Origin of the sequence: Stenotrophomonas sp., from assembly GCF_032066555.1 — a bacterium.
In the GTDB taxonomy this organism is placed as follows: domain Bacteria; phylum Pseudomonadota; class Gammaproteobacteria; order Xanthomonadales; family Xanthomonadaceae; genus Stenotrophomonas.
Map to the genome: position 1 here is coordinate 91692 of NZ_DAMBKV010000003.1, position 112531 is coordinate 204222.

General features: G+C 64.2%; 105 protein-coding genes and 1 pseudogene (1 of these 106 running past the window's edge). 46 read left to right on the forward strand and 60 right to left on the reverse strand.

Features of this window, described 5'->3' with window-relative positions; translation table 11 throughout:
- Positions 1–277 precede the first annotated feature (277 nt).
- From RT131_RS05355 to RT131_RS05375, 5 genes are all read left to right on the forward strand, one after another.
- Positions 278–619 carry a hypothetical protein gene (locus tag RT131_RS05355; protein WP_313170926.1) on the forward strand — a complete coding sequence of 114 codons (342 nt, stop codon included), beginning with the start codon at positions 278–280 and terminating at the stop codon, positions 617–619.
- 17 nt (positions 620–636) lie between these two features.
- Complete coding sequence (locus RT131_RS05360) at positions 637–1275, forward strand: DUF998 domain-containing protein (RefSeq protein WP_313170928.1); 639 nt, start codon at positions 637–639, stop codon at positions 1273–1275.
- A gap of 39 nt (positions 1276–1314) precedes the next feature.
- Positions 1315–1701, forward strand: coding sequence for a VOC family protein (locus RT131_RS05365; RefSeq protein ID WP_313170930.1), 387 nt, complete (start codon positions 1315–1317; stop codon positions 1699–1701).
- 70 nt (positions 1702–1771) lie between these two features.
- The gene (locus tag RT131_RS05370; RefSeq protein ID WP_313170932.1) at positions 1772–2194 is read left to right on the forward strand and encodes a hypothetical protein; all 423 of its coding nucleotides are present in this window, start codon (positions 1772–1774) and stop codon (positions 2192–2194) included.
- A 77-nt stretch (positions 2195–2271) separates the two neighbouring features.
- Positions 2272–3036 (forward strand): SDR family NAD(P)-dependent oxidoreductase, encoded by a 765-nt coding sequence (locus RT131_RS05375; protein WP_313170934.1) that lies wholly within the window; start codon positions 2272–2274, stop codon positions 3034–3036.
- Between the two features lie 137 nt (positions 3037–3173).
- On the opposite strand, the gene RT131_RS05380 is transcribed toward RT131_RS05375, so the two are convergent.
- Complete coding sequence (locus RT131_RS05380) at positions 3174–3806, reverse strand: NAD-dependent epimerase/dehydratase family protein (RefSeq protein WP_313170936.1); 633 nt, start codon at positions 3804–3806, stop codon at positions 3174–3176.
- 118 nt (positions 3807–3924) lie between these two features.
- On the opposite strand from RT131_RS05380, the gene RT131_RS05385 reads away from it, so the two are divergent.
- From RT131_RS05385 to RT131_RS05395, 3 genes are all read left to right on the forward strand, one after another.
- Positions 3925–5466, forward strand: a complete 1542-nt coding sequence (locus RT131_RS05385) for a diguanylate cyclase (RefSeq protein WP_313170937.1) — start codon at positions 3925–3927, stop codon at positions 5464–5466.
- 66 nt (positions 5467–5532) lie between these two features.
- Positions 5533–6069, forward strand: a complete 537-nt coding sequence (locus tag RT131_RS05390) for a sigma-70 family RNA polymerase sigma factor (RefSeq protein WP_313170939.1) — start codon at positions 5533–5535, stop codon at positions 6067–6069.
- 4 nt (positions 6070–6073) lie between these two features.
- Positions 6074–6736 (forward strand): hypothetical protein, encoded by a 663-nt coding sequence (locus tag RT131_RS05395; RefSeq protein WP_313170941.1) that lies wholly within the window; start codon positions 6074–6076, stop codon positions 6734–6736.
- Positions 6737–6889: 153 nt separating this feature from the next.
- Here the strand turns inward: RT131_RS05395 and RT131_RS05400 are convergent, their stop codons facing one another.
- Positions 6890–7798, reverse strand: coding sequence for a DUF808 domain-containing protein (locus RT131_RS05400; protein ID WP_313170943.1), 909 nt, complete (start codon positions 7796–7798; stop codon positions 6890–6892).
- Between the two features lie 176 nt (positions 7799–7974).
- Between RT131_RS05400 and RT131_RS05405 the strand changes: the two are divergent.
- Positions 7975–9636, forward strand: a pseudogene (locus RT131_RS05405) (AarF/UbiB family protein); the annotation flags it as partial.
- A 131-nt stretch (positions 9637–9767) separates the two neighbouring features.
- On the opposite strand, the gene RT131_RS05410 reads toward RT131_RS05405, so the two are convergent.
- A complete protein-coding gene (locus tag RT131_RS05410; protein ID WP_313170945.1) occupies positions 9768–10064 on the reverse strand; it encodes a hypothetical protein in 297 nt (98 codons plus the stop codon).
- Positions 10065–10092: 28 nt separating this feature from the next.
- On the opposite strand from RT131_RS05410, the gene RT131_RS05415 reads away from it, so the two are divergent.
- The gene (locus RT131_RS05415) at positions 10093–12192 is read left to right on the forward strand and encodes a phosphoglycerol transferase I (protein WP_313170947.1); all 2100 of its coding nucleotides are present in this window, start codon (positions 10093–10095) and stop codon (positions 12190–12192) included.
- A 163-nt stretch (positions 12193–12355) separates the two neighbouring features.
- Here the strand turns inward: RT131_RS05415 and RT131_RS05420 are convergent, their stop codons facing one another.
- The gene (locus RT131_RS05420) at positions 12356–14776 is read right to left on the reverse strand and encodes a DUF3772 domain-containing protein (RefSeq protein WP_313170949.1); all 2421 of its coding nucleotides are present in this window, start codon (positions 14774–14776) and stop codon (positions 12356–12358) included.
- 89 nt (positions 14777–14865) lie between these two features.
- Positions 14866–15114 (reverse strand): hypothetical protein, encoded by a 249-nt coding sequence (locus tag RT131_RS05425; RefSeq protein ID WP_313170951.1) that lies wholly within the window; start codon positions 15112–15114, stop codon positions 14866–14868.
- 191 nt (positions 15115–15305) lie between these two features.
- Here RT131_RS05425 and RT131_RS05430 point away from each other — a divergent pair, with 191 nt between their 5' ends.
- From RT131_RS05430 to RT131_RS05440, 3 genes are all read left to right on the forward strand, one after another.
- A complete protein-coding gene (locus tag RT131_RS05430) occupies positions 15306–15803 on the forward strand; it encodes a lipocalin family protein (RefSeq protein WP_313170953.1) in 498 nt (165 codons plus the stop codon).
- Between the two features lie 31 nt (positions 15804–15834).
- The gene (locus RT131_RS05435; RefSeq protein WP_313170955.1) at positions 15835–17046 is read left to right on the forward strand and encodes an FAD-dependent oxidoreductase; all 1212 of its coding nucleotides are present in this window, start codon (positions 15835–15837) and stop codon (positions 17044–17046) included.
- Positions 17047–17154: 108 nt separating this feature from the next.
- The gene (locus RT131_RS05440; RefSeq protein WP_313170957.1) at positions 17155–17619 is read left to right on the forward strand and encodes a hypothetical protein; all 465 of its coding nucleotides are present in this window, start codon (positions 17155–17157) and stop codon (positions 17617–17619) included.
- 52 nt (positions 17620–17671) lie between these two features.
- Here RT131_RS05440 and RT131_RS05445 read toward each other — a convergent pair whose 3' ends face one another.
- Positions 17672–17995 (reverse strand): DUF6122 family protein, encoded by a 324-nt coding sequence (locus RT131_RS05445; RefSeq protein WP_313170959.1) that lies wholly within the window; start codon positions 17993–17995, stop codon positions 17672–17674.
- Positions 17996–18177: 182 nt separating this feature from the next.
- On the opposite strand from RT131_RS05445, the gene RT131_RS05450 reads away from it, so the two are divergent.
- The gene (locus tag RT131_RS05450) at positions 18178–18648 is read left to right on the forward strand and encodes a DUF1456 family protein (RefSeq protein WP_313170961.1); all 471 of its coding nucleotides are present in this window, start codon (positions 18178–18180) and stop codon (positions 18646–18648) included.
- Positions 18649–18844: 196 nt separating this feature from the next.
- Here RT131_RS05450 and RT131_RS05455 read toward each other — a convergent pair whose 3' ends face one another.
- The 4 genes from RT131_RS05455 to RT131_RS05470 all read right to left on the reverse strand — a co-directional run bounded on the left by RT131_RS05455 (position 18845) and on the right by RT131_RS05470 (position 23357).
- On the reverse strand, positions 18845–19300 hold the full coding sequence (locus tag RT131_RS05455) for a hypothetical protein (RefSeq protein ID WP_313170963.1): 456 nt from the start codon (positions 19298–19300) through the stop codon (positions 18845–18847).
- A 298-nt stretch (positions 19301–19598) separates the two neighbouring features.
- The gene (locus RT131_RS05460) at positions 19599–20174 is read right to left on the reverse strand and encodes an Ax21 family protein (protein WP_303748602.1); all 576 of its coding nucleotides are present in this window, start codon (positions 20172–20174) and stop codon (positions 19599–19601) included.
- A 210-nt stretch (positions 20175–20384) separates the two neighbouring features.
- Complete coding sequence (gene cueR, locus RT131_RS05465) at positions 20385–20840, reverse strand: Cu(I)-responsive transcriptional regulator (protein WP_313171341.1); 456 nt, start codon at positions 20838–20840, stop codon at positions 20385–20387.
- Between the two features lie 24 nt (positions 20841–20864).
- On the reverse strand, positions 20865–23357 hold the full coding sequence (locus RT131_RS05470; RefSeq protein ID WP_313170966.1) for a heavy metal translocating P-type ATPase: 2493 nt from the start codon (positions 23355–23357) through the stop codon (positions 20865–20867).
- 132 nt (positions 23358–23489) lie between these two features.
- On the opposite strand from RT131_RS05470, the gene RT131_RS05475 reads away from it, so the two are divergent.
- Positions 23490–23678: a heavy-metal-associated domain-containing protein gene (locus tag RT131_RS05475; protein ID WP_313170968.1), complete on the forward strand. Its 189-nt coding sequence runs from the start codon at positions 23490–23492 to the stop codon at positions 23676–23678.
- 146 nt (positions 23679–23824) lie between these two features.
- Here the strand turns inward: RT131_RS05475 and RT131_RS05480 are convergent, their stop codons facing one another.
- Positions 23825–24247 carry a hypothetical protein gene (locus tag RT131_RS05480; RefSeq protein WP_313170970.1) on the reverse strand — a complete coding sequence of 141 codons (423 nt, stop codon included), beginning with the start codon at positions 24245–24247 and terminating at the stop codon, positions 23825–23827.
- Between the two features lie 130 nt (positions 24248–24377).
- Here RT131_RS05480 and RT131_RS05485 point away from each other — a divergent pair, with 130 nt between their 5' ends.
- On the forward strand, positions 24378–24767 hold the full coding sequence (locus tag RT131_RS05485) for a DUF6165 family protein (protein WP_313170972.1): 390 nt from the start codon (positions 24378–24380) through the stop codon (positions 24765–24767).
- A gap of 435 nt (positions 24768–25202) precedes the next feature.
- Here RT131_RS05485 and RT131_RS05490 read toward each other — a convergent pair whose 3' ends face one another.
- On the reverse strand, positions 25203–26219 hold the full coding sequence (locus tag RT131_RS05490; RefSeq protein WP_313170974.1) for a hypothetical protein: 1017 nt from the start codon (positions 26217–26219) through the stop codon (positions 25203–25205).
- 225 nt (positions 26220–26444) lie between these two features.
- On the opposite strand from RT131_RS05490, the gene RT131_RS05495 reads away from it, so the two are divergent.
- A complete protein-coding gene (locus tag RT131_RS05495) occupies positions 26445–26828 on the forward strand; it encodes a hypothetical protein (RefSeq protein ID WP_313170976.1) in 384 nt (127 codons plus the stop codon).
- Positions 26815–27174: a DUF1428 domain-containing protein gene (locus RT131_RS05500; protein WP_313170978.1), complete on the forward strand. Its 360-nt coding sequence runs from the start codon at positions 26815–26817 to the stop codon at positions 27172–27174. The genes RT131_RS05495 and RT131_RS05500 overlap by 14 nt, the downstream gene beginning before the upstream one ends.
- 177 nt (positions 27175–27351) lie before the next feature.
- Here RT131_RS05500 and RT131_RS05505 read toward each other — a convergent pair whose 3' ends face one another.
- Positions 27352–28551, reverse strand: a complete 1200-nt coding sequence (locus RT131_RS05505; RefSeq protein WP_313170980.1) for a zinc ribbon domain-containing protein — start codon at positions 28549–28551, stop codon at positions 27352–27354.
- The gene (locus RT131_RS05510; protein WP_313170981.1) at positions 28551–29630 is read right to left on the reverse strand and encodes an SPFH domain-containing protein; all 1080 of its coding nucleotides are present in this window, start codon (positions 29628–29630) and stop codon (positions 28551–28553) included. Before RT131_RS05510 ends, RT131_RS05505 begins: the two co-directional genes overlap by 1 nt.
- 119 nt (positions 29631–29749) lie before the next feature.
- Between RT131_RS05510 and RT131_RS05515 the strand changes: the two genes are divergently transcribed.
- Entirely contained in the window at positions 29750–32098 is a 2349-nt protein-coding gene (locus RT131_RS05515) for a membrane-bound PQQ-dependent dehydrogenase, glucose/quinate/shikimate family (protein WP_313170983.1), read from the forward strand.
- 168 nt (positions 32099–32266) lie between these two features.
- Here RT131_RS05515 and bioD read toward each other — a convergent pair whose 3' ends face one another.
- The 3 genes from bioD to RT131_RS05530 are packed head-to-tail and all read right to left on the reverse strand — an operon-like array spanning position 32267 to position 34765.
- A complete protein-coding gene (gene bioD, locus RT131_RS05520) occupies positions 32267–32917 on the reverse strand; it encodes a dethiobiotin synthase (protein ID WP_313170984.1) in 651 nt (216 codons plus the stop codon).
- Entirely contained in the window at positions 32914–34206 is a 1293-nt protein-coding gene (gene bioA / locus RT131_RS05525; RefSeq protein WP_313170986.1) for an adenosylmethionine--8-amino-7-oxononanoate transaminase, read from the reverse strand. Before bioA ends, bioD begins: the two co-directional genes overlap by 4 nt.
- 49 nt (positions 34207–34255) lie before the next feature.
- Positions 34256–34765, reverse strand: coding sequence for a M23 family metallopeptidase (locus tag RT131_RS05530; RefSeq protein WP_313171342.1), 510 nt, complete (start codon positions 34763–34765; stop codon positions 34256–34258).
- A 244-nt stretch (positions 34766–35009) separates the two neighbouring features.
- Between RT131_RS05530 and RT131_RS05535 the strand changes: the two genes are divergently transcribed.
- Positions 35010–35291 carry a hypothetical protein gene (locus tag RT131_RS05535; protein WP_313170988.1) on the forward strand — a complete coding sequence of 94 codons (282 nt, stop codon included), beginning with the start codon at positions 35010–35012 and terminating at the stop codon, positions 35289–35291.
- Between the two features lie 257 nt (positions 35292–35548).
- On the opposite strand, the gene RT131_RS05540 is transcribed toward RT131_RS05535, so the two are convergent.
- Complete coding sequence (locus RT131_RS05540; protein WP_313170990.1) at positions 35549–36244, reverse strand: TorF family putative porin; 696 nt, start codon at positions 36242–36244, stop codon at positions 35549–35551.
- Positions 36245–36376: 132 nt separating this feature from the next.
- Positions 36377–37168: a hypothetical protein gene (locus RT131_RS05545; protein ID WP_313170992.1), complete on the reverse strand. Its 792-nt coding sequence runs from the start codon at positions 37166–37168 to the stop codon at positions 36377–36379.
- Between the two features lie 174 nt (positions 37169–37342).
- Here RT131_RS05545 and RT131_RS05550 point away from each other — a divergent pair, with 174 nt between their 5' ends.
- Positions 37343–38323, forward strand: a complete 981-nt coding sequence (locus RT131_RS05550) for an HPP family protein (RefSeq protein WP_313170994.1) — start codon at positions 37343–37345, stop codon at positions 38321–38323.
- A 36-nt stretch (positions 38324–38359) separates the two neighbouring features.
- Here the strand turns inward: RT131_RS05550 and RT131_RS05555 are convergent, their stop codons facing one another.
- The 3 genes from RT131_RS05555 to RT131_RS05565 all read right to left on the reverse strand — a co-directional run bounded on the left by RT131_RS05555 (position 38360) and on the right by RT131_RS05565 (position 40629).
- Positions 38360–38758, reverse strand: coding sequence for a hypothetical protein (locus tag RT131_RS05555; RefSeq protein ID WP_313170995.1), 399 nt, complete (start codon positions 38756–38758; stop codon positions 38360–38362).
- A complete protein-coding gene (locus RT131_RS05560; protein WP_313170997.1) occupies positions 38751–39410 on the reverse strand; it encodes a glutathione S-transferase family protein in 660 nt (219 codons plus the stop codon). The genes RT131_RS05555 and RT131_RS05560 overlap by 8 nt, the downstream gene beginning before the upstream one ends.
- 76 nt (positions 39411–39486) lie before the next feature.
- On the reverse strand, positions 39487–40629 hold the full coding sequence (locus RT131_RS05565) for a lipase family protein (RefSeq protein ID WP_313170999.1): 1143 nt from the start codon (positions 40627–40629) through the stop codon (positions 39487–39489).
- 201 nt (positions 40630–40830) lie between these two features.
- Here RT131_RS05565 and RT131_RS05570 point away from each other — a divergent pair, with 201 nt between their 5' ends.
- Positions 40831–41316, forward strand: coding sequence for a hypothetical protein (locus RT131_RS05570; protein WP_313171001.1), 486 nt, complete (start codon positions 40831–40833; stop codon positions 41314–41316).
- Here RT131_RS05570 and RT131_RS05575 read toward each other — a convergent pair.
- From RT131_RS05575 to RT131_RS05590, 4 genes are all read right to left on the reverse strand, one after another.
- Positions 41313–42503 (reverse strand): hypothetical protein, encoded by a 1191-nt coding sequence (locus RT131_RS05575; RefSeq protein ID WP_313171003.1) that lies wholly within the window; start codon positions 42501–42503, stop codon positions 41313–41315. The genes RT131_RS05570 and RT131_RS05575 overlap by 4 nt on opposite strands.
- Positions 42504–42762: 259 nt before the next feature.
- On the reverse strand, positions 42763–44304 hold the full coding sequence (locus RT131_RS05580; RefSeq protein ID WP_313171005.1) for a hypothetical protein: 1542 nt from the start codon (positions 44302–44304) through the stop codon (positions 42763–42765).
- 154 nt (positions 44305–44458) lie between these two features.
- Complete coding sequence (locus RT131_RS05585; RefSeq protein WP_313171007.1) at positions 44459–45133, reverse strand: hypothetical protein; 675 nt, start codon at positions 45131–45133, stop codon at positions 44459–44461.
- A gap of 290 nt (positions 45134–45423) precedes the next feature.
- A complete protein-coding gene (locus tag RT131_RS05590) occupies positions 45424–46617 on the reverse strand; it encodes an MFS transporter (protein WP_313171009.1) in 1194 nt (397 codons plus the stop codon).
- 142 nt (positions 46618–46759) lie between these two features.
- On the opposite strand from RT131_RS05590, the gene RT131_RS05595 reads away from it, so the two are divergent.
- Complete coding sequence (locus RT131_RS05595) at positions 46760–47206, forward strand: helix-turn-helix domain-containing protein (protein WP_313171011.1); 447 nt, start codon at positions 46760–46762, stop codon at positions 47204–47206.
- 68 nt (positions 47207–47274) lie between these two features.
- Here RT131_RS05595 and yjjJ read toward each other — a convergent pair whose 3' ends face one another.
- The 6 genes from yjjJ to RT131_RS05625 form a co-directional block, all read right to left on the reverse strand.
- Positions 47275–48666, reverse strand: a complete 1392-nt coding sequence (yjjJ, locus tag RT131_RS05600) for a type II toxin-antitoxin system HipA family toxin YjjJ (RefSeq protein WP_313171013.1) — start codon at positions 48664–48666, stop codon at positions 47275–47277.
- 195 nt (positions 48667–48861) lie between these two features.
- Positions 48862–49149 (reverse strand): hypothetical protein, encoded by a 288-nt coding sequence (locus tag RT131_RS05605; protein WP_313171014.1) that lies wholly within the window; start codon positions 49147–49149, stop codon positions 48862–48864.
- Positions 49150–49965: 816 nt separating this feature from the next.
- The gene (locus RT131_RS05610; protein ID WP_313171016.1) at positions 49966–50640 is read right to left on the reverse strand and encodes a hypothetical protein; all 675 of its coding nucleotides are present in this window, start codon (positions 50638–50640) and stop codon (positions 49966–49968) included.
- A gap of 67 nt (positions 50641–50707) precedes the next feature.
- Entirely contained in the window at positions 50708–51535 is an 828-nt protein-coding gene (locus RT131_RS05615; protein WP_313171018.1) for an NrdJb, read from the reverse strand.
- Positions 51536–51611: 76 nt separating this feature from the next.
- Positions 51612–52406 carry a hypothetical protein gene (locus tag RT131_RS05620; RefSeq protein WP_313171020.1) on the reverse strand — a complete coding sequence of 265 codons (795 nt, stop codon included), beginning with the start codon at positions 52404–52406 and terminating at the stop codon, positions 51612–51614.
- Positions 52407–52553: 147 nt separating this feature from the next.
- A complete protein-coding gene (locus RT131_RS05625) occupies positions 52554–54704 on the reverse strand; it encodes an adenosylcobalamin-dependent ribonucleoside-diphosphate reductase (RefSeq protein ID WP_313171022.1) in 2151 nt (716 codons plus the stop codon).
- 462 nt (positions 54705–55166) lie between these two features.
- On the opposite strand from RT131_RS05625, the gene RT131_RS05630 reads away from it, so the two are divergent.
- The 7 genes from RT131_RS05630 to RT131_RS05660 all read left to right on the forward strand — a co-directional run bounded on the left by RT131_RS05630 (position 55167) and on the right by RT131_RS05660 (position 61608).
- Entirely contained in the window at positions 55167–56597 is a 1431-nt protein-coding gene (locus RT131_RS05630; RefSeq protein ID WP_313171024.1) for a Do family serine endopeptidase, read from the forward strand.
- Positions 56598–56717: 120 nt separating this feature from the next.
- On the forward strand, positions 56718–57077 hold the full coding sequence (locus tag RT131_RS05635) for a hypothetical protein (RefSeq protein ID WP_296246876.1): 360 nt from the start codon (positions 56718–56720) through the stop codon (positions 57075–57077).
- Positions 57078–57082: 5 nt separating this feature from the next.
- Positions 57083–57568, forward strand: coding sequence for a phage holin family protein (locus RT131_RS05640; RefSeq protein WP_313171028.1), 486 nt, complete (start codon positions 57083–57085; stop codon positions 57566–57568).
- Positions 57565–58029, forward strand: coding sequence for a protein sip-5 (locus RT131_RS05645; RefSeq protein WP_313171030.1), 465 nt, complete (start codon positions 57565–57567; stop codon positions 58027–58029). The genes RT131_RS05640 and RT131_RS05645 overlap by 4 nt, the downstream gene beginning before the upstream one ends.
- A gap of 48 nt (positions 58030–58077) precedes the next feature.
- Complete coding sequence (locus tag RT131_RS05650) at positions 58078–59175, forward strand: AI-2E family transporter (RefSeq protein ID WP_313171032.1); 1098 nt, start codon at positions 58078–58080, stop codon at positions 59173–59175.
- Between the two features lie 318 nt (positions 59176–59493).
- Positions 59494–60204: an HAD-IA family hydrolase gene (locus RT131_RS05655; protein ID WP_313171033.1), complete on the forward strand. Its 711-nt coding sequence runs from the start codon at positions 59494–59496 to the stop codon at positions 60202–60204.
- Between the two features lie 33 nt (positions 60205–60237).
- Positions 60238–61608, forward strand: a complete 1371-nt coding sequence (locus RT131_RS05660; protein WP_313171035.1) for a leucyl aminopeptidase family protein — start codon at positions 60238–60240, stop codon at positions 61606–61608.
- Positions 61609–61803: 195 nt separating this feature from the next.
- Here the strand turns inward: RT131_RS05660 and RT131_RS05665 are convergent, their stop codons facing one another.
- The 9 genes from RT131_RS05665 to RT131_RS05705 form a co-directional block, all read right to left on the reverse strand.
- Positions 61804–63162 carry a VOC family protein gene (locus tag RT131_RS05665; protein ID WP_313171037.1) on the reverse strand — a complete coding sequence of 453 codons (1359 nt, stop codon included), beginning with the start codon at positions 63160–63162 and terminating at the stop codon, positions 61804–61806.
- Between the two features lie 93 nt (positions 63163–63255).
- The gene (locus RT131_RS05670; protein WP_313171039.1) at positions 63256–63786 is read right to left on the reverse strand and encodes a hypothetical protein; all 531 of its coding nucleotides are present in this window, start codon (positions 63784–63786) and stop codon (positions 63256–63258) included.
- 43 nt (positions 63787–63829) lie between these two features.
- Positions 63830–64582 (reverse strand): HAD family hydrolase, encoded by a 753-nt coding sequence (locus tag RT131_RS05675; RefSeq protein WP_313171041.1) that lies wholly within the window; start codon positions 64580–64582, stop codon positions 63830–63832.
- 262 nt (positions 64583–64844) lie between these two features.
- On the reverse strand, positions 64845–65222 hold the full coding sequence (locus RT131_RS05680; protein ID WP_313171043.1) for an EF-hand domain-containing protein: 378 nt from the start codon (positions 65220–65222) through the stop codon (positions 64845–64847).
- 221 nt (positions 65223–65443) lie between these two features.
- Positions 65444–65824 (reverse strand): hypothetical protein, encoded by a 381-nt coding sequence (locus RT131_RS05685; protein WP_313171045.1) that lies wholly within the window; start codon positions 65822–65824, stop codon positions 65444–65446.
- A gap of 52 nt (positions 65825–65876) precedes the next feature.
- Positions 65877–66614, reverse strand: coding sequence for a M15 family metallopeptidase (locus RT131_RS05690; RefSeq protein ID WP_313171047.1), 738 nt, complete (start codon positions 66612–66614; stop codon positions 65877–65879).
- Positions 66568–68121, reverse strand: a complete 1554-nt coding sequence (locus RT131_RS05695; RefSeq protein ID WP_313171049.1) for a serine hydrolase domain-containing protein — start codon at positions 68119–68121, stop codon at positions 66568–66570. Before RT131_RS05695 ends, RT131_RS05690 begins: the two co-directional genes overlap by 47 nt.
- Before the next feature lie 60 nt (positions 68122–68181).
- A complete protein-coding gene (locus tag RT131_RS05700) occupies positions 68182–71178 on the reverse strand; it encodes a TonB-dependent receptor (RefSeq protein ID WP_313171051.1) in 2997 nt (998 codons plus the stop codon).
- A gap of 58 nt (positions 71179–71236) precedes the next feature.
- A complete protein-coding gene (locus RT131_RS05705) occupies positions 71237–72661 on the reverse strand; it encodes a transglutaminase domain-containing protein (RefSeq protein WP_313171344.1) in 1425 nt (474 codons plus the stop codon).
- Between the two features lie 204 nt (positions 72662–72865).
- Between RT131_RS05705 and RT131_RS05710 the strand changes: the two genes are divergently transcribed.
- The 5 genes from RT131_RS05710 (at position 72866) to RT131_RS05730 (ending at position 79507) form a co-directional block, all read left to right on the forward strand.
- Complete coding sequence (locus RT131_RS05710) at positions 72866–74320, forward strand: SH3 domain-containing protein (RefSeq protein WP_313171053.1); 1455 nt, start codon at positions 72866–72868, stop codon at positions 74318–74320.
- On the forward strand, positions 74317–75414 hold the full coding sequence (locus tag RT131_RS05715; protein WP_313171055.1) for a dipeptide epimerase: 1098 nt from the start codon (positions 74317–74319) through the stop codon (positions 75412–75414). The genes RT131_RS05710 and RT131_RS05715 overlap by 4 nt, the downstream gene beginning before the upstream one ends.
- Before the next feature lie 1100 nt (positions 75415–76514).
- Complete coding sequence (locus RT131_RS05720; protein ID WP_313171057.1) at positions 76515–77363, forward strand: MurR/RpiR family transcriptional regulator; 849 nt, start codon at positions 76515–76517, stop codon at positions 77361–77363.
- 67 nt (positions 77364–77430) lie between these two features.
- Positions 77431–78162, forward strand: a complete 732-nt coding sequence (locus RT131_RS05725) for a hypothetical protein (protein ID WP_313171346.1) — start codon at positions 77431–77433, stop codon at positions 78160–78162.
- A 52-nt stretch (positions 78163–78214) separates the two neighbouring features.
- Positions 78215–79507, forward strand: a complete 1293-nt coding sequence (locus tag RT131_RS05730; protein WP_313171059.1) for a cation:dicarboxylase symporter family transporter — start codon at positions 78215–78217, stop codon at positions 79505–79507.
- 42 nt (positions 79508–79549) lie between these two features.
- Here the strand turns inward: RT131_RS05730 and yiaA are convergent, their stop codons facing one another.
- The gene (gene yiaA, locus RT131_RS05735; protein WP_313171061.1) at positions 79550–79987 is read right to left on the reverse strand and encodes an inner membrane protein YiaA; all 438 of its coding nucleotides are present in this window, start codon (positions 79985–79987) and stop codon (positions 79550–79552) included.
- Positions 79988–80148: 161 nt separating this feature from the next.
- On the opposite strand from yiaA, the gene RT131_RS05740 reads away from it, so the two are divergent.
- On the forward strand, positions 80149–81303 hold the full coding sequence (locus tag RT131_RS05740) for a PQQ-dependent sugar dehydrogenase (protein ID WP_313171063.1): 1155 nt from the start codon (positions 80149–80151) through the stop codon (positions 81301–81303).
- Between the two features lie 133 nt (positions 81304–81436).
- On the opposite strand, the gene RT131_RS05745 is transcribed toward RT131_RS05740, so the two are convergent.
- The 5 genes from RT131_RS05745 to tsaD all read right to left on the reverse strand — a co-directional run bounded on the left by RT131_RS05745 (position 81437) and on the right by tsaD (position 87602).
- Positions 81437–81925: a hypothetical protein gene (locus RT131_RS05745; RefSeq protein WP_313171065.1), complete on the reverse strand. Its 489-nt coding sequence runs from the start codon at positions 81923–81925 to the stop codon at positions 81437–81439.
- Between the two features lie 313 nt (positions 81926–82238).
- Positions 82239–84413, reverse strand: a complete 2175-nt coding sequence (bglX, locus tag RT131_RS05750) for a beta-glucosidase BglX (RefSeq protein WP_313171067.1) — start codon at positions 84411–84413, stop codon at positions 82239–82241.
- A 342-nt stretch (positions 84414–84755) separates the two neighbouring features.
- On the reverse strand, positions 84756–86012 hold the full coding sequence (locus RT131_RS05755) for a mechanosensitive ion channel domain-containing protein (protein ID WP_313171069.1): 1257 nt from the start codon (positions 86010–86012) through the stop codon (positions 84756–84758).
- A 116-nt stretch (positions 86013–86128) separates the two neighbouring features.
- A complete protein-coding gene (gene folB / locus RT131_RS05760; RefSeq protein WP_313171348.1) occupies positions 86129–86488 on the reverse strand; it encodes a dihydroneopterin aldolase in 360 nt (119 codons plus the stop codon).
- An 82-nt stretch (positions 86489–86570) separates the two neighbouring features.
- The gene (gene tsaD / locus RT131_RS05765) at positions 86571–87602 is read right to left on the reverse strand and encodes a tRNA (adenosine(37)-N6)-threonylcarbamoyltransferase complex transferase subunit TsaD (RefSeq protein ID WP_313171071.1); all 1032 of its coding nucleotides are present in this window, start codon (positions 87600–87602) and stop codon (positions 86571–86573) included.
- A gap of 126 nt (positions 87603–87728) precedes the next feature.
- On the opposite strand from tsaD, the gene rpsU reads away from it, so the two are divergent.
- The 6 genes from rpsU (at position 87729) to RT131_RS05795 (ending at position 93463) form a co-directional block, all read left to right on the forward strand.
- The gene (rpsU, locus tag RT131_RS05770; protein ID WP_002808376.1) at positions 87729–87944 is read left to right on the forward strand and encodes a 30S ribosomal protein S21; all 216 of its coding nucleotides are present in this window, start codon (positions 87729–87731) and stop codon (positions 87942–87944) included.
- 143 nt (positions 87945–88087) lie between these two features.
- Complete coding sequence (locus RT131_RS05775; protein ID WP_313171073.1) at positions 88088–88534, forward strand: GatB/YqeY domain-containing protein; 447 nt, start codon at positions 88088–88090, stop codon at positions 88532–88534.
- Positions 88535–89191: 657 nt separating this feature from the next.
- Complete coding sequence (locus RT131_RS05780) at positions 89192–90094, forward strand: YihY/virulence factor BrkB family protein (RefSeq protein ID WP_313171074.1); 903 nt, start codon at positions 89192–89194, stop codon at positions 90092–90094.
- Between the two features lie 117 nt (positions 90095–90211).
- Positions 90212–91948 carry a DNA primase gene (gene dnaG, locus RT131_RS05785; RefSeq protein WP_313171076.1) on the forward strand — a complete coding sequence of 579 codons (1737 nt, stop codon included), beginning with the start codon at positions 90212–90214 and terminating at the stop codon, positions 91946–91948.
- Between the two features lie 18 nt (positions 91949–91966).
- Positions 91967–92458 (forward strand): sulfur transferase domain-containing protein, encoded by a 492-nt coding sequence (locus tag RT131_RS05790; RefSeq protein ID WP_313171078.1) that lies wholly within the window; start codon positions 91967–91969, stop codon positions 92456–92458.
- 18 nt (positions 92459–92476) lie between these two features.
- Positions 92477–93463: a bile acid:sodium symporter family protein gene (locus tag RT131_RS05795; RefSeq protein ID WP_313171080.1), complete on the forward strand. Its 987-nt coding sequence runs from the start codon at positions 92477–92479 to the stop codon at positions 93461–93463.
- A gap of 228 nt (positions 93464–93691) precedes the next feature.
- Here the strand turns inward: RT131_RS05795 and cyoE are convergent, their stop codons facing one another.
- The 4 genes from cyoE to RT131_RS05815 all read right to left on the reverse strand — a co-directional run bounded on the left by cyoE (position 93692) and on the right by RT131_RS05815 (position 97343).
- Positions 93692–94585, reverse strand: a complete 894-nt coding sequence (gene cyoE / locus RT131_RS05800) for a heme o synthase (RefSeq protein WP_313171082.1) — start codon at positions 94583–94585, stop codon at positions 93692–93694.
- 3 nt (positions 94586–94588) lie between these two features.
- Positions 94589–95752, reverse strand: coding sequence for a COX15/CtaA family protein (locus tag RT131_RS05805; protein ID WP_313171083.1), 1164 nt, complete (start codon positions 95750–95752; stop codon positions 94589–94591).
- Between the two features lie 10 nt (positions 95753–95762).
- Positions 95763–96338 carry a hypothetical protein gene (locus RT131_RS05810; RefSeq protein ID WP_313171084.1) on the reverse strand — a complete coding sequence of 192 codons (576 nt, stop codon included), beginning with the start codon at positions 96336–96338 and terminating at the stop codon, positions 95763–95765.
- A gap of 270 nt (positions 96339–96608) precedes the next feature.
- Positions 96609–97343, reverse strand: coding sequence for an SURF1 family protein (locus RT131_RS05815; protein ID WP_313171086.1), 735 nt, complete (start codon positions 97341–97343; stop codon positions 96609–96611).
- 57 nt (positions 97344–97400) lie between these two features.
- On the opposite strand from RT131_RS05815, the gene RT131_RS05820 reads away from it, so the two are divergent.
- Positions 97401–97619 (forward strand): twin transmembrane helix small protein, encoded by a 219-nt coding sequence (locus tag RT131_RS05820; RefSeq protein WP_282268147.1) that lies wholly within the window; start codon positions 97401–97403, stop codon positions 97617–97619.
- Between the two features lie 45 nt (positions 97620–97664).
- Here RT131_RS05820 and RT131_RS05825 read toward each other — a convergent pair whose 3' ends face one another.
- The 6 genes from RT131_RS05825 to RT131_RS05850 form a co-directional block, all read right to left on the reverse strand.
- The gene (locus RT131_RS05825; RefSeq protein WP_313171089.1) at positions 97665–98540 is read right to left on the reverse strand and encodes a cytochrome c oxidase subunit 3; all 876 of its coding nucleotides are present in this window, start codon (positions 98538–98540) and stop codon (positions 97665–97667) included.
- Positions 98541–98562: 22 nt separating this feature from the next.
- Positions 98563–99153, reverse strand: a complete 591-nt coding sequence (locus tag RT131_RS05830; protein WP_313171091.1) for a cytochrome c oxidase assembly protein — start codon at positions 99151–99153, stop codon at positions 98563–98565.
- Positions 99150–99287, reverse strand: a complete 138-nt coding sequence (locus tag RT131_RS05835; protein ID WP_313171092.1) for a hypothetical protein — start codon at positions 99285–99287, stop codon at positions 99150–99152. Before RT131_RS05835 ends, RT131_RS05830 begins: the two co-directional genes overlap by 4 nt.
- A gap of 11 nt (positions 99288–99298) precedes the next feature.
- Positions 99299–100909 carry a cytochrome c oxidase subunit I gene (gene ctaD, locus RT131_RS05840; protein WP_313171094.1) on the reverse strand — a complete coding sequence of 537 codons (1611 nt, stop codon included), beginning with the start codon at positions 100907–100909 and terminating at the stop codon, positions 99299–99301.
- A gap of 62 nt (positions 100910–100971) precedes the next feature.
- Positions 100972–101913: a cytochrome c oxidase subunit II gene (gene coxB / locus RT131_RS05845; protein ID WP_313171095.1), complete on the reverse strand. Its 942-nt coding sequence runs from the start codon at positions 101911–101913 to the stop codon at positions 100972–100974.
- A 17-nt stretch (positions 101914–101930) separates the two neighbouring features.
- Positions 101931–102404: a DUF2244 domain-containing protein gene (locus RT131_RS05850; protein WP_313171350.1), complete on the reverse strand. Its 474-nt coding sequence runs from the start codon at positions 102402–102404 to the stop codon at positions 101931–101933.
- A gap of 292 nt (positions 102405–102696) precedes the next feature.
- Between RT131_RS05850 and putA the strand changes: the two genes are divergently transcribed.
- A complete protein-coding gene (putA, locus tag RT131_RS05855; protein ID WP_313171097.1) occupies positions 102697–105915 on the forward strand; it encodes a bifunctional proline dehydrogenase/L-glutamate gamma-semialdehyde dehydrogenase PutA in 3219 nt (1072 codons plus the stop codon).
- Between the two features lie 583 nt (positions 105916–106498).
- Here putA and RT131_RS05860 read toward each other — a convergent pair.
- Entirely contained in the window at positions 106499–107947 is a 1449-nt protein-coding gene (locus tag RT131_RS05860; protein ID WP_313171099.1) for an outer membrane protein transport protein, read from the reverse strand.
- 202 nt (positions 107948–108149) lie between these two features.
- On the opposite strand from RT131_RS05860, the gene RT131_RS05865 reads away from it, so the two are divergent.
- On the forward strand, positions 108150–108842 hold the full coding sequence (locus tag RT131_RS05865; protein WP_313171101.1) for a rhomboid family intramembrane serine protease: 693 nt from the start codon (positions 108150–108152) through the stop codon (positions 108840–108842).
- Positions 108843–109002: 160 nt separating this feature from the next.
- On the opposite strand, the gene RT131_RS05870 is transcribed toward RT131_RS05865, so the two are convergent.
- Positions 109003–110415 carry a S41 family peptidase gene (locus tag RT131_RS05870; protein WP_313171103.1) on the reverse strand — a complete coding sequence of 471 codons (1413 nt, stop codon included), beginning with the start codon at positions 110413–110415 and terminating at the stop codon, positions 109003–109005.
- A gap of 116 nt (positions 110416–110531) precedes the next feature.
- Positions 110532–111764: a peptidoglycan DD-metalloendopeptidase family protein gene (locus tag RT131_RS05875; RefSeq protein ID WP_313171352.1), complete on the reverse strand. Its 1233-nt coding sequence runs from the start codon at positions 111762–111764 to the stop codon at positions 110532–110534.
- Between the two features lie 160 nt (positions 111765–111924).
- On the opposite strand from RT131_RS05875, the gene RT131_RS05880 reads away from it, so the two are divergent.
- Positions 111925–112531, forward strand: partial view of a hypothetical protein gene (locus tag RT131_RS05880; RefSeq protein WP_313171105.1) — the 5' portion only. Its footprint extends 47 nt past the window's final position; the window shows 607 of its 654 coding nt (coding positions 1–607); it begins with the start codon at positions 111925–111927; its stop codon lies off the right edge, out of view.

The following is a 112531-nucleotide window of genomic DNA, read 5'->3' on the forward strand; positions in this document are numbered from 1 at the left end:
CCTCACCCCAACCCCTCTCCCGCAGGCGGGAGAGGGGCCAGCAATGCGTCGGCTGCCCTCACCCCAACCCCTCTCCCGCAGGCGGGAGAGGGGCCAGCAATGCGTCGGCTGGTAGTGCACTAGCCCCTCTCCCGCTTGCGGGAGAGGGGTTGGGGTGAGGGCAGCACCTGCTCGTGACCTTTCGCCCGATCCCGACAAAAAGCATCACCCACCTGTAACGCCAACCCGCCATCCGGGCGCTACGATTGGCCCATCCCACATCCTTGCCAAAACCACCATGGGCACCTGGATCTGCAGCAACTGCAAGGAAGTCAACGAAGACAACCGCGACCAGTGCTGGAAATGCGGCACCCGTGCCGATGGCGCCCCGCCACCACGTGGCTATCAGGCCGATGACAGCCGCAGCTGGACGCAAGCACCGCGCTTGATCGACTGCCCGCGCTGCCCCGGGATGCAGATGGAATTCATTGGCCGCAAGCGCTTCCATGAAAGCACGCAGACCATGCCGTTCCTGCTCGGCGACATCGGTGAACTGTTCGGCAACCGCGAGGAATTCGACCTGCATGCCTGCCCGAGCTGCGGCAAGGTGGAGCTGTTCCTGTCCAATCGCCTACGCTGACCCGCACGCCCACAGGCATGCCGCCGATGCGCTTCCACCGCTGCCTGATCCTGCTGTTCATCGCGGTGTACCTGCTGATGCTGTTCGGCGGTGCCGCACTCAAACCCGGCTATTCGCCGCTGTCACAGTACATCAGTGAACTCGGTGCGAGCGGTAGCGCGCATGCGCGCTTGATCAGCCTGTTCGGCTTCATCCCGGTGGGAATCCTGGCCGCACTGCTGTTGTGCGTGTTTGCCGGAAAGGTACCCGTGCGCGGAGCAAGTCGATTCGGCTACTGGCTGCTGATGTTCGAACCGCTGGCATGGATAGGTTCGGCGTTGGCGCCCTGCGACTTGGGCTGCCCAACCAGCGGAAGCGTTTCGCAATCACTACATACCCTGCTCGGCGTGTTCACCTATCTGGGCACTGCACTGGGCCTGCTGTTGTTGGCCACCACGCCCGCGATCCGCCCAGGCACACGCCTGTTGTGGATTGCGCTGGCAGGACTCTGGCTGCTGCTGTTCGTCCTGATGGGGATCGAACCCCTGCAACCTTGGCGCGGGCTGCTGCAGCGCCTGGCCGAGTGGAGCGTCTACGGCACGTTGTGCATCAGCGCCTGGCGACTCGCCACTCCCGTCCCTGTCGCCCACACCGCAGTAACACGCGCATCCGGATAGGCGGTGTACGCTGCGCTCCTCTGTCACCGGAGCATCCGCATGAGCCACCGCAGCCGCCTGGCCGGTTTCATCATTGATTGCCAGGGCACCGACAGCGATGTCGCCGCCGCGTTCTGGGCACCCGCACTCGGCCTGAAAGCCGAGCCCGGCTACACCGAGGACGATGGCGCGCAGTACGCAGAACTGACGGGCGCGCCGGCCGAACTGCATGTGGAAGTGCAGCGCGTCGACCACGCATCACGCGTGCATCTCGATATCGAGGCCGACGATATCGATGCCGAGGCGGATCGGCTCGAAGCATTGGGCGCACGCCGCATCGGCAAGGTCAAACGCTGGTGGGTGATGGAAGCCCCCACCGGCCATCGCTTCTGCATCGTGCAGATGAAACATCCGGAACGTGGCGCAATACCCAACATCTGGAAATAGCGCGGAATTTTCACGACAACAGGCATTGCGATGTGCTGGAATGCCGCCCCAACTTCAATGAGTCAACAGCATGAGTTTGATCACCGGAATGATCGTGGGCGCACTGGGCGGCCTGGCCCTGGTCAACATCCTCGCACTGATGGCAAGGAACAGCGGCAGGCCGCATGACCTCACCACCTTCAGCTCCGATGAGAACGTGCTGGCCAAGGTTGATGCCTGGGCAAGCCAGCAGGGCTATCGCCTGGTCCGCGACATCGATGGCACCCGCGTCTATCGCAAGGGCAACAACATCCTGACCTCGCCGATGTATCTGGAAGTCACCCGCGATGGGAACAGATACACCGTCAAAAGCTACACCCAGATCAATGGTTTCATCCTCCGCGGCGACATGGCGCTGACCGGCGACACCTTCATCGCCAAGCTGCCACGATCCATGGCCAAGAAGGCGCAGAACCTGCTGTTCGCGTCCTTGAACGTACCCGGCCTGCCCTGAGCACGGAACAGCGCATTCGCCGCCTGCAACGCGCAACCGGGGATAATGCGCGATCTCCGCCCACCGGAACCGCAGCAATGCCCCCTTCTGTTTCGCTACAAAACGCACGCGTGCTGGTTGCCGGCGGCAGCCGCGGCATCGGCCTGGCCATCGCCCAGGCCTTTGCCCGCGACGGTGCGAAGATCAGCCTCTGTGCGCGTGGTGCAACGGCACTGCAACAGGCTGCCGAATTGTTATTGCGCGATGGCGCAGCCGCCGCGCACACGCAGCAATGTGATCTCGCCGATCCGATGCAGATTCAAGCCTGGATCGATGCCGCTGCAACCGCGCTGGGTGGCGTCGACATCCTCATCAACAATGCCTCCGGCTATGGCAACGGCAATGACGATGCGAGCTGGCAAGCGGGTTTCGATATCGACCTGATGGCCGCGGTGCGCGCCAACCGCGCTGCCCTGCCGCATCTGCGCCTGAGTGCGATGCCGGCCATCCTCAACATCAGCTCGATCAACGCCTCGGTGCCGACGCCACGCGCAGCGGCCTACTCCGCCGCCAAGGCCGCCTTGAATTACTACACCACCAGCCTGGCGACCGAGCTGGCGCGTGAGCGCATCCGGGTCAACGCGTTGGCACCGGGCTCGATCGAATTCCCCGGCGGACTGTGGGAGCAGCGCCGCAGCAGCGCACCCGAACTGTACGAACAGATCCGCAACAAGATCCCGTTCGGTGGCTTCGGCAATGTCGAGGATGTGGCCAACACCGCGGTGTTCCTGTGCTCGCCGGCAGCGCGCTGGATCACCGGCCAGGTGCTGGCGGTGGATGGCGGGCAGTCACTGCCGGCCTGAGCCTCGCCTGCCGTTTGTGGGAGCTGCTGTTTGTAGGAGCGGCGTGAGCCGCGAAGCCGATGCGCTCACAGATCCCCGGCTTCGCGGCTCACGCCGCTCCCACAAACCAACCAAGCCCAAGCAAGCTCAACCAGAACTCACACCAACTCCGCCGACCCCACCACCCGCATGCCCGGCTGCGGATCCAATACCGCCTCCACCAAGGCGTCGGCAATCCGCGTGGCCGGATTGATACGCCAAGCGCGCGGCAGCACAGGCGCCAGTGCTCCCAGCACCACGCTGGCCAGATGCTCGCCGGCTCGCCGTTCGACGCGGTCGCCGCCAATCAGGCCCGGACGCACCAAGGTCAATGAGGCAAACCCCAGCGCGCGCAGGTCCTGCTCCAGCTCGCCCTTGACCCGGCTATAGAACACCAGCGAACGCGGATTGGCACCGGCCGCCGAGTTCAAGGCAAACACCTCGCAGCCATTGGCACGCGCTGCGCGTGCAATCACCAGCGGATAGCCATGGTCGATCTGCCGGAAAGCCTCACGCGAGCCGGCCTGTTTCATCGTCGAGCCCAGCGCGCAGATCACCGCATCCACCTGCCAGCCCTGCGTCACCGTCGCCAGCGCGGCAAAATCCAGCACCGGATTGAGCAGCTTGGGGTCGGTCCGCGCCAGCGCGCGCCGGGTCGGTGCGATCACACCGCTGCAGCGTGGCTCGGCCAACAACCGCTGCAGTACCTGCGCCCCGACCAGACCGGTCGCGCCAGCCAGCAATACCCGCATGATGTGCTCCTGTGATCGGCTGCCATTCAAGCCCGCTGCTACCTTGCCGATAATGGGGCTTGGACACCACCTCCGGTTGCGCACGGGCGCAGCCACAACCCGCCCGGACCCCTGCGCAATGGCCGACAGCCCCGACGACTCCTCCACCTCCCGCAGCAGCGGGCTGGGCCGCATCCTGTCCCGGCGGTCCGCGCCGCAGGCGGCTGCGGCGGTCGAGGTGGTAGCCAACGGAGGCGGCGGCATGGCGATGCTGCAGCGCTTGTTCATCGGCGCCAACGCGCCCGAATCAGTACTGGCCGCCTTCGCCCAGGGCATGTGCACCCTGCCCGGTGAACTCGGTGACATGGGCCAACGCCTGCACAGCGCGCATGCCGAGCAGGACTGGGAACGCTACGGTCGCCTGCTGCGGCAATTGATCGACAAGTACATCCGTACCGTCGAACTGGAAGCCTCCCACACCCGCAACAGCCAGGCCGAGCAGCTGCGCGACATGCTGCGCGACACCCTCGGCGCGGTGCTGGCCAGCCTGATGCAGCAGTCGCCTGAGCTCGAACAGCAGGCCCAACGCATGGGCGAGGAACTGCGCAGCTGGCGCAGCGGCCAGCCGTTGCAGCCGGTGGCCATCCATCTGCGCGAACTCTGCCACCAGGTCGGCGTGCGCAGCAGCAGTCTGCAGGAACAGCGCGACCTGCTGCTCAACCTGTTCGACATGCTGCTGGAGAACATCTCCGAGCTGCTCGATGGCGACAGCTGGCTGCAGGGCCAGATCCGCTCGATCCGGCAGCTGCTGGCCGGGCCGCTGGACGCCAACTCGCTGGAGCAGACCCGCAACGACCTGCGCGAAGTGATCTATCGACAAGGGCTGCTGCGCGAAGGCATCGACCAGTCCAAGCAGGCGATGAAGGACCTGATGGTCGACTTCGTGACCCAGGTGGACGGCATGGTCACCGAAACCGGGGAATACCACGACCGCATCGCCAGCTATGCCGTTGCGGTGCGCCAGACCCGCAGCATCTCCGACCTCACCCAACTGCTGCAGGACGTGCTGCAGGACACCGCGCGGGTACAGGAGCAAGCTGCACGTGCGCGCGACCATCTGGCCAATGCCCGCGCCGAGGCCAAGGCCGCCGAGCAACGCGTGCAGCAGCTGGAACGGGAGCTGGAAGAAGCCGGCAGCCAGCTGCGTACCGATCCGCTGACCGGCGCCCTGAACCGGCGCGGCCTGGAGCAGCAGCTGGGCGAGCTGTTGGCCGACCACAGCACGCCACTGAGTCTGGCCATGATCGACCTGGACCACTTCGGCCAGACCAATGCCCGGCACGGCCACGCTGGTGGCGATCAGGCCCTGCGCCATCTGGTGGCGGTGACCCAGCAACGCCTGCGCGGTCGCGACTGCATCGCCCGCCTCGGCGGTGACGAGTTCGTGCTGGTGCTACCCGGGCTCAACCGCGCCGCCGCGCTGGAAACCCTGCAACAGCTGCAGCAGCAGCTGGCGCAACGCCCCTTCCTGCATGAGGAACAGCGCGTGCAGGTCCGCTTCAGCGCCGGCGTCGCCCAGGCCCTGCCCGGCGAAGCCCTGCAGGCCCTGTTGCAGCGGGCCGACCAGGCCCTGTATGCGGCCAAACGTGTCGGCCGCAACCAGGTGCTGCCCGCCAACTGAGTCACCCCGCAGCGGAAATCCGCCCGGGGCTGTGATATTTCCTGCGCTGGTGCGAATCACCCGGGCATGGACATCACTGCAACCGACCCCATCGTCGACCTGCAACACCGCTTTGCCCAGTTGCTTAGCCAGCATCAGGGCATCGTGCTCAAGGTTGCGCGTGGCTATTGCGCGCACCTTGAAGACCGCCGCGACCTGATCCAGGAAATAAGCACCCAGGCCTGGCGCGCCTTTCCAGGTTTCGATCCGCAACGGGCGCAATTCAGTACCTGGCTTTACCGCATCGCCCTGAACATCGCCATCTCCCAGCTGCGTGGCCGCGAACTGCGGCGACACCACCACAGCGAAGCCACGCTGGATGACGACCTCGCCAGTGTTGCCGACAACGCCGAAGACAGCGCCAGCCTGGCCCAGCTCAATACCTTGATCCAGCGCCTGCCGGCGCTGGACCGGGCCCTGCTGTTGCTGCATCTGGACGATTGCAGCCACCGCGAGATCGGCGATGTACTGGGCATCAGCGCCAGCAATGCCGCCACCCGCCTGCACCGGCTGCGCCAACAACTGCGCAGCCACTTCAATCCTGCCGACAGCGCACGAGACTGACACCATGGAACTCGACGAACTCAAGGCCAGCTGGGCACAGCAGGCGCAACGTATCGATCAGCTGGAAACCTTGGCCCTGCAGGCCTGGCAGCAGCCGCGCAAGGCCGGTGTGCGGCGCCGGCTGCGCTGGTTCAGTGGTCTGCAGCTGGCTTGGCTGCTGGTGTGGATCGTAGTCACCGTGCTGGCGGCGAGTTTCTGGGTGGAGCACCGTCAGGTGCCGCAACTGCTGCTTACAGGGCTGGCCTTGCATGTGTACGGCATCGCTGCGATCTGGGTGTCGATCACCCGCGCCTTGTTGGCGATACATGCAGATGCTGCCGAGGCACCGGTGCTGATCCAACAGCAACGACTGGCGCGGCTACGCCGCTTCACCGCAATCACCGAACTTGGCCTGGGCCTGCCGTGGTTTTGGCTGTGGCTGCTGGCCCTGCAATGGGGCAGCGTGCAATGGCTGGGCCTGGATCTGTATGCGATGGCACCAGCGTGGTTCCTCGGCAGCTTGGGCTTTGGCGTGGCGTTGATGCTGGGCAGCATCGGAGCTGCCCGCTGGACGATGCGACGCTTGCCGGCCAGTCATCGTCTGCAACGCTTGCTGGACAGCCTGTCCGGGCAATCGTTGGCCCGCGCGCAGCAGCAGCTGCGGGAATTGGAGCAGGGCCTGCAGTGAACTGCGGCGGTGTTGCTGTCTTGTGGGAGCGGCGTAAGCCGCGAAGCTGGCAATCTTTCAGATACTGCCAACGTCGGCACCATTGCTGATGCCTGAAGCATTTCCTGCTTCGCGGCTTACGCCGCTCCCACAATCAAGGCAGAAATGCCGGCTTCAATCCGCCGCTTTCGCCCCGCGCATACGCTGGACCAGGGTCACCACGGTCAGTACCACTGCACCGATGATCACGCCCACCACCACGCTGCCCAAGGCATTGGCCAGCCATTCCAGATTGGCCGGTGCCAGGCCGACGATGAAATGATGCAGGGCCGGAATCGCGTGCACCAGGATGCCGCCACCTACCAGGAACATCGCCGCGGTGCCGGCAATCGACAGGCCGCGCATCAACCACGGTGTGGCATACAGCAGGCCACGGCCAAGCGCCGCCAGCGCGCGGCCCTTGTCCAGCAACCAGGCCCCAACGTCATCAAGCTTGACGATGCCGGCCACCAGGCCATAGACGAACACCGTCATGCCCAGTGCAACCGCAATCAGGGTCACAACCTGCTGACTGAACGGAGCGTGCGAGATCACCCCCAGCGACAGCACGATGATCTCCGCCGACAGGATGAAATCGGTACGCACCGCGCCCTTGATCTTGTCCTTCTCGAACGCGACCAGATCCACCTTTTCATCGGCGATGGCCTTCAGCCGCTCGGCCTTGTGCGCCTCATCCTCGTCCTTGGAATGCAGGAACTTGTGCGCCAGCTTCTCCACGCCTTCGTAACAGAGGAAGGCACCGCCGATCATCATCAGCGGGGTGATCGCCCACGGCAGCCATGCGCTGATCGCCAGCGCCGCCGGCACCAGGATCGCCTTGTTGACCAGTGACCCCTTGGCCACCGCCCACACCACCGGCAACTCGCGGTTGGCAGTGACGCCGGTTACCTGCTGCGCATTCAAGGCCAGATCGTCACCGAGCACGCCGGCGGTCTTCTTGGCAGCGACCTTGGTGAGGATGGAGACGTCATCCAGCAACGCGGCAATATCGTCGAGCAGGGCAAACAGGCTGGCTCCAGCCATGGGTCACCGTAAGGTCATAGGACAGGGGAAGGGGGATTTTCACTCATTCGTGCCCGCTTCGGTGCGCAAGCCCACGTATTCACCCCCCTGCAACCCCGCTGCGGCCACACTGCAGGCTCGCCCGCCTGGGAGAACCCCGCTTGATGGAACCGACCAGCAGTGACAGCCCGACCACCGTCGGCGGCCTCAGCCGACGCCAGCAGATCGTGCGCCTGCTGCTGCGCTACCGCCATTCCGGTGTGTTCTCCGGGATCTCGCTGGATGGCGAAATCCCGCGCCTGGGCCGGCCACCGGCCGCCGGCAACCCCACCCAGTTCGTTGCCGACCTGGAAGCGCTGGGCACCACCTTCGTCAAACTCGGCCAAGTGCTGTCGACCCGCCCGGACATGATCCCGCCCGAATACGTGGCCGCGTTGGAACGCATGCAGGAAAAAGTCGCGCCGATCCCGGTGGAACAGATCCGCGCGGTGATCGAGGACGAACTGGGCGCGCCGGTCAGCAAGCTGTTTGCCTGGTTCGACCCGCAGCCGCTGGGCAGTGCTTCCATCGCCCAGGTCCACCAGGCCGAACTGCACGATGGCCGGCAGGTTGCCATCAAGGTACAGAAGCCCGATGTCGCCGCCCAGCTGCGTTCGGATATCGGTGTGCTGCGCAGCTTCGCCACTGCCGCCGATCACCTGACCCGGGTCGGCCGCAAGGTGCGCTTCTCCGACTGGCTGGGCGAGTTCGCCAAGACCCTGCGCATGGAGCTGGACTACGAAGCCGAGGCTGCCAATCTGGCGCGCTTCGGCCAGCACCTGGCGCCCTACCCCGAACTGTGGATACCGCAACCGGTGTGGGACCTGTGTGGACGCCGGGTACTGACCATGGAACTGGTGCAAGGCGTGCGGGTGGATGCGATCCCGCCGGTACGCCGCACCGAGCAATCGATGGTGCCGCTGGCTGCGGCGCTGGTGCGGGGCTACCTCGACCAGATCTTCGTGCACGGCGAAATCCACGCCGACCCGCATCCCGGCAACCTGCGCGTCACCCCAGAGGGCCGGCTGGCGATCTTCGACCTGGGCATGGTCGCGCATGTACCACCGCGGCTGCGCCAACGCCTGCTGAAGGTATTGTTCGCCGCCGTGGATGGCCGTGGCGAGGAAGTGGCCGACGAGATCATCGGCATCAGTACCCGGCTGGAGGACTATGACGAGGAGCGCTACCTGCGCGAGACCGGGCAGATGATTGCCCGCTACGCCGCCAACGGCACCTTGTCCGAAGGCCATGTGGTGCTGGAGATCGTGCGCATCGCCACCGCCAGCAACCTGCGCACGCCACCGGAGCTGAGTCTGCTCGGCAAGGCGCTGCTCAACCTGGAAGGCGTGTGCCGCTTCCTGGCACCGGAGATGGAAACCCGCAAGGTTGTCGAACGGCAGCTGCAGCATGTGATGCGCGCACATTTCCGCAAGTCGTTCTCGGCGGCCAACCTGGCCAGCGAGGCGATGGAGCTGCAGCAGCTGCTGCGCAACGGGCCGCGCCGCATGTCCGACATCCTCAGCGTGCTGGCCGAAAACCGCCTGCAGATGAAGGTCACCGGCCTGGACGAATCGCGGCTGATGGAAAACATCCAGAAGGTGGCCAACCGCATTGCCGCCGGCCTGATCACCGCTGCCCTGCTGCTGTCCTCGACGCTGCTGATGCGCGTGCCTACCCGCTGGACGCTGTTCGGCTACCCCGCTTTTGCAATGCTGCTGTTCCTGCTGGGCGTGATCATCGGCCTTGGGCTCATCGTCAGCTCACTGCTGTTCGATCGGCGCACCAGAGCACGCGCCCGCGAAGAACGTGGCCATCGCTGAGTGTAGATGCGGCATCCGTAGCCCGGGTAAGCGCAGCGCACCCGGGAGCACATGGTGCATGCAGCAACGCACCGGCAGCGTGGATATGCGCTTGCCTTGAACGGACGCAGAAAAGCGCCGGTCATCTCCCTTCAATCCATTGCCAGCCCCGGATGCGCTGCGCTTACCCGGGCTAGGTGGGTGCATGAACAGTCCGATTGCAGCTTGAGAAGCGACAACAGAAGTTTCCAACCACTGAAATCAGGCAAAAAGCACACTCTCTCACCAAAGATCACAGTATTCGGCGTGCCGCACATAACGCGCAGCTGATGATGAAAGCTGCTGTGCCGTCCGAACATTTCAGTCAGGTTACGGCAGGCAAGATCCAGATGCTTCTGCCACAGCACTGAAACAACAGTGTGTAGAGCGATGACGGCCCAGGTCGTCACCCCCTGTCTCCGCTACCCACGTGACCGCATGCATTGGATCATCTGGCTGTCTCTGGCAGCACTGTTCGTATTGTTGATGTTGTCGCCCACCCTGGCGCGCTTGAAGGCTGGCCTGCTGTCACTGCTGCTGTTGGCGCTGAGCAGTTGGTGGCTGATAGACAAACTCAGTGGCGATGGCATCAATTCGGCCACGCTGTACCACCTGCGCAGCGACATGGAAGGCGCCGGTGTGGGTGACTTCAGCGCCTACATCATCGGCTTCATCGGCCTGGTGATCGTCTCGCTGACACCGTTGTTGTTGCTGCGTGTGCGTCGCCTGCAGCGCCCCCGTCATGGCCTGGCGGTGTTCGGCGGCTTCACCGCGTTGTTGCTGACAACACTGCTGCTCAGCCCGCTGTACACCGATGGCAAGCGCATCTATCAGCAGATGCAGCCGGTGGACTACAGCGCGGTAGCGCCGGAATACCAGCTGCCATCAAAGGCGCTGGCGCAGCGGCCGAACATTGTCTGGATCTACGGCGAGAGCCTGGAACGCACCTATTTCAACGAAGACGTCTTCCCCGGGCTGATGCCCAACCTGACCCGGCTGGCCGGCGAAGGCCTGGATTTCCGCAACATCGCCTCCGCCGACGGCAGTGGCTGGACCATCGCCGGTCTGGTGTCGTCGATGTGCGGCGTGCCGCTGACCACCGCGCAGGGCGACGAGAACAGCATGGGCCGCATGGGCCGCTTCCTGCCCGAAGCCTTCTGCCTTGGCGACTACCTGAAGCAGCAGGGCTATAGCAACCACTACATGGGCGGTGCCAACGGGCAGTTCGCCGCCAAGGCCGACTTCCTCAACTCGCACGGTTTTGACGATGTGCGCGATCTGGAATGGTTCCAGCAGCAGAACATCGCCAAGCGGCATTTCTCCAATTGGGGCGTGCACGATGACGTGCTGCTGGAGCGTGCCTACGAGCGGTTCCTCGAGCTCTCGGCGAGCGGCCAACCGTTCATGCTGACCGCCTTGACCATGGACACCCACCATCCGGCCGGGCATCTGCCGGTTGCCTGCAGGAACACGCGCTATCGCAGCGCACACGGCAATATCGGCCTGCTCAATGCACTCAAGTGCAGCGACCGCTTGATCTCGCGTCTGGTCGACCGCATCCGCAGCAGCGCATTCGCCGACAACACGCTGGTGGTGGTGGCCTCCGATCATCTGGCCATGCCCAACGACCTGAGCCATGTGCTGGAAAAGCAGAAACGCGAGAACCTGCTGCTGTTCCTGGGCAACAAGCTGCAGCCGCAGCAGATCGTTGCGCAGGCGGGCACAACGCTGGATTCGGGCGCCACCGCGCTGCAGCTGCTGGACCCTGCGATCGATGCGATCGGCTTTGGCCGCTCGCTGTTGAAGCCGGCACCCGCGGCAAGCGCCAGCGTCGCGGCGACCAGCGGTGATACGAGGACCTACGCACGCTATAGCGCGTTCGCACGTTCGCTGTGGCTGGGCGAGCAGACCCGCATGTTGCGCCTGGACAACGACCAGGTACTGGTGGGCGTGCAGAAGGTGCAGCCGCCGGTGCTGCTGGAATACGACCAGCAGTGGGACCTGAAATCGGTGTACCTGGAAAACACCTCGCGCAAGTTCGAGGAGGCCGATCCGCAGCACCGCCTGGCCTATGTCGACCGCTGCACCGCGTTTGAAGATGGTTCGGCCGATGGCCAATGGTGTGCCTTGCTGCTGGACAGCGACCAGGGCATGCGCCTGTACCGCGATGCGCAGCTGCGCCGTGGCATCGCCGTGGATGCGCCGTTGCAGGCGTTCAGCGGGCCCCGTCCCAGCGTGCGCCAGTCACGCATGATCAGCCGCCAGCCGCGCCACACAACCCCCGGTCGTTATGTGCTGGAGCTGTATGCCGCACAACGCCCGCAGCGCGGCTTCTGGGTGGAAGCGGTGGCATCAAAGCGCAACGTGGTGGTGGCCCAGCAATGGGTGCAGCCCGATGCCGATGGCCGCATCCGCATGCCGCTGGGCGTGGACCAGGAGATCGACGACCTGGAGATCCGCGCCTGGTTGAACCATGCCGAGCAGTTGGCCGTCGACGACTATGCGCTGCTGCCGACCAGCGAGCATCCGCGGTCGTGATGAACATTCGTGCTTTTGTGGGAGCGGCGTAAGCCGCGAAGCTGGGCATGCTGCAGTGAACAGCATGCCCGCAATCTGAAAGACCATGAGCTTCGCGGCTTACGCCGCTCCCACATTCCGACAAATCCCGGTAAAGCCCCTGCCGAGCGTGGCTCGGCACTACCTAGGCCTGCGGGGGATCGCGCACCAGATGGATGTCGGTCGGAGTGACCAGGGCGATGCCGGCGGCAGCAGTCTGCTCCAGCAAGGCGAACAGCACCTCACTGCGGGTTCCGTATACGCTCCGCGACGATGACACGTAGGCAAAGCTGTTCACCGCCACCTGTCCGCCGCTGATCGAATCAATGAAGAACGACGGTGCCGGGTCGATCAGCACCGTCTCGTTGGCGGCATAGATCCCCAGCAGCAGCGTCCGCAGCTTGCCCATGTCGGTGCCCAGTGGCACCGAGAACTGCACCTGGATGCGGCCCAGCGCATTGGCCATGGTCATGTTGCGGATGGTCTTGGTGATCAGCTCCGAGTTCGGCACGATCAGCGTGGAACGATCACCCACCTGGATCTCGGTGGAACGCACCGAGATACGGCGGATGTCGCCCTCCTGGTCACCGATCTTGATCCAGTCACCAATCTTCACCGGCCGCTCGGCCAGCAGGATCAGGCCGGAGACGAAGTTCTGGGTGATCGCCTGCAGACCAAAACCGATACCCACCGACAAGGCGCTGGCCAACAAGGCCACCTTTTCAAAACCAATGCCCAGCGCCGCCAGGGCCCACAGGCCAGCCAGCACGATGCCGAGGTAATGCGCCACCGTGCTGATCGAATTACGCGCGCCGATATCCAGGTCGGTCTTGGGCAGGTAGGTATCCACCAGCCAGCGCTGCACCACCCGCATCAGCGCAAGGCCCAATACCAGCACCAGCACCGCGCTGATGATCGAGGCAGGTGTCAGCAGGTTGCCGCCGATCTTGATGCCGGCCGACAGGCGTTCCAGCCAGCCATACAGGGCGCTGACATTGCCGAATGGAGCAACAAAGGCGGTGATGCCCAGCATCACCAGCGCGAGCCGTGACGTGGCCGACAGCAATACACCGGCCTGTTCCAGGCGGTTGGAGGACAAGCCGGTCGACAGCCGCAGCATGCGCCCGGCAGCACTGTCCGGTGCCAGCAACCACAACGCGAAGTCATCGGCGAAGCGCGTCAGCAACGTCGTCGCCAGCACGATCACCGTGCCCCAGACCATCTGCTGGGCGGTGAACATGGCGAAATTGAGGTAGCCGAGCAAGGTCGCCACCAGCGCGGCGAAGATGCTCAGGTAGCCGCCCAAGCGCGCCACGATCAGCCAGCCACTGCGCGGCGCACGCGGCGAGCGGCCGCTGTTGGTGCTCTCCGCTTCCGCCTGCGCGGCTTCGGCCGCACGGCGTCGATGCAGGCCGGCCAGGGTCGCCAGCATGCTCATGATCAACACCACATAGGTCAGTGCGATCAGGCCGTCCAGGGTCACCGTGCCCACCGCCGAAGTGCGCGCAGCGCGATTGACGTCGCGCAGCAGCATGGTCAGCCAGGTCAGGCTGGCCGCGCCCCAGGCAAAGCGGCGCAGGCGGGCGGCGGCGACATCATCGATGTCCAGCAGGCGCCAGGTCGGCCGTGATGGCACCAGCAGGCTGGCTGCCACGGCACCGATGAAGGCCGCCACGAAGGTGGCGACGACGAACATGTCGGCCACCGATTCCAGCCGCGGTGCGATCGCATCGATTGCCCGCAGGCTGGCCACCAGTACCGTGGCCGCCAGCCCCGGCAGCAAGGTGCCGACCAACAGCAGCCACACCGCAAGACCGGTGCGACGCAGGCGTCCGTCCGGGGCACGTTCGGAAGCAGCGTAGCGGCGACCAAGATGGCGCAACCAGATGCGCAGCGGGAACAGCATCAGCAAGGCCAGCGCCGCGCCCAGCAGCGGCATGCCCCAGCCCTGCTTGCCGGCCGCCTTCAGCAAGGCATCGTGGGCCTGCCGGTACAGCGACTGGAAGCGCGCAAGATCGTCCGGCACATGCTCGCCGAACTCGCGCCACAGGGCCGGCGACAACGGCGAGGCCACCTTGCGGCCCATCTGCTCGCCAAACTGCTGGGCGCGCATCTTCTCGATGGCTTCGTTGGCCTGCTTGGCCTCCTCCGCCAGCAGCTTGCCGCGCTTGATGTCGGCATCGATCTGGCTGCGCTGCTGGTCCAGCAGCTTGCGCTGGCGGGCAATACCGGAATCTTCGCCGCCCTCGGGTGCCGGCCCCAGTTGCTCGATGCGGGCATCGAGCTGGGTCAGTTCCGGCTGCAGCGCGGCGACGCTGGCCTCGGCCTCGCGCTGCGCCTGGCTGGCACGCTCGGCCAGGGTTTTCAGGGTTTCCGGTGCATCGGCATCGGTGACCGCGCGTTTGACCGCCGCCACCGCGCGAGAAGCCTGTTCGATACGGGTCTGCGGGCTGCTATCGGCCGCCGCACCTTCGGGCGCGGCCCAAGCCACATTGCTGGCACCCAGGCCAAGCAGGAGGACAAACAACAGCGCGCGCAGCGGATGCGAAAAACGATGGGCAGGCAAGACGGAGCACCGGGTCGCGCGGACCACCGCGCCTGCCCGGAACTATATGTCAGTGCGTGTTCACTTCCTGCAAAAACACGTCACGGTGCTCAGTATTCCAGTGCCAGTTCGACGATATGGTGGCGGTTGAGTTCGTAGATTTCCTGGAACTCGTCCTCGGTCAATTCGGCCGGTGCATAGACCGCCACCGGTTCCCACACCTGGGTGGTCGGTCGTGGCTGGCGCGGCCCGGCCCGCAGGGCGAAGCCCTGGCCGTCGTAATGGACCACCTCCGGCAACTGCTCCCAGCGTTCGCGTGCATAGCGGTTCTGCCCCTTGAGCAGGATCACGACAAACATGGCGGACTCCCGTCTTCGGATGGCGACAGCCTAGCGCAGCCATGTTTGCCTGGCGCGAAGGCCGCTTCGCGCATGAATGCAGGCCTTCAGGCAACGGCGAGACGACCTCCCGGGCACGGGCGCTTAACCATTGCTGCCTTATAGCTGGACCCCCGACGCAGCCGCCTGCGTGAACGCCAGAGAGGTTTTCCATGCATCAACACCCTGAGCTCGCCACCGTTCCCCAGGTGGACCTGCAGCGTTACCTGGGTACCTGGTACGAAGTTGCACGCCTGCCCATACGCTTTGAACCCGAAGATGCCACCGACGTCACCGCCCACTACTCTCTCAATGAGGATGGCAGCGTACGGGTGCAGAACCGCTGCCTGCACGGCGGCAACCTGGAAGAATCCATCGGCCAGGCCAAGCCGGTCGACGACACCAACAGCCGCCTGGAGGTCAGCTTCCTGCCCGAAGGCCTGCGCTGGATTCCCTTTACCAAGGGCGACTACTGGATCATGCAGCTGGACGCGGCCTATACCGCTGCCCTGGTCGGCAGCCCTGACCGCAAATACCTGTGGTTGCTGGCACGCCTGCCGCAGATGGATGCCACCACCCGCGACCACTACATCGCCTATGCGCAGCAGCAGGGCTTTGATACCGCAGCACTGATCCACACGCCACATACCGGCCACCCTACCGCCGGCTGAGCGGCGGCCCCCGCGATGACCGGAGCTGTGCATGGACCTGAAAAGCGGCTATCCGTTCTGGGCCATCAAGAATGGCCTGATGCACGCCTTCCCCGCGCTGCGGCGGGACCTGCGCTGTGAGGTGGCGGTGATCGGCGGTGGCATTACCGCTGCCCTGATTGCCGACCAACTGGTGTGCCACGGCCACGATGTCGTCGTCATCGAGCAGCGCGACATCGGCTGGGGTTCCACCGCCGCCAGTACGGCGCTGCTGCAGTATGAGATCGATACGCCATTGCGCGAGCTGGCCAAACGCCATGGCATCGACGCCGCACTGCTGGCCTATCGCGCCTGCGCGCAGGCCATCGACGAACTGCAGGCGCTGGCCGAGCAGGTCCGCGGCGTGGATTTTCAAAGCACCCTGAGCCTGTACTACGCCAGCCGCCGCGGCCATCTGCGGCCGCTGCTGGAGGAATACGAACTGCGCGACCGGCATGGCTTCGCAGTGGAGTGGCTTGATGCCGACGGTGTTGCCGAGGAATACGGTTTCGCCGCACCCGGCGCCATCCGCAGCACGCCGGCCGCGCGCATGGATCCCTATCGCATGACCTACCGTCTGTTGACGCGGCTGTTGGCACAGGGCGCGCAGGTCTACGACCGCAGCAGCGTGACCTCGGTAACGACCGGCGCCCGCCGGGTCCAGCTGCGCACCACCCACGGCGTGCAGGTCGACTGCGAGCATCTGGTGGTCGCCTCCGGCTACGCCGCCCAGGACTGGCTGAAGCAGCGCGTGGCACGCAACCGCAGCAGCTATGCCGTCGTCACCGATCCACTGCCGCCGGCCCTGCTGGGACCGCTGCGCACTACCTTGATGTGGGAGACCGCCCGCCCCTATCTCTACCTGCGCAGCACGGCCGACAACCGCCTGCTGGTGGGCGGCGAGGACGACGCGATCGATCTGCCAGCGCGCCGGGATGCGCAGGTGGATCGCAAGGCCGCGCGCCTGCTCGCCAAACTGCGCCGCCTGTTCCCGCAGCTGACCGTCCAACCCACCTTCGCCTGGGCCGGCACCTTTGCCGAAACCGAAGACGGCCTGCCCTTCTTCGGTGCCCACCCACAGTGGGGGCCGCGCGTGCATTTCGCCATGGCCTATGGCGGCAACGGCATCACCTATTCGATGCTGGGCGCCGGCCTGATCCGGGCTGCCATCGAAGGCCGCCGGCACCGCTTGGCGGAACTGTTCTCCTTCCGGCGCCTGAGCTGAAAGTTCCCCGCCGGCGACGGCTATCGACAGCCATCGTTCAACGCTTTTCTGTTAGCGTCCGTGTTGCCCGCCAGCACGGCGTGGTCCCAGTTCCGGAGCGCCTGCAACATGATCCGCACATCCCTGATCGCCGTCCTGTTGTTGGCCCCCGCCGTTGCCATGGCGCAGGATGATGCCACCAGCGCCGCAGGTGGCCTGGACCTGAGCGTGCCGCAGGCGCCGCTGCGTTACCTGGGCGAAACCTACAAAGGCGATGCACCGGGCACCTATTACGGCGACCACAGCGGTCGCGGGTTGGCCAAAAAGGACAGTCCTGGCGCCGAGGTAATGGATGACAAACTGCAGGTACATGGCGCGGTCAGCGCCGGTATCGGCTATTCCAAGGCCTACGGCAACAGCAATTGGCAGGCCGTGGACCTGAACGTGGGCAAGAACTACAACACCGACGAAGGCCAGAGCCGACGGGTGAACCTGAACATCCACATGAGCAAGAGCGAAGGCCCCGGCCCCTATGGCTACGGCCCTTACGGCCCCGGCCCGGGTTTTGGCCCCGGTCCCTGGGGCGGCTGGTAAGCCCAGCCCCACCTACTTCTGGGGTGACTGGTACGCCCGCCAAGGCGGCCATTTAGCGGCCGGCGTGCATCCACAGGCAATCCAGCGCATCCAGCGCGATGTGCACCAGCAGGCCGATGCCGAACAGGCGGGTGCGCCTGGGCACGGTCAATCCCGCGTAGACCACGATGGCTGGCGCCGTATGCAGGGGATGGAAGCCGATGCTGCAGCGGTCGGGCGCATAGATGGGATCGGCCAGCAGGTGGTCCAGGTCGATCACCCAGCCCAGCAGCAGCAACAGCCAGGCCTTGCCGAACTGCGGTCGCCAGAACAGCCAGGCCAGCAACGCCGGCACCGCCAGATGCAGGCACAGGTGCAGGATCGCGCGTGAACTCATTGCCGGCCCGCCAACGACAGTGCGGCAGACCGGGGCCTTACGGGCTGCACGGGAACGGGGACGTGTGGGAGCATGCGGGCGGACTTTGCTGAACCAGCCCCGATTGTAGGCTGGGGGCTCGCCAGTGCGGCGTTACACTATGCCCCCGCCGGCATCTCCGCCGCGGTGGTTCCGGAGTGGCAATGATCAACAACGACGTACTGCGCAGCATCCGCTACATGCTCGACCTCAGCGACAGCATGGTGGTGGACACCATCCATCTGGCCGATTCCAGCTTTGAAGTGGATGCGGCACAGGTGCACGATTTCCTGCGCAAGGACGACGAGCCGTTGTTTGAAGCCTGCCCGGACGCGGTACTGTCGCGCTTCCTGGACGGCCTGATCTACCACTACCGTGGCCGCGACGAATCGCAGCCGCAGCGTCCGCCGGAAAAGCGCATCACCAACAACATCGTGCTGAAGAAGCTGCGCGTGGCCTTCGAACTGAAGGACGTGGACATGCATGTGATCTTCGAAAGCGCCGGCTTCCCGATGTCCAAGCCGGAGCTGTCGGCGCTGTTCCGCCAGCCCGACCACAAGAACTACCGCGAATGCGGCGACCAGGCCCTGCGCAACTTCCTCAAGGGCCTGACCCAGCGCGTACGCCCGGCGTAAAGCGACTGTGAGATGTGGGAGCGACAGCTCCCTTGTGGGAGCGGCGTAAGCCGCGAAGCTGACAATGCATGCGCGCCGGAGAGTCTCTTCGGGCGGTATGGCGTTGACCGCTGCTTCGGCACTAACTGTGGCTTCGCGGCTGATGCCGCTCCCTCAAGCGCTGCAAGAGCCGCGAGACCCGAATCAGTCTGACCGTTTACAGGATGCGGTACACCCGTGCCTTCGGCAGGTCTTCGTCCACCTGCAGGAACCAGCGCCCGGCGATGCCCGGAATCACGTCGATTTCCGGTGACTGCAAGGCAGTGCGCAGGCGCATCTGGCCCTTCAGCACCTTCCATTGCTGGCCGTTGGCCAGCACGAATACCGTGCCTGGCCCCCAACCTTCCACCGTTCCCTGCACGCTGCTGTGCACAGGGCCTTCTTCCAGGCCGATCTGCATGGGCGCAGGTGTGGGTGTGGCAGCGGCCGCTGTGACCGACGCAGTTTCGCTGAGCATGCGGTTGAGCAGCTGCAGCTGCTGCGCGCTCAGGCCGACCTGCTGCAGCTGTTCGGCACTCAGGCGCTGCTCCAGTGGCAGGTAGTCACGCTGCTGGCTCCAGGCCAACGGGGGTGTCGACAACAGCATTGCGGCGAGCAGCAGGCGGGTTTTCATTCTCAAGGTCCTTCCGGCCGGTGCCGGTTGAGGCGCACTTTGCTGCAGTTTGGTTGCAGTGGTGTTACATGAAGCAAAGCAAGAGCTTGCCCTCACCCCAGCCCCTCTCCCGCGTGCGGGAGAGGGGCTAGTGCACTGCGAGCGCAAGCAATACGAGCCCCTCTCCCGCACGCGGGAGAGGGGTTGGGGTGAGGGGAGGCTTCCAGCTGAAGATCTCAACCCCAAACCTTCGGCAAAAGAAAAGGCCCGGCATAGCCGGGCCTTCCTTCGCAGCATCACGCCAAAGCGTCAGCGCGTCTTACCAGCTGAAGCGCGGACCCACGGTCCACTGCTTGTCACCGTTGTTGAACATCTTGATGTCGCCATTGATGCCCCAGTTCTGGTTCAACTTCACCTGGCCACCGAGACGGCCATAGAAGTCGCCTTCCGGGCTGATGCCGTGCTTCTTGCTGAAGTCTTCGTAGCCAGCCATTGCATACACTTCAGCGTGCTTGCCGAATGCGGTGCGGATGCCGGCTTCAGCGCTGTAGCCGTTGAAGTCCAGGCCCTGGGCGAACTTCTCGTCGTACTTTTCGTAAGCCGCGCGAGCAACGAAGTCGGTGGTCGGCGCGATTTCCTTGTTGAAGCCGGCGCCAACGCGCCACTGCTCGATATCAAGGTTGGTGTGCGAGATTTCCTGGCGGGTGTATTCACCGAAAGCGTGGAAGTTCGGCAGGAACCCGTAGGAACCCTTTACGCCCCAACCTTCTGCCTTGCCGTCGGCCGAGGTCTTGGCGTAGTCGGCTTCTGCATAGTTGTAGGACAGGCCGTCAGCGGCCGAAGCGGCGAACGGGAGGGCGGCAACCAGCGCCAGGGCAATCAACGAAGTCTTCATGGGGTACTACCTCTGCATTACTGAGCTTGATGGCACGACAGCAAACAGCTGTCTGCGTCCGGATGTAAGTTTTCCGTTAGACGCCCCAACAAACCCTGAAACCACGCCTGCAATAAAACGCCGATTTTTGGCTTTTATTCAGGCGTTTTCTGGCACGCGCGGCGCGCGTGCACTTTGCATCTCGTTCATTTTCACGATTGCGCGCAATAATCAACGAGCGCGCTTGCCGGCGGAGACGCCGCCAAAGGTGGTTGGCAATGCGCTGTCGTGCAACGGTACGCCAGTCTCGATATCACGCAGGATCGGGCAATCCGGGCGGTCATCGCCGGCGCAGCAGTTGGCCAGTGCCTGCACGGTCTGCACCATGCCCTGCAGCTCGGCGATGCGCTGTTGCAGTACCTGCACGTGCTCCAACGCCATGCGCTTGACGTCGCCACTGTGGCGCGAGCGGTCGCGCCACAGTTCCAGCAGTTCGCCGATGCGCTCCACGCTGAAACCCATGTCACGCGAGCGTTTGATGAAACCCAGCGTATGGATGTCGCGTGGCGCGTACAGGCGATATCCCGCATCGGTACGCGCAACCGGCCCGATCAGGCCGATATCCTCGTAGTAGCGGATCATCTTGGCGGAAATGCCGGAGGCCTTGGCGGCCTGGCCGATGTTCATGCCTTCTTCCATCGTCATCACTCCTCAGGCCTGCATCTGCGGGGCACGAAAACGCTTCAGGCGCAGCGCGTTGCCCAGTACGAACACCGAGGAAAGCGCCATCGCACCGGCCGCGAACACCGGCGACAGCAGGATGCCCCAGACTGGGTACAACACGCCGGCCGCGACCGGAATCAAGGCCGCGTTGTAGACGAAGGCCCAGAACAGGTTCTGGCGGATATTGCCCATCGTCGCCTTGCTCAGCGCAATGGCATTGGGCACGCCCTGCAGGCTGCCGGACATCAGCACAACGTCAGCGGCCTCGATCGCCACGTCGGTACCGGTGCCGATCGCCAGGCCAACATCGGCTTCGGCCAGCGCCGGTGCGTCGTTGATGCCATCGCCTACATAGGCCAGGCGGCCGTGCTCAGCCTTGAGCCGGCGCACCGCATCGACCTTGCCTTCCGGCAGCACTTCGGCAACCACTTCGTCGATGCCGAGCTGGCGCGCGATGGCCTCGGCGGTGCGGCGGTTGTCGCCGGTGATCATCGCCACCTTCAGGCCCAGCGCATGCAGGCTGGCGATGGCGGCACGGGTATCGGACTTGATCGGGTCGGAGACGGCGATGATGGCTGCCAGGCGACCATCCAGCGCCGCGTACAGGGGGCTCTTGCCTTCTTCGCCCAGACGCTGCGCATCGGCGGCGAACACCGCCACATCCAGACCGAGCTTCTGCATGAAGCGATCAGCGCCCACTTCCACGCGCACGCCATCCACAGTCGCACGCACACCGTAACCAGTCACCGATTCGAAGGCATCCACGGCCGGCAGCTGCAGGTTTTCCTGCTGCGCGGCGGTGACGATGGCGCGGGCAATCGGATGTTCCGAGCGGTCTTCCACTGCCGCCACGCGCGCCAGCACATCACTGCGCTGGAAGCCCTCGGCCAGCTGCAGGTCGGTCAACAGCGGGCGGCCTTCGGTCAGCGTGCCGGTCTTGTCCACCGCCACCACCTGCGCTTCCTTCAACAGTTGCAGCGCCTCGCCCTTGCGGAACAGCACGCCCAGCTCGGCGCCACGACCGGTGCCGACCATGATTGAGGTCGGCGTCGCCAGCCCCATCGCACACGGGCAGGCAATGATCAGCACCGCCACCGCGTTGACCAGACCAAAGGTCAGCGCCGGTTCGGGGCCGAATATCAGCCACACCGCGAAGGTCAGCAAGGCCAGGCCCATCACGATCGGCACGAAAACCAGGGTGATGCGATCGACCAGCGCCTGGATCGGCAGCTTGGCGCTCTGCGCCTGTTCCACCAGGCGGATGATCTGCGCCAGCACGGTCGCCCCGCCGACGGCGGTGGCACGCACGCCGAGCGCGCCGGTCTGGTTGACGGTACCGCCAATGACGTTGCTGCCCGGCGCCTTCTGCACCGGCACCGGCTCGCCGCTGATCATGGATTCATCGACATAGCTGTCGCCATCGATGACCTCGCCATCCACCGCGATGCGCTCGCCCGGACGCACTTCGATCACGTCACCACTGGCGATCTGCTCCAGCGGCAGCTCGACCACGCTGCCATCGCGACGCACGCGCGCGGTCTTGGCCTGCAGCTTGAGCAGGCGCTTGATCGCCTCGGAGGTGCGACCCTTGGCCTTGGCCTCCAGCACGCGGCCGAGCAGGATCAGGGTGACGATGACTGCGGCGGCCTCGTAGTAGACGTTGACGGTGCCGGCCGGCAGCAGCCGCGGCAGGAAGGTCGCCACCAGCGAGTAACCATAGGCCGCCAACGTGCCGACGGCGACCAGTGAGTTCATGTCCGGCGCGGCACGCAGCAGGGCCGGGATGCCCTTCTGGTAGAAACGGCGGCCCGGGAACACCAGCACCAGCGTGGCCAGCACGAACTGCAGCAACCAGCTGTTCTGGGTGCCCAGCGTGCTGGCGATGAAGTGATGGAAGGCCGGGATCAGGTGCCCGCCCATTTCCAGCAGGAACACCGGCAGGCTGAGCGCCGCCGCGATCCACAGGTCCCGCTTGAGCACACGCAGGTCGTCGGCATGGCGCTGTGCCTGCTGGTCCTCGTTGCTGCCGGCACTGCCGATCACGCTGGCCGCGTAACCGGCTTTCTCGACGGCCGCCAGCAGTGCGGCCGGATCGGCTGCGCCCTGCACGCTGGCGCGCTCGGTGGCCAGGTTGACGCTGGCCGACTGCACGCCCGGCACCGCCTTCAGCGCGCGCTCGACGCGGCCGACGCAGGACGCGCAGGTCATGCCTTCGATCAGCAATTCCTGCGCGGCGGGGGCGCTGACCTCGTAGCCGGCCTTGTGTATCGCCTGCACCAGCGCCTCACGCGGCACACTGCCGTCGGTCTGCACGCTGGCGCGTTCGGTGGCCAGATTGACGCTGGCCTGGCTGACCCCGGGAATGGCCTTGAGCGCACGCTCCACCCGCCCCACGCAGGAGGCGCAGGTCATGCCTTCGATCATCAGATCTTCGGTGGCAGGGCCCGATTTCTGCTTGCCCGGACTGGCGATGCTGCTCATCGGCACGTCTCCATTTCGACTGTTGGAGGCACCTTAAAGCTTCCAACGATGGCAGGGTCAAGCGCTCTTTATCGCTTGACCTTCCCATCGTGGCAAGCTGCAAGCTGGCTCCCACCCCAACGGAGAAACCCCATGAAACTGCATATCGAAAGCATGACCTGCGGCGGCTGCGCACGCAGCGTGACGGCCACCATCAAGGACGTGGACCCGGCCGCCACGGTCGACATCGACCTGCCCGGCAAGAACGTCAAGATCGAGTCCAGCCTGCCGGTGGAAAGCTTCACCAAGGCACTGGAGGAAGCGGGCTTCCCGCCGCGGTAAGCACCACGTTCATGATCTGTGGTTTGTGGGAGCGGTGTAAACCGCGAAGCTGATGGACTTCCGGCGCATGGAATCGCCGGATCGCCATGGACCATCGGCTTCGCGGTTTACACCGCTCCCACAAAACCATCAGCCCCAACGTCCTCTCAGCGCGCGCGTTTCCACACTTCGCGCTCGACCCGGCGCTCGCCGTCCCAGCGCTCCAGCGTCCACACATCGCCTTCCAGGGTGTAGCGGAAGCTGTAGCTGCCGCCGTTTTCCAGCGGATACGAGGCCATCAACGGCGTCTCCACGTACTGCCCGTCCCCACTGCGATAGGTGCCCGAGCCGCCGGCCCAGAACTTGCCATCGCTGGTGGTGGTGAAGGCAAACCGGCCATCGGCCAATATCTTGGTGCCGGCCAGCTTCTGGCTGGCGTAATCCACCACCGCCCCTTCCGGGTTGACGAACTCCCCGGACTGCAGCTGCCAGGCGCCCTGCAGACCTTCAGCGCCCTGCAGACCTTCAGCGCCCTGCACGCTGGCGGCACCCAACATCATTGCAACGGTGGCGAAAGAACGCAGCAGCATCGGCAAGTCCTGATCGGGATGGGCCCGCATTGTGCGCATTCTCGCTGCCTGCGCGCCAATATCGGTTCATTGGCAACCTTTGCCGTAGCGCTATGATTGCCGCATTACAGGAATCAACGGCGGCGACAACGTGCAGACCCTACTCACCCCGGTATCGATTGGCGAACTGATCGACAAGATCACCATCCTCGAAATCAAGGCCGAGCGCATCACCGACACCGCCAAGCTGGCCAATGTGCGCACCGAGCTGCAGGGCCTGTGGCCACTGTGGCTGTCGCAGCAGGAAGCGCGCCCGTCGCTGGCCACGCTCAAGGACCAGCTCAAGGCCATCAACGAGCGCATGTGGGAGATCCAGGACCGCCTGCGCGAGAAGGAAGCGGCGCAGGATTTCGGCGCGGAGTTCATCACCCTGGCGCGCGGCGTCTACGGCACCAATGGCGAGCGCATCGTGGTCAAGAACGAGATCAACCGCGTGGCCGGTTCGGCGCTGGTTGAAGAGAAGCAGTACCAGGGCGAGTAAATCGCTGAGCCCCCTCCCTTTCGCGCAAGCGAAGGGGAGGGTTGGGGAGGGGTGCTCTTTGCAACAACCTCAAAGCCTCAAGCCAAAGCCAACCCCAACCCCCTCCAGCCTCCCCCTTGGCTGCGCCAAAGGGGAGGAGCAAAGCGCTGGCCCCCTCCCTTTCGCGTAGCGAAGGGGAGGGTTGGGGAAGGGTGCTCTTCGCAACAACCTCAAAGCCTCAAGCAAAAGCCAACCCCCTCCCAGCCTCCCCCTTGGCTACGCCAAAGGGGAGGAGCAAGGCACTGGCCCCCTCCCTTTCGCGTAGCGAAGGGGAGGGTTGGGGAGGGGTGCTCTTCGCAACAACCTCAAAGCTGCAAGCAAAAAGCCAACTCCCTCCCAACCTCCCCCTTGGCTACGCCAAAGGGGAGGAGCAAAGCCAGGCTTGGCGCAAAACGCTTAGAACGCTATCTGCGCCCACACGCCGGCTTCATGGCTTTCCAGCGACTTCGTCGCCGTTTCCTGCTTCAGCTGCTTGCCCACGGCGGCCAGCCGCAGGTGCTTGTTCGGTTTCCATTCCACGCCGACCATGTGGTACCGCTCGCGGGTGCGCGGATCGATGTCCAGACTCATCCGGGTCTCCTCGTGGCGGCTGAACACAGCGTACTGTGGACTCAGCTGGTAGCTGCCCCACACCGACCAGCCACGCTGGTCATCGCTGCCCGGCTTGACCACCCGGGTCCAGTCTTCCGCACGGAAGTACTGGGCGCCGATCCGCCCCCGCTCCCCCACCCAGCTGGCCATCGCATTCCAGCGCTGGGCAGTGTGCTCACGTGGTCGATCACCCGCATCCAGCGCGCGGGTACCGCGGTAGCCGCCCAGCGCCAGCTCAACACCCTTGGCCGGTGCCCAGCCCACCCGTGCCTCGACGTCCGGGCGCTTGCCCAGACGCGGCTTCTGGTAGCCACCACCGGTGACCACCGAAGCGGCATAGGTGAAGTCGCCGCGGGTGTACTGGCCGTGCACGCCGTAATCGGCCGCGTTGCCCATCTTGCTGCGGGTGATCAGGGCACCATCGACATAGCGGTAACCATCACGCGCCGACTCCTGCTGGATCCACGGCAACGGCGCATTGCCCAGCCGCAGCCAGTTGCCCTTGCCGAAGCTGCGCTGCAGATAGGCGTGGCGCAGCCACACGTCGGTAGGATCACTGTTGCGCAGCCACTGCACATCGGTGGTGACCTGCGCCGACCACTGCGCGTTGAAACGGTGGTCGACGGTGATGAAGGTACGCTTCAGATCCAGCGCCAGACCTTCATCGTCGGTGACCACGCCATCACGATCCAACTGGCTGGCGTTGACGAAGATCTGTGCCGACACCTTGGTGGCCGGCGCGGCGTCCTGCGCCCAGGCAACTGCCGGCAGACAAAGCACGGCCACTGCGCTGGCTACTGCATTTCGGGATACAAACGGCATCACAACTCTCCTGGTGCCAGCCGGGACTGGCGGTTTGCGATCAATCGGGTATGTCTTTGGCCTGCGGTCTGGCTGCGCGGCACTCGGAAAACACGTGTCTCCGGCCGTTGCTTCGGGCTCGCCCGTCCCCTGCGCTGACGACGGCGGCAGGCGCCGAACCGAGGGGACGATGCAATGTTCCAAGGCTGCCCGCCGCTGCCCGTGGGCAGCTTGCCGGCACCACCCGTGAACGAGGCGTTCTCCCATAACGGCAGCGACAGCCATTCATTGAACGCCGTTGTGGCCTTGCCCGCGGCATGGCGTGCCATGACTGCCGTGGGGAGACAACCATCAAGCCCCTCCCTTCGGCTGACAGCGCCATCCGGCCTGCCCCAACGCATTCCGCCAAGCTCGTTCATGTTTCCTGCCCTGCACGAAGCAGGTCCATTGTGGGCAAGCCGGGGCGCACTGGCCCTGATGATTATCAACCTCGCGGTGATCTGCCGTTCGCAGGAATTTGGCGCGGCCGAAACATTGCCCGGCGCAGAATCGATGTTGCCTGTTACCGCTGTTTCACCAAAGACGGCCCCACGCCGCCCGTCCCACGAGGCCCGCCATGTCCTACGTTGATGGTTTCCTGGCCGCCGTGCCGCTGGTCAACAAGGCCAGGTTCATCGAGCACGCCCATATTGCCGATGCGCTGTTCATCGAATTCGGCGCCCTGCGTGTGACCGAATGCTGGTCCGACGATGTGCCACACGGAACCCTGACCGATTTCTACCGTGCCGTGCAGGCCCGGGACGATGAAGCCGTGGTGTTCTCGTGGATCGAGTGGCCAGACAAGGCCACCCGTGACATCGGCATGCGCAAGATGATGGAAGACCCGCGCATGGATCCGGCGACCAATCCGATGCCGTTCGACGGCAAGCGGCTGGTCTACGGGGGTTTCCTGCCGGTAGTGCACCTGGGCGAGTAAACCGCTGCGCAGAATGCGCAACGGCGTAGCCCGGGTAAGCGCAGCGGACCCGGGGCCTATCTGCGCAAGACCGGCAAGACTGTGTGGATTTCATTCCCCGGGTGCACTGCGCTTACCCGGGCTGCGAAACTGCTGTGAGCGTGCAGGAGCGGGGGAAGAGCGCCGCTGACCCCGCGGTCAGCGCCCGCCCCCCAGCACGAGGAGCATCACCAACAGGCCGACCACAGCACCCAGCACCGCGAAGAAAATCTTCCACGCGCTGTAAGGGCGTTCGCCTGCCAGTTGCCCGGTATAGCCATTGGCCAGCACCTGGAAGCTGCGCCTGCCGTAGGTGTAACTGACCAGCCATACCGGCACCAGGATGTGTTTGAAGGTGCGCCTGCTGTAATCGGCCTGCACGCGCAGGTTGCGCTGGGTGTCGCCAGGCACCTGCTCGGAACACAGGCGATGCGTCTGCGCCTGCATCTGTTCCTCACCCTGCTCCGCAGCCTGACGCAGATCCACCTGGTAGCGCTCCACCGTCCACCCGCGCACGAACTCGGGCGAGTACGGCTTCAGGTCGCTGGTGGTCGGAAAGCGCCCGATCTTGGCCAGCAGTTCCGGATGCACGCCTACCGTGCCCGGCACCAGTTCATCATCGAAGAAATGCTGCAGCGAGCCGGATGCGGGTTCCCAGCGTATGCGGCGTTCCTGCCGGGTCTGGGTGTTCCCCTGGGAATCGCGGTAGCTGACGGTGACGTAATAGTAATAGCCAGCCTCGGCGGTCCAACGCGCCGCAACATGGGCGTCAAACGTCCAGTAAGGCAGGTAGACGCCCTTGAGCGTATCGGTCAACGCCGCGCGCTTGAGCTTGCTCGGCGCAAACCAGCGCGTGCCGTACCACCGGCGGATGCTGTCACGTACCTGGCCATCACTGATCTGGAACGGCAGCACGCTCTGCGGGGTAATCGCATCACCCAGCGATTCATGCGCGATGATCGAGGGCGAGCCGCAGAATTCGCAGCGGTCGGCCACCTTGCCATCGACGAACACCGAGATCGCATGGCAGCTCTGGCATTGCACCTCGCGCGGCTGTGCACCGTAACCGCGTTGTTCGGCCGGGGTTGCCGCCATGCTCTGCAGCATGCCAACCACGCCGCCTTGCGGTAACGGTGGCAGCGGAGGCGGGAGGGCTTCCTCCGCCTGCAGCCGCTGCAAGGCGGCCAGCAGGTCCTGCTCGACCACGCCGGCGCTGCCATCGCCCACGCCTTCGGCCGCCGCCGACAGCGGCACGATGGTGCCGCAGTAAGGACAGGCCAGGGCTTGCTTGGTGGCGTTCCATTGCAGGTCCCCGCCGCATTCCGGGCAGGGGTGTTTGCCAACTGTTGCGTTGTTCATCAGCCGCGCAGGAACTCTTCCAGTGCCGAGCGCGCAATGCGGGTGGCATTGCCGATCTTGCGTGCCTTCAGCTCACCGGCGGCAATCGACGCCATCACGTCCTCGACCGACACCGACAAAGCCTGCGCGGCCTGCTCGGGGGTGAGTACGTCCAGCGCCGGCGCATCCGTGCCGGCAGCCGGCAACGGCGGCGGCACCGCCGGACCGGGCACCACCGGCGCACCGGTCTGCATGTTGCGCATCATTTCCTGCGCCATGCCGAAGCCCATCGCCATCTGTGCCGGCACCGCGGCGGCAGCGGCACCTTCACCACCCTCGCCCATGCCATGGCCCATCTGGTACTTCACGTAGTCGTTGAGGTTGCCGATCACGCCCATGCTGGAGCGCTTGTCGATGGCCTGCTCCACTTCCGGCGGCACCGACACGTTTTCCAGGATGAAGCTGGTGATCTCGATGCCGTACTTGCCGGACATGGCCGGGTTGATGATCGGCAGCAGCGCCTCGCCCAGCTCGGAGTAGCGCGCCGCCACATCCAGCGCCGGCACGCCGGCCTTGGCCAGGGCTTCGGTGAACACGCTGACGATGCGCGAACGCATGGTGTCGGCAAATTCATCCAGGCGGAAATTCTGGTCGGTGCCGGCCACTTCCTTGAGGAACTTGGGCGGGTCGACGATGCGGAAGTCATAGGTACCAAAGGCGCGCAGGCGGACCACGCCGAAATCGGCGTCACGCATCATCACCGGATTGGCGGTGCCCCACTTGTTGCCGGTGAACAGGCGCGTATTGAGGTAATAGACATCGCACTTGAACGGCGACTCGAAACCGTACTTCCAACCCAGGATGGTGGACAGCACCGGGATGTTCTGGGTGCTCAGGGTGTGCTTGCCGGGGCCGAACAGATCGGCGTACTGGCCGGCGGCGACAAACTGCACCATCTGCGATTCGCGCACGATCAGCTGCGCGCCGTTCTTGATCTGGCGGTCCTCGTCGGGCCAGCGGTAGGACAGCGTGTCACGCGAGTCATCGGTCCATTCGATGATCTCGATCAGTTCCTTCTTGATGAAGTCCAGAATGCTCATGCTCGGTCCCTAGTCGACAAGGCTGTGATTCTACGGCGGGAATGTTAAGAACGCGCGTGACGCCACGCAGACATGACTGGGCGCAGCATGGCCGCATCTTCCGGACCCGCAGGTACGCCATGCGTGTACTGACCCTGTTGTTGACCACGCTGTTCGGACTGGCCCTGGCGACAGGCGGCGCCTGGTTGCTGGCCCTGCACGGCAGCCCGTTCTACCTGCTCAGCGGCCTGCTGCTGTTGGCCGTGGCCTGGGGCCTGTGGCGCCACCGACGCTGGCCGACCTGGTTGTACGCCGGTTGGCTGCTGGTGCTATTGAGCTGGTCGCTGTGGGAAGCCGGCCTGTACTGGTGGCCGCTGGCCACGCGCCTGGGCGTACCTGCCCTGCTCGGCCTGCTGATGGCCTTGCCGGCCTCGCGCCGTTCCAGCCCGCGCGGCTATACCGGCCCAGCCGGCTGGCCGGTGCTGCTGGCCTCGCTGGGGGTGGCGGCGGTGGCCTTCGCCGGCATCCCGCGGCATCTGCATGAGATCGATGGCCAGCTGCCGATGGAGATCGTCAACGCCACCCCGGCGCTGGGCGACACCCCGCAACCGGAAGGCGAATGGCAGGCTTACGGGCGCAGTGGCTATGGCCAACGCTACTCGCCGCTGACGCAGATCACCCCGGCCAATGTCGGCCAGCTGCAACTGGCCTGGCAGATGCAGACCGGCGACGTGCGCCTGCCGCAGGACGTGGGCGAGACCACCTACGAGGTCACCCCGCTGAAGATCGGCAATACCCTGTATCTGTGCACACCACACAGCCTGGCGTTCGCGCTGGATGCGGACAACGGCAAGGTGCTGTGGAAGTTTGATCCCGGTGCGGGCATGGAGCCGCAACGCCAGCATCAGACCTGCCGCGGGCTCTCCTATTACACCGAGCCGGCTGCCAACCCGTCTGTGGCAGCAACAAACGCGACCAGCTGCAGCAGCCGCGTGTTCCTGCCCAGCGCCGATGCCAAGCTGCATGCGCTGGATGCACAGACCGGCCAGCATTGCCCGGATTTTGGCAACAACGGCGTGCTCGACCTGCTGCACAACATGCCGTTCAAACAGGCCGGTTATTACTACTCCACCTCACCGCCACTGGTGGCCGGCGGCAAGGTCATCGTCGCCGGCGCAGTCAACGACGACTATGCGATCAACTCGCCCTCCGGGGTGATCCGCGCCTATGACGTGCACAGCGGCCAGCTGCTGTGGAACTGGGACTCGGGCAACCCCACCCAGACCGCGCCGCTGGATCCGAACAACCCCAACCAGATCTACACCCCCAGCTCGCCGAACAGTTGGTCGGTAGCCAGTGCCGATGAAGCATTGGGCCTGGCCTACTTCCCGATGGGCAACCGCACCCCCGACCAGCTTGGCATGTACCGCAGCCCGGCCGAGGAAACCTATGCCTCTTCGGTCGTGGCGCTGGATATCGCCAGCGGGCAGGTGCGTTGGGTGCAGCAATTCGTCCATCACGACCTCTGGGACATGGATACCCCGGCGCAACCGGTGCTGCTGGACCTGGACCTGCCGCAAGGCCGCGTGCCGGCGCTGGTGCAGCCAACCAAACAAGGCGACGTGTATGTGCTGGACCGTCGTGACGGCAAACCCCTGCTGCCGATCAGCCAACGCACCGCACCACAGTACGTGGACATTCCCGGCCAGTTCGCCGCACCCACGCAACCTGCGTCGGCGCTCAGCTTCGAACCCGAACCGCTGCGCGAGGCCGACATGTGGGGCGCCAGCCTGATCGACCAGATGCTGTGCCGCATCCAGTACCGGCAACTGCGCTATGACGGCCGCTATACGCCGCCGACGTTGCAGGGCAGCCTGATCTATCCGGGCAACTTTGGCACCTTCAACTGGGGCAGCGTGGCGGTGGATCCGCAGCGGCAGGTGATGTTCGGCATGCCCACCTACCTGGCCTTCGTGTCGAAACTGGTGCCAAAGCAGCAGGCCAGTGGCCGTGCGATGAACAAGGGCGAGCATGGCCTCAATGAGAACAAGGGTGCCGACTACGCGGTGGAAATGACGCCTTTCATGTCGCCTATCGGCGTGCCCTGCCAGGTGCCGCCATGGGGCACGATCGCCGCCGCCGATCTGCGTACCGGCAAGATCGCCTACCAGCATCGCAATGGCACCATCCGCGATCTCTCACCTGTGCCGCTGCCGATACGCATCGGTGTACCCGGCATTGGCGGACCGATGCTGACTGCGAGCGGCGTGGCCTTCATGAGCGCAGCCACCGACGACAACTTCCGCGCCTACGACCTGGCCAGCGGCAAGGTGCTGTGGGATGTGCGCATTCCGGCCGGTGGACAGGCCACGCCGATGACCTACCTCAACAGCCAGGGCGAGCAGATGGTGCTGCTGGTGGCGGGTGGTCATGGCTCGACCGGGACCAAGGCGGGCGATTATGTATTGGCGTACAAGTTGAAGAAGTAGGGGCTTCTACGAGTGGAGCGGGAGCAGAAGCACCCCTCCCCAACCCTCCCCTTGCCTTCGGCAAAGGGAGGGAGCGCAAGCAACAGCCCAGCGCTGCACGATCCGTCCCCTCCCTTGCGCAACGCGCAGGGGAGGGTTGGGGAGGGGTGCCTTTCGCGAGGAACCCGATCAGCCCAGATCAATCCGCGGCACGTCATACCACTCCGCATCCGGAAACCGCTTCAACACCCACTCCCGAATGAAGCCGCGGCTGTCCGTCGCAATCACTTCATCGCTACTGTCATCACGGCTGTTCCAGGCAACGCCATGCAACATGATCCCGCGCGCGGCAATCGCCTCCAGCGACAACAGCGTGTGGTTGATCGAACCCAACCGCCCGGAGGTCACCAGCAACACCGGCCAGCCCTTTTCGGCAACGTAATCAATCGTCAGCAGTTGCTCGGTCAGCGGCACCATCAAACCGCCGGCACCCTCGATCAACACTGTCTCGTAGCGCTCACACAAGCGCGCTGTAGCGCTCTCGATTGCAGAAAGATCCAACGCCCTGTGCTCCAGCCGCGCGGCCAGATGCGGCGACGCCGGGTAGGCGAACAGCGCCGGCATCGTGGTGCCGTCACGGTCCTCTTCAAACAAGCCAGTGCCCATGATGCGCCGGTGCAGCAGGATGTCATCGGAAGCGGCCACGCAACCGGTCTGCACCAGCTTCTGGGTGATCACGTCCTGGCCCTGCTCGGAACATTGCCGGGCCAGCCAACCGGTCACCACGGTCTTGCCGATCTCGGTATCGATACCGCTGACAAAAACAACCTTGCCACTCATGCGCGCATATCCTCTTCCTGCAGGCTGGCCACCAGCGTGACCATGCCATCACACAGCTGCTGCAGCTGTGCATCATCGATTACAAACGGCGGCATCACATAGACCAGCCGACCGAACGGCCGGATCCAGATGCCATGCTCCAGCATCCGCTGCTGGATACGTTCCAGCCGCAGCGATGCCTTCAACTCGATCACGCCGATGGCCCCAAGCACGCGCACGTCGGCTACCTGCTGCAGGGCACGTGCAGGTGCCAGACTCTCCTCAAGACGACGCTCGATCGCCGCCACCCTGCCCTGCCAATCCTGCGACAGCAGCAGCTGTACCGAGGCCAGCGCCACCGCGCAGGCCAGCGGATTGGCCATGAAGGTCGGCCCGTGCATGAACACACCGGGCTCGCCGCTGGCGATCACATCGGCAAGCTCGCGCGTGCATAGCGTTGCGGCGAGCGTCATGTAGCCGCCGGTCAATGCCTTGCCGATGCACAGGATGTCGGGGCTGATGCCCGCATGTTCACAGGCAAACAAGCGCCCGCTGCGACCGAAGCCGGTGGCGATCTCATCGCAGATCAGCAGTACGTCGTGCTCACGGCACAAGCGTGCCAGCTCGCGCAGGTACTGTGGATGGTAGAAACGCATGCCACCCGCGCCCTGCACCACCGGCTCGATGATGAAGGCGGCCAACTCATGGGCGCTTTCAGCGAACAGCTGCGCAAGCGGTGCGATATCGGCTGGGTTCCAGTCCTCGCCGAAGCGCGTCTGCGGCGCGGGCACAAAACGTCGAGTCGGCAGTGAACTACCGAACAAACCATGCATGCCGGTAACCGGATCGCAGACCGACATCGCGTTCCAGGTATCACCGTGATAGCCCGAACGCGTGGTGGCGATATTGCACTTGCCCGGCTTGCCGCGCGCCGCCTGGTACTGGATCGCCATCTTCAGCGCAACTTCCACCGACACCGAGCCGGAGTCCGCGTAGAAGATCGCGTCCAGCCCCTTGGGCACGATCTGCAGCAGCTGCTTGCCCAGCGCGATGGCCGGCTCGTGGGTAAGCCCGCCGAACATCACATGTGACATGCGGCCCAGCTGGTCAACCACAGCCTGGTTCAGCTGCGGATGGTTGTAGCCATGAATCGCGCACCACCACGAGGCCATGCCGTCGATCAGCCGGGTGCCATCCTCCAGCTGCAGCAGCACGCCATCGGCGCGGGCGACCTTGAGCACCGGCACCGGGCTGCCCAGGGCGCTGTAGGGGTGCCACAGGTGTTCACGGTCGAATTGATCAGTCAGCATCGTTCAGTACAGCTCTCGCCGCGGGAAGGCGGCTTGCAGGGGGCGTACCTTACCGCTTGCGCGGCTGCCCTGCATGCATCAGCGGCAGCGGGTCGAAGGGGCCATCACCGCCGTAGATGCCGTAGTGCAGATGCGGCGGCGTACCGCGCGCATTGCCGCTGTCACCCACGAAGCCCAGCACATCGCCCGCCTGCACGACGCGCCCATAGGCCAGCCCCGGCGCCCAATCCTGCAGGTGCGCGTAGTAATGCCGTTGCCCGGCCGGCCCGATCACCCATACCTGGCGCCCGCCCAGGCCACTGTCTCGCACCGCCGCAACCACGCCCGGGGTAGCGGCGACTACCGGCGTGCCGCGCTTGGCGAAGATATCCACGCCATGGTGTTTGCGCTCGCGCCCGCGTGGTGCGCCGAAGGTATCTGCAATCTGCCGCGGTTTGATGCCTTGCACCGGAACGGCTATCGCTGTTGGTGCCGGCAGGCGTGAAAGCTTCCAGCCTTCGCGGGCGACCACGCTGAAGGGCTGTCGCCACAGCCAGCTGGCGACCAAGGCCAGCACCATCAGCAACAACACGATACGTACGGCGCGCGGCCACTTGTTTCGTTCGGAAGACTTCAAGATTCGCCCAAGCTGTGTGTTCGAGATGGCGCAAGCTAGCAGCAGCCAAGCTGACATTTCCAGCACTTTCTTGCTGCCGACCGCAGGCAACCATCACTTCAAATTCGCTTCACATTGGCCGCATATCCAGCACATGCAGTGCATCTAGAATTCGTCGCCACCCCGCCAACAAGCAGGCATTCCGAAGATGGACATTCTCTACTTCGTCGCGCGGACACCAGCACTGCCGGCGACGATGTATCTGCTGATCCTGGTTGCCGCATGGTATTTCAGTCGATTGCTGTTCGATGCGCTTTCCATCCTCGGGTTCATTGGCTTGCTGATGGCTTTCCTGGCCAGCGACGGTGAAGCTGCCATGATCATTGCCGTTGCCGCGTGCACACACCTGTCGCTAAGCTTCGCCGGCAACAGGAAGCAACGTCGAAGCGAAATCAACAGCGAAGCAATTGCTCCCACCAACAAGCCTTGAGCGCCCCGATGCAGGAGCGACGTCAGTCGCGAAGCGCGTAGATCGTGGGATCGCCGTTGGTTTGACTGCCAACTGATGCCAGCTTCGCGGCTCACGCCGCTCCTACACAATGCGGTGCCGCTCATTCTTGTAGGAGCGACGTCAGTCGCGAAGCTCGTAGATCGTGAGATCGCCGTTGGCTTGACTGCCAACTGATGCCAGCTTCGCGGCTCACGCCGCTCCTACAAGAGCGTGGCATCACGCTCATCTGAAAACTTTCAGAACGATGCCTGCACCGCGGCCTCCCAGCGCGTACCGGCGGCCTGCCCCCCAAACAGCTCACGTGCGTGCTGGTCGGTGAAATGCCCGCTCAGACGCAGCTCGACCGGCGCCGCCACTGCCCATATGGCGCTCAGTTGGCCGTGCGCATAGCCACCGCCAACCGCATCCTGCAGCTGGTACCAGGCGGCGGCGGTCTCCACACGCAGGCGCGGTGACAGCGGCACGCGCGCGCCGACCTGGGTGTACAAACCATCCTGGCGGGTGCCCAGCGCCTCCGGCGACCAGCCCAAGGCCAGCCAATAGTTGTCCTTCCAGGTCAGCGTGGCATTGAGCTCGGTCCAGTTCAGATCGACCGTTGTCGCCGGATAGCGGTAGTGCAGCAGGTTGGCATCCAGAGCCCAGTCGTCGGCCAGCTTGCCGTTCCAGCCGACGATGAAGTCCAGCTCGCTGCTGGCATGCGTTTCCGGTGCGAACTCCACACTGGAGCCGGACACAGCCGCATACACCCCGCTGTCGCCAGCCACACGGAAACCGGCCTGTATGGCAGCGTCACCCTGGCTTTGGGTGGAGCCGCGCCAGACATAGTCGCTGGTCAAGGCAGCGCTGCCGCCGGTATCGATGGCCAGTGCATCCGCGCTGGCGACGAGTGCAACGAAGGCAGCGAAGTACAACGAAGAACGTGAGCGTTTCATGGGGTTTCCGAATGGGGCCACGCGAACTGCGCAGCGATGCGGAATTGTTCACGCGACGCCCATAAACCGGCGATGGCGACAAGCCGCGCGCCGCATCAAATCTGCGTAAAACCGGAAAGCCCTGCGCCTGCGTCAGTTCTCGCGCGTGAACACCTGCCGGGTCGCACCCGCCGGCATCGGTTCGGCGAAGACGGGCTTGATCTCCAGCGGTCCCCAGTCGCTTTCACAGTGGGTGAACTGCCACTGGCTGGGTTTGAAACGTGCGGCTGCACCATCCGGCTCACCGGTCGTGAACTCGGCCTGGATGTCATAGTCGATCAACGGTGTATTGAACCAGGCGACCTCACCGGCCTTGCAGTCGATGAACGGACGCGAAGGATCGACCACCCAGTCGCCACTCTCCGGATCGGAGTGATAGACCGGGCTGATGCGTTGATCGGCAGTCAAGCGCACATGCCCGGGAGATGTTTCAAGCACATCAACCCAGAGACCTGCCAGCTGCACCGGCTCCGGAAACTGCAGCGCTTCGAGCCCCCGCAATCCCAATGGCCGTTGTGGTTCGCCGTTGTCGAAGACATCGCGGCGATTGACCAAGGTGCCCTTGGGCACATTGAACTCGCCGTACTGGAAATCACGTTCCAGCACGAACTGGGCGCGGCTGCCCCGCTGCCAGCTCTCGATGGCGAACTCCCGTTTGAACTGGAAGGTCTTGTAGAGCAGCAGCCCCACCCATGCAGCCACCAGTACCACAAACACCGTGGCCAGCCGCACCGTCCAGCTGAAGAACGCGCGCCAATCGCCGTTGCCTTGGCGCCGGAAGCACCATGCCCTCACCAGCAGGCCAATCGCCACTGCAGCGCCCAGCAGCGGCAACACAAAGACCAACAGCAGAAACGGCCAGGAAATCAACGGTCCAGGAATCATCACGCACACAACGGCAGAAAGCTGGTCCCATCCTACCTTCCCTGTTCCGCTGCATGCACCTGCGGCATGAGCACCAAACAAATCCGCATCAGCCGACGTCCAAACAACCGATCCGGACTCATGTAGCACACGGAAAACGCGGCAAAATGGCCTCCCCTCCACGCAACCACGGCCATGAAGTCCAGCAGCAAGCCCCTGCACCCTCTCCGCAGCTGGTTGAGCATCGAGCGCAACCAGACCAGCCACGGAGAGAAGTGGATCTCGGCGCTGGGCGCGCTGATCGGCATCAGCGTGGTCTACCAGCTCACCCATTGGTGCTTCCCGGGCGGCTTTGGCAACCATGCCGGCGGCGCGATCCTGCTGGCCTCGATGGGGGCAAGCGCAGTGCTGGTGTTTGCCGTACCGCATGGCGCCCTGTCGCAGCCGTGGGCGGTGATCGCCGGGCATCTGGTATCGGCCTTCATCGGCGTCAGCTGCCAGCTGATGTTTCCCGAACAGGCCTGGACCGGAGCGCTGGCCGTGGGCCTGGCCGTCGGCGCCATGCATTACCTGCGCTGCATCCATCCGCCCGGTGGCGCCACCGCGCTTGCCGCGGTGATAGGTGGCAGCGATGTGCATGCACTTGGCTATCACTACCTGCTCACGCCGGTAGCGATAAATGTCGCCGCCATCCTGTTGGCCGGGGTAGCGTTCAATGCCTGCTTCGCCTGGCGCCGCTATCCGGTGCACCTGCATCGGCGTCGCCAGCAGACCGTGAGCATGCCGTCCTCGCAGCGCCACGTGGATCTGACCCAGGAAGACTTCCACGCCGCCATCGGCCAACTCAACTCCTTCGTCGACATCACCGACGAGAACCTGACCGAGCTGTTGGAACTGGCCAAGCAGCATGCCGAGCGCGATGCCTTGCACCCGGCGCAGATCGAACCCGGCCGCTGCTACAGCAATGGCCGGCTCGGACGTGCCTGGAGCGTACGCCGGGTATCGGTGACACCGGCCCTGTCCGGGCCCTCGGCCGATCGTCTGGTATATGCGGTGGTGGCCGGCGATGGCATCGGCGATATCGGCCATGCAACCGCGGCCGAGCTGCGCCAGTGGGCGCGCTTCGAAGTATCGCTACGTGAGGGTGGGCGCTGGGACAAGCTTGGCAACGCTTGACTCCGCCAGCCGGCCGACACCACGCGTTACCAGGATTCAGAGCGAGAACAGTTCCAGCACGGCACCGAACAGAGCGATCGGCAGGCGACAGGAGAGCGATTCATGCATGCCGAACCAGTTGCAGGCAACCCAGCCGAACGGCATCAGCAGCAATCCCAGGATCAGCGCGTCGGTGATCCAGTTCCAGTGCTGCCGGCGCACCAACTGCAACACCGCGTCCACCAAGAATCCCACCAGCATCAGCAGTGCAACAGCCCCCAACAGCAAGGCAATGCCCAGACCGGTATCACCGCGATGTTGTTGCGTGGACGCATACGCGACGGCCATGCGCGTGTACAGCAGCAACGCCAGCAAGGGCGTAACGAACGCAGCAATGCGGATCACAATCGACCACGGATAACGCGAGTACCAGGCTCGGCGCGGCGAATCAATCACGATCGGGCGCCCCCAAGGGAAACAGATGGCGGTAGACGCGTGCCTCATCCACCGCACGCGCGAAGGACGGACGCTGCAGCAGGCGCTGGCGGTAGTCCAGCAGTAGCGGGTAGTCGTCGCTGATGCGGTGCGTCCAATCGGCGTAGAACAGCGAAGGCGCTGCGGCACAGTCGGCCATCGAGAAGGCCTCACCACAGGCCCATCGACGGCCCGGCAGCTGGCTTTCCAACCAGGCGTAGGCAAGTTCCAGCTTCTGCACACTGAAAGCGCGCGCCTCATCGCGCTTGCCATCGTCGCCACTGAGCGCGCCGTTCACTGCATGCTGCACCGGGCTCATCACATGCAGGTCGAAGAAGCGATCATGGAAGCGTACATCCAACGCCTGCATCGGATCCTCGGGCAGCAATCGCACCCGCCCGGAATGCTTCAACTGCAGGTGTTCGATGATGATGCTGGTTTCCACGATGCTGCGCTCGCCATCGAGTAGCAGCGGGAACGTTCCCAGCGGCCAACGCTGCAGCCATTGGCCGATGTGCTCTGGCGTGTCAGGGCCGAGTTCGCGGAACTCGAAGGCGATGGCGTTCTCGTACAGCGCGATCAGCACCTTCTGCGTATACGAGGAAAACGGATGACCGTAGAGCACTAAAGACATGACGAAGTCTCCATTATCGGAATCGCAGCGGGATATCCCGCTTCCTGGACAGGCTCTTCACTGCGTGCAGCCTGCATTATCCGCTGGCTGCTGACCCGGCGCGCATCGCCAGTCCACAGTCGCTGCCAGCCGGTTGCCCGCTGAAGCGTTCGGCGATCCAGGCGATGGCACGATCCGCCGAGGCAATCGCCGTGGTGGCATGGCCAGTGTCTGGCAGGCGCAGGTAGTTCACGGCAGCACCGCGCTTGCAGGTCTGCTCGAAGAAGTTCCAAGTGACCGGCGTCGCCACCAGGCCGTCTGCATCGGATTGCACCAGCAACAGCGGTGCCGAACCGGCCGCCAGCGCCGTGATCGAATTGCGTGCCATCAAACCATCCCAAGGTGCGCGACCGCTCAGATCCAGACTGCCCAGGCGCGCGCGCAAGCGCAGCAGGCGCACCAGCGCCGCCGCCGAGAACGGATCGCCCTCGCAACCGCTGGTGGCACGCTCGATCACGCCACGCGTTGTCCTGTTGGCGATGGTGGAGAGATCCGCACCGTAGACCTTGGACCAGCTGCGGGCAGTGAATGCGGTCAACAACCCGCGTACCGTCGCATCGGCACGCTGCATATTGGCCGCCAGATCGGTGGGTGGCGACACCGCGACCACGCCCTGCAACTGCAGATCCGGCGCATAGCTGCGCGCACGTTGCGCGCTGAACAATGCTGCATGCCCGCCCTGCGAATGGCCCCACACCGCGAAGCTGCGATTGGCGCCCGCCGCCGGGATCGCTGTTGCCGCGCGTACCGAGTCCAATAGCGCCGCGGCGGTGGCGTCACCGGCCAGATACGCATGCGGCCCACGCGTACCCAAGCCGGGATAGTCACTGGCCACCACCACCCAGCCACGGCCCAGCATGTCGGCCAATCCCGGGATCCGGTCCAGCGTTCGGATGGGTGTACAGGCCGGATCGATGCCCACCGTGCCATGCGCCCAGGCCACCACCTCACGTCCTTGAACCGGACTTGGCCCGTCGGGGGCGATCACCACGCCGGTGGATTGGGTCGGATCGCCATCGACATCGGTGGTTTCGTAGCGTATGCGCCAGGCCTTCGCGCCGGCGGGTGCGCCCTCGCTGGCGATCGCCTCCAGCAGCTTGCCCGGTGCCGCAATCGCTGGGGCACTGCCCAGATGCAGCAGAGAGACCAACACCAGCCAGCGCATCACGGCGTTCTTCATGCGTTCCAGTCCCTGGGGCATCCGGTTGCGCTGATGCTAGCTCAAACCGCGCGGCAAGTTCGACGAAGGCGTGTCAGTTCCCGACCTCGCCCCCCGAGATCAAAAGGCGGACGGCAACTGCGCCGTTACAATGCCGCGCCAGCATCCTGTTTGCCGCAGCCCTGCAGCTGCGGCCGCTGCCGTCATCTGGAACCGAACTCAATGACACTCTCGCTTCTGCCGCAGAACATGCTTGGCCATTGGACGGACCGCACCCCCGCGGTCTGCGAGTTCCAGCACGGCAGCACATTGATCTTTGTCGAATACGTCGGCGCCTATCCATTGGAGCGCAAGCTGGCCAGTGCCCAGCAGACCATCGACGATGCGTTCGCGGAATGTGCCTGCGCGGTCGCCTTTGCCTCCGCGGTCTCCGCTGCAAGGCATCCCGCTTTCTGGAAGCATGCCAACCGAATCGCCCTGACGCAGGCATTGCTGATCGTGTTCAGCATCCGCTACGTTCCAGATTGCGATCAGCCCATCTATGAGATTTCGTGGAACCCACGCTTCCGAGCGGAATCCGGCGTCGCGTACTCTGAAGACTGGCTGGAGGAAACCGTTGAAGTAGTCGCCCCCATGGATCTTGAGTTCATCCGCGTGAAGCGGATCGGCAGGCACCAATATCAGCTTCTGGATGGATCGCCGGCCTAGAACTGCCCCCGCTCCACACCCTGCCTCCACGCCTCCGGCCGCGGTGTCCATTCGCCCTCGCCAAGCACGGCCTCAAGCAGGTTCTGGATGGGATAGCCCAGGTGCTGCTGCGCGGCCAGGCCGCCATCGTTCATCTGCGCCGCGGCCACGAAGGCGCGGAACGCGCGTTCGTCGCCTGCTGCAAGCGCGGTGATCTTCTTGGCCAGGTCGTAGGAGAGCCGGTTGCCATCGTCCGCCGCCAGGAACGACTTGCCGGACCAGAAGGCCTGGATGCTGTCCTGGTTCCAGTAGGCCGCGTGCTGGGCGGCAATCTCGTGCGGGAAGTACATCTGCGCGCCCGGTGCAGCCAGCTGCGGGTACAAGGTGTGTTCGGTATTCACCGCCAGGCCCTCGTTCAACCACGCCGGTATCGGCAGGTGTTGCAGCAGGCAGTGGGTGAGTTCATGGGCAATCACCGGCTCCATCGAATCGATGATCTCCAGTGGCATCACGAAGTGGCCGTAGCCGGCCTTGATGAACATGCCCGATGACATGGCGTACTCGCCGCCGTCCGGGTAGTAATGCGATACGTAGGCGTAATAGTCCTCCTGGTCGGCAAACACCATCACTACATGCTTGCCAAGACCGGGCGCGACTGCGAGATCGCCAAGGCTGCGATTGATCCGCGAAAGCAGGCGCTGGCAGGTCGCGAGGAATACCTCGCCGGGCCTGTCCATCAGGTTCGACAGCAGCAGGAAGTCCGCGGACTCGGTGATGCGGTAGTGCTCCCCCAGTTGCTGGTTGAGCGCTTCCAGCCACTCCTTCGCCGCCGACGTGCGATGGATATGCGTCGCGTCGGCATCCATTCCCGTCGGTGCGTCCTCGCTGATACGTTCCCAATCCGCGATGGGCAGCCGGGTGCCGTCATACCAATGCATGCGCACCGGAACACGCGGCAATGGCGCTACTTTCGCAGACCTCTTTTCGCGAGACAGGTGCGTTGCCAGCCAAGCAATCAGGATGAAGACCACGAGGAAGAACGCCACCGCATAGAGTGCGTCCTTTCCTTTTTCCCTGTCATCAGCGAACGGACCGACGTCTGCAGCCGCTACAACCGACGGCAGCACGGTATGCGCAGCATCATCCGAAGCCGCCAGTGAACTGCCGATGCCGGGTGCCAGCAGAGCAGGAATCAAGAAGAATTTCATATTGCTTCATCTACCTGTGCCAAACCAATTCCAATACTGAAGTCACTTTCCATCCGATCTATTCATCTGTCTGCGGTAGCTTCCGAAGCAGGAAGCCACCGCACCCGTCGCTCCGGAAGAGCCGCACAGCGGCACCTGATTCTGTGGGAGCGGCGTAAGCCGCGAAGCTGGCCATCCCTCCCATCTGCATGTGCCATGGATCTGGGCCGTTTGAAATCATCGGCTTCGCGGCTTACGCCGCTCCCACATGCAACTGTTGCTACCGCGAGCCCAACACGAGGAAGTACTTCTCGTCCTTCCCTGATCCAACCCGCAAGCAGCCATCGTCCGTCTTCCGGTCCAGCGCATGATCCCGATCCAGCGCCAGATGCCGGAACACCACACCGATATCACCAGACGCGGTTACGATCCATGGCGTTTGGCAACTGTCGCCATCGCCACTTGCAATGATGGCCTGCAACAACCCGTCAAACCCAAAGCGCACATCCGCATCATCGTCGGCAAGGCTTTCCAGCGCATGCAAATGCAAGGGATACCGCCGCAGAAAATCCTGGTAAAGCTGCATACGCGCGCCAGCTGGGCCGCCCGCCTCACCCAACGCAGCAAGCTGGCTGCGCAGTTCGAGATAGCCCTCGGCCGCCGCCAGCTCATCAGCCCCGTTGAATGGCGAGCTGGCTTCGGCGGGTGTCGGCCCGAGTTCGCGCCGCAACCATGCGCCGTAGTAAAGATGGGCGAACTCATTGGCGCCAAGCCCCTTATCACGAGCGATGAATCGGGCCAGCAACTTCGGATGGAACGTTGCCTGCTCAGGCTCCAACACCGCGTCCGCGCGCACGCCAGCGACGATCGCCATCATGTCCGGCCCTGCCGCATCACCGCGTGCCCACAACTGGCGTCCCGCGCGATAGCTCATCGGTGCTACAGGACCGTCATTCGTGCTTCCATAGCGCCGGACCAGCAACATCACATCGGTCCCGGCGCTATGTGTATAGCCGTCAACCGCCAGGACGTCGTCGTTCCAATCCGATGCAGCGTTCTCCCGACCATCCAGCGCCACCTCGCGGAACAGCAGGCAACGATTACCGGGCAGCCAGGTGTTCGCGCATCCAGCCGATGTCTCCTTGATCTGCAGCAGTCGTTCCGCTCCCTGCACACCGTAGTGCGCATCCTGCGCAAGCGCCGTCCCTTCGAAACGCAATACCCCGCCAAATGCGTCGCCAAGCTCCAGTTGCGGCCGGTCCTTCTTCGCCTGCTCAACGCGCATGCGTAGCGCATGCCCGCCGGACAGCATCTGCAGCAGGCGCAGCTCAGCGTTGTAGGCCGGCTTCTGGCAGGTCAATGCAGACGCGCGCTCATGCGGCTGCCTGCGCAGACTAAGCTGCCAGGCCACCTCGCGCTGCGAATCAGCGCCCTGCACCTGATAGCGCCGCAGCACCACCTCGCCATCCACCTGCCGCTTGCATAGGCCGCTATGCACTAGCAGAGACGGTTCCGCTGACGGGCCTTTTTCCTCGACACCGAATTGCAGCAGCGGCGCATCCGCGCCCTCGCCGAACCAGGTTCGCGGCATTCCGTCCTTGTCCACCGCAGTGAGCAAACGCCAGCGGTAAAGTGGAAGCAGCTGTTGATAGCGCTGGGCGGTCTGACGTGCTGCAGATTCGTCGGGGTGCGTTGGAGGTTGCGCCAGTGCAGCCGGCATTGATGCGGGCTGTTGCCCAATCGCCAGTGCGGGCAACGCAAGTACAGCAAGCGCGATCGCCGTGCGGATTCCGGACAAGCGGCGAAGACGAATCGCGGTCATTCCACATCTCCCTATGTGGCTCTGGACTGTCGAACAGTCCAGAGCGCCTTCAACAATCGGCTCAGTCAATCAATCCTGCTATCGAACTTCGGTGCCCCTGTTGCCGCTGAACGCCGACCCTTCGCGACGAAGGTAACCGGGCATTTCCGCGATCTCAGGACTCCACCTCACATGTCGCTTCATCGGTGAGCAGCGCGGGGTCTACCGGCCGGGTGGTATCGATGAGCGCACGCTGCTCCTCCGTCGGATCCCCCAACCACCAGACCTGGCAGCGCGAGACCAGGCGGCCAACCATTCGGGCTTGCTCAGGCTGGTAAAGCATCGCCAACTGATGCGTACCGCACTGGTGTGCCTGGCAGGCCGTGTAATACCACCATGTTTCCTGGCCCAGCAGCTTCGGGACGCCAGGCGCGCTGGGGCCACTGAGCAGACGGTCGCGCTGCGAAGGCACATCCGGATCGGCGGTGTCACCCTGCGCGGCCTCTTTCAGCAACGCATCGAATGCTGCAGTCACTTTGGCATCGGCACGCCCACAGTTGTCCACGCTGTTGCCACCTACCAGGGTGAAGAAGTAAGTGGCCAGCGGGTTCTCTTCGCAGCTCGGCTCATGATCGAAGCCTGCCGGCGTGGGGACATCGCTATCACCCTCCTCATACGGCGCGGAAGCAGTGTCTTCAGGTTCATTCGTCACACCAACACCGCCGGATGCAGCCGGTTCCTGCGCCGCTACGGCGTCGGCGGCAGCATCATCGGCCGCAGGCACGGCTGCCTGCTTGCAACCCAGCAGTGAACCCAGCGCCAAGGCCACCCACAAAATCCGCAACTTCATCTACCACCCCAGGTAATCAGCACATTGCATCCATGTCATTCCCGGCAATGCTGCGGGAATCTGCCGATTGTAGCTTCTGCCTCCAGCGGCCGTGCTATCAGATTGAAAGCAAAAACCAAACCCAGCTCTTGTGGGAGCGGCGTAAGCCGCGAAGCCAGGAAGCCAGAGGAACCACACTTTCCGGAGCTGTCGCTATTTCCCGCAGCTTCGCGGCTTACGCCGCTCCCACAAGTCAGCTTCGCTTTTGTTTTATCGCAAGCACTCTCAAAGCAGCACGCTTCGCCGCACCGCTACTGCAACTGCACAGGCATGAGCCGCCGGCTAGCCAACCAGAACACCAGCGCAACGCCACAGGTAGCAGCACCCAACACACAGACGCCGCTCCACCCTGCGCGCGCATAGATAGCCGTGGTGGCAATCGCCCCCAACCCGCTGCCTGCTGCATAGAACAGCATGTAAAGCCCGACCAGCCGACTGTGCGCTTCAGGCCGCTCGCGAAGGATCATGCTCTGGTTGCTCACGTGCAGCGCCTGCCCACCAAGGTCCAGCAACACAATGCCGAACGCCAGCGCCCACAACGACACCGGCATCAACGACAACGGCCACCACGCCAACAACAGCACCAGCAGCGCCATCGCCGTGACGGTCTGGCCACGCCCCTTGTCCACCCAGCGACCCGCACCGGCAGCGCCCAGTGCGCCAATCACGCCCACCAGACCGAATGCGCCAATCACCGTGTGCGAGTAGCCATAGGGCGGCGCACTCAACGGCAGCACCAGCGCGCTCCAGAAGATATTGAACGCAGCAAACATCAGCAACGCCAGCATTCCCCGGATCTGCAGCACCCGCTCCTCTCGCAGCAGACGCGCCATGGAGCCGATCAGCTGCAGGTAGCCCAGCGCCGCCGGTGCCGCAGGCAGTCGAGGAAGTTTGCGATGAAGCAGGCCCGCCAGTAGCAGCATTGCCAGCGCGGAAACGACATAGACGCTACGCCAACCGCCCAGGTCGGCAACGCCGCCGGCGACCACCCGCGCCATCAACAGACCAATGAACACGCCGGCCTGCGCGGCGCCGACCACCCGCCCTCGTTCGTTGTCGCCAGCGGCACTGGCAGCGTAGGCGATCAGACCCTGCGTCATCGCCGTGCCGAGCAAGCCAATCGCCAACATGCCCAGCAATAGCAGCCACGGCGATCGCGCCCAGGCCACCCACAGCAGCGCGACCACCAAGCCCAGTAGCTGGACCAGCATCAGGCGGCGGCGTTCCATCCTGTCGCCCAAGGGCACGAGCAGCAGCAAGGCCAAGGCGCTGCCGATCTGGGTTGCGGTCACCACGCTGCCAACCGCCGCCAGACTGATGCCCAGCGATGCAGCAAGCAGGTCCAGCAAGGGCTGCGCGTAATACACATTGGCAACGCACAGCCCGCTGGCGATGGCGAACAGCCATACCAGACCGGCAGGCAGCGCCTGACCTACCCGACTCACAGCTGCCTCGGGGCATTCCAAAGCACTTTCCAAAGGCAGGTTCATGGCACACCTGAATCCAGTTGCATATCGCAACCAGATGCATGCTAGCGAACTGTGGTTTTAAAATGCAACTACAATGGATTCAGCCACAGGAGTCGCCATGTCCCGCCGCAGCCTCGAATCCGACTCACCCTGCCCGGTAGCCCGCAGCCTCGACCTTGTTGGCGACCGCTGGTCACTGCTTATCCTGCGCGATGCCTTCGATGGCGTCCGCCGCTTCGGCGACTTCCAGCGCGGCCTGGGCGTGGCCCGCAACATTCTCACCGACCGCCTGCGCAAACTCGTGGATGCGGACATCCTGCAGCTGCATGCCGCATCGGACGGCACGGCGTATCAGGAATACGTACTCACCCCGAAGGGCGAGAGCCTGTTCCCCCTCCTCGTCGCCCTGCGCCAATGGGGCGAGCAGCACCTGTACCAACGCGGCGAGCGGCATTCGCAACTGCTCGATAACCGCACCGGCAAGCCGGTTCCGTTGATGCGGCTGCAGGGTTCGGATGGGGCGTTGCTGGGAGCGGGGGATACGCGGGTTCGCAAGCTGAAGTGATGCCGCAGATGTGGCTTGAGCTGCGTGCTGCGGAACATCCAAAACCCGACTCTGACCCCGGTTTTCTTTCAGCTGCCAAAGCGTTGGGCGTAGCGGCTGACTACGTCGATATTCTGCTGCGCTACGGTCTGAATCTCCGGCGCAATCTCCGATTCCGCTACCCGCCGCCAGAACTGCTCAGCCAGTTCTGCGGCCCAGGCAATGAATGGCGCTTGCCCGGCCCTGCTGGGCGCATTGATGTTTACCGGTATGAGTGCGCGAATATTCCCGGTTTGCGCGGATGGCGCCATATACATCGGCAGCATGTCGTATGCAGGACACAAGGGTAGCGGGCCATCGTCGATCAGATGGAAACCGATGTTGCCAAGATGCATGTCGGTATTGCCGATCAACCGGCCGAACCAATGCAGCCGGGCCAGGTTCTCGGCGGTGCCCCGAGTGATCAATCGCTCATCAACGCGCTGCTCGCCGGCCAGCCCCCAGTCGCGCGGCCCCTCACCGATGAATGCTGCATCCAGCGCCAATAGCGAAACGAAACCGCGCCTGCCCAATACGTCCACAGTGCGATCAAACCGCTCCACTTCAAGGAACACATGTTCCTCGCTGCGCAGAAGCTGTGTGCGGGAAGCCGGGAAGCCGGCCTCGCGCAGCGTGGATAAGGCCAGATGCTCGCAGACGAGCAGATCCGCCCAACGCGCGCCCAACGGGTTCAACGACGGCAGCGCGAACTTGACCAAGGCAGCGTAGCGACCAGTAGTAGTAACAACAGTCGCGGTGAACTTGGGCTGCTCGCCTCCTGGAGACGAACCAACTTCCTCGCCATCCAGGGCTTCCTTTGCGCGTATAGCGTAGTCGTCGTGCCGGCTGGCTACGTCCACGCGATCCAGTGGCGCATCCACATCCAGCAACGCACGGTCGATGGCAGCCTGTCCCAACAACAAATCGCCGACACTGGTGCCGCCATGCAGGATGCCGAGCAGGTTGTCGCGCGACTGCCAGCTCTTCAAGTCTTCGGGCACACCCAATGCCCGTCCCAATCGATGCGCCATGGAACGACCGAGGAAACCCTGCGGACGCACATCATCCAGAAACCAGGGCAGCCCCGGAAAGTAGCCCGTCGGGCCATCTACTGCGCGCATCAGGTTCGGACGATCACCCGAGGGTTCAAAAAGGAAGCTGTCTCCACGCAGCGCGTGCAGGGTGCCCAGCTCTTCCATGTTCGCTTCCGCGTCCATCCGGTAAAGCGGCCACATGTTGGGCCGGACCAGCGCAGTGGCTACGTAGGCCGTGGCGCGCGCCTTACCAACCCGGCGCACCTGATCACCGGCCTCCGTGACCAACCGCGACAGGACCGGACGGGAGACGGCCAGCTTCTCGACCAACTCGCCGGCCGGCACCGGATCGCCGCTTTGAAGCAGATCAAGCAGTTGGAGGACGCTAGCTGAGGGAGGACGGGCCATGATCAGAGCTCGTTTCTTTACGATTCAAGAAACGATACTTCATGGCGACCACTGCTGCAATACACTGATCTATATGAATATTTACAACCTCTCCAGCACTAACATCGGTTCATTTCTTTACGATTTTTTATCGATATTGCGCTCTCTCTATGCAGCGGGGCCAGTTGGTTCTGGAAGCCCAAGACCCCTCAACGATCAAGGGCCAGAGCGGAAACCCCACTCTGACCCCGATTCCCCCTTCTTGATGTCCTGCCACAGCCTTGGATAGTCATCCGTGTTGGCGTCCATCTGGATCACCGCATGCAGATGTTCCGGCAGCACAACAGCGGCCAACACCAGGTGCGGAACACGCCGCGCGGCGTTGCGCCAAGCCTGCTTCAACGCATCGATCTCGCGCACCAGCAGATCACTACGCCGGTCCTGCAAGGTAACGGTGAAGAAGTAGGTGCCGCCGGCAACACGATTACGTCGATAGTTGACCATCGCCCCAGCGTAGCCGCATCACCGGACAACGCCCGCCCCGCGATCCGTAAGCAAACTACCCGCCGAGCCCCAGCAATCCGTAGCCCGGGAAAGCGCAGCGCACCCGGGATCGCACGATGCCCAGCATTGCATCGAATCCTGCAGCGAGAGCACATGTTTTCTTGGTATCGAGAGGAAACAGCAACAGCGAAAAAAAAAGCCGAACGCTAGCTCGACTTCTTTGCCCCTGCAGTCCCGGGTGCGCTGCGCTTACCCGGGCTACGTCACTTCTGGTTATTGAACGAGAATTTAGCGCCACTAGCCGCTAGTTTTTTCGATTCCTTGGACGTCAGATGCAGGTGCCGCGTACCTGTTCCAACCGATCCAGTTGATTCAAGAATGCCAAGGCCAGGTAACGAACGAGGGCCAGAGCGGAAATCCGACTCTGACCCCTGTTTTCCCCTTACCCGGGCTACGTTGCTGCCCCCGGTTTTTGTAGTCCGACACGCGGACTACGTCACCGGCAGCAATTCAAAGGGCCCGAGCGGAAACCCGACTCTGCCCCCTGTTTTCACCTGTTTTCAACGCTACTTAGAACAACAAATAGGCTTCACTGTCCGCAATCGTCGCTCGGACATAGCATCCGATTCACGGGATGACATACAAACCCCAGAATCGCAGACACGCTCCCCTTTGCACTCAGTATCCAGAGAACACTGTCTAATTAAACGTGCAAACTCGAGCGATCCAACATCCTCCCGAGGCTTCCTAAAACCCCAAAAAAGCAGAAAAATGCAAAATCCAAAAAAAGCAATGATAGGTAATTCCACCTTACCGTCAGACATTCTTCGCCTCCGGCTGCACGGCTTTCCCCCATTTCAACCTTGCCTTCGACAGAACCTCCCGAGCTTCATGCGCTATATCTGAAACTCCCGCCCCGTGCTTAGCCCCCTCGATTAAATCCATAGCTTTTTCGTATTCCACCACCCCCCGACCACCTGATTTTTCAGTAGCGAGCTGAGAAATACAACCCTTCGCAATTTCCATTGCGGACCTAAGATTATCTTTGTCTGAGCCTTCAAAATACCGAATAGCTGCCTTGGCGGAGCTTAGAAGAGCACCCCCATATTGCCCTGACTTTCTCAAATGAAGAGCTTGAACATGAAATATTCCAGCATCCGAAAGCTTGAACTGTTGCTGAGCCTCACTCCTGAACTTCTCCAATTCATCTCTCGTGCTATCAATCACCCCCGCCAGAGCAACGTCCTGTTCCCTTTTAAGATTTTCAAGCAAAACCAAAAGCTGCCTGGAGACCTCCACCGAGATACTCTCTTTAATGGCATCAAACTCTTTTCTCGCTTGCCTAGCTTGAAAGTAAGATATTCCGACCGGAACGATCACACCCACAACACCGAAAACTATACCTACTACAACAAGCGCTTGATCAAAAGCGCTCGAGTAATAGCTATGAACTTTCTCGAGTAAAAACACAGATTCAGCGACCCGATTCACACCCACACCTCCCCCCCAAAAAAAGCCCGGCTTCCGCCGGGCTTTATCTCACTTCGAATAATCTAAATCAACCGCACTTGCTATACCCACAATTCAAGCAAGTCTGGCAGCCGTCCATGATCACCAGCGCCTTGGTGCTGCACTTGTGGCACATGGTGGCGCTGGCCGGGAAGCTGCCGTTGTCGGCGGCTTCGGGGGCCACAGCAACATCAAGAGCTGCCCCTCCCTGGCCCTCCCCTTCGCTTTGCGAAAGGGAGGGGGCGAGCGCGGCGCTTTTCGCCGGCGCTGCGTTTACTTCACTGTTTTTTTTTGAGCGTTCTTCGAACTGCTTGCGCTTTTCGGCGATCAGGGCGCGCTGGTGGGCGCTCATTTCCGGATCCTGCAGCAGGCCGATCGACTTCATATGGTCTTCGACGATGGAGCCCAGCTCGGCCACCAGCGACGGCATGTACACGCCGCCGGCCTTGAAGTAACCGCCCTTCGGGTCGAACACGGCCTTCATTTCGTCAACGATGAAGGTGACGTCGCCGCCCTTGCGGAATACGGCGGACATGATGCGGGTCAGCGCCACGATCCACTGGAAGTGCTCCATCGACTTGGAGTTGATGAAGATCTCGAACGGACGGCGCAGTTCGTGCTCGGTGCCCTGGTTGAGCACGATGTCGTTGATGGTCACGTAGAAGGCGTGCTCCACCAGCGGCGATTTGATCTTGTAGGTGCTGCCGATCAGCACTTCCGGGCGCTCGATGCGCTCGTGCATGTGCACGATGTTGTCGGCCGGGGACTCGTCCAGGGCCACTGCCACCGGGGCCTTGGCCGCTGCTGCTTCACGGGCCTTGTCGTCCGGGGTGATGACGGAATAGCCCTTGATTTTTTTGTCGATCTTGACGGCCATGGTGCGAGTCCTGGTTATGCGTTGCTATACGGATTGGCAGCAACCCCGTCCCGGGGGACGGGGTGCGCGGTGCGGCTTACTTGCGGGTCGCCTTCTTGGCGGCCTTCTTCACTGCGGTAGCCTTTTTGGCAACCGCCTTCTTTGCGGTAGCGGCCTTCTTGGCCACGGTCTTCTTGGCCACGGCAACCTTCTTGGCAGCGGTCTTCTTGCTGACGGCTACTTTCCTGGCGACCTTCTTTTCAGTGGCCTTCACCGTCTTCTTGACGGCGGCGACCTTCTTGGCAGCCTTCTTTTCGACCTTCTTCACTGCCTTCTTGGCAGCGGTGGTCTTCTTGACGACGGCCTTGGCAATCTTCTTCTCGGTGGCCTTCACCGACTTCTTGGCGGCAGCAGCCTTCTTGCCGACGGCCTTGGCGACCTTCTTCTCGGCAGCCTTCACCGTCTTCTTGGCCGAGGCGACCTTGCTGGCGGCCTTCTTCTCGACCTTGGCGATGGCCTTCTTGGTGGCCGCACGCTTGCCGGCACCCTTCTTCTTCAGCTCGGTGGCTTCAGCCTGGGCGTTGGCCTTGGCGGCCTCCAGCTTCTGGCGCACCGAGGCGACCTTCTTCTTTACTTCCTTCTTGGCGGCGGCCGCTTTCTTGGCGACGACCTTTTCGGCCTTCTTGACGGCCTTTTCAGCCTTCTTCACTGCCTTCTTGACCTTGGCCACCTGCTTCTTGGCGCCGGCCTCGACCTTGTGTGCACCGGTCTTGACGGCGGCCACGGCATCGCTGGCGGTCACGGCCAGGGTCTCGCCGACGTTGGCTGCGGTTTCTTTCACGTTCTCGGCAACCTGGGTTACGGTCGCGGTCACACCATTACCATTGCTCATATAGCCCTCCTCAGGGCATCGGGTCTTTTAACGTTGGCGATGCTATATCGAAGCCGATGCAACGTGAAACAAACGCGCAACAACCCGGTGGCGGTGAGACCACCGTCATGCCCTCCCAGCGCGCGGCCGGGAGGGCGATGAAGGCACTCAGAACTTGCCGTAGTAGCCTTCCTTGAGGGCGTCGAACAGGTTGGCGGCGGTGTGCATCTCGCCGTCGTACTCGATCTGTTCGTTGCCCTTGACCTCCACCACCTGGCCGTCTTCCAGCTCGAAGCGGTAGGTGGTGTTCTCCAGGTCCGCTTCCTTGACCAGCACGCCCTGGAAGGCGGCCGGGTTGAAGCGGAAGGTGGTGCAGCCCTTCAGGCCCTGCTCGTGGGCGTAGCGGTAGATGTCCTTGAACTGCTCGTACGGGTAATCGGTCGGTACGTTGGCGGTCTTGGAGATGGAACTATCCACCCACTTCTGCGCGGCGGCCTGCACGTCCACGTGTTCCTTGGGCGAGATGTCGTCGGCGCTGATGAAGTACTCCGGCAGCTGGGCGTCGGCCTCGTCGGAGAACGGCATGGCCTTGGCGTTGACCAGCTGGCGGTAGGCCAGCAGCTCGAACGAGAACACGTCCACCTTTTCCTTGGACTTCTTGCCTTCGCGGATCACGTTGCGGCTGTAGTGGTGCGCGAACGAGGGCTCGATGCCATTGGAGGCGTTGTTGGCCAGCGACAGGCTGATGGTGCCGGTCGGGGCGATGGAGCTGTGGTGGGTGAAGCGCGAACCGACCGTGGCCAGTTCTTCCACCAGCTCCGGGGCCACCGTGGCCACGCGCTGCATGTAGCGGCTGTAGCGGGCGTGCAGCACCTTGCCTGCGATCTTCTGACCGACCTTCCAGCCGTCCTTCTTCATTTCCGGGCGCTGGCGCAGCATGGCGGCGGTGACCGGGAACTGTTCTTCCATGATCGGGGCAGCGCCCTTCTCACGGGCCAGTTCCAGGCCGGTTTCCCAGCCGGCCACGGCCATGTCACGGGCGATGGCTTCGGTGAACTCGCAGGACTCGGTGCTGCCGTACTTCATCTTCAGCATGGTCATGGTGCTGCCCAGGCCGAGGAAACCCATGCCGTGGCGGCGCTTGCGCATGATCTCGTTGCGCTGCTGTTCCAGCGGCAGGCCGTTCACTTCGACCACGTTGTCGAGCATGCGGGTGAACACGCGCACTACTTCCTTGTACTCGTCCCAGTCGAACGAGGCCTTGTCGGTGAACGGGTCGCGCACGAACTTGGTCAGGTTCACCGAGCCCAGCAGGCAGGCGCCGTAGGGCGGCAGCGGCTGCTCGCCGCAGGGGTTGGTGGCGCGGATGTTCTCGCACCACCAGTTGTTGTTCATCTCGTTGACGCGGTCGATCAGGATGAAACCCGGCTCGGCGTAGTCATAGGTGGAGACCATGATCATGTCCCACAGGTGACGGGCACGGATGTGGCCGTACACCTTGCAGGCCACCAGGCCGTCGTCGCGGACGATGTAGTTTTCGTGGGTCGGCCATTCGCGCCAGACCACGTCGGTGGCGTTCTGGTCGACTTCGGCCTGTTCCTTGGTGTTGATCGGGAACACCAGCTGCCAGTCGGCGTCGTTGTTGACCGCGTCCATGAAGCCGTCGGTGATCAGCAGCGACAGGTTGAACTGGCGCAGGCGGCCGTCCTCGCGCTTGGCGCGGATGAAGTCCTTCACGTCCGGGTGCGACACATCGAAGGTGCCCATCTGCGCGCCACGACGGCCGCCGGCCGAGGACACGGTGAAGCACATCTTGTCGTAGATATCCATGAAGGACATCGGCCCGGAGGTGTAGGCGCCGGCGCCGGCGACGAAGGCACCGCGCGGACGCAGGGTGCTGAACTCGTAGCCGATGCCGCAGCCGGCCTTCAGGGTAAGGCCCGCTTCGTGGACCTTCTCCAGGATGCCGTCCATCGAGTCGGTGATGGTGCCCGACACGGTGCAGTTGATGGTGCTGGTGGCCGGCTTGTGCTGCTGCGCGCCGGCATTGGAGGTGATGCGGCCAGCCGGGATCGCGCCACGGCGCAGGGCCCAGGCGAAACGCTCATACCAGTAGGCACGCTTGTCGTCGGTCGCCTCGGCATCCGCCAGGGCGCGGGCCACGCGCAGGTAGGTGCCGTCGATATCGGCGTCCAGCGCTTCGCCCGCCTTGGTCGTGAGGCGGTACTTCTTTTCCCAGATGTCCTGCGAGGCAGGTTGCAGAGGGATCATGTCCGACTTGGTTTGATTGCTGACCACTTCCAGACGCACCGTACTCATGATTGTGGAAACTCTCCTGGGGCACCTTGCGGTGCGATTTTTCTTTTCCCAAACAGGCCAGGCTGCAAAGACAACGACGCGCAGGCGCGTACTTACGCGCCTGTCGGCGGGATGAGGGGATTCCGGGAACTACCGGTTTTCTGCATCACTGTCGCGGTCATTGCACGCCTTCCGTTGGGGTGCTTGCACCCCGAGCACTAAACCCTACTGCTTGGGGACGCTTTTCACATCAACCCAACATCTAGTGGGTGATGACCGGACCAAGCTTACCCACCCACGGGGTGATGTCAAACGAAAAATCTACCGCCGGACTATTGCAATCCGTGCAGGGCTTGGGCCTCTTGGGATTGCGGCGATGCAGAGGTTTCATTGCCGATTTAACCGCCCCCCGCCACACTCGCGTTCAGCAACCCGCCCCACCCCGGCGCCGCCCTCGGGCGCCCCCGCATGGAACCCCCGGCAATGCGACCCATCCCGACCCTGCTGACCCTGGCCCTGGCCGCCGCCTTCGGTGGCTTTACCGCCACCGCCATCAATGCCCACCTGGACAACCGCGCCGACGCCGCCTCGCTGGGCACGGTGTTGCCGACCACCGCCGCGCTGCCGGCCGCCGTCGCCGGGCAGGCGGTGCCGTCACTGGCGCCGATGCTGGAACAGGCCATGCCGGCCGTGGTCAGCGTCAATACCAAGCAGGTGGTGCGGGTACGCAACCCCTACTTCGACGATCCGTTCTTCCGCCGCCTGTTCCCGCAGATACCGCAGGAACGCATCAACGAGTCGCTGGGCTCGGGCGTGATCATCGATGCAGCGCGCGGCTATGTGCTGACCAACCACCATGTGGTCGAGAATGCCGACGACGTACAGGTCACCCTGGCCGACGGGCGTACGGTCAAGGCCGAGTTCCTCGGTTCGGACCGCGACACCGACATCGCCCTGATCCGCATTCCGGCCGAAAAGCTCACCGCGCTGCCGCTGGGCAACAGCGACCAGCTGCGCGTCGGCGACTTCGTGGTGGCGATCGGCAACCCGTTCGGCTTCAGCCAGACTGTCACCTCCGGCATCGTCTCGGCAGTGGGCCGCAGCGGCATCCGCGGGTTGGGCTACCAGAACTTCATCCAGACCGATGCCTCGATCAACCCGGGCAACTCCGGTGGCGCACTGGTCAACCTCAACGGCCAGCTGGTCGGCATCAATACCGCCAGCTACAACCCGCAGGGCAGCATGGCCGGCAACATCGGCCTGGGCCTGGCCATTCCGTCCAACCTCGCCCGCGACGTGGTCGAGCAGCTGATCACCAAGGGTGTGGTGGTGCGCGGCACGCTGGGCGTGGAAACCCAGAACCTGACCCCGCAGATCGCCCAGGGCCTGGGCCTGGAAGAAGCCCGCGGCGCGCTGGTGACACGCGTGCTGGCCGGCTCCGGTGCAGCAGCGGCCGGGGTCAAGGCTGGCGACGTGGTCACCGCGATCAATGGCCAGCGCGTGGACAGCGCGCAGGCCCTGCACAACTTCGAAGGCCTCTCCACGGTCGGCCGCACGGTTGATCTGGAAGTGCGCCGCGACGGCAAGCCATTGCAGCTCAAGGCCACCTTGAAGGAACAACCGCGCGCCGTGGCCGGCGACACGCTGGACCCGCGCCTGAGCGGTGCCACCTTCGCCGACCTGCCCGAATCACTGCGCCAGGCCGGCATCAACGGCGTGCTGGTCAGCGAAGTGGCGCGTGGCAGCCGCGCCGCGCAATCGGGCCTGGCCGGTGGCGATGTGATTCTTGCAGCCACCAGCGGCGCCTTCACCGACCTCGCCGGCTGGCGCGCAAGCTTCGGCCAACGCCCGCCACAGCTGGTGCTCAGCATCCTGCGCGGTGGCAGCCAGCGTGGCCAATTGATGATGCGATGATGCCCAGGTGAGCATCTTGTGCTGTCGGCGTAACGTTGTTTACACCCGGCAGCTGCTATTTGTTGAGTTCTGTTGCAACCGCGCGCCATCCGGCGCACCCGCTGAAACCAGGAGATCACGATGAGCCCCACCAATACCGAGAACATGAAGGAACACCTGGGCGAGGCTGGCGCACACCTGAAGTCCGCCGCTTCCGCCGCTGGCTCGGCCGTCAAGGGCGCTGCCGGCGCCGCCGGCGACGAACTGCGTCTGGGCAAGGCCAACATGAAGGCCGAATTGTCCGACAGCGCGCTATCCGGCCTGGCCGCTGCAGAACTTGGCGGTGCCGCTGCCAAGGAACAGGTCGATGCCTTGATGGACAAGGGCAAGGACCTGATCGACAGCGCCGCCGACCTCATCCGCGAGCGTCCGCTGGCCTCGTTCGGCGTGGCCTTCGCCGCTGGCTGGATCATTGCCAAGCTCGCCCGCAGCAACGACTGATCGGCGTGAGCGATAACGCAACACCGCCCACTGGCGACGATTCCACCCCGGGCCAGGCGCCCGGGCTGGAAGAAAGCATCCGCCAGGTTGGTGCCGCCGGCCGGCAGACGCTGGACTCGGCTTCCAACACGCTGCGCTCCCTGCGCCGGCTGGCTTCGGCCGACCTGGCCCTGGCGCGCAGCGCGTTTGGTCGCTCATTGGCATGGAGCGGCGTGGCCATCGTGTTCGGCGCCTCGGCGTGGCTGCTGTTGGCGGCCACGGCGGTGGCGATGCTGCAATACATGGGCCTGTCGCTGTTCGTCTCGCTGCTGATCCCCACCCTCACCAGCCTGGCCGTCACCGGCTACGCGATATGGCGGGTGTCGTACTTCTTCCACCACACCGGCATGCACGCCACCCGCCGCCAGTTGTCGCGGCTGGGTCTGTTCGACGAACCAAGTGGCGAAGACCCCGATGCCGAAGTGAAGATCCCCGGGGAGCACACACCGTGAATTTCGAAGCCCTGCAACGCCGCGTGCGTCGCGCCGAAGCCGTGGTGCAGGTACGTGGCGAGGAAGCCACCCAGCACTGGGACCGGCTCAACCAGACCTGGCGCAGTGCATGGACGCCCGGCCGCATCGTGGTTGTCGGTCTGGCTGGCGGCTTCCTGGCCGGCAAGCTGGAACCCGGCGGTGCCTTCAGCGGCAGCCGCTGGCTGCAGATGATCGGCTCGGTGTCCGGGCTGGTGGCTTCGGCCCAGGCCTCGGTGGCCTCGTTTGCCGCCGCCGCAGCTGGCATGGCCGCCAGCCAGGCGGCCGGTGCCGCCGACGATGCGGATCAGGCCGCAGCCGATGCCGAACAGGCTGCTGCACCTGCGGCAACCTCCGCGCAGGCAACGGCCCGGTCCCCGGACGCCTCCAATCCTGTGCCGCCGCGCGCCGCCGAAGCCGCCACGGAACTGTCAGAATCCTGAGCCGGGCGCGGCACCGCGCCGCGCCTTATCGTCCGGAGCATCGCCCGCATGTCCGAGCCGTTGCCTGAAGCTGCCGCTGCGGCGGCCGAACCTACGCCCCTGCCGCCGCGCCCGCGCGCACCAGCGGCGCTGGTGGTGCTGGCCACCCTGGCCGTTGGTTACACGCTGTGGGCCGCGCAGGAAGTCATCCTGCCGGTGCTGCTGGCGATGTTCTTCGCGCTGATCGGCAACCCCATCATCCGCCTGCTGCAGAAACTGCACCTGCCGCGTTTCCTCGGCGCGCTGCTGGTGCTGTCGGCCGGCTTGGCCGGCGCGGCCGTGCTGACCGTGCAGCTGGCCGGCCCGGCCACCGAATGGGTGCAGGAAGCGCCGCAGCAGATGCGGCAGATCTCGCGCAAGGTGCAGGACTTCGTCAAACCTGTACAGCAGGCCAACCTGGCGGCGGAGAGCTTCGCCCGCGCTGCCGGTGGCGAAGGCAACCGCAAGGTGCAGGTGATCCGCACTCAACTCGACGATCCCTACAAGGCACTGGTGCGCACGCCCAAGCTGGCCGCATCGGCGCTGGCGGTGGTGCTGCTGACCCTGTTCTTCATGATCTACGGCGAAAACCTGCAGCGGCACGTGATCGCGCTGCTGCCCAATCGCCAGCAGAAGCGCTTCACCGCCGAGATACTGCGCTCGATCGAGCGCGAGATATCCCGCTATGTACTGACCATCACCCTCATCAACGTTGGCCTGGGCCTGATCCTGTCCGGTGTGCTGATGCTGCTCGGCATCGCCCTGCCCGAAGCACTGCTATGGGGCACGGTGGCCGCGCTGCTGAATTTCGCACCGTATGTGGGGCCGCTGATCGGCATCGTGCTGATGCTGCTGATGGGCTTCGTCGAATTCCGCGATCCACTGACCGCCCTGCTGCCGGCGCTGGCCTATCTGGGCCTGCACACACTGGAAGGGCAATTGATCACGCCTATCGTGCTCGGCCGCAGCATGGCGATCTCGCCGCTGATGCTGATCCTGGCACTGATGTTGTTCGGCTGGCTGTGGGGCATGATCGGCCTGCTGCTGGCGGTGCCGCTGCTGGTCTGCGTGAAACTGGTGCTGAGTCGCGTCGACGGCATGCAAGGCTGGGCAAAGCTATTGGAGTAGCGTCGCTATTGTGGGAGCGGCGTAAGCCGCGAAGCTGACAATGCTGAAGCAACCAGCGCCTCTGCCAACTGATGATGTCCGTAGCAACGTAGCCCGGGTAAGCGCAGCGCACCCGGGGCCATTTGCAGACAACGTCAGACATCAGCGCGCGCCCACTTCCCGGGTGCGCTGCGCTTACCCGGGCTACGCCGCTGCAGCAATCCGGGGCCATGCCAACTGATGATCTGCCGGCTTCGCGGCTCACGCCGCTCCCACAAGCAAAATCGGGCAGCCTCGGCCCTACAGGCCCGGCTCATGGGCTTGGCGTAAAATGGCCGGATGAATTTCCCCGTACTCGCCATCACCCTCGATCTGGACGACACCCTGTGGCCGTTCGCTCCCATCGGTGCCCGCATCGACCAGGTGCTGCATGACTGGATGCTGGAACACAGCCCGGCCACCGCCCGCATGTACCCGGTCGCGGCCATGCGTGAACTGCGCGAACGCTCGTTCCGCGACAACCCGCATCTGCACTACGACCTCAGCGCGCTGCGCCGGCTGACCCTGGCCGAGGCGCTGGAAAAGAGCGGGGCCAGCATGGACCTGCTCGATCCGGCCTACGAAACGTTCTATGCCGCGCGCAACCAGGTCGAGTTCTATCCCGATGCGCTGGCCGCGCTGCGCCGTATCGCCGCACGCGTGCCGGTGGCTGCAGTGAGCAACGGCAATGCCGACCTGCAGCGCATTGGCATCGGCGAGTTGTTCGCCTTCCAGCTGGGCTCGCGCGAATTCGGTGCGGCCAAGCCGGACCCGGGCATCTTCCATGCCGCTTGCGAACGCCTTGGCGTTGAGCACGCGCAGGTACTGCACGTCGGCGATCACGCCGAAATGGACGTAGCCGGTGCGATGCGCGCCGGCCTGCGTGGTTGCTGGATCAACCGCGAAGAACATTCATGGACCCACACCGAGCTGCAGCCTGACCTGCAGTTCGACACCCTGACCGGACTGGCCGACTGGCTGGATGGCAACGCCTCCAACCCGCAGCGCTAAGCCCACGGCCGCCAGCAGACGCAAGAGAACACCATGACCCCGATTACCGCTTACACCACCGATTCCACCAACGCCCTGCCGCTGTACGTGCTGGACCGCGACGGCTTCGCCGCGTGGAAGGCACAGCAGCCGGCCGCCGTGCAGGCCTGGGCGGCAGCGCAGCAGTTCAACGCCGCCCCCAACAGCGTGCTGCTGTTGCCCGGCGACAACGGCATTGCCGGCGCTGTGCTCGGCGTTGGCGACCATGCCGATGCCTACGCCTATGCACATGCACCGTTCGCGCTGCCGGCCGGCACCATCTGGCAGGTCGCCAATGAACTGGATGCCAGCAGCAACGCCAACCTGCAGATCGGCTGGGGCCTGGGCAGCTACCGCTTCGACCGCTACCGCAAGCTCGCCCGCCCGGCCGCGCAGCTGCTGGCAAGCCCGGCCGCTGACGTTCTCGACGTGGTGACCGCCTGCCTGCGCGTGCGCGACTGGGTCAACACGCCGACCGAAGACATGGGCCCGCAGCAGTTGGAAGACGCCGCGCGCGAGCTGGCCGACGCCCACGGTGGCGAGCTGGAAGTGATTGCCGGCGACGAGCTGCTGGAAATGAATTTCCCCACCATCCACGCCGTTGGCCGCGCCTCGCATCGCGCGCCGCGCCTGATCGTGCTGCGCTGGGGCAACGCGGGTGCGCCGCATCTGGCGCTGGTCGGCAAGGGTGTGTGCTTCGACACCGGCGGTCTCGACCTGAAGCCGGCCGACGGCATGCGCAACATGAAGAAGGACATGGGCGGTGCCGCCCACGCCATCGCCCTGGCGGGCCTGGTGATGGCGCAGCAGCTGCCGGTGCAGCTGACCTTGGTGGTGGCTGCGGTGGAAAATGCCGTCGGCCCGGATGCCTTCCGTCCCGGCGAAGTGATCACCACCCGCAAGGGCATCACCGTGGAAATCGACAACACCGACGCCGAAGGCCGCCTGGTGCTGTGCGACGCGCTGACCTACGTCAGCGAGCAGAACCCGGACACCATCCTCGATTTCGCCACCCTCACCGGTGCCGCACGCATCGCACTGGGCCCGGACCTGCCGGCCTTGTTCGCCAATGACGACACCCTGGCCAACCAGTGGCTGCAGGCCGGCGACAGCACCCGCGACCCGGTCTGGCGCATGCCCTTGTGGCGTCCCTACCTGCGCTACCTCAACAGCGGCATCGCCGACCTGGCCAACGCCGGCTCGCGCATGGCCGGCTCGGTCACCGCCGCGCTGTATCTGGAGCGTTTCATCAACGAAGGCCAGGTGTGGGCGCATCTGGACGTCTACGCCTGGAACGACGGCGAACGCCCGGGCCGCCCGGCCGGCGGTGAAGCGCTGGCGCTGCGCTCGGCCTGGGCCATGCTGAAGACGCGTTACGGCGCATAAAGCGTCCCTGTAGTGCCGAGCCATGCTCGGCATTGGGGCACTACCGGTAACGCTTCAACCGTAGTGCCGAGCCATGCTCGGCATTGGGGCTCTATCGGTGAAGCCTCTGCCGAGCATGGCTCGGCACTACAGACGGCAAGAGCACCCCTCCCCAACCCTCTCCCCTTGCCTGCGGCAAAGGGAGGGAGCAATGCATCAAGCCTTCAGCGCCGCCAGCGACTCGGCCTGCAGCCGCTCATAGATCGCGAACTCGTCACTGACCGGCATACCCAATGCCTGCTCGAAAGCATCACGGTTCGCACGCGCTGCATAGGCCCGCTGTTCGCCACCACCAAGATTCGACTGGAAAATACCCGCCGCACTCACCGGCAGGAAATCCTCATAGATGATCGGATCAGCGCTGGCCAGGCCGCGCTCGATCAACACCTCCGCCGGCAAGGCACGGGTTTCCTGGTCCGCGGCAAGGCCCGCATCGGTCAGGCTGTAGCGGTAATAACCCAGGCCTTCGCGGCGCAGCGTTGCATGGTCATCCGGGAACGCGGTGAACGCGCCCTGCAGGCGCTGCATGTAGTCGCCACCGGCGCTGCCTTCGCCGCCGCGCGCCTGCGCAAGCAGGGCGTCATACAGATCACGGCCCTTTGGCGTCAGCGCCAGGCCGCGCTGTTCGATCTCACCGAAGCGCGCGGTATGGGTGCCGGCTTCGTTGTCGGCGCCCGAGGGGAAATGCACCATTTCCTCCAGCGCCTTGAAGCTGGTCTGGCGCAGCAGGATGGCGCAATCGCGGCGCGGCGGGCCTTCGATCACGGCCTTTGCCGCCAGACCACGCTCGTGCATTGCCGCCTGTGCGGCATCGATGTCCAGCGTGCGCGGGGTGAGGTGGTTGATATGCGGGCCACGGAAACTGACCACGTCGGCAACCAGACGGTGCGCGCCATGCAGGGCGTGATAGGTCTCCAGCGAGACGGTGGCTTCGTTGTGCCAGCGGAAGGTCTCCAGCGACTCGACGACGAAGCGCCAGGCATCGTCTTCGCTCAAACCACCGTCGCGCTCGCACTGTTCAATCAGCTGCAATGCGCCGGGGGTGAAGATGTTGCGGCGGGCGAGGATCTCGGCGGCCTGCTCGCGCAGCGCGGCGTCCTCGATCAACTCCAGCCGCAGCAGCGAGGTGAACACACGGAACGGGTTGCGGTTCAAGGACTCGCCGTCCACCGGCCGGAACGCAGTGGAGTGCACCGGCACGCCGGCCACCGACAGATCGTAATACCCCACCGGCTGCATGCCCATGACCGCGAACAGGCGGCCAAGCGTGGCCAGCTCCTGCGCGGTGCCGACGCGGATTGCACCATGGCGTTCCACGTCCAGGCGCTCGCGTTCACCACTGCGCTGCATCTGCGCGGCCAGCTCCGGCTGCGCGGCCAGGACGTCGGCGTTGATCGCGCCAACCAGTTCCACCAGCGTGCCGTACAACGGCACTTCGGTGCGGTACATATGCGACATCGCCTGCGAGAACAGGCTGCGGATGTGATCGGGCGAAACGAAACGGTCGGCGGTCATGACAAAGCGCTTTGACGCGAAATCGAAGGAACGCCATTTTCGCCCGGAATCGCCCCCTGCGCCTATCTGCAGGGCAGCAAATACCGCCGCGGTTTACTCCCCGGTGCTCTTGCGCGCCGCCGCCTCGCGCTGGGCGCGGTCGCCGAGCTGGCGCTGCAGCAGCGGATCCAGCGCTATCGGCCGGTCCCAGTGGTCGAAACTGGCGACGATGGCGTGGCGCAGGGCCCGCCAGCGCAGGTTGTCCGGGGCCGGCTGCAGGCCAGCCAACACCTCTTTCCAGCTGGCCTCGGGCTGCTGTGCGCGGGCCTTCACCGCAGTACGGCAGTTGCTGCCATTGAGCTTGCCCCAGAAGCAGGCCAGATAGACATCGCCGGGCTTCCAGCCATGGTCCTGCAGCAAGGCCTGCACATAGCCCGGGCGGGCACTGGCATAACGCGCCAGCTCATCGACGAAGGCCTCCGGGTAGCGCGCGGCATAGGCGTTGATATCGGCCAGCTGCTTGTCCACCCAGACATCACCGGTGGCCGGCGCGTAGACCTCGGCCACCGCTGCCGTTGCCGGCTGTTGTGCCAACAACGGCAAGGGCAGCACGGCAGCTGCCAGCAGACCCAGTCGCAGCAGCAACGCTGGCCGACGCAGGTGGTGCCGGGAGCCTGCCGCGCTCACCTCAGTTGCCCTGTGCCGCTGCAGCCTGCGCGGCGACCGCACGCACGGCTTCCGGCCACTGGTGGGCGGTGTCGGCATGATGCAGGCGCGGCTCTTCCGCGGAGACACCGTGCTCGGCCTCGTGTGCCCAGGTCATTGCGTACGGGGTATGGATGCCCCAGCCGCCCAGACCCAGCACCGGCTCGATATCCGAGCGCAGCGAATTGCCGATCATCACGAAACGCTCGGCCGGCATGTTGAACTCGGCCAATACCTTGGCGTAGGTCGACTGGTCCTTCTCGGAGATGATCTCGATGCGCGGGAACAGGTCCAGCAGGCCGGAACGCTCGATCTTCTGCTCCTGGTGGAACAGATCGCCCTTGGTGATCAGCACCACCGGGTATTCGGCAGCGATGGCAGCCACGGCTTCGCGGACGCCATCGATGACATCGACCGGATGCTCCAGCGTGCGCCGGCCGATCTCGACGATCTGGCGCAGGTCATGCGCGGAGATCTTCTCGTCGGTGAGCTCGATGGCGGCTTCCAGCATCGACAGGGTCATGCCCTTGGCACCGTAGCCGAACACGGCCAGGTTACGCCGCTGCACCTTGAGCAGATGCTGGGCGGTACCGGCGTCGTGCAGGTCGATGTAGTTGCTGAGGATCAGGCCAAACTCGTGCTCGGCCTTCTGGTAGTAGTCTTCGCTCTTCCAGAGCGTGTCATCGCCGTCGAAGCCGACCAGGCCGATGGCGGAGGGGGAGGTCTGCGTGTTCATGCCGCACAGGATAGCAATCTGCCTTGAAGTGAATAGGGGATTGCGTCTGGAAGGCGGAGGTTGGCTGGCTGGAATGGCAGCTCAAGCAAAGTGCAACGGCAAGAGCACCCCTCCCCGGCCCTCCCCTGCGCTGCGTGCAAGGGAGGGAGCGGACCGCGCAAACTGCTGGTGCACCGCGCAATGCCGCTTCTACCCCCTCCCTTGCGCAAAGCGCAGGGGAGGGTTGGGGAGGGGTGCTCTTCGAGCCCTACCCGGTTACCAATTACTTCTTATGCGCGGCCGCATAAGCGCGGTACTCCTCCGGTGTCAGCTTGCCATCCTTGTTGCCATCGGCTTCGTCGAACACCTGCGCCAGGCCGGCGTTGGCCTGCGACTCTGTCTTGGTGATGGCACCATCGCCATCGGCATCCACGTCGGCCCAGCTCTGCCCACCGCCGGCGGCTGCCGATGCCTTGGCGGCGCTGCTCGATGCACTGGCAGCAGCGTTCTGCGCCTGTTCTGCCGAATCCTGCGCCTGTGCAGCCTGTGCCTGCGCGGCGGCGGCCTGATCCTGTGCATCCTGCGCCATGGCCGGCAATGCGAGCGCGGAACCTACGATGGCAACCAGGGCGAACAGCGGAGTGCGATTACGTACGGTCATCAGGTCTTCCTCGTGTGTTGGCTAAAGCGCGGAAACTCCGCACGCCTCCACCCTGACAAGCAGCGACTGAATCGCTTGCACCCTGCAAAACCGCGAAGAACATCCTGTTAACCACTTTCGCTCAAACAGCGGTTACCGCCCTCGTTAGTCGTGCATGAAGCGAACGTAAGCCCGGGATTAGAGCGTTCCAGCCATCGCGCCTATGGCACGATCATGGCCACTCAATGCTCATGCGTAGTACCAGTCAAGGGTTGCCGCGAACTGAACAACACCCAACCCAGGCCGACGCCAAACGCTACCCCGATCAGTTCCAGCAGCACGCGCGTACCCAACTGGTCCGGATCATGGATCGAAGCCAGGGCCAATTTGGCGTACAGCGGTGACTGCAGGTTCACCATACCCAGCGAGAAAAGCTTCCAGCCATCGACACCTGCGGCGATGGCCGCTGCCATCAGGCTTGCGTAAGCGATGGCGTGACCGTTACGCAATCCCGTACGGCGGCACACCTGCCACCACAGCGCGAACACCACGAAGCCAACGGCCAGGGCAATCAAGCCCGCCTCCAGCGAGCCCAGCAGTCCGTAATGCAGAACCAGATTCATCGGTGCGGTGCGGTCCATTCGGGGAACCGCAGTCTACCCGCCCCTGCGCCGCTCAACGCACCGGGAAGTCATAGGCCGTGGTCGGCGTGGGCTCGGGCTTGAAGGTGTAATGCCACCATTCCATTGGATAGTTGGCAAAACCCTGCGCCTGCATCGCATCCAGCAGCAGCTGCCGGTTCTGCTTCTGCAACGCGCTGATATCGGGATTGGCGGTATGCGCCAGCACATCGAAGCGATCGAAGCCGGTGCCCATGTCCAAGGCGGTGCAAGGCATGCTGCGGCAATCCAGCACGCCCAGGTCCACCGTCGCCGCCCGGCTATGGCCCGAGGTTTCGGCGATGTAGCCGTCGAGCAGGCGGCTCTTGTCGATATTCGGGTAATAGCGCTGCTTGGCGATCTGATCCTTGCCATCGTGCACCCAGGCGACAAAGGACGTCACCGCGTGCACCGGCCGGTAGCAGTCAAACACCTGCAATCGATAGCCCTGCGCACGCAGCCCGCGCTGCACCCGCGCCAAGGCCTGCGCTGCCGGCTGCAGCAGATAACAGCGCGGTGCTTCATAGCCGGGGACGACGCGACCGGTGAAGTTGTCGGTGCCGGCATAGCGGATGTCCAGGGCGATGTCCGGGGCCAGCGCGGTGACATCGACGATGCCTGCCTGTGCCGGCGTCTTTGCCGCTGATACCTGCACGTGCTGGGCAGGTGCGGTGAGCGGCAACAGTGCCAGCAGCAACGGCAGCGATTTAGTGGCAATCGCCATGGCGTTGGAATTCCAGATCGGGGTAGTCATAGCTGAAGTCGATATCCGGGTCGATGGCGCGCAGGTGCAGCAGCGGGTGTTGTGCGTCGCCGGAAAAGTCCAGCCAGGCGTCGGCATCTTCGCCCAACCCCTGCCAGGCCACATACCAACGCTCACCGGCGCGCATCACCTGCCCGCTCATGCGCGGTGATTTGAGCGAGGCGAACTGCAGCTTGCCATCACGCGGGCACAAGGACACCTCGCCGAACCACGGATCTCGCCAGACGCCAGCCTTGCTGCCGAACTCGGCCGGCGTGGCCGGGCGTGCATCCGGCAATGCAGGGCGCACATGCCCTGCAGAACGGCGCTGCGCGGCAGCATCGTCAATCAACCTGGCGTAATGCAGCACGTCATTGTCCGCGGCCGGTGCGGTGTAATGCTTGAGCATGGCCTGCATCAGCGCCGTGCGTGCGTCTTCGCCCTCACCGTTGATCAGGATCACCACGCCGGTCTTGAGATCCGGCAGCAAGGCCAGCGAGGAATACATGCCGGACAAGGTGCCGGTATGCGCGACCTTCCACTGCCCATCCATATCCGACAGACGCCAGCCATAGCCATAGGCGTAGAAGTGCATGTTGTCCCAGTCGCGCAGGCGTTGGCTGATCGGCATCGGCATATGCGCCGTCCATAACGCACGCCGCTGGCCTGCATCCAGCCAGCCCGGCGCCTGCGCCGGGTCCAGCAGCACCTGCATCCAACGCAGCATGTCGTTGAGGCTGCAGCGGATTCCGCCGGCAGCCATCGACGGAAAGTCGGTGACCTCAGCCGGGTCGCGCTCGGCGGCGACGTTACCCTTGCCATCACGATGATGTGGCTGGGCGATATTGCCGAGCGCCGCGGGTGACCAGGCGCCAACCTGGCAACGCTGCATGCCCAGCGGCTGGAAGATCTCCTCGCGCACCAGCTGCGCGTAAGGTTTGCCGCCTGCGGCAGCGGCGACTTCGCCGGCCACCACATACATGAGGTTGTCGTAGGCATACGCGCTACGGAAGCTGCCGGTCGGCTTCAGATGCGCCAAGCCGGCAATGATGTCCTGGCGATCAAAGTTGTTCGGTTCGGGCCACAGCATCAGGTCGCCTGCGCCCAGGCCGAGGCCGCTGTTGTGGATCAGCAGATCGCGCACCTGCATGTTGCGCGTCACCCATGGGTCCTGCATGCGGAACTGCGGCAGGTACCTGGTGACCGGATCATCCCAACGCAGCTTGCCGGCCTGCACCAAACGCGCGAGCACCGCTGCGGTCATCGCTTTGGTGTTGGAGGCGATCTTGAACAGGCTGTCGTCGTTGATCGCTGCGCCCTCGCCCACGGCCAGCTCACCGCGGGTGATACGCCGCACCACCTTGCCGTCCTCGATCACGCCCACCGCAATGCCGGGCAGCTTATAGCGCTGCATCGCCTGGTCAACCAGGGCATCCATCCGCACAGGGTCGACGTCCGCTGCCAGCAGAGGATTAGCCAGCAGCATGGCAGTAGCGGCCAACAACAGTTTCAGTCGCATCGTCATCGTTCTCCACAAAAGCGAACGGCCCGCCGAAGCGGGCCGTTCTCAAACACTACATCAGAAGTTCCAGGTTACGACCAGGTTGCTGTAACGCGGAGCCTGCCAATGCGTACCTTCGCCGAAGTAAGGCATCTTCGTGCCCGGGGTGCTCTCGTAGCGGGAGTGCACGTTGACCACGGTCTGCCGGTTGAGCAGGTTGTAGACCGACAGGCGTGCCGTCAAGTCGATACCTTCCACCGGCAGGGTCCACATCACGCTGGCTCCGAGATCGATTACCCACGGCATGCGGCCAAAGGCACCGCGCCCGGAGTACTCCAGCTCGCGGCTGGCCCACGTCGAGCAGTTGGCTTTGCACAGCCAGCCCGAACCACCACCACTGTATTCACCCGGGCCGCCGGCATTGCGGTTGTCGTTTGGCCACACCACGCCAAACGCGGTGATTGGGCCACCCGAACGGGCCGATAGCGTGCTGCCGAAGGACCACTGTTCATTCAACTTGAACGCACCACGCAGCTTGAACTGGTGACGGGCATCATTGAAGGTCACGCCAAAGCGCTCGTTGACCGCCGGGTGATCGTAGTACTGCACCAGATTGGTGTCGTTGTAGCCGGTGTCCGAGTTCACTGGTCCTTCGATATTGCCTTCGCTCTTGGACAGCAGATAGCTGGCATTGAACGACCACTTGTCATTCCAGGCGCGGTCGATCTGGAACTCCAGCGCCTTGTAGGTCCGCTTGGGACGCTTGTAGCCCATGATGGTGCCGCTACCCAGTGCCTTGTAGCCGTCCTTGGACGAATCAAGGCTCACCCAGCTGTTGGTATCCGGGCACCACAGCTGATTTGTTTCACCCGGATTGATGATCGGCCAGTCACCCGAATACCAGTCGCAGCCTTCCACGTGGTTGATGCGCGCATCTTCAACGGCGCGGGTCATGCGGCGGTAGGTCGCATTGACGCCGTACGACCATTCTTCGTTGATCGCCTGCTGGAAGCCGAGGATGTACTCATCCTGGAACACCTGCTTCAGGTCACGCGCTACCGCCGTGCGAACGTCCGTGGGCGCCGGAGCATTGCCTTCGGTGTTGACCGGGCCGATCTGCTGGCCGAGCACCGGCACCTTGTAGGTACTGCCGTTTGAGCTCTGCTTCTCTTCCCACCCATTGAACGCGTAATACGTATGCTCATCGGTGGTGCCGCCACCAAAGTAGTCGGTGAGCTTGTTGGTGAGCGGGGTGTAGTAGCGGCCCGCGTTACCGAACACCTTCATCGAGCCATCGCCCTTGACGTCCCAGCTGAAGCCCAGACGCGGCGAGATCATGTCATTGAACTTGGACTTGGCGAAGGTGGCACCAGAGGCCAGCTTGTTGTGGAACTGGTCGAAACGCACGCCAAGGTTCAACAGCAGGTTCGGGGTGACGTTCCAGTTGTCTTCCAGATAGAACGCCTGCGCCTTGGTGCTGACCGGCGCACCGGTGACCTTGTAGCGCGCGTCAACGATATCGGTGATACCGGCAGGCAGCGTTACTCCGTTTACGGAACTGCCCGCGTCCACGGAGAGCACCTGGTAGGTGGATCCATCACCCGGATAGATGGTCGAGCTGACCGAATCCATCACCTCCTGATCCAGACCGAAACGAATCAGGTGATCACCCAGCGTCCATTCAAAGTCCAGGCGCGCAGCTTCACGCTTGTCTTCACGGTTGCTGATGGCGTCGTTGGTCGGGTGGCAGCCCACGCCTTCCTGTTCGCCATAGATCCTGCTGTAGCTGGACGCCACCGTGATGATGCTGCACTCGCCATCCGACGGGCTGTCACTCACTGCGCTACGCTTGTTGACGCCGTACATCGCCTTGGCAACGAAGTTGTCGCTCAGATGTCCGGTGTAAGTCAACGACCAGTTGTCGCCGCCGGAGGAGCCACTGCTCTGACCGCTGGATTCACCAAAAATGTTGGTATTCCAATCATAGTCGTCGTAGCTGGTGGTCACTGAATCCGACTTGTCGGAGAAAGCGAGAAACTCCAGCTGATGGTTGTCGCTGATGCGCCAATCGAGCTTGGTGCCCCAGAAATCGTTATTGCTCTTGGTCTTCCACGCTTCGGAGTTATCGAGGTCCTGCGACTTGCTGTCGCGGTTCTCATACATAGCGAAGAAGAACAACTTGTCCTGCATGATGGGACCGGACGCCCATACATTGGTCTTCGTCAGCGGGGCGCGATCTCGGCTGGTGCGGTTACGCTCGTCGATGCTGCCATCGCTGTGGAAATGATCCTTCTTCTCCGAAGCCCATGCCGACGGCTCCATGGTGACTTGCACGCCACCCTTGAACTCATTGCCGCCCGAACGGGTGATGGCATTGATGACGCCACCGGTGCTGCGGCCGAACTCGGCCGAGTAGCCACCGGTCTTGATCTGGAACTCTTCATAGAAGTTGAAGGGAACCTCCGAGAAACCCTGGCGGCGGTAGGGATCGGTAACGTTCAAACCGTTGATGTAGGCCACGTTCTCGGCTACGGAGGAGCCACCGAAGCTCAGACCACCGAAGCTCGAGCCGGAATCCACCACGCCGGGCGCCAGCAAGGCGACAGCGGCTACGCTCTGGTCCACCGGCATGCGCGCCAGTTCTTCGCGCTTGATGTTGAACGAAGATTCGGTCGAATAGACATCCACCCGATTGACGATCTTGGAGCCGGTTACCTGCACCGAGTCCAGGGTAACCGCGTTGCCTGCTCCACCACCACCCAGATTGACGTTGGTGGTGCCGCCCAGCGACACGTTGACCGCCACCGGCTCCTTGTCGACTTCCCCGTCGCGCTTGACCTGCAGGCTGTAGTCGCCCACCGGCAGCTGGCTCAGGCGATACGAGCCGTCAGCGCCCACGGTTACGGTACGGGTCAAACCCGTCGCCTTGTTCACCACGGTGATCTGGTCACCGGAGTTTGCGCGGCCGGCAATCGCACCGTTCGCACTCTGTGCCATCACGCTCGGCGCCATCACGCCGAGACAGGCACCCAATGCGACGGTCAGCGCCGCCCTTTTCAACATTTTCCTGTTCATCCCCTGCTCTCTCCTGCAGATGTAAATCGATAAGTAAGACAACGGTTACGACGTTCTATTACTTGGACTCCGGCGCCAGAACCTGCGACTGGAAGTCGTATTGCCACTGGTTGAAGTAAAGGTTCCCCCCTTCCCACTCAACCTCACCTCGTTGCAGATCAACGGTCTCCGAACGGAAGTGCTGCTTGGCAGGCACGAACGCGCGTGAGTAGTCATCGTTGAACGCGATGCGGTAGGCATCCAGCCCGCCGAAATAGAAATTGCGTTGTTCGGGCTGGTCGCTGTCCAGTGCACCCGTGCTTACATCCATCGGCACCCAGCCGTAGGGCGCAAGATAGAGCGCGCCCCAATCGTGCAGGTTGTTGTAGCCGACCTCGTTGTCCGAATACACCATGCCCGACTGCCAACGCGCCGGGATACCGTTCATCCGCAGCAGCGAGATCAGCAGCAAGGTCTGCTGGCCGCAATCGGCGTGCCCTGCATGCAATGCGTAATCGGAAATATTGCTGATCGTCGAGTACTCGCGGGCGCCGCCCCACGGAATCGCATCCACCGCGTCGAACAACTTCTTGGCGACGCGGTAGGGATTGGTTTCATTGCCCACCGCCTTGCGCGAGAACTCCCGCATGGCCGGGGTGAACACCACATGCGGTGCGCGCTCGGCCAGATAGGGCGCAAGCGCCGGGTCCCGCGGCGTTGGCAGCACCTTGTCCGGATCGATGATGAAGCGGCGCGCGGAAATGGTGAGCTCGTAGCTGACCGAGAACTCGGTCGGCGTGCCGGCTACGGCCTTGCGCTCAAGATAGGCGGTGCGCTGCAAGGTGTCTTCGGGTGCGATCTGCGCGCCCTGCGGCACGCTCGACAGCCATTGGATGTTTTCCTGCTGGCCGGGTATTGAACGCGGGTACGGCAGCCAGGCGCGCACGGTCTTTCCCGCCGGCACCGCATCGGCATCGACCTTGATGGACTGGGTGATACGCACGCGACGCGGGCTGATGCTGGTCTGGCCGCCCTGCTCCGATGCCTGGATCACCTCCAGATGGTGCGAGCCGAGTCGCTCATAAGGACCGGGCCGGGAAACACGCTTCTCCAGCGGCCGCCGGTTGGAAGCCTCGGCACTGAACAGGAACAGATTATTGGGGGCGCGCTTGAACCAGCGACGCTGGCCATCGATGTCCAGATGCTCGATCAGGCCGGCGTCGTCCCAAGCCTTGAACTCCTCGTCGCGCAGGTCGGGGACCGACTTGCGCACCGCCGCCTTGGCCTGCGCTTCGTCCAGAGTGAAATCCAGGCGGATACGGCGCATGCGCTCACGCTGGAACAGGTAGGCGGCGCGGCTGTCGGCATCGGTAGCGGGCGCGGCCAGCGCCTTGTCGATTTCAGCCTCCGCGCCGGCAAAATCGCCACGGTCCACGCGCGCTACCAACTCGGGCAACGCCGTCGATGGCGCCTCACCGGCATGGGCGATCCAGGCCAGGCCCATGCACAGGGCAGAGGCGAGGACCTTGCGGGCGAACGGTACGCGGGCAAAGCGGGCAGAATCGGCGTTTGAAGCCACGGCAACACTTCCACGTGCAGGGTGGTTAACGCTGTGTAACACGCACCCGACAGCGGGTCAATAATTTATTCTTGCTTTCGACGACGAAAGGAATAAGTATTCCTGAGCATCAACGAGGGGAGCTTCCCAATGCTTGCTTTGCCGCCGCTATCCCAGCGCCGACGCTTTGCCCCGCTGGCGCGGGCTTTGATCCTTGCCACGGCAGTGTGCGCCGGGCCGGCTTTCGCGCTGTCGCGGGCCCCCGTGGCCGCGATTGCTCCCACTTATGCCGGCATCATCGGCCTGGAAGAAACCCTGCTGACGCCGCAGCCCTGGATCAGCAAGCTGCCCAATGCCGACGCGGTGATCCTGGACCGCGCCGCCATCGATGCGCAGAACGCCCGCATGCGCCAGCTTGATGCTTCCATCATCGACCTGCACAAGCTGCCCACGCTACTGCCACAAGTACTGGTCCGCGAGCAGATCAACGGCATTTCCAAGGCCCCGAGCCGCCCCCTGTACGATGTCCATGGCAAGCTGGTCACTCCAGCCCAGCTGCAGGCGGTGACCGCCAACCTCGGCCTGGATGCGATCCCGGCCACGCGCCCGATCCAGTACGGGCTGGTGGTACACCGCGCCGCGCTGCGCGCCTTCCCCACCGAGCTGCGCGTATTCAGCAGCCAGGGCGAAACCGATATCGACCGCTTCCAGGAGTCGGCGCTGTTCCCCGGCGACGCCGTGGCGGTGCTGCATGAGAGCGCCGACGGCAAGTGGGTATTCGTCGCCAGCGAACGCTATGCGGCATGGATGGAAAAGCGCTTCGTCGGCATCGGCAGCGCCGAACAGGTATTCGGCTACGGTGCCAGCGGCCCGTATCGGGTGATCACCGCCGGCAAGGCGTTCACCGCACACACCCCGGAAGAGCCGCGTGTCTCCGACCTGCAGTTGGAAATGGGCGTGCGCGTGCCGGTGCTGGCCGACTGGCCGGTCATGGACCCGGTCAACGGCCAGCAGGCGCATGGCGGCCATGTGATCCAGCTACCGGTGCGCAATGACGACGGCAGCCTCGCATTGGTGCCTGCGCTGCTACCGCGCTCGCAGGAATCGTCCAGCGATTACCTGCCGCTGACCCAGGCCAACCTGATCACCCAGGCCTTCAAGTTCCTCGGCGAACGCTATGGCTGGGGTCATTCCTATGACACCCGCGATTGCAGCGGCTTCGTCTCCGAGATCTACCGCAGCTTCGGCGTGCTGCTGCCGCGCAATACCAGCGCGCAGGCAATCAGCCCGGCCTTGAACCGCGTGCCGTTCACCGACAAGGACAGCAAGGCCAAACGCAACGAGGCCATCGCCAAGCTGCAGGTCGGTGACCTGGTGTACATCCCCGGCCACGTGATGATGATGCTCGGCGAAGCCAATGGCATGACCTGGGTGATCCACGATACCTCCGGTGGCAGCTGGTTCGACGCCAGCGGCAAGCGCGTGCATGCCAGCCTCAACGGCGTATCGGTGACCCCGCTGCAGCCGATGATGGCCAGCGACACTGCCAGCTATATCGACCGCATGACCAACATCCAGCGCATCCGCCCGCAAGACACCAAATGAAGATCACCGACATCGAACTTGGCATGCTCCGCGTGCCGCTGAAAACCCCGTTCAAGACCGCGCTGCGTACCGTGGAAACGGTGGAAGACATCGTGGTGATGGTACGCACCGACACTGGCCACACCGGTTACGGCGAGGCGCCGGCCACCGCGGTGATCACCGGCGACACCCACGGCTCGATCATCGAGGCCATCAACACCTTCATCAAACCCCGCCTGATCGGCGAGGACATCAGCAACCTCAACCGCATCTGCGGCCTGATCCAGACCTCATTGGAGCGCAACACCAGCGCCAAGGCGGCGGTGGAAATCGCCATCTACGATCTGTGGGCACAGCTGCACAAGGCTCCGCTGTACCAGATGCTGGGCGGCGGCGACCCCGTGATCACCACCGACATCACCATCAGCGTCGACTACATCGACAAGATGGTGGCCGATTCGCTGTCAGCGGTGGAGCGCGGCTTCGAGTCGCTGAAGATCAAGGTCGGCAAGGACATCGGCCTGGACATCGAACGGGTCAAGGCCATCCACGCTGCCGTTGAAGGCCGCGCACTGTTACGCCTGGATGCCAACCAGGGCTGGACCGCCAAGCAGGCGGTGTATGCGATGAACGTACTGGAGAACGCCGGCGTCGTACTGGAGCTGCTGGAACAGCCGGTGAAGGCAGCGGACATCGCCGGCATGAAGTACGTCACCGAGCGGGTCAACACACCGGTGATGGCCGACGAGAGCGTGTTCAGCCCGCACCAGGTGTTCGACCTGATCCAGCAGGGGGCGGCCGACATCATCAACATCAAGCTGATGAAGACCGGCGGCATTTCCAATGCAATCAAGATTGCCGATATCGCCTCGTTGTACGGCGTGCCGTGCATGATCGGCTGCATGCTGGAATCCAGCATCAGCGTGGCGGCGGCGGTGCATCTGGGCGTGGCCAAGTCCGGCGCGATCAGCAAGGTGGATCTGGATGGGCCGTCGTTGAGCCAGTTCAATCCGGTGGTGGGTGGTGTGATCTTCAATGAATCGGAGATCAGCATCACCGACGCGCCGGGCCTGGGCATCATCGAGGTGCGCGGGCTGGAGATGATCAAGCCGTGATCACGCAGGCGGCAACCGGTCTCTCCTCGGTTGCCGCCGCCGTGATCGCGCATGCGCAAACAACAGCACCGGCAAAGCCCGGTGCTGTTTTGTTTTGGGAGGAGCGCCCCGACCCACGCATGAAGCTGGCTTCTGCTTCTGCTGTCGCCCCCTCCCTTGCGCGCAGCGCAGGGGAGGGTTGGGGAGGGGTAGCTTCTGCTTCTGCTTCTGCTTCTGCTTCGGCTTCGGCTTCGGCTTCTGCTTCTGCTCCGGCTCCGGCTCCGGCTTCTGCTGTTGCTGTTGCTGTTGCTGTTGCTCCAGCTTTTGCCCCACCGGGTCCCCTTCCGCAGCGACGCAGCCGCCGGACAGGACCCCGCAGGGGCGACGTGCATGGATGCACGTCGTTTTTCGACGAGACAGGGACGTCTCGTCGAAAAATCCCGGCGGCGGAGTGGACCCGCGACGCGCAGCGTCGTGGGCGCGTAGGCAGGGTGTGCTTTCTTTTGGTTAGCTTTTCTTTGCACAAGCAAAGAAAAGTAACTCGCTCCCCGAAGGGGAGTGAAAGCCCTTGCTTTGACTTTGACTTGCCCTTTGGCACCTCCAAAGCAGCTGCAACGGCAACGGCAAAACCAGAATCAAAAGCTTTCACCCTCCTTCGGGGCGCGAGCGCACCTTTGTTTGCTTGTGCAAAGGAACGTGGCCCAACGAGGCGCCTTTTCAACAGCCGAATGGCTGGTCAAGCACACCCTGCCTCCGCGCCTTCCGCGCTGCGCGCTCCAGGTCCACTCCGCTGGCAGGATTTTTCGACGATACATCCCTGTATCGTCGAAAAACGACGCACATCCCTGTGCGTCGCCCCTTTCGGGGTCTTGTCTGCCAGCTCCGTCGCTGCGGAAGGGGACCCGGTAGATCAAAGGCAAGAGCAACAGCAACAGCTACCCCTCCCCAACCCTCCCCTGCACTTCGTGCAAGGGAGGGGGCTGGAGCAACAGCAGAAGCAAAAGCAGAAGCTACCCCTCCCCGGCCCTCCCCTGCGCTGCGCGCAAGGGAGGGAGCGACGCATTGCTCCGCTTGCTTGCGCAATCCCTTAAAGTCATCAGCAGATAAACACCCATACGCCCATGCCACCTCTGGTAAAAATCCGCTCCGAACGCGAACAGATGTCGGCCATCGAACGGCGCATCGCCGACTTCATCCTCGACAACGCACACCTGCTGCGCGATTACTCCTCGCAGCAGCTCGCCAATGCCTTGGATATCAGCCAGTCCAGCGTAGTCAAGTTCAGCCAGAAGCTCGGCTTCAAAGGCTATCCAGACTTGAAATACTCGGTAGGCGCCGCCGTGGCCGCCGCAGGCAACGGCGAAAGTACCCGTTGGCCACCGGAAGACCAGCCAGGCGGCTACCTGCTGATCGCCGAGACCCTGCGGCGTGCCAAAGTGGCGGCCGAAGAAGAAACGAAGGCCGCCAACCCGCAGGCCGATGTCGAGGCCATCATCGGCTTGATCGATACCGCACCCAAGGTCTTCATCTACGGACTCGGAGACGATGGCCTGTACGCGCGTGAGTTCGCCATGCGCCTGTCACTGCTCGGCTTCCTCACCGTGCAGCATGCCGACCCCATCCTGATGACCGCCAACCTCTCGGCGGCCCGCCCCGGCGACGTGCTGCTGGTGTTCTCCGAGTTCGGCAAGCTGCCACAGCTGTGGCAGTTGTCGCGGCAGTTCCAGGAAGTCGGTGGCAAGGTCGTGTCGATCACCCGCCACACCGCCAACCCCCTGCGTGCACACGCCGATGCGGCGCTGGCCATCTGCGCGCATGACCCGCAGCCACCCATCGCGCAGCTGCTGTACCGCAGTTCGCTGCAATACCTGCTGGATTTCGTGTTCGTACTGCTGTGCCAGACCAATCCTGATCGGCAGCGGCAGCTGGCATTGAACCAGGAACGCATCCAGCATCTGATCGACAACTGACCCAGGAGCCGGCGCCATGCTCAGCTTGTTACACCGAAACTTCCGTCACCTGCTGGGCAGCACATTGATGCTGATTGCCCCGGTCAGCATCGCTGTGCCGCTGGCCACACCCATGGGCGAAGCACACCAGCTGATCGTGGTCACTTCTGCCGGCTGGGACACGCCCAATGGCCACCTGCAGGCCTTCGAGCGCACCGCCAGCGGCTGGAAAGCCCATGGCGCGGGTTTCGATGTCAGCCTCGGCCGTAGTGGCAGCGCCTGGGGCATGGGCGTGCACCCGCAACAGGCAGATGGCCCGCAGAAGCGCGAAGGCGATGGTCGCAGCCCGGCCGGCATCTTCGCTATCGGCCCGGCCTTCGGCTATGCCGAACACATCAGCAGCGCCATGCCCTACCAGCCGATGCTGGCCAGCAGCTACTGCATGGATGTCCCTGCCTCGCCGCTGTACAACCAGATCGTCGATGCCGCCAAGGTCGGCGAAGCCGCGGTCAAGGGTTCCACCGAGGCCATGCGCCTGGACCTGCACAACGACGGCGACCGCCGTTACCGCGAAGGTTTCGTCATCGAGCACAACCCAGGTGCGGTGCCTGGCCAGGGCAGCTGCATCTTCGCCCATCTGTGGCGCCAGCCCGGCGAAGCGACCGCCGGCTGCACGGCAATGGAGCCAGCGCGCATGTCGGCCTTGCTGGCTTGGTTGTCTCCCGACGCCAAGCCGCTGTTCGTGCTGCTGCCCGACGCCGAGTACCAGCGCCTGCAGCGCAGCTGGGATCTGCCCGCACTTCCAGAAACCACTCGTTGAGCATTTCTCCGTTACCGGGCATCTTCCCTTCCTTTAGCCAGACCTTCTCTTCATGACCGACAGCGCACCCGCAAAAACTTCCAAGGTCTCCGCGCCCGTCAAGGTGCTGATCGCGCTGGTGCTGGCCGCCATCGTCGGCCTGGCATTGACCGCCTACGACCAGACGCTGGCGCTGAAGATCGCCGACGTGCTGCGGCCAATCGGCCGACTCTGGCTCAATGCGCTGCAGATGACGGTAGTGCCCCTGGTCACCGCACTGGTGATCGTCGGCGTCAATACCGCCAGCAATGCCGCCGCCTCCGGGCGTACCGCCCGCAACGCGATCATCGTGTTCCTGATCCTGTTGGTCGGCTCGGCCGCTTTCTCCGCGGTGATCACCCCGTTCCTGCTGGACCTGCTGCCACGCGACGCCGACAACATCCAGGCCTTCCGCGACGCGTTGCGCTCGCCGACCACCGCAGCGACGCCGCTGAGCGCCGCGCAATGGATCAGCTCGCTGATTCCCAGCAATGCACTGGCGGCAGCCGCCTCCAGCGCGATGCTGCCGCTGGTGGCCTTCGCCATGTTCTTCGGCTTTGCCCTGAGCCGGCAGGAACCGGAGCGCCGCGACCGCATCCTGGACATCATCCGCATCATCGCCGACACCATGATCACCATCGTGCGCTGGGTGCTTTGGGCAGCACCGGTGGGCGTTTTCGCGCTGGTCTTCGTGGTCTGCGCCGAGGTCGGCATGAGCATCATCGGCGTGCTGGGCTATTACATCGTGCTGATGTGCGTGATCTACATCCTGATCACCCTGCTGCTGTACCTGGTCGCCCGCTTCGCCGCCGGCGAGCCGTTCGGCCGCTTTGCCCGTGCATTGGTGCCGGTACAGGTGATTGCCGGCAGCACGCAGTCCTCGCTGGCCTCGCTGCCGGCCATGATCGACAGCGCGCGCAACCGCCTGGGCTACCCACCGGCGCTCACCTCGCTGGTGCTGCCAATGGCGGTATCACTGTTCCGCATCACCAGCCCGGCGCAGTACATCGCCGTGGCCAGCTTCATTGCCTGGTTGTACGGCATTGATGTGCATGCCTCGCAGTACGCGGTGGCGGTACTGCTGGCAGCGGCGATCAGCATGGGTTCGACCGGCCTGCCCGGCCAGGCCAACTTCATGACCAACAACATGCCGATCACCCAGAGCCTGGGCCTGCCGGTGGAACCGCTGGGCGTGCTGCTGGCGGTGGATACCATCCCCGACGTGTTCTGCACCATCGGCAATGCCACCGGCGGTGTCACCGCAACCGGCATCGTCGCCCGGCACACGGCACAGCACCCGGAGCAGGACCCGGGCAGCGACAGCTGATCGGCTGCAGCCACTCCCGCCATCGGCGGGAGTGGCATTCACTCACTCCTGCGGCGGCAGCGGCGGGGTGCCGTAGGCCGCGTCGGCCGCCATCACGTCGCGGGTGTTCTTCTGCACCGCCACGGCGCCGAACAGCGACAACGCGAACGACATGCCGTAGAAGCCCTTCTCGCTCAGCAGCAGGGTCGCGTTCCACAAGCCAACCAGCAACAACAGCAGCGCACACAGCAGTGCGAACCAGCACAGGCTGTAATACAGGCTGCTCACCGGGATGTTCTCCAGGCGGTCACGCACGCTCTTCTGCAGCGACACCGCCGAGAACAGGCCGAACAGCAACAGGGTCAGGTAATAGCCTTTCTCGTTGAGCAGCATCTCGGCGTTGAACAGGCCAACCAGATACGCCACCGCCCCCAGCAGCAAGGCCGTCCACGCAGCGGCAATGAACGCGCCGGACGGGCGATAGATCTGATGTTTCGTCATGAAAACTCCTTTTTTTGTGGAACCACGAGCCCAGTATCCGCGGGCACTCGGCCGCTACGGTAAGCGATTCCATGCGGCAGGCCCATCCCCCGAACGGGCAGCATCGGTCGCCATGGTGTAAAACCCTGCACTGGTATCGCTTACCGCTTCCGGAGACCTCCATGCCCCGTACCCTCCTGCTCAGCATGACCCTGGCCCTGGCCCCCGCCCTGTTCACCAGCGCCTGTGCGGCCGACCCCGACCCGGCAGCAGAAGCGGCCGTGAAGCCCGCGCAGTGGCCGTTCACCGCCACCGAAGCCGCCCGCTTCAACGAGCCCTGGGCGATGACCTTCCTGCCCGACGGCAGCCTGCTGGTCACCGAGAAGGGCGGCAAGCTGGTCCATTTCGACCCGGCCAGCGGCAAGCGCGGCGACATCAGCGGCGTACCCACCGTGGCCTACGGCGGCCAGGGCGGCTTTGGGGATGTTGTTGTCCATCCGCAATTCGCCAGCAATGGCCTGGTCTATTACAGCTATGCCGAAGACGGCACGGATGACACCCGTGGTGCGGCCGTCGCCCGCGCCAAGCTGATCTTGAATGCCGACGGTAGCGGCGCGTTGAGCGACGCGCAGGTGATCTGGCGGCAGACGCCCAAGGTCAGCGGCCGAGGCCACTACGGCCACCGCCTGGCATTCGGCCCGGACGGCAAGTTGTGGATCAGCTCCAGCGAACGGCAGAAGTTCGACCCGGCGCAGGACATGAAGACCAACCTGGGCAAGATCATCCGTCTCAACGACGATGGCAGCGTGCCGGCCGACAATCCCTTCGTAGCGCAGGGCTCGCCCGCAGACCAGGTATGGTCGCTGGGCCATCGCAGCGTGCTCGGACTGGCCTTCGACGCCAACGGCAAGCTGTGGGAACACGAGATGGGCCCGAAGGGCGGCGACGAGCTGAACCTGATCCAGCGCGGCGGCAACTATGGCTACCCCATCGTCTCCAACGGTGACCACTACGACGGCCGCACCATCCCCGACCACGACACCCGCCCCGAGTTCATCGCCCCGGTGGTGACCTGGCGGCAGGTGATCTCGCCGGCCGGCTTCATCATCTACAACGGTGCATTGTTCCCGCAGTGGCAGGGCAGCGGGTTCATTGGCGGGCTGTCGTCCAAATCGCTGGTGCGTGTTGCCTTCGATGGCGACAAGGCCCGCGAAGCCGAACGCTTCGACATGGGCAACCGCATCCGCGAAGTGGAGCAAGGCCCGGACGGCGCCCTGTGGCTGCTGGAAGATGGCGCCAACGCGAAATTGCTGAAGCTGACACCAAAGGCAGGTTGACGCCCGCTCCCTGTAGCGCCGAGCCATGCTCGGCAAGGGGCCTCACCGGTAAAGCTTCATCTGTAGTGCCGAGCCATGCTCGGCATGGGGCCTTACCGGTAGAGCCCCTGCCGAGCACGGCTCGGCACTACAACTAAGAGCGCAGGCGTATCGCCAAACCTATCGCCTGCACGAATCCATAGCTGATCAAGGCCGCCGCCAATGCCAGGGTCAAGGGACTGGCGTTGCCCATGCCCGCCCCCATGCCCTGGCTGAAAGCGCCGCCATACCAACGCCAGGCCAAACGCCCCATCAGCAATACCGCCAAGGCGCCACCAATCCAGGGATTCGGTGTGTAGCCGACGCGGCCATCGCGCGAGCTGATCAGCGTGTGCCTGAGTGCGAACAAGCCCAGTCCAACTCCGGCGATCGCGCCGACAATAATCCCCAGCGCAACATGCGGGATGTAGATCGCCGCCGCTACCAGCGCAGCACCCACCAACGACAGGATGCCGATACGGACGGCGTTGCGAACCGGCCGCCACGGCTGCCAGCCGAAGTGGCGACGGATGCGCCGGTAATACAACCAGCCGAAACCGGCCGTCATCAACCAAGGCATGTAGACAGGCACTGCAGCAGGCATGAAACGTCCCCGTATGTAGGAGCGGCGTAAGCCGCGAAGCTGACAACGAAACAGACATCCGTAGTGCCGAGCCATGCTCGGCAGGGCCTTACCGGTAAAGCCCCACCTGTAGTGCCGAGCCGTGCTCGGCAGAGGCATTACCGGCAATGCATCAAAAGCCAACCCCTCCCCAACCCTCCCCTACGCCTGCGGCGCAAGGGAGGGAGCATAGTGCCGAGCCATGCTCGGCAGAAGCCTTACCGGCAGGGCCCCCTTGCCGAGCATGGCTCGGCACTACCGGAAGCAAAGCTTACCTCGCGTACATCGGTTTGAATCAGGGGCCCAGCAGCTCGAAGCTGACGGCATCCCCACTCACCGACGAAGCGCACACCCACACATCGAACAGTCCAGGCTCGGCGGTGTAATCACCGTCCACACCGGTAAAAGCAAGCTGCTGACGGTCCAGACGGAACTCCACCTCCACCGAGGCACCGGCTGCCACCATCACCTTCTGGAACGCCTTCAACTCACGCACCGGGCGTACCCGGCTGGCGACACGATCGTGCACGTACAGCTGCACCACTTCCTCACCCGTCACCGCGCTGGTATTGCGCAGTGTGGTGCGAATCACCAGCTCACCATCCCATGCCAACTGCGGCGTGCTCAGGCGCGGCGATTCATATTCAAAGCGCGCGTAACCAATGCCATGGCCGAACGCGTACAAGGCCGTATTCGGGAACTCGCGCCAACGTGATTTGAATTCCGACAGGGTCGGCAGTTCGGGCCGGCCGCTGCGTGGGTGGTTGTAGAAATACGGCTGCTGGCCCGAGGCATGCGGGAAGCTCACCGGCAGACGCGCCGAGGGGCTGTAATCGCCAAACAGGATGTCAGCCAAGGCATGTCCGTTCTGCGTGCCCAGGTACCAGGTAACCGCAATGGCCTGGGCATCGCGCACTGCGCCCTGCAGGGCCAGCGCGCGGCCGTTGCGCAGCAACACCACCAGCGGCGTGCCGGTGGCAGCGACGGCTTCGGCCAATGCCTGCTGTGCCGGTGGCAAGGTGATCTCCACCCGCGACTGCGCCTCACCGCTGTAGCGTTGCGGTTCGCCCACGGCCAACACCACCACGTCGGCGTGCTGCGCGGCGGCGACGGCGGCGTCGATGCCGCCATCCAGCGGCGCTTCCAATGCACAGCCCGCCACGATTTCCAACGCCGCTGGATCTTCCATGGCGGTGCGCACACCGCTCTCCAGCGTGACGTAACGTGACTTGTCGCCAAACAAGGTCCAGCAACCTTCGATGTTGTCGCGGTCCTGCACGAACGGGCCGATCAAGGCGATCTTCTGGCCCTGTTTCTTCAGCGGCAGCAACTCGGCTTCGTTCTTCAACAGCACCACCGAGCGACGTGCGCTGTCGCGGGCCAATGCATCGTGTTCGGCGATATGCGTCTGGTCGGCTTCGCGCGCAGGATCCAGCGAACGGTAGGGGTTATCGAACAGACCGATCGCATCCTTCAAACGCAGGATGCGGCGTACCGATTCGTCGAGCACCGCCATCGGCACTTCACCGGCGTGCACCAGACCTGCCAGATGCTGGTCGTAGAAACCGCTCTGCATGCTCAGGTCCAACCCGGCGAGGAAGGCCTTGCGAGTGGCATCCACTTCATCGGCCGCGTAGCCGTGTGCAATCAGCTCCATGTCGGCGGTGTAGTCGGAAACCACCACGCCCTCAAATTTCCATTCCTTGCGCAGCAGATCGGTCAGCAGCGCGCGATTGGCGCTGGCCGGCACACCATTGATGTCGTTGAAGGCGCTCATCAGCGACAGCGCGCCGGCATCCAGCGCGGCCTTGAACGGCGGCAGGTGCACATCGCGCAGGGTCTGCGGCGAGATATCCACCTGCGCGTATTCCATGCCTGCGGCGACCGCACCGTAGGCGGCGAAGTGTTTGGGTGTGGCCAGCAGCGAATCTTCGGCGGTCAGGTCATCGCCCTGGAAGCCACGTACGCGGGCGGCGGCGAATTCGCAGCCCAGCACCACGTCTTCGCCCGCCCCTTCGGCACCGCGCCCCCAGCGCTGGTCGCGGGCGATATCCACCGCCGGGGCATAGGTCCAGTGGATGCCGGCGGCGGTCGCTTCGACCGCGGTGGCGCGGGCAGTACGACGGGCCAGATCCGGTTCGAAGCTGGCGGCCTCGCCCAGCGGAATCGGAAACACGGTGCGCATGCCGTGGATCACGTCGGAAGCGAGGATGACCGGAATACCCAGGCGGCTTTCTTCCAGCGCCACCTGCTGGATGCGCCGGCCCAGCTCGGCACCGACGCCATTGAACAATGAGCCAACCCGACCAGTGCGTACCTGTTCCAGCACCTGCTCGGCGTTACGCACATTGGCCTCCGGATTCACGTCCGGAGCGAATGGCCGGACCATGTCGGCGAATACGCTGAGCTGACCGACTTTCTCGTCGACGGTCATGCGGGAAATCAGGGATTCAATGCGGTCGGGGGCCACCGGCAGTCCTTCATGTAAACGCTTTCAAGGCGGCGATTCTAGCGCTACAAGCGTGAAGCAGCCGCCGGATGGCTCCGCCTGTAGTGCCGAGCCATGCTCGGCAAGGGGGCATTACCGGTAGAGCCCCCTTGCCTGGCATGGCTCGGCACTATCGCTTCAGCCCCTCTCCCGCCTAGGGAAGAGGGGCTGGGGTGAGGGCTGCTTTTCGCTGGGAAAGCCCCTGTCGAGCATGGCTCGGCACTACGCCCCCTCCCTTTCGCGTGGCGAAGGGGAGGGTTGGGGAGGGGTGGCTTTTGGACTTGGCCGGTAAAGCCCCTGCCGAGCATGGCTCGGCACTACCCATCAGTGATCGCGCTGCTCGCGGGCGGTCATCAGCATGGCGTCGCTGGATTCCTGGAATACGTGCAGGCCGAATTCCGGCAGGATCGCCAGCAGGTGGTCGAACATGTCCGACTGGATGGCCTCGTACTTGGCCCAGGCGGTCGAAGAGGTGAAACAGTAGATCTCCAGCGGCAGGCCCTGCGGGGTCGGCGCCATCTGCCGCACCAGCAGGGTCATGTCCTGATGAATGCCGGGGTTGTTCCGCAGGTACAGCTCGACATAGGCGCGGAAGGTGCCCAGGTTGGTCAGCCGACGTGCATTGACCGGCTCCGGGTGCGCCTGCGCCACCTGCGCATTCCACTGCTGCAGCTCCTGCTGCTTGCCCGCCAGGTAGTCGTCCAGCAGCGCGATCTGGCCCAGTCGCTCCAGTCCACCGGCATCGAGGAAACGCACGCTGTGTTGGTCCAGGTAGATCGAACGCTTGATCCGGCGCCCGCCGGATTCCTGCATGCCGCGCCAGTTCTTGAACGATTCGGTGACCAGCTTCTTGGTCGGGATGGTGGTGACGGTCTTGTCCCAGTTCTGCACGGTGACCGTGTGCAGGGCGATGTCGATCACGTCGCCATCGGCGTTCTGGCTGGGCATCTCGATCCAGTCGCCAATGCGCACGCGGCCATCGCCGCTGATCTGCACGCTGGCCACCAGCGACAGGATGGTGTCCTGGAAGATCAGCATGAACACCGCCGTCGCTGCGCCCAGGCCAGTAACCAGGTGCAGCAGTTCCACGCCGACCAGGATCGCCACGATCGACAGGCCGGCGAATACGAACACCACGATCTTGACGACCTGCAGGTAGCCCTTGATCGGCTTGTTGCGCGCATCGGCGCGGCGTTCGTAGAAATCGTTGAAGGCGTCCAACGCGTGCGATACCGCCATCGCGATGGTCAGCACCGTCCATGCATGACACAGCGCCTTCAAGGCATGGACCAGGCCCGGCGGCAGCTCCGGCACGATGCTCAAGCCTGCGGCAAGCACCACCGACGGCACGATATTGGACAGCCGCGCGATCACCCGCAGCGGCTGCCTGGCGTTGTGATTGGGGCCGGAGAAACGTTCGATCATCGAACGCAGGCCACGCAACAGGATGCGCTTGGTGACGAAGTTGGCCAGCCATGCCACCAGCAGCAATCCCGCCAGCACCACCGCCGGGTAGGCCATCGGGTAGGGCGCCAGGATGTTTTCCAGCTGATCCAACCAGCGAATTCCCATTACCGCCATCGTGCACTTCTCCTTTTACTCGTACTGCAGAAACAACCTGCCCAACCGCATTGCTTGATCGGACAGGCATAGCTCAGGCCGCGCACCGCAGGGCGCGCGACCGGGTTACAACAGGCTCAACCTTCGCTGCGGCTGCGCTCGATGATCACGCCAACCGCGCGCGCACCGCGCACCGCGCCGGGCTTGCTCAGCTTCAATCGCAGCCATTGCACGTTGAATTCGTCCAGCACGATCTGCGCGCAGCGCTCGGCCAGCGTTTCCACCAGACCGAAATCGGAGGCGCGCACGAATTCCATCAGGCGCTTGCTGACCGCCTTGTAGTTCAGCGTGTCGACGATGTCGTCGCTGGCGGCGGGCTTGCGGTTGTCGAAGCCCATTTCAAGATCGAACACCAGGGTCTGGCGGATGCGCCGTTCCCAGTCGTAGATGCCGATCAGGGCGTCGATTTCCAGCCCTTCGATGAATACCTTGTCCATTGCATCCGTCGTATTGAATGAATACGACATGGTAACGGCAGCAGACTGAGCCTGCCGTGGACGGGCACGGCAGAGCTGCTTGTCAGCGCTGCAAGGGCGGCAACAACGCCATGTCCCAGCGCGGGGTCACCTTGATCTCGGCCGGACCGTGCTGGCCCGCTTGCAGGCGCAGGGCACCGGCGAAGGCGATCATCGCGCCGTTGTCGGTGCACAGTGCCGGCCGCGGGAAGCAGACCCGACCGCCGCGGCGCTGGGCATCGTCCTGCAGCTTGGCGCGCAGGCGCTTGTTGGCGCCGACGCCGCCGGCCACCACCAATACGTCGCAGCCGGCCGCATCCAGCGCGCGACCGCACTTGATCACCAGTGTGTCGACCACCGCGTCCTCGAAGCCACGGGCGATGTCGGCGCGGGTCTGTTCGCTCTGGTCGCTGTCGCGCCAGGCCATCAGCACCTGGGTCTTCAAGCCGGAGAAACTGAAGTCCAGCCCCGGCCGGTCGGTCATCGGCCGGGTGAACTTGTAGCGCCCCGGCGTGCCGATCTCGGCCAGCTTGGCCAGCTGCGGACCGCCCGGGTACGGCAGGCCCATCATCTTGGCGGTCTTGTCGAAGGCCTCACCGGCGGCATCGTCGAGGGTTTCGCCCAGCAGACGGTATTTGCCGATGGCGTCCACCGCGATCAACTGGGTGTGGCCGCCCGACACCAGCAGGGCCACGAACGGCGGCTCCGGCGGGTCGTCCTCCATCAGCGGGGCCAGCAGGTGACCTTCCATGTGATGTACGCCAATAGCCGGCACATCCAGGCCCCAGGCCAGCGACCGGGCCACGCCGGCGCCGACCAGCAGCGCCCCCACCAGGCCCGGGCCGGCGGTATAGGCCACGCCCTCGATCTCGGAGATGGCGATGCCGGCTTCGTCCAGGGTCTGCCGGATCAGCGGCAGGGTTTTGCGCACGTGGTCGCGGCTGGCCAGCTCCGGCACCACCCCGCCATACTCGGCGTGCAGCGCGATCTGGCTGTAGACGGCGTGCGCGCGCAGCGCGGCCGCCCCGGAAAGCGAGGTGTCGTAGACGGCTACGCCGGTCTCATCGCAGGATGATTCAATGCCAAGGACTTTCATAAGGCGTATTGTGGACCTCTCTGACGCCCCCGCCAAATCCCGGGGGTTGCACGGCTGCGCAAAGGGACTATAATGCGCGGCTCACCGGGTGTGTCCCGGTTTTTCTACTGAGTCCCCGGAGATTCCATGCCCAGCGTTAAAGTCCGCGAGAACGAGCCCTTTGAGTTTGCTCTTCGCCGCTTCAAGCGCACTTGCGAAAAGGCCGGCGTACTGGCCGAGACCCGCAAGCGCGAGTTCTACGAAAAGCCGACCCAGGAACGCAAGCGCAAGGCCGCTGCTGCCGTAAAGCGCCAGCTGCGTCGTTCCTCGCGCGACGTCACCAAGCGTCAGCGCCTGTACTGATCGTACGCAACTCCTGAACGGGGGGCTCCGGCCTTCCGTACTGGGGTGAAAGCCGGCACGCGCAAGCGTAGCCGGCTTTTTGCGTTCCAGATGCCAGCAATGCTGACGTCTTTTCCCATATTCCCGACCCAAAGAGGTGCTCCATGAGCCTGAAGCAACAGCTGACCGAAGACATGAAGGCCGCCATGAAGAGCGGCGACAAGCACTCGCTGGGCGTGATCCGCCTGATCAATGCCGCCATCAAGCAGCGCGAAGTGGACGAGCGCATCGAATTGACCGACACCGACGTGATCGCCGTGTTGGACAAGATGGTCAAGCAGCGCAAGGACTCGGTCACCCAGTACGAAGCGGCCAACCGTGAAGACCTGGCCGCGGTCGAGCGTGACGAGATCGTGGTGATCGAGCGCTACGTGCCGGCCAAGATGGGCGAAGCCGAGATCCAGGCGGCGATTGCCGCCGCCAAGGCCGAAACCGGTGCCAGCAGCGCCGCCGACATCGGCAAGTTGATGGGCGTGCTCAAGCCCAAGCTCGCAGGCCAGGCTGACATGGGCCTGGTGTCCAAGCTGGTCAAGCAGGCTTTGGCTGGCTGATTGCAGCTGCCAGGTTTGCGCGACAAGGCCCGCCAAGTGCGGGCTTTGTTGTTTTTGCCCTTCCGTCTTTTGTGGGAGCGGCGTCAGCCGCGAAGCTGGCAGTACTGGAATCACCGACCTGCCTGCAATCTGATGAATCCGTGGCTTCGCGGCTGACGCCGCCCCCACATCGTCAGGCATTGCCGGGAAAGCTTCTGCCGAGCATGGTTCGGCACTACGCCCCCTCCCTTTGGCCGCAAGCCAAGGGGGTGAAGAAGGTCTGCTTGCGCGGCACTGCCGCGCGACCTGATGAACGACCGAAGGCTATGTCTTCGGGCCGGACGGGCTGGGGAGGGGTTGGCTTCACCGCTTGTGATCTGGATCCAGCGTCGCGGCTGATGCCGCTCCCACATCGTCAGGCATTGCCGGGAAGGCCCCTGCCGAGCATGGCTCGGCACTACGCCCCCTCCCTTTGGCCGCAGGCCAAGGGGAGGGCTGGGGAGGGGTTGGCTTCACCGCTTCTGACGTGGATGTGGCTTCGCGGCTTATGCCCCCCACATCGTCAGGCATTGCCGGGAAGGCCTCTGCCGAGCATGGCTCGGCACTACGGACACCTATTCACCCGCCCCGAAGCCCGGCTTTGCTAGAACAGACACCTGACTTCACACGATCCAACCGATGCCTGTAACCCGCCCCACCCTGCATTCGTTCAAATCCCGGCTGGAGCTGCTGCAGCAGAGCCTGCCGGCCGCGCTGGTGCGCCGCTTCGTCGAAACCGACGTGATGACCCAGGCGGCATCGCTGGCCTTCTACACCCTGCTGTCACTGGCGCCGCTGCTGGTCCTGCTGCTGTGGCTGACCGCCTCACTGTACCCGCCAGCGCAGGAGACACTTATCGACCAGATCGGCTCGCTGGCAGGCGCCAGCGTCGCCGAGGTCGCCCGCACGGTGATCACCAACGCCAGTGCCCAGCCCGACCTGGGCTCGTTTGCCGGCATCTGGAGCCTGGTCCTGCTGTTCATCGGCGCCACGGTGGTGTTCGCCCAACTGCAGGCAGCCTTGAACCTGATTTTCCGTACCGACTCCAAGCGCTTCGAAGGCATCCTCGGCTGGCTGAAGAAGCGGGTGTTCTCGGCCGGCGTGGTGCTGGCACTGGGCTTCCTGCTGATCGTGTCGATGGTGGCCACCACCGCCCTGCAGGTGATCTTCTCGCACCTGCCCTCGGCGCTGCCGGCGGTGGGCTATGTGACCACCCTGCTGTTGTACGCACTGGGCTTCGCCTTCCTCTACCACTACCTGCCGGACCGGCCGGTGGACTGGCGCCAGGCCTTCCTCGGCGGCGTCATCACCGCGGTGCTGTTCACCCTCGGCCGTTACGCGATCGGGCTATACATCGCCAACGCAGCGCCAGGCAGCGCCTATGGCTCGATGGGCACGCTGGTGATCATGCTGGTGTGGATCTACTACGCCAGCGTGGTGTTCTTCGGCGGCGCGCTGATCACTGCGGTGATCGATGAGCGGGCGTATGCGCGGCGCAAGGCGGCATCTGAGGCCAAGGTGGATGTTGGGGCTTTGGACTGACGGCAAGAGCAGAAGCAAAAAGCCACCCCTCCCCAGCCAGCACCAGCCCAGCCTAGTACACTCCCCTTCCCCCCTTTCATCGCGCCCCGCCAACCGGCGGCGCTGTTCATTTGCCGCATGGCCCGACTTCCCGACGCGTTCATTGACGACCTGCTGGCCCGCACCGACATCGTCGAAGTGGTGGGCTCACGTGTGCCGCTCAAGCGCCAGGGCAAGGAATACGCCTCGCGTTGCCCCTTCCATGACGAGCGCTCGGCCTCGTTCACGGTCTCGCCGACCAAGCAGTTCTATCACTGCTTCGGTTGCGGCGCGCACGGCACCGCGATCAGCTTCCTGATGAATTACGACCGCCTCGAGTTCCTCGATGCGGTGGATGAACTGGCCAAGCGCGTGGGCATGGAAATCCCGCGCGAAACCAACGCACGCACACCCCAGCAGCAGGACGACAGCCGCGACCAGTACTCGGCGCTGGATGCCGCCACCCGCTTCTTCCAGAAGCAGCTGGAAGGCAACGAAAAGGCCCGCGCCTACCTCGATGGCCGTGGCGTGGATGCCGATACCCGCGCGCGCTTCTCCATCGGCTATGCGCCGGATGGCTATAGCGCGCTGAAGGACGCGCTGGGCAAGGACGAGCGGCGCATGAAGCTGCTCGAACGCGTCGGCCTGTTCTCCAAGAACGACCGCGGCCACGTCTACGACAAGTTCCGCGACCGGGTGATGTTCCCGATCTTCGATCGCCGTGGCCGTGTCATCGCCTTCGGCGGCCGCGTCATGCAGAAGGACGACGGCCCCAAGTACCTCAACTCGCCGGAAACCGCGCTGTTCCACAAGGGCCGCGAACTGTACGGCCTGTGGCAGGTACGCCAGGCCAACCAGAAGATCGAACGCCTGATCGTGGTTGAAGGCTATATGGACGTGGTCAGCCTGTTCCAGTTCGGAGTCACCCAGGCGGTGGCGACGCTGGGCACGGCGACCACGCCCGACCATGCCGAGCTGCTGTTCCGCAACGCGCCCGATGTGTACTTCTGCTTCGACGGTGATGCCGCCGGTCGCCGTGCCGGCTGGCGCGCACTGGAGTCGGTGCTGCCGCGCATGAAGGATGGCCGCCAGGCCTTCTTCCTGTTCCTGCCCGATGGCGAGGACCCGGACACCATCGTGCGCAAGGAAGGTGCCGATGCTTTCGATGCCCGGCTCAAGCAGGGCACGCCGCTGTCGCAGTTCTTCTTCGACGAGCTGAGCCGCGAGATCAATCTCGGCACGCTGGACGGCAAGGCACGCCTGGCCGAACGTGCGAAGCCGATGCTGGCGCAGATTCCCGATGGCGCTTTCGGCGACCTGATGAAGCAGGAGCTGGCACGCCTGACCGGCATCGGCAGCACGGCAACAGCCGCCGCACCTGCAGCGCGGCCACCGATGCGCAACAACGCGGTGCCTGCGCAGAAGCGCAGCCTGGTGCGTGCCGCCATTGCCATCCTGCTGCAGCAGCCCTCACTGGCGATGAGCCTGGAAGGCCATCACGCCATCGGTGGCCTGCGCCTGCCCGGCATCGAGCTGCTGGTCGAGTTGTTGAACCTGGTGCAGCAGCGCCCCGACATCAGCACTGGCGCCCTGCTCGAACACTTCAACGAGCGCGAAGAACAGGCCGCATTGCACAAGCTGGCCGCGCAGGCATTGCCCGGCGATGAAGCGATGTGGGCACAGGAACTGCAGGACGCCGTGCTGCAGCTGGAGAAGCAACTGCTGGCCCAGCGTCTGGACGAGTTGCAGGCAAAACAACGCCAGCAAGGCCTGGACGATACCGACAAATACGAACTGCGCGAGCTGCTCAAGGCCCGCGCCACCCTGCGTCTGTGAGAACAACGGAGCATCCGCATGTCCCCCTACCGCCTGCCACTGCTCCTCACACTGCTGCTCTCCGCCAACGCCTTTGCCGGTGATGCGACGTTTCGGCAGCCACGCCCCAATCTGATCACCGCCGGCCAGCCCAGCGCGCAGCAACTGCGCGACGCTGCCGCCAATGGCGTCACCACCGTCATCGACCTGCGCCGGCCCGATGAAGATCGCGGCTACGACGAAGCGGCCCTGGCCGAACAACTCGGCCTGCGCTATGTGCGCCTGCCAATCGCGGGTGCCAGTGACATCACCGAAGCCAACGCGCGCACGCTGCATCGCCTGCTCAAGCAGGACGACGGCAAGACCCTGCTGCATTGCGCCTCGTCCAATCGCGCCGGCGCACTGCTGTCGGTGATTGACGCCCGCATCAACGGCGCATCGGCGGAGGATGCGCTCACACTGGGCCGCGACGCCGGCATGACCTCGTTGGAACCGGCCGTACGCGCCGCCCTGGAAACTCCCACCCCCTGATCAGGAGGCATTGCCGACATGACCCGCTGGTGGTCGCGACTGCGACCGGACAACTTCACCCTCGCCCTGCTCGCCACCGTCGTCCTGGCCAGCGTGCTGCCACTCACCGGCGCCGCCGCCAGGGGGTTCGACCACTTCACCGACGTCGCCATTGCCGCGCTGTTCTTCCTGCACGGTGCACGCCTGCCACGCGAATCCATCGTTGCCGGGCTGCTGCACTGGCGCCTGCATATCACCATCCTGGTCTGTACCTTCGTACTGTTCCCGCTACTGGGGCTGGCAACGAAGCCGTTGGCCGGCTGGGCGCTGACGCCCGAGCTCTACATCGGCGTGCTGTTCCTGTGTGCACTGCCCTCGACCGTGCAATCCTCGATTGCCTTCACTTCCATCGCCGGCGGCAATGTGCCGGCAGCAGTGTGCGCGGCCTCGCTGTCGAGCATTCTTGGCGTATTCCTCACCCCACTGTTGATGACCGTGTTGGCTGGCTCGCAAGGCGGCATGGCCAACCCACTGCATGCAGTGGGCGCGATCATGCTGCAGCTGCTGGTGCCGTTCGTACTCGGCCATCTGCTGCGGCCGTGGATAGGTGGCTGGATTGAAAAGCGCCGTGCCCTGCTGCGCTACACCGACCAGGGCACCGTCCTGCTGGTGGTTTACGCCGCCTTTGGCGAATCGGTCAGCGAAGGCCTGTGGAGCAAGACCCCGCCACTGTCCCTGCTCACTGCCGCACTGGTCGCGATCGTATTGCTGGCCATCGCCATGCCGGGCATCAGCTGGCTGGCACGGCGGTTGGGTTTCAACCGCGCCGACCAGATCACCATCATGTTCTGCGGCTCCAAGAAGAGCCTGGCCACCGGCGTGCCGATCGCCAAGGTGTTGTTTGCCGGTGGCAGCCTCGGCGCGATCGTGCTGCCGATCATGATCTACCACCAGATCCAGCTGATCGTCTGCTCGGTGGTGGCGCAGCGGTATGCGAAGCAGAACGCCGGAACAACGCAACAATGATCGACACCGAAGTTGGTAGTGCCGAGCCATGCTCGGCAGAGGCCTTACTGGTAAAGCCTCTTGCCGAGCATGGCTCGGCACTACATGAAGCAAAGCAGAGCTAACCCCTCCCCAGCCCTCCCCAGCCCTCCCCAGCCCTCCCCTTGCCTGCGGCAAAGGGAGGGAGCACAGCTGCATGGCGGCATACAAATGAAAAGGCCGGCTAATGCCGGCCTTTTCATTGCTTGATCACAACCAGGGCAATAGCCAATGGTCGACCAGCAGGAAGGCGAACAGCGCCATCAGGTAGACGATGGAATAGCCGAACATCTTCATGTTGAACATCTCGTCCGGCGGGTTCTGCATTTTCCAGGCGTACCAGAGGAAGACGATGTTCAACACCGTCGCCCCGCCCAGGTAGAACATGCCGCTCATGCCAATGGCCGCCGGCAGCAGCGTCACCACCGCCAGCACCACCGAGTACGCCAGGATCTGCTTGCGGGTATGCGGCACGCCGTGGGTGACCGGCAACATCGGGATCTCGGCCTTGGCATAGTCGGCGCGGCGGAAGATCGCCAGCGCCCAGAAATGCGGCGGGGTCCAGATGAAGATGATCAGCACCAGCAGCGAGGCGTAGGCCCAATCCGAGCTGCCCTGCATGCCGGTGATCGCCGCCCAGCCCAGCAGCGGCGGCGTCGCCCCAGCCAGGCCGCCGATGACGATGTTCTGCGAGGTCGCGCGCTTCAGGTAGACGGTGTAGATCACCGCATAGCCGATCAGCGAGGCAAAGGTCAGCACCGCGGTGATCACGTTCACCCACAGCACCAGGATGGTCATCGACAGCGCGGTCAACGCGCCGGCAAACACCAGCACCTGCCGCGGCGAGACCTTGCCGACCACCAGCGGGCGCCAGGACGTACGTGCCATCTGCGCGTCGATGCGGGCATCCAGCAATTGGTTGATCGCCGCAGCGGCCGAGGCCGACAGCCAGATGCCAAGGAAACCGAGCAGGCCGGTCACCACCTGCGCGATGGTCGGCAGGCCCGGAATGGCCAGGCACATGCCGACCAGGGCGGTGAACACAATCAGTGCCACCACCTTCGGCTTGGTCAGGTCCCAGTAATCACGCCATGTTGTACGCATCATTCACTCCGGGGCGCGCAGCCGCGCCAGCAGCGTGACCAATACAAACAACAAGGCAACCGCACCGCCGCTGTGCATCACCGCCACGGCCAGCGGCAGCGCCAGCTTGACGTTGAGAACACCCAACGTGACCTGCAGCAGCAACAGCACGATGACCGCAGTTGCCCAACCGCGCATGCCCGGCAAACGGAACATGCGCACCGACAGCACCAACAGGTACAGCGCCACCAACACGGCGAACATCCGGTGCGCCATCTGGATGGCGATACGCGAGGCCCCATCCAGCACGCCGCCTTCGTAATCCACGCCGATACCGCGCCACAGGGTGAAGCCTTCCGTGTAGTTCTGCTGCGGCCACCACTGGCTGACGCAGCGCGGGAAGTTGTCCAGCGAGGCACTGCCACCGCCGCAGGCCAGCGCCGCGTAGTTGGCGCTGACCCAGCCACCGAGCGCGATCTGCAGTACGACCAGGGCAACCGCACCGCGCAGCCACCAGCGCAGGCGCGGTGCCTCGGCCAGGGTGATCGGCAGATGCGTTGCCTTCCACGCCATCCACACCAGCATGCCGAACATCAGCATGCCGCCAAGCAGATGGCCCATCACCACGATGGGCTTGAGCAGCCAGGTGACCGTCCACATGCCGAGCAGGGCCTGGAACACGACCACCGCCAAGGTCAGCACGGCAGCGCGCGCCAGATCGATGTTGGACCAGCGCAGCGCCGCCAGCAGCAGGATCGCTTCACCGCCAATCGCCAGCACGCTGGAGGCCACATGCTCGCCGCGCATATACAAAGGTATCGCCAGCGCGACCAGCGCCGAGGCGGTGACGATCTGGGCGATGCCGTGCTTGCGCCGACGTGCCGCCAGCAAGGCCAGGGTCAGCACTTCAACGCCGAGCAGACCGGCCAGGAAACGGTGCACCTGCTCACGCCAGGCCTTGTGGGTTTCCAGCGGGCGGATCTCGCTGGCCACGTGCTGGGCGGCTTCCATCTGGGTCTGCGGCCAGGTGACGCGGCCATAGCAGGTAGGCCAATCCGGGCAGCTCAGGCCGGCGTCGGACAGGCGCACGAAGGAGCCGAACATGATGGTGCTCGCCGTCATGATCAGTGCGAACCACGCCAGTCGGTGGAAATTGCGGTACAGCGCCGGACGCGCGGAGGCATTCATCGAACGGAACTCACATCAGTTTCAACAGCTTGGATAGATCAGCCCGCAATCCACCCGGTTCAAAACCCGGCGCATAGCGGAATACCACAAAGCCATTGGGATCAATCATATACACCGGGATACCGGCCGGGTCATCCACCCCCGGCAGCTTGCCCCGGAACGCAGGCTGGGGCTGCAGCACCTTCAGTGCCGGCATGGCGGCCACCTGCTCAGGCGGCGTGCCCAGCCACAATATCTCGACATTATCCGCGTTATGGCCGAACAACTGCCACACCTTGTCCAATTGCTGCGACAAAGTGACGCAGGCCGGCGCACAGTCAGCCGGCGGCGCCAGCAGGATGCGCCAGTGGCGCTCGCCCGGATTCCAGTCGTAGGCCTGGCCGTTGGCCAGGTGCAGCTGTTCGCTGCGCAGGTCCAGCGCCGGCTGCAGCAGCTCGCCGTGGTGGCGGTTGATCTGCGGCGTCCAACCGGAGAAGCGCAGGATGCCGGCCAACGCCATCGAGCCGAAGAACATGGCGAAGATCAACAGCAATACCCGGCGGCCGCGGTTGCGGGTGGCGAGCTGGTCGGGGGTGAGTGCGTTCATGGTCAAGGCCGGGAATGGGGGGGGGGCGGGATTGGGGATTCGCAAAAGCAGTAGCGGAGGCAAGAGCAAAGGCTGAAAGCACCCCGCCCCGGCCCTCCCCTTCACCTTCGGTGAAAGGGAGGGGGAAATTCAGCGGCAACGGCAGGAGCAAGGCTCAAAGCGACGGCGCAGCGCTCTGCCCCCTCCCTTGCGCGTCGCGCAGGGGAGGGTTGGGGAGGGGTGCTTTGGCTTTGGCTTTGGCTTTGGCTTTGCCTTCCAAACAGCTCCAACCTATCCCCCATTTCCAGCTCCCGCCTTCCTGCGCTTCTTGAACTGCAATACCAGCGCAATCAACAACACCGCCAAGGCCATCGCGAACCATTGCACCGCATAGCCAAGGTGCCGCGAAGGCGGCAAGGTATTGGGAAGCAGGTCCAGATCGCGCGCATAGCCCAGCGGTAAAGCTGGGTCCAATCGCAGCACCTTGGGCGCCAGCGCGTCAGCACCCAGGCCCAACTGCGTGGCAATAGCGGGCAGATCCATCCGCGTCGCCAACCAGGTCTGCGGTTGCTTGCCGGCAGTCAATGCAGGGCCCAAGGCGATGCCAGTGGCAGGCGCAGGCGCCCACAACCCTTGCAGCGCCTGCGTGCCCTGCTCTGCGCTGATCATGGGCATGCTGCGGTCCGCAGGCAGCGGCAGCCAGCCCAGATCGATCAGCACGACGGCTCCGTCGGCAGCGCGCGCAGGCTGGTAGACCTTGATGCCAGCGCGACCTTCCCGCAGTTGGTTGTCCAGCAGCACGCTGCCGGGCAGGAACTGCAGCTGGTCACGCACCCAATGCAGGGAATCCGGGGCGGCGGCGGCCTGGGGCAGGCTGAGCGCGGCGTCGCGGCTGGGCGGCAATTGCGCAAGCAGGGTTTCTTTTTCGTGCTTGCGCTGCAGCTGCCAGCCGCCCAAGGCGCAGAACACGACCGCCACCAGCACCGCCACCAGCCAACCCAAGATCGCTGTGTGCTGTCGCGTCATGACAAGCTGCCGCCAAGCGGGTGATATAGCACTGCCCTTCCACCCTTCGAGCCACGCATGAATGATTCGTTGAAGACCTTGCTGGTAATCGCGTTCTTGATCGTCATCGTCTGGAATCTTGGAGCCGGCCTCTATTACCTGATGATCGATCGCGGCCAGACCAAACGGACGGTCAATGCGTTGACGCGGCGTATCGCGCTGTCAGTGGTGCTGATCCTGCTGGTTGCCCTGAGCATCTACATGGGCTGGATCAAGCCGCATGGTGTTGGCGGTTGAACATCGCAGCAGCCGCACTGCATGCAGCGCGGCTGCTGACACCTGTTACAGCACGTAGACAAACAGGAATAGCATCAGCCACACCACGTCGACAAAGTGCCAGTACCAGGCGGCTGCTTCGAAACCGAAATGGTTGTCACGGGTGAAGTGACCCTTGGCGGCGCGGAACCACATCACCGTCAGCATGATCGTGCCCAGCAGCACGTGCGCGCCGTGGAAGCCGGTCAGCATGAAGAAGGTGGAACCGTAGATGCCCGAGCCCAGGGTCAGGTTCAACTCCTTGTAGGCGTGGATGTATTCCTCGGCCTGGAAGAACAGGAACACGCAGCCCAGTACCACCGTCGCACCCAGCCAGATCAGCAACTGCTTGCGGTTGCCCGCCTTCAGTGCGTGGTGGGCGATGGTCAGGGTCACGCCCGAGGTCAGCAGGATCAGCGTATTGAGCAGCGGCAGGCCCCAGGCCGGAATGGTCTGGAAGGCACCACCGATGTCGGCCGGGCCGTTGGTCGGCCACGCTGCCGAATAGCCATCCCACAGGTATTCATTGGTGAGCACGCCATGGCCTTCACCGCCGAGCCAGGGCAGGCCCATGTTGCGGGTGTAGAACAGCGCGCCGAAGAAAGCGGCGAAGAACATCACCTCGGAGAAGATGAACCAGATCATCCCCATCCGGAACGAGCCGTCGACCTGGCGGTTGTAATTGCCGCCCACCGATTCGCGGATGACATCGCCGAACCACAGGAACAGGGTGAACACCAGCATCGCCACGCCGGTGAAGAAGGTCCAGCGGCCCCAGCTGGCGTCGTTGAGCCAACTGGCCACCCCGACCATCATCACCAGCATCGCGATCGATCCTACAAACGGCCATTTGCTGCTGCTTGGCACGAAGTAGACGTTGGGATCAGGCGTGTTATGGGCCATGGCGTTGCTTCCGGGTCCGTGATCAGGGAGCTGCGTGTGCGGCGGCCGCGGCGTTTGCCGGGGCCAGGCGTTCGGTCAGCGCATCATTCTTGTAGAAGGTGTAGGACAGGGTGATCGTGTTGACGTCGGCCGGCAGGTCCGGGTCAACGATGAAACGTACCGGCATGTCGCGCTTCTCACCGGCCTGCAGGGTCTGCGCGGTGAAGCAGAAACATTCGGTCTTGTTGAAGTAGCCCGAGGCGCGTGCCGGCGCCACCGACGGCACCGCACTGCCAACCAGCGCGCGGTCGCTGTCGTTGCGGGCGAAGTACAGGGCTTCGTTCAACTCGCCCGGCACCACGTCCATCGTCAGCTTCTCCGGATGGAAGGCCCACGGCAGCTTGGAATTGACGCCACCATCAAACTCCACCCGCACGGTGCGCTTGCCACTCGCCGCGTGCGCGTTGGTTTCATGCGTGGTCGCGCCACGCTCCAGGCGTACGCCGAACACTTTTTCGCAGGCGATGCGGTACAGCGGCACCAACGAGAAGGTCAGCACGAATACCGCGAAGGCCACGCCGATCAGCCGGCCAAGGCCGGCGTTCGGCTTGGGTGCGGGCGTCGGCGTGGTCAACTCGCCAGCACCCCGGACAGGATGAAGCCGACATAGACCGCTACCGCGATCAGGCCAACGATCAGCGCGGTGCGCCGCGAACGGCGCCTGCGCAAGGCCAATTCTTCAGCCTGGAAATGTTCATTGCTGCTCATTGCCAGCCTCCTCAGTGCGTCACGTCATCATGTGCCAGGTCACCCGGCTTGATCACCGGCGGCACGGTGAAGGTATGCGCCGGCGCGGGCGACGGAATGGTCCATTCCAGGCCCTTGGCGCTTTCCCAGGCACGTGCTTCGGCGCGCTTGCCGTTGCGCAGCGAGGCCAGCAGGATCGCCGCCATCATGAACGGCGTCGCGAACATGCCGAACGCACCGATCGAGCTGATCAGGTTCCAATCGGCGAACACCGGGTTGTAGTCCGGGATACGCCGCGGCATGCCGGCCAGGCCAAGGAAGTGCTGCGGGAAGAACAGCAGGTTGACGAACACCATCGTCCACCAGAAATGGAACTTGCCCCAGAACTCGTTGTACATGCGGCCGGTCCACTTTGGCCACCAGTAGTACACCGCAGCAATCAGTGCCAATACCGCGCCGGTCACCAGCACGTAATGGAAGTGCGCCACCACGAAATAGGTGTCGTGGTACTGGTAGTCGGCCGGCACGATCGCCAGCATCAGGCCGGAGAAACCACCGATGGTGAACAGGATCACGAACGAGATGGAGAACAGCATCGGCGTTTCAAACGTCAGCGAGCCCTCCCACATCGTGCTGACCCAGTTGAACACCTTCACCCCGGTCGGGATCGAGATCAGCATCGTGGCGAACATGAAATAGATCTCGCCACCCAGCGGCATGCCCACCGTGAACATGTGGTGGGCCCACACGATGAACGACAGGAAGGCGATGGCGGCGGTGGCGTAGACCATGGCCTGGTAGCCGAACAATGGCTTGCGGCTGAAGGTCGGCAGGATCTCGCTGACCACGCCGAACGCCGGCAGGATCATGATGTAGACCTCGGGGTGACCGAAGAACCAGAAGATGTGCTGGTACATCACCGGGTCACCGCCACCGGCGGCGTTGAAGAAGCTGGTGCCGAAGAACTTGTCGGTCAGCAGCATGGTCACCGCGCCAGCCAGCACCGGCATCACCGCGATCAGCAGGAAGGCGGTGATCAGCCAGGTCCAGCAGAAGATCGGCATCTTCAACAGGTCGATGCCCGGCGCGCGCATGTTGAGCACGGTGGCGATGATGTTGATCGCGCCCATGATCGAGCTGACACCGGCCACGTGGATGGCGAACACGCTGAAGGCGACGTTGTAGCCACCCTGCAGCGACAGCGGCGGATACAGCGTCCAGCCACCGGCCGGCGCACCGCCGGGCAGGAACAGGGTCACCAGCAGCATGCCGAAGGCCACAGGCAGCAGCCAGAACGACCAGTTGTTCATGCGCGGCAGCGCCATGTCCGGCGCGCCGATCTGCAGCGGGATCATCCAGTTGGCGAGGCCGACGAAGGCCGGCATCACGCCACCGAAGATCATCACCAGTGCATGCACGGTGGTCATCTGGTTGAAGAACTCCGGCTTGACGAACTGCAGGCCGGGTTGCGCCAGCTCCAGCCGGATCACCACGCTCATCGCCGCGCCGACGATGAACATCGTGAAGCTGAAAAGCAGGTACAGCGTGCCGATGTCCTTGTGATTGGTGGAGAAGAACCAGCGCTCGAAGAAGCCCTGTTGGTGCCCGTGGTGATCGGAGTGGTCCACTGCGGTATTCGCCATTGCAACTACACCTCTTTATCCGTTTTCAGGCATCGCGCCGGCAGCACCGGCACGCAGTGGTATCAGGCACCGGCCGCCGCAGCTGCGGCGGGTGTAGCGTCGGGTTGGGTTGCAGCCGGCGTAGCCGCAGGTGCCGGCTCGGCAGCAGGTGCGGGCGCAGCCTCGGTAGGCGCGGCAGGCGCAGGCTTGCGCGAGGCCAGCCAGGACTTGAACTCGTCCTTGGACACGGCCTTGACCACGATCGGCATGAAGCCATGGTCCTTGCCGCACAGCTCCGCGCATTGGCCGCGGTAGACGCCTTCGGTTTCGATGTTGGTCCAGCGCTCGTTGATGAAGCCCGGCACCGCATCCTGCTTCCAGCCCAGAGCGGGCACCCACCAGGCGTGGATGACGTCATCGGAAGTGATGACGAAACGGACCTTGGTATCCACCGGCAGCACCAGCGGGTTGTCCACGTCCAACAGGTAATGCGGATCGCTGGCCATGGTCGGCACGCTGCCGCTCTGCCGCACTTCGTCGGACTTGCGGTCCAGGCGGCTGGTGAAGGCGACGTCTTCACCCAGGTATTCGTACTTCCACATCCACTGATAGCCGGTGATCTTCACCGTCATCTCGGAATCGCGGGTGTCGTACATGGCGATCAGCTTGGCCGTGGCCGGCCAGGCCATCACTACCAGGATGATGATCGGGATGACGGTCCAGATGATTTCCGCCTTGGTGTTGTGGCTGAACTGCTTGGCCACCGCCCCCTTGGACCTGCGGAACTTGAAGATGGCATAGGCCATGGCGCCGAACACCAGCACACCGATGACGGTACATACCCACAAGGCCACCATATGTGCGTCCCACGCCATACGCGAGGTATGGGTGACGCCCTTGCCCATATTGAGCTGCCATTCCTTGGGATCGGCCGATTGCGCCCATGCTGCCTGCGCCGACAGCATCATCGCTGCCGCTGCCAAACCGTGTTTCAACTTCGCGCCCCACACGCTGCTTTGCTTCATTGCCTAGACCCTTGACGTCATCGGTTGCTGCCATTGCTGGCCGCGAGCAAGCCTTCAAGTGTCACCGCAAGTTCCCGACGTTCCACGGGCGCGAGGAAACTCCCCACTTCCACCCACTTGCCGCTGGAAACCAGCAGGACCCGTTCCTTCCCGGCCACCACCCGCACCCAATAAGGGTGCGCATGGAACACCGGCGAAACTCCGGTTGCGGGAATTACTTCCACGCAGTCCGGTCCTACCCGGATCTCTTCCTGGCGATTGCTGCTGCGCCAACATGCGCGCAGGGCAGCAGCCACCAGCAAGCCATGCAACAACGCGAAGACGGGTGCCAAGACGTTTCCGGACAACCAACCCAAGCCTGCCGAGAACGCCATCAACCCAGCCAACGCCGCAAACAACTGGACGAACTGCCGAGCACTGAGTGCCCGTGGGGGGTGCAGTAACAACTGCGTCCCTGAGCCATCGGAACCTTGCCGAAGCACCTGGATCATCGCAGCCGCGTCCATACCGCGGAAATCGAGTTCGATGGTAGCCCTGCCCACGCTCGCCCGGCAAGCTTCCATTCATCATCGTCATCAATGCTGCAGTGCACATCAAAACTGTGCCGATATCGTCCAAGCACGTCGATTTAGATGACGGAATCGGCACAATCAAAATCACCTCGCTGAATATTGCAAAAGCGCCCACAGGCCAGTGCTTTCACCCTGCAAACGGACGCCCGCAGGGGACTAGGAAATCCGCCGCCGAAGATTAAAATGGCCGAATCCAACTGTGGCCGAGCGCATGAACGCAACACCTTCTCCTGATGTCGCCTCCCCTACGTCAGCGGCCCCGCCGCTGCTGACGCCCGAGCTGCCGCCGGCGCCATCCGCGCTGCGCCAGGCCATCACCGATGCATGGCTGAAGGACGAAGCCAGCCACGTGCGCGAGCTGCTGGAACAGGCCCGCCTGCCCGCTGCCGAACAGGCACAGGTACAGGCCACCGCCGCCGACCTGGTGCGCCGCGTGCGCGCACGCGCCAAGAACCAGGGCGCGATCGAAGCCTTCATGCGCCAGTACGACCTGGGCAGCGAGGAAGGCGTGCTGCTGATGTGCGTGGCCGAAGCCCTGCTGCGCATTCCGGACCAGGAAACCGCCGACAAGCTGATCCGCGACAAGCTGGGCGAAGCCGACTGGAAGCGCCACATGGGCCAGTCCGACTCGGTGCTGGTCAATGCCTCCACCTGGGGCCTGATGCTGACCGGTCACCTGGTTGACCTGGCCGATGCCACCAAGCGCGACGTGCACGGCGCCTTCAAGCGCCTGATCGGCCGCGTCGGTGAGCCGGTGATCCGTCTGGCCGTGCGCCAGGCGATGAAGATCATGGGCCACCAGTTCGTCATGGGCCGCACCATCGACGAAGCGCTGGCGCGCTCGCACAAGGGCGACAACAGCAACTACCGCTACTCCTTCGACATGCTCGGCGAAGGCGCGCTGACCATGAAGGACGCGCTGCGCTACCTGGAAGACTACCGCCGCGCCATCCATGCGATCGGCAGCGACAACATCGCCCGCGGCGGCAAGGCCGATGGCGACGTCACCACCTCGCACGGCATCTCGATCAAGCTGTCGGCACTGTACCCGCGCTACGAACATGCCAAGCGCGAGCGCGTGCTCAAGGACCTGGTACCGGGCGTTCTGGAACTGGCGCAGCTGGCCAAGTCCTATGGCATCGGCTGCACCGTCGACGCCGAGGAAAGCGACCGCCTGGAACTGTCGCTGGACATCATCGAGCGCGTGGTCAGCGATGCCTCGTTGAAGGGCTGGGCGGGCTTCGGCATCGTCGTGCAGTCCTACCAGAAGCGCACGCCGTACACGATTGATTACCTCGCCGACCTGGCCCGCCGCATCGGCCACAAGCTGCAGGTGCGCCTGGTCAAGGGCGCGTACTGGGATGCGGAAATCAAGCGCGCGCAGATCGAAGGCCTGCCCGGCTACCCGGTGTTCACCCGCAAGCAGAACACTGACGTGTCCTACATCGCCTGCGCCAAGCGCCTGTTCGGCCATGCCGATGCGATCTACCCGATGTTCGCCACCCACAACGCGGCCACCATCGCCACGATCAAGCAGATTGCCAAGGGCGGCGTGTACGAGCACCAGAAGCTGCACGGCATGGGTGATGACCTGTATGCCGAGGTGATTCCGGCTGACCGTTTGAACGTGCCCTGCCGCGTGTACGCGCCGGTCGGCTCGCATGAAGACCTGCTGCCCTACCTGGTGCGTCGCCTGCTGGAAAACGGCGCCAACTCCAGCTTCGTCAACCGCATCACCGATGAAGACGTGTCCATCGACGACCTGATCCGCGATCCGGTCGAAGCCGTATCTTCGTTCGCCTCCATCCCGCATCCCAAGATCCCGCTGCCGGTTGATTTGCTGCGCAGCCAGAACCACGACAGGACCAACTCCATGGGCATCAACCTCGCCAACGACAACGAACTGCGCGCCCTGGCTGAGCAGCTCAACGCCGCCATCAAGCCTTGGCAGGCGACGCCGCTGGTGCAGGGCGTGGCCCCGGGCACGCCGTCGCAGCCGGTGGTCAACCCGGCCGACAACCGCCAGGTCGTCGGTCACTGGCAGGCTGCCGATGCCGCCACCGTGCAGAAGGCGCTGGCCAATGCCGTCGCCGCACAGCCAGCCTGGAACCGCACCCCGGCCGCCAGCCGCGCCGCCATCCTCGAGCACGCCGCTGACCAGCTGGAAGCCCGCATCGCCGAGTTCATGGCGCTGTGCGTGAAGGAAGCCGGCAAGAGCCTGCCCGACGGCGTCGCCGAAGTGCGCGAAGCGGTGGACTTCCTGCGTTACTACGCCAAGCAGGCGCGCGAGCAGTTCGGCACCGCCGAGAAGCTGCCCAGCCCGACCGGCGAAAGCAACGAGCTGCAGCTGCACGGCCGTGGCGTCTTCGTCTGCATCAGCCCGTGGAACTTCCCGCTGGCGATCTTCCTCGGCCAGGTGGCCGCTGCCCTGGCCGCTGGCAACAGCGTCATCGCCAAGCCGGCCGAGCAGACCAACCTGATCGGCTACTACGCAGTGAAGCTGCTGCTGGATGCCGGCGTGCCGGAAGGCGTGCTGCAGTTCCTGCCGGGCGATGGCGCCACCGTCGGTGCCGCACTGACCGCCGACCCGCGCGTGGCCGGCGTGGCCTTCACCGGCTCCACCGAGACCGCCCGCGCCATCAACCGCGCGATGGCCGCACGCGATGCCGCCATCGGCGTGCTGATCGCCGAGACCGGTGGCCAGAACGCCTTCATCGCCGACTCCTCGGCGCTGCCGGAACAGCTGGTCAAGGATGCGATCGGCTCAGCCTTCACCTCCGCCGGCCAGCGTTGCTCGGCAGCGCGCGTGCTGTTCGTGCAGGACGACATCGCCGACAAGGTGATGGGCATGCTGTCCGGCGCGATGGCCGAACTGAAGGTTGCCGATCCGGGCGAACTGTCCACCGACGTCGGCCCGGTCATCGACGCCGATGCACTGCAGATCCTCAAGGATCACGCCGTGCGCATGGACGCCGAAGCCCGCCTGATCGCTGCCGCACCGCTGTCCGAAGCCGCCGCGCACGGCACCTTCTTCGCCCCGCGCGCGTATGAGCTGAAGGATCTGAACCAGCTGCACAAGGAGATCTTCGGGCCGGTGCTGCACGTGATCCGCTGGAAGGCCGATCAGCTGGATGCGGTGATCGATCAGATCAACGCCACCGGCTACGGCCTGACCCTGGGCGTGCACTCGCGCATCGACGAAACCGTTGATCGCATCGCTTCGCGCGTCAACGTCGGCAACGTCTACGTCAACCGCAACCAGATCGGCGCCGTGGTCGGCGTGCAGCCGTTCGGCGGCCAGGGCCTGTCCGGCACCGGCCCCAAGGCCGGCGGCCCGCACTACCTGCTGCGTTTTGCCACCGAAAAGACGGTGACGGTGAACACCACCGCCGCCGGCGGCAACGCCTCGCTGCTGACCCTGGGCGATTGATTCCAGCAGTGGCGTGATTGAGAAAAACCCCGCGCAAGCGGGGTTTTTCTTTGCCTCGCGAAAAGCTACCCCTCCCCAGCCCTCCCCTTCGCTGCGCGAAAGGGAGGGAGCGTAGTGCCGAGCCATGCTCGGCAGAGGCTTTCCCGGCAACGCAGCAGCACCGCAATGACTGGGGGAGCAGTGTCAGCCGCGAAGCCGGCATCATTGAACACCGCCATATCCAACACCTGATCAACCATCTGCTTCGCGGCTGACGCCGCTCCCACAATCGCTGTTTCAAACGGCTTTTTCCTTGCGAAGACCCACCCCTCCCCAACCCTCCCCTTCGCTGCGCGAAAGGGAGGGGGCTGTAGTGCCGAGCCATGCTCGGCAGAGGCTTTCCCGGCAATGCATCCATCTTGTAGGAGCGGCATAAGCCGCGAAGCAGATGATCCAACTGATTGCAGCGGCATCGGCGATTCCATTGATGCCAGCTTCGCGGCTGACGCCGCTCTTCCAAATGCATGGCGGCCTTGCCGTGCAACACACAAACAAAAAGCCCCGCTTGCGCGGGGCTTTCTGCAGGCATCAATTACAGGTCCGCTTAGAACTTGTAGTTGATCGAGGCAGCCAGGATGTCGCCGCCCACGTCGTACTTGCCCTTGACCACGTTGCCGGTGGCCGAGGTGACATTGATGCTCGGCTCATCGGTGAACAGGTGGGTGTAACCGAAGTTGAACTCGGTCTTCTCCGACGGGGTCCAGCCGAGGCCAACCGACAGCCACTTGCGGGTCACGTCCGGCACGCGCACGTCGCGGTGCTCGATGCTGGTCGGCGACTCGTCATAGGCCACACCGCCACGCAGGGTGATGGTGTCGGACAGCTTGTACTCGGTACCGATCGAGCCAAAGGTGGTGTCGTTGTAATGGAAGCCCAGGGTGTTGTCCGGCTGGTTCGAAGCGAAGTCGACGGTGACTTCGTCGAAGGCGGTCTTCCACGCGGTGCGCGAGACGTCACCCATCACCGTCCAGCGGTCGTTGATGCGGTGGGTAACGCTCATCGAGAACGAGGCCGGCAGGGTCACCGTGGCCTTGCCCGAGGTGTCCACGAACAGGCCGCTACCCGGCTGGCCGAGGGCAACCGAGACATTCTGCGGAACGGTGAAGTTGGCCTTGCCACCGGTGATCTTGTGCTCGACCTTGGAGCGGTAGCTGAAGGCGATGTTGGTGTTCTCGGTCGGGCTCAAGGTGGTGCCGAGCACGTAACCGACGGCATTGTTGTCGCCTTCGATGGTGACGAAACCATCGGCGCTGCCCGGGAAGAAGCCACCCGCAGCAGCGGCCTGGCCAGCTGCAGCAGCAGCGGCGGCAATCTGCGCCGGGGTGCGGCCGGCGGCAGCAGCAGCTCCGGCAGCACGCTGCTGGGCGGCGCCGTTGACCACGGCGCCCATGTCCAGGGCGTTGGACAGTTCGATGGTCAGGTGCTCAACGAACACCGACGCACCGAACGACACATACGGGTTGACGTCGTAAGAGAACGCCGCGCCCAGGTCGATGGCCTTCAGGTCGGTGGTCACGCCGCTGTAGCGACCCACCCAGTTCTTGTCGTAATCGGTCTTGAAGCCGAACGGTGCAGTCAGCGACAGGCCGAAATGCATGTTGTCGTTCTCACCGAACGGCAGGTGGAAATACGCGGCCGGGACCGGCGCGATCATGCCGGCGTCGCCGCCGTTGCCACCGGTGATCTCGGTGCCGGTACCCGGGCCACCCGGGCCGGAGTTACGGCCGGAAGCCTTGGTGAAATCCGCGGAGAAGCTGATCGCGCTCAGGTCAGCCTGGAACTGGCGGCCATCGAGCAGGCGCATCGACGCCGGGTTGGTGGCGACAACCGAAGCGTCGTCCCATGCGCTGGTGGAACCAGCAAAAGCACGGCCGAGACCCTTGGCACTGTTTTCCTTCAGCTGGAAGGCAGCAGCATTGGCGTGGCCGAAGGCCAGCGCGCCGGCGATACCGACAGCAAGGGCAGTTACGCGGGCAATAGCAGAAGCGGTCATAGTGGAAGCTCTCTCCGTAAACGGTAATGGTCGTTTTTGCGCCTGCACTCCCAAGCAGCCAGGCCGCTTGACAGTGCGCCGGAGTCCCCTCCCGACATACGACGCCGTATGCAGTATCACCCACGCTGGTTAACTAAACAATAACGACGAAAGACATATTCCCAGCCCGTCCCGGGCGGGACCGGGTTAGGCTTCCGGACTCATGTTCGTCTCCATTCCTTCCAGAAATAAGTCAGGCCTGCGCTGGGCAGTGCCCCTGCTTTGCCTGACCCTGCTGGCCGCCTTTCTCTGGTCGATCTCACGGCCAGATGAGGCGCGGCGCACGCTATGGCTGGACTGGGGCGCCTTGGCCACCGGCCTGGGCAGCAGTCGTGACTGGTGGGCGGCACTGAGCGATGGCAGCGTATTAAGGCTGTTCACCGCCTTGTTCCTGCACGCGGACTGGTCACACCTGCTGGGCAACCTGGTGTTCCTGCTGATCTTCGGCCTGCCAGCGGAGCGGGTACTGGGGCCGTGGCGCTTGCTGCTGCTGTTCCTGTTCGGTGGCGCAATCGCCAACCTGGCCGCGCTGTATGTGATCGGCTCGCCCGAGCGCACCATCATCGGCGCCAGTGGCGCGGTCTCGGCCTTGATGGGCACGTACCTGACGCTGTTCCCGCGCGCCAAGCTGGGCGTGGTTCTGCCCTTGGGCCTGTTCCTGGAGTTCGTGCGTGCGCCGGCCTTCCTGCTGATCGGCGTGTGGGCGGCCCTGCAGGTGGTGTTCGCCTATATCGGCCCCAGCTTCGGCATGGTGGCCTGGTCGGCGCATGTGGCCGGCTTTCTGTTTGGCGTGGCGTACGGGCTGTATGTGCGTGCCGCGATCGCCCGGCGTCTGCGCAAGCGCAAGGGCTTCTAGCCCTGCTTTTTTTTGTGGGAGCGGCGTGAGCCGCGAAGCCGGTGCCCCATCAGGTCACCGGCTTGCCTGCAGTTCATTGATATCGGCTTCGCGGCTTACGCCGCTCCCACAAGAACACCGATATAGCCCGGGAAAGCCCCTTGCCGAGCATGGCTCGGCACTACAGGGGCTCGTCTTCCGCTGCAGGCTTTTCCTTGGCTTCCGGCTTCGTGGTCTCTGCCGGCACCGCAGGCTTCACCTCCGCCGCTGGCTTCGCCTTTGCCGCCGCGGCGGCCTGCGCTGCCGCTACCGAGCCGGGGTGCTTGAGTTCCTGCAAGGCCGACTGGATCGGCGCATCGCCCGGCAACACCACGCCGGCCTTGCTGCCGGCCGCTTCGTCATCACCGCGTAGATGCCCGGGCAGCTTGGCTTCGCTGTAATCGCTCAGGCTGGCCGGCAGGTCGTTGGGCGCGTCGGCCGGGTCCGGCATCAATTCCACATCCGGGACGATGCCGGTGGCCTGGATCGAGCGTCCGCTGGGCGTGTAGTAACGGGCGGTGGTCAGTTTCACCGAGTCGCCGTTGTCCAGCGGCAGCACGGTCTGCACCGAACCCTTGCCGAAGCTGCGGCTGCCAACCACGCGGGCACGGCCATTGTCGCGCAGGGCACCGGCCAGCACTTCCGAGGCACTGGCCGAACCAGCGTCGGCCAGCACCACCATCGGCGCCCCCTTCAGCAGGTCGCCCGGGGTGGCATCGAACCTGGCATCACTGATCGAGATCCGGCCGCGGGTGCTGACGATGCCGCCCTTCTCCAGCAGGTCATCGGCCACCTGCACGGCAGCGGTCAGCAGGCCGCCGGGGTTGCTGCGCAGGTCCAGCACCAGCCCCTTCAGCTTGCCGCCGGCCTGCGCCTGCAGCTGGTTGAGCTGCTTCTGGAAATCGGCACCGGTGTCGGCCTGGAACGTGCTGATGCGGATGTAGCCATAGCCCGGTTCCAGCATCCGGCTGCGCACACTGGTGACGCGGATGGTCTCACGCATCACGGTGACGTCGAAGGGCTTCTGCTCGCCGCGGGCGATGGTCAGCACCACACTGCTGCCGGCCTTGCCGCGCAATGGTTCGCTGGCATCGATGGCATTGATCGGGGTGCCATCGATGGCCACGATCAGATCGCCGGCCTTCAGTCCGGCACGCGCGGCCGGGGTGTCGTCGATCGGCGATACCACCTTCAAGGTGTTGTCCTGCTGCAGGACCTCCACACCGATGCCTTCATAGGCACCGCTGGTCTGTTCGTCGAAGGCTTCTGCATCTTCCTTGTCGAAGTAGGTGCTGTGCGGGTCCAGCTCCAGCAGCAGGCCGCGCACCGCCGACTGCATCAGTTTCTTGTCATCCACCGGATCTACATAGGCCGCACGCACGGCGTTGTAGACCCCTACGAAGCGGCGGATCTCGTCCAGGGGTACGCGTGAGGTGACCGATTCCTTGGCATCGGGATCGTCCGCCTTGGACACCTTGTCCGGGGCGCTCTGGGCCAATGCAACAGCCGGTGACAGGGCCAACAGCAGGGCAGCAGCAAGACGGGCTACACGCATGAACCACTCCATGAGATTACGGATGCGCAATAACCGCGCTGGACCCGATTATGCGCGAAGCCCGGCTAAATTCTTGTTGAATCGACGCATCTGGCTGCGCCAGCGCTCAGCCCGCGTTACTGCCGCTGCAGCCAGGTCGAGGGATCCACCGGTTGGCCGTTGCGGCGCAGTTCAAAATACAGCGCGGTCACGCCCTGCCCCCCGGAGTTGCCGACCTTGGCCACCGCATCGCCGCGCTTGATGGTGGCACCGGCATCCTTGAGCAGGGTGTCGTTGTGCGCGTACAGGCTCATATAGCCGTTGCCGTGGTCGACGATCAGGATCATGCCGTAGCCGGTCATCCAGTCGGAGAACACCACGGTGCCGTCGGCTACCGCGGTCACCGTGCTGCCGGCCGGTGCGCCGATCAGCACGCCGGCGCTGTTGCGCCCATCCGGCAGGCGACCGCCGTAACGGGCCAGCAGGTTGCCCGACAATGGCCAGCCCAGCCCGCCCACGCGCGGCGCAGGCGCATTGGCGACCACTCGCGGCGGTACCTTGCCCGGCGTGGCCCGTGCCGGACTGCGTGCGGAGCCGCCGCCATTGCTCGCCGCGGCCTGGCGGGCCTGCTCGGCGGCGCGGCGCGCGGCGGCACGTCGCTCGGCTTCGGCACGGGCGGCGGCGGCACGCAGGCTCGCCAACACCTGCTCCAGCGCGCGCGCGTCCTTGCCCAAAGCCTGCTCGCGCTGGCTGCGGTCCTGGTAGCGGCTGTCCAGTTCACTCAATACAGAAGCCCGCTGGCGACGGTCCTGGGCCAGCGCAGCGGCCTGTTGGCGCTGCTGTTCGCGAGCCTGTTCCAACTCTTTGCTGCGCGCGACGATCTGCTGCTCGGTCGTGTTCAAGGCCTGCAGATCGGTGGTCAGCCCGGCGATTGCCCGCGCCCGCTCACGCTGCAGATACCGGTGATAGGCCAGCTCGCGATTGGCGTCGGCCACGGTGTCCTGCGACAACAGCAGTTTCAACGGTGCGTGGTTGCCCAGCTGGTAGGCACCGCGCAGCAGCGTGGCCAGTTGCTGGCGTTGCTGGGCCAGCCCGCTCTCCAGCGTGCTTCGACGCTGCTGCAAGGCCGTCAATGACTGTTGTTCCCGCTGCACGGCCGCTTCTGCCTCGGCCACCGCGCGGCCGCTGCGGGCAACCTTCTGGTCGGCCTCGCGCAGGCGCTGGCTGGCCTCGCCACGCTGCCCTTCCAGCTGCCGCCGTTCCTGTGAAACGCTCTTGAGCTCGCCACGCAGTTGCTGCAGCTTCTTCTCGGTGTCGCGCGAGTTGTTCTGCGCCAGCAGTGGCCCGGCCAGCAGCGCCAGGACCAGCAGGCAAGCACCGCGCCACGGCGGCAGGGCCGCACATCGCAGGGAACTGGGCTGTTGACTGGGCGGGTGCAAAGAGGTTCCAGTGACTTCAGGCAGATGCGGATTGTACCCAAGCGTGGTGCCATGCCACCCAGTCCATCGGCATTTCCATCCCGGAGATATCATGAAACGTCTATTCCTGCTCCTGCTGCTGAGTACGACCGCCCCGCTGGCCATGGCCTCTGAGGACATCAGCAAGGTCAATGGCAGCATCCAGACCCAGGCCGGCACCACCTACGGCGATCTGGAAACGGTCAACGGCAGCATCCAGCTGGCCGCCGGCGTGCAGGCCAACAGCGTCGAAACCGTGAACGGCAGCGTTCGTATCGAAGACAACGTGCAGGCGCACAGCATCGAGACGGTCAACGGCGCGATCCGCGGCGGTCGCAACCTGGTGCTTACCCACGGCCTGGATACGGTGAACGGCGGCATCTATGTTGACCGCGGCAGCCGCATCGGCGGCGACATCGAGACCGTCAACGGCAGCATCGGCCTGGTCGCGGTGCAGTTGGGGGGCGACATCGAGACCGTCAACGGTGATATCACCGTGGGCATCGACTCGGTGGTGAAAGGCGGCATCAAGGTCAATCGCCCCTCGTTCGGTATCTCGTTGACCGCACCGCGCAAGCCGCGCATCGTCATCGGCCCGAATGCGGTGGTCGAAGGCCAATTGGTATTCGAGCGCGAAGTCACCTTGCTGGTACATGACTCGGCCAAGATCGGGCCTGTGA

What these genes read in the sequence shown, in the direction of transcription:
- RT131_RS05355 (WP_313170926.1), top strand. Translation starts at nt 278, where the DNA reads ATGGGCACCTGGATCTGCAGCAACTGCAAGGAAGTCAACGAAGACAAC.
- RT131_RS05360 (WP_313170928.1), top strand. Translation starts at nt 637, where the DNA reads ATGCCGCCGATGCGCTTCCACCGCTGCCTGATCCTGCTGTTCATCGCG.
- RT131_RS05365 (WP_313170930.1), top strand. Translation starts at nt 1,315, where the DNA reads ATGAGCCACCGCAGCCGCCTGGCCGGTTTCATCATTGATTGCCAGGGC.
- RT131_RS05370 (WP_313170932.1), top strand. Translation starts at nt 1,772, where the DNA reads ATGAGTTTGATCACCGGAATGATCGTGGGCGCACTGGGCGGCCTGGCC.
- RT131_RS05375 (WP_313170934.1), top strand. Translation starts at nt 2,272, where the DNA reads ATGCCCCCTTCTGTTTCGCTACAAAACGCACGCGTGCTGGTTGCCGGC.
- RT131_RS05380 (WP_313170936.1), bottom strand. Translation starts at nt 3,806, where the DNA reads ATGCGGGTATTGCTGGCTGGCGCGACCGGTCTGGTCGGGGCGCAGGTA.
- RT131_RS05385 (WP_313170937.1), top strand. Translation starts at nt 3,925, where the DNA reads ATGGCCGACAGCCCCGACGACTCCTCCACCTCCCGCAGCAGCGGGCTG.
- RT131_RS05390 (WP_313170939.1), top strand. Translation starts at nt 5,533, where the DNA reads ATGGACATCACTGCAACCGACCCCATCGTCGACCTGCAACACCGCTTT.
- RT131_RS05395 (WP_313170941.1), top strand. Translation starts at nt 6,074, where the DNA reads ATGGAACTCGACGAACTCAAGGCCAGCTGGGCACAGCAGGCGCAACGT.
- RT131_RS05400 (WP_313170943.1), bottom strand. Translation starts at nt 7,798, where the DNA reads ATGGCTGGAGCCAGCCTGTTTGCCCTGCTCGACGATATTGCCGCGTTG.
- RT131_RS05415 (WP_313170947.1), top strand. Translation starts at nt 10,093, where the DNA reads ATGCATTGGATCATCTGGCTGTCTCTGGCAGCACTGTTCGTATTGTTG.
- RT131_RS05425 (WP_313170951.1), bottom strand. Translation starts at nt 15,114, where the DNA reads ATGTTTGTCGTGATCCTGCTCAAGGGGCAGAACCGCTATGCACGCGAA.
- RT131_RS05430 (WP_313170953.1), top strand. Translation starts at nt 15,306, where the DNA reads ATGCATCAACACCCTGAGCTCGCCACCGTTCCCCAGGTGGACCTGCAG.
- RT131_RS05435 (WP_313170955.1), top strand. Translation starts at nt 15,835, where the DNA reads ATGGACCTGAAAAGCGGCTATCCGTTCTGGGCCATCAAGAATGGCCTG.
- RT131_RS05440 (WP_313170957.1), top strand. Translation starts at nt 17,155, where the DNA reads ATGATCCGCACATCCCTGATCGCCGTCCTGTTGTTGGCCCCCGCCGTT.
- RT131_RS05445 (WP_313170959.1), bottom strand. Translation starts at nt 17,995, where the DNA reads ATGAGTTCACGCGCGATCCTGCACCTGTGCCTGCATCTGGCGGTGCCG.
- RT131_RS05450 (WP_313170961.1), top strand. Translation starts at nt 18,178, where the DNA reads ATGATCAACAACGACGTACTGCGCAGCATCCGCTACATGCTCGACCTC.
- RT131_RS05455 (WP_313170963.1), bottom strand. Translation starts at nt 19,300, where the DNA reads ATGAAAACCCGCCTGCTGCTCGCCGCAATGCTGTTGTCGACACCCCCG.
- RT131_RS05460 (WP_303748602.1), bottom strand. Translation starts at nt 20,174, where the DNA reads ATGAAGACTTCGTTGATTGCCCTGGCGCTGGTTGCCGCCCTCCCGTTC.
- cueR (WP_313171341.1), bottom strand. Translation starts at nt 20,840, where the DNA reads ATGAACATCGGCCAGGCCGCCAAGGCCTCCGGCATTTCCGCCAAGATG.
- RT131_RS05470 (WP_313170966.1), bottom strand. Translation starts at nt 23,357, where the DNA reads ATGAGCAGCATCGCCAGTCCGGGCAAGCAGAAATCGGGCCCTGCCACC.
- RT131_RS05475 (WP_313170968.1), top strand. Translation starts at nt 23,490, where the DNA reads ATGAAACTGCATATCGAAAGCATGACCTGCGGCGGCTGCGCACGCAGC.
- RT131_RS05480 (WP_313170970.1), bottom strand. Translation starts at nt 24,247, where the DNA reads ATGCTGCTGCGTTCTTTCGCCACCGTTGCAATGATGTTGGGTGCCGCC.
- RT131_RS05490 (WP_313170974.1), bottom strand. Translation starts at nt 26,219, where the DNA reads ATGCCGTTTGTATCCCGAAATGCAGTAGCCAGCGCAGTGGCCGTGCTT.
- RT131_RS05500 (WP_313170978.1), top strand. Translation starts at nt 26,815, where the DNA reads ATGTCCTACGTTGATGGTTTCCTGGCCGCCGTGCCGCTGGTCAACAAG.
- RT131_RS05505 (WP_313170980.1), bottom strand. Translation starts at nt 28,551, where the DNA reads ATGAACAACGCAACAGTTGGCAAACACCCCTGCCCGGAATGCGGCGGG.
- RT131_RS05510 (WP_313170981.1), bottom strand. Translation starts at nt 29,630, where the DNA reads ATGAGCATTCTGGACTTCATCAAGAAGGAACTGATCGAGATCATCGAA.
- RT131_RS05515 (WP_313170983.1), top strand. Translation starts at nt 29,750, where the DNA reads ATGCGTGTACTGACCCTGTTGTTGACCACGCTGTTCGGACTGGCCCTG.
- bioD (WP_313170984.1), bottom strand. Translation starts at nt 32,917, where the DNA reads ATGAGTGGCAAGGTTGTTTTTGTCAGCGGTATCGATACCGAGATCGGC.
- bioA (WP_313170986.1), bottom strand. Translation starts at nt 34,206, where the DNA reads ATGCTGACTGATCAATTCGACCGTGAACACCTGTGGCACCCCTACAGC.
- RT131_RS05530 (WP_313171342.1), bottom strand. Translation starts at nt 34,765, where the DNA reads ATGGTGCTGGCCTTGGTCGCCAGCTGGCTGTGGCGACAGCCCTTCAGC.
- RT131_RS05535 (WP_313170988.1), top strand. Translation starts at nt 35,010, where the DNA reads ATGGACATTCTCTACTTCGTCGCGCGGACACCAGCACTGCCGGCGACG.
- RT131_RS05540 (WP_313170990.1), bottom strand. Translation starts at nt 36,244, where the DNA reads ATGAAACGCTCACGTTCTTCGTTGTACTTCGCTGCCTTCGTTGCACTC.
- RT131_RS05545 (WP_313170992.1), bottom strand. Translation starts at nt 37,168, where the DNA reads ATGATTCCTGGACCGTTGATTTCCTGGCCGTTTCTGCTGTTGGTCTTT.
- RT131_RS05550 (WP_313170994.1), top strand. Translation starts at nt 37,343, where the DNA reads ATGAAGTCCAGCAGCAAGCCCCTGCACCCTCTCCGCAGCTGGTTGAGC.
- RT131_RS05560 (WP_313170997.1), bottom strand. Translation starts at nt 39,410, where the DNA reads ATGTCTTTAGTGCTCTACGGTCATCCGTTTTCCTCGTATACGCAGAAG.
- RT131_RS05565 (WP_313170999.1), bottom strand. Translation starts at nt 40,629, where the DNA reads ATGAAGAACGCCGTGATGCGCTGGCTGGTGTTGGTCTCTCTGCTGCAT.
- RT131_RS05570 (WP_313171001.1), top strand. Translation starts at nt 40,831, where the DNA reads ATGACACTCTCGCTTCTGCCGCAGAACATGCTTGGCCATTGGACGGAC.
- RT131_RS05575 (WP_313171003.1), bottom strand. Translation starts at nt 42,503, where the DNA reads ATGAAATTCTTCTTGATTCCTGCTCTGCTGGCACCCGGCATCGGCAGT.
- RT131_RS05580 (WP_313171005.1), bottom strand. Translation starts at nt 44,304, where the DNA reads ATGACCGCGATTCGTCTTCGCCGCTTGTCCGGAATCCGCACGGCGATC.
- RT131_RS05585 (WP_313171007.1), bottom strand. Translation starts at nt 45,133, where the DNA reads ATGAAGTTGCGGATTTTGTGGGTGGCCTTGGCGCTGGGTTCACTGCTG.
- RT131_RS05595 (WP_313171011.1), top strand. Translation starts at nt 46,760, where the DNA reads ATGTCCCGCCGCAGCCTCGAATCCGACTCACCCTGCCCGGTAGCCCGC.
- yjjJ (WP_313171013.1), bottom strand. Translation starts at nt 48,666, where the DNA reads ATGGCCCGTCCTCCCTCAGCTAGCGTCCTCCAACTGCTTGATCTGCTT.
- RT131_RS05605 (WP_313171014.1), bottom strand. Translation starts at nt 49,149, where the DNA reads ATGGTCAACTATCGACGTAATCGTGTTGCCGGCGGCACCTACTTCTTC.
- RT131_RS05615 (WP_313171018.1), bottom strand. Translation starts at nt 51,535, where the DNA reads ATGGCCGTCAAGATCGACAAAAAAATCAAGGGCTATTCCGTCATCACC.
- RT131_RS05620 (WP_313171020.1), bottom strand. Translation starts at nt 52,406, where the DNA reads ATGAGCAATGGTAATGGTGTGACCGCGACCGTAACCCAGGTTGCCGAG.
- RT131_RS05625 (WP_313171022.1), bottom strand. Translation starts at nt 54,704, where the DNA reads ATGAGTACGGTGCGTCTGGAAGTGGTCAGCAATCAAACCAAGTCGGAC.
- RT131_RS05630 (WP_313171024.1), top strand. Translation starts at nt 55,167, where the DNA reads ATGCGACCCATCCCGACCCTGCTGACCCTGGCCCTGGCCGCCGCCTTC.
- RT131_RS05635 (WP_296246876.1), top strand. Translation starts at nt 56,718, where the DNA reads ATGAGCCCCACCAATACCGAGAACATGAAGGAACACCTGGGCGAGGCT.
- RT131_RS05650 (WP_313171032.1), top strand. Translation starts at nt 58,078, where the DNA reads ATGTCCGAGCCGTTGCCTGAAGCTGCCGCTGCGGCGGCCGAACCTACG.
- RT131_RS05655 (WP_313171033.1), top strand. Translation starts at nt 59,494, where the DNA reads ATGAATTTCCCCGTACTCGCCATCACCCTCGATCTGGACGACACCCTG.
- RT131_RS05660 (WP_313171035.1), top strand. Translation starts at nt 60,238, where the DNA reads ATGACCCCGATTACCGCTTACACCACCGATTCCACCAACGCCCTGCCG.
- RT131_RS05665 (WP_313171037.1), bottom strand. Translation starts at nt 63,162, where the DNA reads ATGACCGCCGACCGTTTCGTTTCGCCCGATCACATCCGCAGCCTGTTC.
- RT131_RS05675 (WP_313171041.1), bottom strand. Translation starts at nt 64,582, where the DNA reads ATGAACACGCAGACCTCCCCCTCCGCCATCGGCCTGGTCGGCTTCGAC.
- RT131_RS05680 (WP_313171043.1), bottom strand. Translation starts at nt 65,222, where the DNA reads ATGACCGTACGTAATCGCACTCCGCTGTTCGCCCTGGTTGCCATCGTA.
- RT131_RS05685 (WP_313171045.1), bottom strand. Translation starts at nt 65,824, where the DNA reads ATGAATCTGGTTCTGCATTACGGACTGCTGGGCTCGCTGGAGGCGGGC.
- RT131_RS05690 (WP_313171047.1), bottom strand. Translation starts at nt 66,614, where the DNA reads ATGACTACCCCGATCTGGAATTCCAACGCCATGGCGATTGCCACTAAA.
- RT131_RS05695 (WP_313171049.1), bottom strand. Translation starts at nt 68,121, where the DNA reads ATGCGACTGAAACTGTTGTTGGCCGCTACTGCCATGCTGCTGGCTAAT.
- RT131_RS05700 (WP_313171051.1), bottom strand. Translation starts at nt 71,178, where the DNA reads ATGAACAGGAAAATGTTGAAAAGGGCGGCGCTGACCGTCGCATTGGGT.
- RT131_RS05705 (WP_313171344.1), bottom strand. Translation starts at nt 72,661, where the DNA reads ATGGGCCTGGCCTGGATCGCCCATGCCGGTGAGGCGCCATCGACGGCG.
- RT131_RS05710 (WP_313171053.1), top strand. Translation starts at nt 72,866, where the DNA reads ATGCTTGCTTTGCCGCCGCTATCCCAGCGCCGACGCTTTGCCCCGCTG.
- RT131_RS05715 (WP_313171055.1), top strand. Translation starts at nt 74,317, where the DNA reads ATGAAGATCACCGACATCGAACTTGGCATGCTCCGCGTGCCGCTGAAA.
- RT131_RS05720 (WP_313171057.1), top strand. Translation starts at nt 76,515, where the DNA reads ATGCCACCTCTGGTAAAAATCCGCTCCGAACGCGAACAGATGTCGGCC.
- RT131_RS05725 (WP_313171346.1), top strand. Translation starts at nt 77,431, where the DNA reads ATGCTGATTGCCCCGGTCAGCATCGCTGTGCCGCTGGCCACACCCATG.
- RT131_RS05730 (WP_313171059.1), top strand. Translation starts at nt 78,215, where the DNA reads ATGACCGACAGCGCACCCGCAAAAACTTCCAAGGTCTCCGCGCCCGTC.
- yiaA (WP_313171061.1), bottom strand. Translation starts at nt 79,987, where the DNA reads ATGACGAAACATCAGATCTATCGCCCGTCCGGCGCGTTCATTGCCGCT.
- RT131_RS05740 (WP_313171063.1), top strand. Translation starts at nt 80,149, where the DNA reads ATGCCCCGTACCCTCCTGCTCAGCATGACCCTGGCCCTGGCCCCCGCC.
- RT131_RS05745 (WP_313171065.1), bottom strand. Translation starts at nt 81,925, where the DNA reads ATGCCTGCTGCAGTGCCTGTCTACATGCCTTGGTTGATGACGGCCGGT.
- RT131_RS05755 (WP_313171069.1), bottom strand. Translation starts at nt 86,012, where the DNA reads ATGGCGGTAATGGGAATTCGCTGGTTGGATCAGCTGGAAAACATCCTG.
- folB (WP_313171348.1), bottom strand. Translation starts at nt 86,488, where the DNA reads ATGGACAAGGTATTCATCGAAGGGCTGGAAATCGACGCCCTGATCGGC.
- tsaD (WP_313171071.1), bottom strand. Translation starts at nt 87,602, where the DNA reads ATGAAAGTCCTTGGCATTGAATCATCCTGCGATGAGACCGGCGTAGCC.
- rpsU (WP_002808376.1), top strand. Translation starts at nt 87,729, where the DNA reads ATGCCCAGCGTTAAAGTCCGCGAGAACGAGCCCTTTGAGTTTGCTCTT.
- RT131_RS05775 (WP_313171073.1), top strand. Translation starts at nt 88,088, where the DNA reads ATGAGCCTGAAGCAACAGCTGACCGAAGACATGAAGGCCGCCATGAAG.
- RT131_RS05780 (WP_313171074.1), top strand. Translation starts at nt 89,192, where the DNA reads ATGCCTGTAACCCGCCCCACCCTGCATTCGTTCAAATCCCGGCTGGAG.
- dnaG (WP_313171076.1), top strand. Translation starts at nt 90,212, where the DNA reads ATGGCCCGACTTCCCGACGCGTTCATTGACGACCTGCTGGCCCGCACC.
- RT131_RS05790 (WP_313171078.1), top strand. Translation starts at nt 91,967, where the DNA reads ATGTCCCCCTACCGCCTGCCACTGCTCCTCACACTGCTGCTCTCCGCC.
- RT131_RS05795 (WP_313171080.1), top strand. Translation starts at nt 92,477, where the DNA reads ATGACCCGCTGGTGGTCGCGACTGCGACCGGACAACTTCACCCTCGCC.
- cyoE (WP_313171082.1), bottom strand. Translation starts at nt 94,585, where the DNA reads ATGCGTACAACATGGCGTGATTACTGGGACCTGACCAAGCCGAAGGTG.
- RT131_RS05805 (WP_313171083.1), bottom strand. Translation starts at nt 95,752, where the DNA reads ATGAATGCCTCCGCGCGTCCGGCGCTGTACCGCAATTTCCACCGACTG.
- RT131_RS05810 (WP_313171084.1), bottom strand. Translation starts at nt 96,338, where the DNA reads ATGAACGCACTCACCCCCGACCAGCTCGCCACCCGCAACCGCGGCCGC.
- RT131_RS05815 (WP_313171086.1), bottom strand. Translation starts at nt 97,343, where the DNA reads ATGACGCGACAGCACACAGCGATCTTGGGTTGGCTGGTGGCGGTGCTG.
- RT131_RS05820 (WP_282268147.1), top strand. Translation starts at nt 97,401, where the DNA reads ATGAATGATTCGTTGAAGACCTTGCTGGTAATCGCGTTCTTGATCGTC.
- RT131_RS05825 (WP_313171089.1), bottom strand. Translation starts at nt 98,540, where the DNA reads ATGGCCCATAACACGCCTGATCCCAACGTCTACTTCGTGCCAAGCAGC.
- RT131_RS05835 (WP_313171092.1), bottom strand. Translation starts at nt 99,287, where the DNA reads ATGAGCAGCAATGAACATTTCCAGGCTGAAGAATTGGCCTTGCGCAGG.
- ctaD (WP_313171094.1), bottom strand. Translation starts at nt 100,909, where the DNA reads ATGGCGAATACCGCAGTGGACCACTCCGATCACCACGGGCACCAACAG.
- coxB (WP_313171095.1), bottom strand. Translation starts at nt 101,913, where the DNA reads ATGAAGCAAAGCAGCGTGTGGGGCGCGAAGTTGAAACACGGTTTGGCA.
- RT131_RS05850 (WP_313171350.1), bottom strand. Translation starts at nt 102,404, where the DNA reads ATGATCCAGGTGCTTCGGCAAGGTTCCGATGGCTCAGGGACGCAGTTG.
- putA (WP_313171097.1), top strand. Translation starts at nt 102,697, where the DNA reads ATGAACGCAACACCTTCTCCTGATGTCGCCTCCCCTACGTCAGCGGCC.
- RT131_RS05860 (WP_313171099.1), bottom strand. Translation starts at nt 107,947, where the DNA reads ATGACCGCTTCTGCTATTGCCCGCGTAACTGCCCTTGCTGTCGGTATC.
- RT131_RS05865 (WP_313171101.1), top strand. Translation starts at nt 108,150, where the DNA reads ATGTTCGTCTCCATTCCTTCCAGAAATAAGTCAGGCCTGCGCTGGGCA.
- RT131_RS05870 (WP_313171103.1), bottom strand. Translation starts at nt 110,415, where the DNA reads ATGCGTGTAGCCCGTCTTGCTGCTGCCCTGCTGTTGGCCCTGTCACCG.